Origin of the sequence: Lysinimonas soli (assembly GCF_042655435.1) — a bacterium.
Lineage (GTDB): Bacteria > Actinomycetota > Actinomycetes > Actinomycetales > Microbacteriaceae > Lysinimonas > Lysinimonas soli.
Genome location: NZ_JBHSMG010000002.1, coordinates 166,502 through 278,940, shown reverse-complemented (window position 1 = coordinate 278,940; position 112,439 = coordinate 166,502). Strand labels below are relative to the sequence as shown.

111 protein-coding genes and 3 tRNA genes (2 of these 114 running past the window's edge) are annotated in these 112,439 nt (G+C 69.6%); 57 read left to right on the top strand and 57 right to left on the bottom strand.

What is annotated here, in order from left to right:
- The 21 genes from fliG to csrA form a co-directional block, all read left to right on the top strand.
- Positions 1-507 carry the 3' portion of a flagellar motor switch protein FliG gene (gene fliG / locus ACFPJ4_RS08930; RefSeq protein WP_386740056.1) on the top strand. It extends 522 nt beyond the left edge of the window, so only the last 507 of its 1,029 coding nucleotides appear in the window; the start codon falls outside the window, past its left edge; the stop codon is at positions 505-507.
- A complete protein-coding gene (locus ACFPJ4_RS08925) occupies positions 497-1,102 on the top strand; it encodes a FliH/SctL family protein (protein WP_386740055.1) in 606 nt (201 codons plus the stop codon). The genes fliG and ACFPJ4_RS08925 overlap by 11 nt, the downstream gene beginning before the upstream one ends.
- Positions 1,099-2,421, top strand: coding sequence for a FliI/YscN family ATPase (locus ACFPJ4_RS08920; protein ID WP_386740054.1), 1,323 nt, complete (start codon positions 1,099-1,101; stop codon positions 2,419-2,421). Before ACFPJ4_RS08925 ends, ACFPJ4_RS08920 begins: the two co-directional genes overlap by 4 nt.
- Positions 2,418-2,852 carry a flagellar export protein FliJ gene (locus ACFPJ4_RS08915; protein WP_386740053.1) on the top strand — a complete coding sequence of 145 codons (435 nt, stop codon included), beginning with the start codon at positions 2,418-2,420 and terminating at the stop codon, positions 2,850-2,852. The genes ACFPJ4_RS08920 and ACFPJ4_RS08915 overlap by 4 nt, the downstream gene beginning before the upstream one ends.
- Positions 2,849-3,697, top strand: a complete 849-nt coding sequence (locus ACFPJ4_RS08910) for a C40 family peptidase (RefSeq protein WP_386740052.1) — start codon at positions 2,849-2,851, stop codon at positions 3,695-3,697. Before ACFPJ4_RS08915 ends, ACFPJ4_RS08910 begins: the two co-directional genes overlap by 4 nt.
- The gene (locus tag ACFPJ4_RS08905) at positions 3,694-5,055 is read left to right on the top strand and encodes a flagellar hook-length control protein FliK (RefSeq protein ID WP_386740051.1); all 1,362 of its coding nucleotides are present in this window, start codon (positions 3,694-3,696) and stop codon (positions 5,053-5,055) included. The genes ACFPJ4_RS08910 and ACFPJ4_RS08905 overlap by 4 nt, the downstream gene beginning before the upstream one ends.
- Positions 5,056-5,074: 19 nt before the next feature.
- Positions 5,075-5,527: a flagellar hook assembly protein FlgD gene (locus ACFPJ4_RS08900; protein WP_386740050.1), complete on the top strand. Its 453-nt coding sequence runs from the start codon at positions 5,075-5,077 to the stop codon at positions 5,525-5,527.
- A 31-nt stretch (positions 5,528-5,558) separates the two neighbouring features.
- The gene (locus ACFPJ4_RS08895) at positions 5,559-6,734 is read left to right on the top strand and encodes a flagellar hook protein FlgE (protein WP_386740049.1); all 1,176 of its coding nucleotides are present in this window, start codon (positions 5,559-5,561) and stop codon (positions 6,732-6,734) included.
- A gap of 105 nt (positions 6,735-6,839) precedes the next feature.
- Positions 6,840-7,133 (top strand): flagellar FlbD family protein, encoded by a 294-nt coding sequence (locus tag ACFPJ4_RS08890; protein ID WP_386740048.1) that lies wholly within the window; start codon positions 6,840-6,842, stop codon positions 7,131-7,133.
- Positions 7,133-7,951 (top strand): motility protein A, encoded by an 819-nt coding sequence (locus ACFPJ4_RS08885; RefSeq protein ID WP_386740047.1) that lies wholly within the window; start codon positions 7,133-7,135, stop codon positions 7,949-7,951. The genes ACFPJ4_RS08890 and ACFPJ4_RS08885 overlap by 1 nt, the downstream gene beginning before the upstream one ends.
- Positions 7,948-8,748, top strand: coding sequence for an OmpA/MotB family protein (locus tag ACFPJ4_RS08880; protein ID WP_386740046.1), 801 nt, complete (start codon positions 7,948-7,950; stop codon positions 8,746-8,748). Before ACFPJ4_RS08885 ends, ACFPJ4_RS08880 begins: the two co-directional genes overlap by 4 nt.
- A 46-nt stretch (positions 8,749-8,794) precedes the next feature.
- Entirely contained in the window at positions 8,795-9,685 is an 891-nt protein-coding gene (locus tag ACFPJ4_RS08875; protein WP_386740045.1) for a flagellar motor switch protein FliM, read from the top strand.
- Positions 9,682-10,383 (top strand): flagellar motor switch protein FliN, encoded by a 702-nt coding sequence (fliN, locus tag ACFPJ4_RS08870; protein WP_386740044.1) that lies wholly within the window; start codon positions 9,682-9,684, stop codon positions 10,381-10,383. The genes ACFPJ4_RS08875 and fliN overlap by 4 nt, the downstream gene beginning before the upstream one ends.
- Positions 10,384-10,890 (top strand): flagellar biosynthetic protein FliO, encoded by a 507-nt coding sequence (gene fliO, locus ACFPJ4_RS08865; protein WP_386740043.1) that lies wholly within the window; start codon positions 10,384-10,386, stop codon positions 10,888-10,890.
- Positions 10,887-11,729 carry a flagellar type III secretion system pore protein FliP gene (fliP, locus tag ACFPJ4_RS08860; protein ID WP_386740619.1) on the top strand — a complete coding sequence of 281 codons (843 nt, stop codon included), beginning with the start codon at positions 10,887-10,889 and terminating at the stop codon, positions 11,727-11,729. Before fliO ends, fliP begins: the two co-directional genes overlap by 4 nt.
- Positions 11,726-11,998 carry a flagellar biosynthesis protein FliQ gene (gene fliQ / locus ACFPJ4_RS08855; protein WP_386740042.1) on the top strand — a complete coding sequence of 91 codons (273 nt, stop codon included), beginning with the start codon at positions 11,726-11,728 and terminating at the stop codon, positions 11,996-11,998. Before fliP ends, fliQ begins: the two co-directional genes overlap by 4 nt.
- A 1-nt stretch (position 11,999) precedes the next feature.
- Complete coding sequence (locus tag ACFPJ4_RS08850) at positions 12,000-12,755, top strand: flagellar biosynthetic protein FliR (RefSeq protein WP_386740041.1); 756 nt, start codon at positions 12,000-12,002, stop codon at positions 12,753-12,755.
- Complete coding sequence (locus tag ACFPJ4_RS08845; RefSeq protein WP_386740040.1) at positions 12,756-13,844, top strand: EscU/YscU/HrcU family type III secretion system export apparatus switch protein; 1,089 nt, start codon at positions 12,756-12,758, stop codon at positions 13,842-13,844.
- 16 nt (positions 13,845-13,860) lie between these two features.
- Positions 13,861-15,909 (top strand): flagellar biosynthesis protein FlhA, encoded by a 2,049-nt coding sequence (locus ACFPJ4_RS08840; protein WP_386740039.1) that lies wholly within the window; start codon positions 13,861-13,863, stop codon positions 15,907-15,909.
- Positions 15,884-16,738 carry a hypothetical protein gene (locus ACFPJ4_RS08835; protein ID WP_386740038.1) on the top strand — a complete coding sequence of 285 codons (855 nt, stop codon included), beginning with the start codon at positions 15,884-15,886 and terminating at the stop codon, positions 16,736-16,738. Before ACFPJ4_RS08840 ends, ACFPJ4_RS08835 begins: the two co-directional genes overlap by 26 nt.
- Before the next feature lie 9 nt (positions 16,739-16,747).
- Positions 16,748-16,999: a carbon storage regulator CsrA gene (csrA, locus tag ACFPJ4_RS08830; protein WP_386740037.1), complete on the top strand. Its 252-nt coding sequence runs from the start codon at positions 16,748-16,750 to the stop codon at positions 16,997-16,999.
- Here csrA and aceB read toward each other — a convergent pair.
- Both aceB and aceA read right to left on the bottom strand, forming a co-directional pair.
- Complete coding sequence (gene aceB / locus ACFPJ4_RS08825) at positions 16,980-18,632, bottom strand: malate synthase A (protein WP_386740036.1); 1,653 nt, start codon at positions 18,630-18,632, stop codon at positions 16,980-16,982. The genes csrA and aceB overlap by 20 nt on opposite strands.
- A gap of 17 nt (positions 18,633-18,649) precedes the next feature.
- Positions 18,650-19,981: an isocitrate lyase gene (gene aceA / locus ACFPJ4_RS08820; RefSeq protein WP_386740035.1), complete on the bottom strand. Its 1,332-nt coding sequence runs from the start codon at positions 19,979-19,981 to the stop codon at positions 18,650-18,652.
- A 149-nt stretch (positions 19,982-20,130) separates the two neighbouring features.
- On the opposite strand from aceA, the gene ACFPJ4_RS08815 reads away from it, so the two are divergent.
- Positions 20,131-21,600: a helix-turn-helix domain-containing protein gene (locus tag ACFPJ4_RS08815; RefSeq protein WP_386740034.1), complete on the top strand. Its 1,470-nt coding sequence runs from the start codon at positions 20,131-20,133 to the stop codon at positions 21,598-21,600.
- Entirely contained in the window at positions 21,597-21,962 is a 366-nt protein-coding gene (locus ACFPJ4_RS08810) for a GntR family transcriptional regulator (RefSeq protein WP_386740033.1), read from the top strand. The genes ACFPJ4_RS08815 and ACFPJ4_RS08810 overlap by 4 nt, the downstream gene beginning before the upstream one ends.
- Positions 21,963-22,006: 44 nt before the next feature.
- Here ACFPJ4_RS08810 and ACFPJ4_RS08805 read toward each other — a convergent pair whose 3' ends face one another.
- Both ACFPJ4_RS08805 and ACFPJ4_RS08800 read right to left on the bottom strand, forming a co-directional pair.
- Positions 22,007-22,840, bottom strand: a complete 834-nt coding sequence (locus tag ACFPJ4_RS08805) for an aldo/keto reductase (RefSeq protein ID WP_386740032.1) — start codon at positions 22,838-22,840, stop codon at positions 22,007-22,009.
- Positions 22,841-22,870: 30 nt separating this feature from the next.
- A complete protein-coding gene (locus tag ACFPJ4_RS08800; RefSeq protein ID WP_386740031.1) occupies positions 22,871-26,368 on the bottom strand; it encodes a bifunctional proline dehydrogenase/L-glutamate gamma-semialdehyde dehydrogenase in 3,498 nt (1,165 codons plus the stop codon).
- Positions 26,369-26,538: 170 nt separating this feature from the next.
- Between ACFPJ4_RS08800 and ACFPJ4_RS08795 the strand changes: the two genes are divergently transcribed.
- Positions 26,539-27,087, top strand: coding sequence for a MarR family winged helix-turn-helix transcriptional regulator (locus tag ACFPJ4_RS08795; RefSeq protein WP_386740030.1), 549 nt, complete (start codon positions 26,539-26,541; stop codon positions 27,085-27,087).
- Positions 27,084-28,640, top strand: a complete 1,557-nt coding sequence (locus tag ACFPJ4_RS08790; protein WP_386740618.1) for a phytoene desaturase family protein — start codon at positions 27,084-27,086, stop codon at positions 28,638-28,640. The genes ACFPJ4_RS08795 and ACFPJ4_RS08790 overlap by 4 nt, the downstream gene beginning before the upstream one ends.
- A 6-nt stretch (positions 28,641-28,646) precedes the next feature.
- On the opposite strand, the gene ACFPJ4_RS08785 is transcribed toward ACFPJ4_RS08790, so the two are convergent.
- From ACFPJ4_RS08785 to ACFPJ4_RS08775, 3 genes are all read right to left on the bottom strand, one after another.
- A complete protein-coding gene (locus ACFPJ4_RS08785) occupies positions 28,647-29,201 on the bottom strand; it encodes an acyl-CoA thioesterase (RefSeq protein WP_386740029.1) in 555 nt (184 codons plus the stop codon).
- 42 nt (positions 29,202-29,243) lie between these two features.
- Positions 29,244-31,244, bottom strand: a complete 2,001-nt coding sequence (locus ACFPJ4_RS08780; protein ID WP_386740028.1) for a S53 family peptidase — start codon at positions 31,242-31,244, stop codon at positions 29,244-29,246.
- A 133-nt stretch (positions 31,245-31,377) separates the two neighbouring features.
- Positions 31,378-32,286, bottom strand: a complete 909-nt coding sequence (locus ACFPJ4_RS08775; RefSeq protein WP_386740027.1) for a DNA-3-methyladenine glycosylase family protein — start codon at positions 32,284-32,286, stop codon at positions 31,378-31,380.
- Positions 32,287-32,368: 82 nt separating this feature from the next.
- On the opposite strand from ACFPJ4_RS08775, the gene ACFPJ4_RS08770 reads away from it, so the two are divergent.
- From ACFPJ4_RS08770 to ACFPJ4_RS08760, 3 genes are all read left to right on the top strand, one after another.
- On the top strand, positions 32,369-33,391 hold the full coding sequence (locus ACFPJ4_RS08770; protein WP_386740026.1) for a 6-phosphofructokinase: 1,023 nt from the start codon (positions 32,369-32,371) through the stop codon (positions 33,389-33,391).
- Between the two features lie 34 nt (positions 33,392-33,425).
- Positions 33,426-33,836, top strand: coding sequence for a DUF1304 domain-containing protein (locus tag ACFPJ4_RS08765; RefSeq protein ID WP_386740025.1), 411 nt, complete (start codon positions 33,426-33,428; stop codon positions 33,834-33,836).
- 182 nt (positions 33,837-34,018) lie between these two features.
- Positions 34,019-35,797, top strand: coding sequence for a hypothetical protein (locus ACFPJ4_RS08760; RefSeq protein ID WP_386740024.1), 1,779 nt, complete (start codon positions 34,019-34,021; stop codon positions 35,795-35,797).
- Between the two features lie 19 nt (positions 35,798-35,816).
- On the opposite strand, the gene hemL is transcribed toward ACFPJ4_RS08760, so the two are convergent.
- From hemL to hemE, 11 genes are all read right to left on the bottom strand, one after another.
- Positions 35,817-37,166, bottom strand: a complete 1,350-nt coding sequence (gene hemL, locus ACFPJ4_RS08755; protein ID WP_386740023.1) for a glutamate-1-semialdehyde 2,1-aminomutase — start codon at positions 37,164-37,166, stop codon at positions 35,817-35,819.
- The gene (gene hemB / locus ACFPJ4_RS08750) at positions 37,163-38,188 is read right to left on the bottom strand and encodes a porphobilinogen synthase (RefSeq protein ID WP_386740022.1); all 1,026 of its coding nucleotides are present in this window, start codon (positions 38,186-38,188) and stop codon (positions 37,163-37,165) included. The genes hemL and hemB overlap by 4 nt, the downstream gene beginning before the upstream one ends.
- Positions 38,185-38,943 (bottom strand): uroporphyrinogen-III synthase, encoded by a 759-nt coding sequence (locus tag ACFPJ4_RS08745; RefSeq protein ID WP_386740021.1) that lies wholly within the window; start codon positions 38,941-38,943, stop codon positions 38,185-38,187. The genes hemB and ACFPJ4_RS08745 overlap by 4 nt, the downstream gene beginning before the upstream one ends.
- Positions 38,940-39,881 carry a hydroxymethylbilane synthase gene (gene hemC / locus ACFPJ4_RS08740; RefSeq protein WP_386740020.1) on the bottom strand — a complete coding sequence of 314 codons (942 nt, stop codon included), beginning with the start codon at positions 39,879-39,881 and terminating at the stop codon, positions 38,940-38,942. The genes ACFPJ4_RS08745 and hemC overlap by 4 nt, the downstream gene beginning before the upstream one ends.
- Positions 39,878-41,047 carry a ferrochelatase gene (locus ACFPJ4_RS08735; protein ID WP_386740617.1) on the bottom strand — a complete coding sequence of 390 codons (1,170 nt, stop codon included), beginning with the start codon at positions 41,045-41,047 and terminating at the stop codon, positions 39,878-39,880. Before ACFPJ4_RS08735 ends, hemC begins: the two co-directional genes overlap by 4 nt.
- A complete protein-coding gene (gene hemQ, locus ACFPJ4_RS08730) occupies positions 41,047-41,736 on the bottom strand; it encodes a hydrogen peroxide-dependent heme synthase (protein WP_386740019.1) in 690 nt (229 codons plus the stop codon). The genes ACFPJ4_RS08735 and hemQ overlap by 1 nt, the downstream gene beginning before the upstream one ends.
- Before the next feature lie 78 nt (positions 41,737-41,814).
- Entirely contained in the window at positions 41,815-42,060 is a 246-nt protein-coding gene (locus ACFPJ4_RS08725) for a DUF3618 domain-containing protein (RefSeq protein WP_386740018.1), read from the bottom strand.
- A complete protein-coding gene (locus ACFPJ4_RS08720) occupies positions 42,057-42,494 on the bottom strand; it encodes a phage holin family protein (RefSeq protein WP_386740017.1) in 438 nt (145 codons plus the stop codon). The genes ACFPJ4_RS08725 and ACFPJ4_RS08720 overlap by 4 nt, the downstream gene beginning before the upstream one ends.
- A 21-nt stretch (positions 42,495-42,515) precedes the next feature.
- Positions 42,516-42,857, bottom strand: coding sequence for a YtxH domain-containing protein (locus tag ACFPJ4_RS08715; RefSeq protein WP_386740016.1), 342 nt, complete (start codon positions 42,855-42,857; stop codon positions 42,516-42,518).
- A 36-nt stretch (positions 42,858-42,893) separates the two neighbouring features.
- Complete coding sequence (locus ACFPJ4_RS08710; protein WP_386740015.1) at positions 42,894-44,153, bottom strand: protoporphyrinogen/coproporphyrinogen oxidase; 1,260 nt, start codon at positions 44,151-44,153, stop codon at positions 42,894-42,896.
- Positions 44,154-44,166: 13 nt separating this feature from the next.
- Positions 44,167-45,243, bottom strand: a complete 1,077-nt coding sequence (gene hemE, locus ACFPJ4_RS08705; RefSeq protein ID WP_386740014.1) for a uroporphyrinogen decarboxylase — start codon at positions 45,241-45,243, stop codon at positions 44,167-44,169.
- A 94-nt stretch (positions 45,244-45,337) separates the two neighbouring features.
- On the opposite strand from hemE, the gene ACFPJ4_RS08700 reads away from it, so the two are divergent.
- A complete protein-coding gene (locus tag ACFPJ4_RS08700) occupies positions 45,338-46,588 on the top strand; it encodes a glutamyl-tRNA reductase (RefSeq protein WP_386740013.1) in 1,251 nt (416 codons plus the stop codon).
- 136 nt (positions 46,589-46,724) lie between these two features.
- Here ACFPJ4_RS08700 and ACFPJ4_RS08695 read toward each other — a convergent pair whose 3' ends face one another.
- The 4 genes from ACFPJ4_RS08695 to ACFPJ4_RS08680 all read right to left on the bottom strand — a co-directional run bounded on the left by ACFPJ4_RS08695 (position 46,725) and on the right by ACFPJ4_RS08680 (position 52,649).
- Positions 46,725-47,060: a hypothetical protein gene (locus ACFPJ4_RS08695; protein ID WP_386740012.1), complete on the bottom strand. Its 336-nt coding sequence runs from the start codon at positions 47,058-47,060 to the stop codon at positions 46,725-46,727.
- 394 nt (positions 47,061-47,454) lie between these two features.
- Complete coding sequence (locus ACFPJ4_RS08690; RefSeq protein ID WP_386740011.1) at positions 47,455-49,377, bottom strand: hypothetical protein; 1,923 nt, start codon at positions 49,375-49,377, stop codon at positions 47,455-47,457.
- A 303-nt stretch (positions 49,378-49,680) separates the two neighbouring features.
- Positions 49,681-50,589: a serine hydrolase gene (locus ACFPJ4_RS08685; RefSeq protein WP_386740010.1), complete on the bottom strand. Its 909-nt coding sequence runs from the start codon at positions 50,587-50,589 to the stop codon at positions 49,681-49,683.
- Positions 50,590-50,681: 92 nt separating this feature from the next.
- The gene (locus ACFPJ4_RS08680) at positions 50,682-52,649 is read right to left on the bottom strand and encodes a M13 family metallopeptidase (RefSeq protein ID WP_386740009.1); all 1,968 of its coding nucleotides are present in this window, start codon (positions 52,647-52,649) and stop codon (positions 50,682-50,684) included.
- Positions 52,650-52,704: 55 nt separating this feature from the next.
- Here ACFPJ4_RS08680 and ACFPJ4_RS08675 point away from each other — a divergent pair, with 55 nt between their 5' ends.
- On the top strand, positions 52,705-53,475 hold the full coding sequence (locus ACFPJ4_RS08675; protein WP_386740008.1) for an isocitrate lyase/PEP mutase family protein: 771 nt from the start codon (positions 52,705-52,707) through the stop codon (positions 53,473-53,475).
- Positions 53,475-54,464, top strand: coding sequence for an SDR family oxidoreductase (locus tag ACFPJ4_RS08670; protein WP_386740007.1), 990 nt, complete (start codon positions 53,475-53,477; stop codon positions 54,462-54,464). Before ACFPJ4_RS08675 ends, ACFPJ4_RS08670 begins: the two co-directional genes overlap by 1 nt.
- Here the strand turns inward: ACFPJ4_RS08670 and ACFPJ4_RS08665 are convergent.
- The 3 genes from ACFPJ4_RS08665 to ACFPJ4_RS08655 are packed head-to-tail and all read right to left on the bottom strand — an operon-like array spanning position 54,461 to position 57,488.
- Positions 54,461-54,970, bottom strand: coding sequence for a GbsR/MarR family transcriptional regulator (locus ACFPJ4_RS08665; RefSeq protein WP_386740006.1), 510 nt, complete (start codon positions 54,968-54,970; stop codon positions 54,461-54,463). The genes ACFPJ4_RS08670 and ACFPJ4_RS08665 overlap by 4 nt on opposite strands.
- Entirely contained in the window at positions 54,967-56,568 is a 1,602-nt protein-coding gene (locus ACFPJ4_RS08660; RefSeq protein WP_386740005.1) for an ABC transporter permease, read from the bottom strand. The genes ACFPJ4_RS08665 and ACFPJ4_RS08660 overlap by 4 nt, the downstream gene beginning before the upstream one ends.
- A complete protein-coding gene (locus tag ACFPJ4_RS08655) occupies positions 56,568-57,488 on the bottom strand; it encodes an ABC transporter ATP-binding protein (protein ID WP_386740004.1) in 921 nt (306 codons plus the stop codon). Before ACFPJ4_RS08655 ends, ACFPJ4_RS08660 begins: the two co-directional genes overlap by 1 nt.
- Before the next feature lie 85 nt (positions 57,489-57,573).
- Here ACFPJ4_RS08655 and ACFPJ4_RS08650 point away from each other — a divergent pair, with 85 nt between their 5' ends.
- Genes ACFPJ4_RS08650 through ACFPJ4_RS08640 form a run of 3 tightly spaced genes read left to right on the top strand, consistent with a single transcriptional unit; the run spans position 57,574 to position 60,236 of the window.
- Entirely contained in the window at positions 57,574-58,815 is a 1,242-nt protein-coding gene (locus ACFPJ4_RS08650; RefSeq protein WP_386740003.1) for an MFS transporter, read from the top strand.
- 9 nt (positions 58,816-58,824) lie between these two features.
- Positions 58,825-59,520, top strand: coding sequence for an endonuclease NucS (gene nucS, locus ACFPJ4_RS08645; protein WP_386740002.1), 696 nt, complete (start codon positions 58,825-58,827; stop codon positions 59,518-59,520).
- Positions 59,521-59,546: 26 nt separating this feature from the next.
- A complete protein-coding gene (locus ACFPJ4_RS08640) occupies positions 59,547-60,236 on the top strand; it encodes an HAD hydrolase-like protein (protein ID WP_386740001.1) in 690 nt (229 codons plus the stop codon).
- On the opposite strand, the gene ACFPJ4_RS08635 is transcribed toward ACFPJ4_RS08640, so the two are convergent.
- The 8 genes from ACFPJ4_RS08635 to ACFPJ4_RS08600 form a co-directional block, all read right to left on the bottom strand.
- Positions 60,233-61,252 (bottom strand): NAD(P)/FAD-dependent oxidoreductase, encoded by a 1,020-nt coding sequence (locus ACFPJ4_RS08635; protein ID WP_386740000.1) that lies wholly within the window; start codon positions 61,250-61,252, stop codon positions 60,233-60,235. The genes ACFPJ4_RS08640 and ACFPJ4_RS08635 overlap by 4 nt on opposite strands.
- A complete protein-coding gene (locus ACFPJ4_RS08630; RefSeq protein ID WP_386739999.1) occupies positions 61,249-61,803 on the bottom strand; it encodes an isoprenylcysteine carboxyl methyltransferase family protein in 555 nt (184 codons plus the stop codon). Before ACFPJ4_RS08630 ends, ACFPJ4_RS08635 begins: the two co-directional genes overlap by 4 nt.
- Positions 61,800-62,861 carry a type III polyketide synthase gene (locus ACFPJ4_RS08625; protein ID WP_386739998.1) on the bottom strand — a complete coding sequence of 354 codons (1,062 nt, stop codon included), beginning with the start codon at positions 62,859-62,861 and terminating at the stop codon, positions 61,800-61,802. The genes ACFPJ4_RS08630 and ACFPJ4_RS08625 overlap by 4 nt, the downstream gene beginning before the upstream one ends.
- Positions 62,862-62,925: 64 nt before the next feature.
- Positions 62,926-64,032 carry a bifunctional 2-methylcitrate synthase/citrate synthase gene (locus ACFPJ4_RS08620; protein ID WP_386739997.1) on the bottom strand — a complete coding sequence of 369 codons (1,107 nt, stop codon included), beginning with the start codon at positions 64,030-64,032 and terminating at the stop codon, positions 62,926-62,928.
- 36 nt (positions 64,033-64,068) lie between these two features.
- Positions 64,069-64,995, bottom strand: coding sequence for a methylisocitrate lyase (prpB, locus tag ACFPJ4_RS08615; protein ID WP_386739996.1), 927 nt, complete (start codon positions 64,993-64,995; stop codon positions 64,069-64,071).
- A 260-nt stretch (positions 64,996-65,255) separates the two neighbouring features.
- Entirely contained in the window at positions 65,256-66,752 is a 1,497-nt protein-coding gene (locus ACFPJ4_RS08610; protein ID WP_386739995.1) for an MmgE/PrpD family protein, read from the bottom strand.
- Entirely contained in the window at positions 66,749-67,486 is a 738-nt protein-coding gene (locus tag ACFPJ4_RS08605; RefSeq protein ID WP_386739994.1) for a GntR family transcriptional regulator, read from the bottom strand. The genes ACFPJ4_RS08610 and ACFPJ4_RS08605 overlap by 4 nt, the downstream gene beginning before the upstream one ends.
- Positions 67,487-67,597: 111 nt before the next feature.
- Positions 67,598-68,059 carry a rhodanese-like domain-containing protein gene (locus tag ACFPJ4_RS08600; RefSeq protein WP_386739993.1) on the bottom strand — a complete coding sequence of 154 codons (462 nt, stop codon included), beginning with the start codon at positions 68,057-68,059 and terminating at the stop codon, positions 67,598-67,600.
- 117 nt (positions 68,060-68,176) lie between these two features.
- On the opposite strand from ACFPJ4_RS08600, the gene ACFPJ4_RS08595 reads away from it, so the two are divergent.
- Complete coding sequence (locus tag ACFPJ4_RS08595; RefSeq protein ID WP_386739992.1) at positions 68,177-69,532, top strand: MFS transporter; 1,356 nt, start codon at positions 68,177-68,179, stop codon at positions 69,530-69,532.
- Between the two features lie 53 nt (positions 69,533-69,585).
- Complete coding sequence (locus ACFPJ4_RS08590; RefSeq protein WP_386739991.1) at positions 69,586-71,199, top strand: molybdopterin-dependent oxidoreductase; 1,614 nt, start codon at positions 69,586-69,588, stop codon at positions 71,197-71,199.
- 4 nt (positions 71,200-71,203) lie between these two features.
- On the opposite strand, the gene ACFPJ4_RS08585 is transcribed toward ACFPJ4_RS08590, so the two are convergent.
- The gene (locus tag ACFPJ4_RS08585) at positions 71,204-71,839 is read right to left on the bottom strand and encodes a LysE family translocator (protein WP_386739990.1); all 636 of its coding nucleotides are present in this window, start codon (positions 71,837-71,839) and stop codon (positions 71,204-71,206) included.
- Between the two features lie 66 nt (positions 71,840-71,905).
- Here ACFPJ4_RS08585 and ACFPJ4_RS08580 point away from each other — a divergent pair, with 66 nt between their 5' ends.
- The gene (locus ACFPJ4_RS08580) at positions 71,906-72,403 is read left to right on the top strand and encodes a DUF6069 family protein (RefSeq protein ID WP_386739989.1); all 498 of its coding nucleotides are present in this window, start codon (positions 71,906-71,908) and stop codon (positions 72,401-72,403) included.
- On the opposite strand, the gene ACFPJ4_RS08575 is transcribed toward ACFPJ4_RS08580, so the two are convergent.
- Together ACFPJ4_RS08575 and ACFPJ4_RS08570 are read right to left on the bottom strand one after the other, a co-directional pair.
- A complete protein-coding gene (locus tag ACFPJ4_RS08575) occupies positions 72,339-73,583 on the bottom strand; it encodes an MFS transporter (RefSeq protein WP_386739988.1) in 1,245 nt (414 codons plus the stop codon). The genes ACFPJ4_RS08580 and ACFPJ4_RS08575 overlap by 65 nt on opposite strands.
- A gap of 374 nt (positions 73,584-73,957) precedes the next feature.
- Positions 73,958-74,779: a hypothetical protein gene (locus ACFPJ4_RS08570; protein WP_386739987.1), complete on the bottom strand. Its 822-nt coding sequence runs from the start codon at positions 74,777-74,779 to the stop codon at positions 73,958-73,960.
- Between ACFPJ4_RS08570 and ACFPJ4_RS08565 the strand changes: the two genes are divergently transcribed.
- Positions 74,778-76,070, top strand: a complete 1,293-nt coding sequence (locus ACFPJ4_RS08565; protein WP_386739986.1) for an IS256 family transposase — start codon at positions 74,778-74,780, stop codon at positions 76,068-76,070. The genes ACFPJ4_RS08570 and ACFPJ4_RS08565 overlap by 2 nt on opposite strands.
- A gap of 235 nt (positions 76,071-76,305) precedes the next feature.
- Here ACFPJ4_RS08565 and ACFPJ4_RS08560 read toward each other — a convergent pair.
- Positions 76,306-76,388 (bottom strand) — tRNA-Leu (locus tag ACFPJ4_RS08560).
- Between the two features lie 149 nt (positions 76,389-76,537).
- On the opposite strand from ACFPJ4_RS08560, the gene ACFPJ4_RS08555 reads away from it, so the two are divergent.
- From ACFPJ4_RS08555 to pknB, 7 genes are all read left to right on the top strand, one after another.
- Positions 76,538-77,248, top strand: a complete 711-nt coding sequence (locus ACFPJ4_RS08555) for an FhaA domain-containing protein (protein WP_386739985.1) — start codon at positions 76,538-76,540, stop codon at positions 77,246-77,248.
- Positions 77,236-77,781: an FHA domain-containing protein FhaB/FipA gene (locus ACFPJ4_RS08550; RefSeq protein WP_386739984.1), complete on the top strand. Its 546-nt coding sequence runs from the start codon at positions 77,236-77,238 to the stop codon at positions 77,779-77,781. The genes ACFPJ4_RS08555 and ACFPJ4_RS08550 overlap by 13 nt, the downstream gene beginning before the upstream one ends.
- A 4-nt stretch (positions 77,782-77,785) precedes the next feature.
- Complete coding sequence (locus ACFPJ4_RS08545; protein WP_386739983.1) at positions 77,786-79,030, top strand: PP2C family protein-serine/threonine phosphatase; 1,245 nt, start codon at positions 77,786-77,788, stop codon at positions 79,028-79,030.
- A 2-nt stretch (positions 79,031-79,032) separates the two neighbouring features.
- Complete coding sequence (locus tag ACFPJ4_RS08540; protein WP_386739982.1) at positions 79,033-80,469, top strand: FtsW/RodA/SpoVE family cell cycle protein; 1,437 nt, start codon at positions 79,033-79,035, stop codon at positions 80,467-80,469.
- Positions 80,466-81,923 carry a peptidoglycan D,D-transpeptidase FtsI family protein gene (locus tag ACFPJ4_RS08535; RefSeq protein WP_386739981.1) on the top strand — a complete coding sequence of 486 codons (1,458 nt, stop codon included), beginning with the start codon at positions 80,466-80,468 and terminating at the stop codon, positions 81,921-81,923. Before ACFPJ4_RS08540 ends, ACFPJ4_RS08535 begins: the two co-directional genes overlap by 4 nt.
- Positions 81,920-83,581 carry a serine/threonine-protein kinase gene (locus ACFPJ4_RS08530; protein WP_386739980.1) on the top strand — a complete coding sequence of 554 codons (1,662 nt, stop codon included), beginning with the start codon at positions 81,920-81,922 and terminating at the stop codon, positions 83,579-83,581. Before ACFPJ4_RS08535 ends, ACFPJ4_RS08530 begins: the two co-directional genes overlap by 4 nt.
- Before the next feature lie 90 nt (positions 83,582-83,671).
- A complete protein-coding gene (gene pknB, locus ACFPJ4_RS08525) occupies positions 83,672-85,405 on the top strand; it encodes a Stk1 family PASTA domain-containing Ser/Thr kinase (RefSeq protein WP_386739979.1) in 1,734 nt (577 codons plus the stop codon).
- A gap of 9 nt (positions 85,406-85,414) precedes the next feature.
- Here the strand turns inward: pknB and ACFPJ4_RS08520 are convergent, their stop codons facing one another.
- Genes ACFPJ4_RS08520 through ACFPJ4_RS08510 form a run of 3 tightly spaced genes read right to left on the bottom strand, consistent with a single transcriptional unit; the run spans position 85,415 to position 86,978 of the window.
- Positions 85,415-86,047, bottom strand: a complete 633-nt coding sequence (locus ACFPJ4_RS08520) for an anthranilate synthase component II (RefSeq protein WP_386739978.1) — start codon at positions 86,045-86,047, stop codon at positions 85,415-85,417.
- Entirely contained in the window at positions 86,044-86,205 is a 162-nt protein-coding gene (locus ACFPJ4_RS08515) for a hypothetical protein (protein WP_386739977.1), read from the bottom strand. The genes ACFPJ4_RS08520 and ACFPJ4_RS08515 overlap by 4 nt, the downstream gene beginning before the upstream one ends.
- Positions 86,205-86,978, bottom strand: coding sequence for a class E sortase (locus ACFPJ4_RS08510; protein ID WP_386739976.1), 774 nt, complete (start codon positions 86,976-86,978; stop codon positions 86,205-86,207). The genes ACFPJ4_RS08515 and ACFPJ4_RS08510 overlap by 1 nt, the downstream gene beginning before the upstream one ends.
- Positions 86,979-87,070: 92 nt before the next feature.
- On the opposite strand from ACFPJ4_RS08510, the gene ACFPJ4_RS08505 reads away from it, so the two are divergent.
- The gene (locus ACFPJ4_RS08505; protein ID WP_386739975.1) at positions 87,071-87,313 is read left to right on the top strand and encodes a cell division protein CrgA; all 243 of its coding nucleotides are present in this window, start codon (positions 87,071-87,073) and stop codon (positions 87,311-87,313) included.
- Between the two features lie 59 nt (positions 87,314-87,372).
- On the opposite strand, the gene ACFPJ4_RS08500 is transcribed toward ACFPJ4_RS08505, so the two are convergent.
- Genes ACFPJ4_RS08500 through ACFPJ4_RS08490 form a run of 3 tightly spaced genes read right to left on the bottom strand, consistent with a single transcriptional unit; the run spans position 87,373 to position 89,726 of the window.
- Positions 87,373-88,275 (bottom strand): rhomboid family intramembrane serine protease, encoded by a 903-nt coding sequence (locus ACFPJ4_RS08500; protein WP_386739974.1) that lies wholly within the window; start codon positions 88,273-88,275, stop codon positions 87,373-87,375.
- Positions 88,272-89,186, bottom strand: coding sequence for a rhomboid family intramembrane serine protease (locus tag ACFPJ4_RS08495; protein WP_386739973.1), 915 nt, complete (start codon positions 89,184-89,186; stop codon positions 88,272-88,274). Before ACFPJ4_RS08495 ends, ACFPJ4_RS08500 begins: the two co-directional genes overlap by 4 nt.
- Complete coding sequence (locus tag ACFPJ4_RS08490; RefSeq protein WP_386739972.1) at positions 89,187-89,726, bottom strand: peptidylprolyl isomerase; 540 nt, start codon at positions 89,724-89,726, stop codon at positions 89,187-89,189.
- Positions 89,727-89,852: 126 nt separating this feature from the next.
- On the opposite strand from ACFPJ4_RS08490, the gene ACFPJ4_RS08485 reads away from it, so the two are divergent.
- Positions 89,853-90,422 (top strand): hypothetical protein, encoded by a 570-nt coding sequence (locus ACFPJ4_RS08485; protein WP_386739971.1) that lies wholly within the window; start codon positions 89,853-89,855, stop codon positions 90,420-90,422.
- 49 nt (positions 90,423-90,471) lie between these two features.
- On the top strand, positions 90,472-90,963 hold the full coding sequence (locus ACFPJ4_RS08480) for an EXPERA domain-containing protein (protein WP_386739970.1): 492 nt from the start codon (positions 90,472-90,474) through the stop codon (positions 90,961-90,963).
- Positions 90,964-91,018: 55 nt separating this feature from the next.
- Here ACFPJ4_RS08480 and ACFPJ4_RS08475 read toward each other — a convergent pair whose 3' ends face one another.
- Positions 91,019-92,833: an APC family permease gene (locus tag ACFPJ4_RS08475; protein ID WP_386740616.1), complete on the bottom strand. Its 1,815-nt coding sequence runs from the start codon at positions 92,831-92,833 to the stop codon at positions 91,019-91,021.
- Positions 92,834-93,001: 168 nt separating this feature from the next.
- On the opposite strand from ACFPJ4_RS08475, the gene ACFPJ4_RS08470 reads away from it, so the two are divergent.
- Complete coding sequence (locus ACFPJ4_RS08470) at positions 93,002-93,340, top strand: DUF6611 family protein (protein ID WP_386739969.1); 339 nt, start codon at positions 93,002-93,004, stop codon at positions 93,338-93,340.
- A 14-nt stretch (positions 93,341-93,354) separates the two neighbouring features.
- Here the strand turns inward: ACFPJ4_RS08470 and ACFPJ4_RS08465 are convergent, their stop codons facing one another.
- The 11 genes from ACFPJ4_RS08465 to dnaA all read right to left on the bottom strand — a co-directional run bounded on the left by ACFPJ4_RS08465 (position 93,355) and on the right by dnaA (position 106,026).
- Positions 93,355-94,749 (bottom strand): pyridoxal phosphate-dependent decarboxylase family protein, encoded by a 1,395-nt coding sequence (locus tag ACFPJ4_RS08465; RefSeq protein ID WP_386739968.1) that lies wholly within the window; start codon positions 94,747-94,749, stop codon positions 93,355-93,357.
- Positions 94,750-94,856: 107 nt separating this feature from the next.
- Positions 94,857-94,929: transfer RNA gene (locus ACFPJ4_RS08460), tRNA-Ala, on the bottom strand.
- A 135-nt stretch (positions 94,930-95,064) separates the two neighbouring features.
- Positions 95,065-95,141, bottom strand: a tRNA-Ile gene (locus ACFPJ4_RS08455).
- Between the two features lie 69 nt (positions 95,142-95,210).
- Positions 95,211-95,618: a DUF3566 domain-containing protein gene (locus tag ACFPJ4_RS08450; protein ID WP_386739967.1), complete on the bottom strand. Its 408-nt coding sequence runs from the start codon at positions 95,616-95,618 to the stop codon at positions 95,211-95,213.
- Positions 95,615-98,179: a DNA gyrase subunit A gene (gyrA, locus tag ACFPJ4_RS08445; protein WP_386739966.1), complete on the bottom strand. Its 2,565-nt coding sequence runs from the start codon at positions 98,177-98,179 to the stop codon at positions 95,615-95,617. The genes ACFPJ4_RS08450 and gyrA overlap by 4 nt, the downstream gene beginning before the upstream one ends.
- A 12-nt stretch (positions 98,180-98,191) precedes the next feature.
- Positions 98,192-100,171 (bottom strand): DNA topoisomerase (ATP-hydrolyzing) subunit B, encoded by a 1,980-nt coding sequence (gene gyrB / locus ACFPJ4_RS08440; protein ID WP_386739965.1) that lies wholly within the window; start codon positions 100,169-100,171, stop codon positions 98,192-98,194.
- 167 nt (positions 100,172-100,338) lie between these two features.
- Positions 100,339-100,839, bottom strand: coding sequence for a DciA family protein (locus tag ACFPJ4_RS08435; protein WP_386739964.1), 501 nt, complete (start codon positions 100,837-100,839; stop codon positions 100,339-100,341).
- The gene (recF, locus tag ACFPJ4_RS08430; protein WP_386739963.1) at positions 100,836-102,047 is read right to left on the bottom strand and encodes a DNA replication/repair protein RecF; all 1,212 of its coding nucleotides are present in this window, start codon (positions 102,045-102,047) and stop codon (positions 100,836-100,838) included. Before recF ends, ACFPJ4_RS08435 begins: the two co-directional genes overlap by 4 nt.
- Positions 102,048-102,066: 19 nt before the next feature.
- Positions 102,067-102,957, bottom strand: a complete 891-nt coding sequence (gnd, locus tag ACFPJ4_RS08425) for a phosphogluconate dehydrogenase (NAD(+)-dependent, decarboxylating) (RefSeq protein ID WP_386739962.1) — start codon at positions 102,955-102,957, stop codon at positions 102,067-102,069.
- A 14-nt stretch (positions 102,958-102,971) separates the two neighbouring features.
- The gene (dnaN, locus tag ACFPJ4_RS08420) at positions 102,972-104,117 is read right to left on the bottom strand and encodes a DNA polymerase III subunit beta (protein WP_386739961.1); all 1,146 of its coding nucleotides are present in this window, start codon (positions 104,115-104,117) and stop codon (positions 102,972-102,974) included.
- A 439-nt stretch (positions 104,118-104,556) separates the two neighbouring features.
- Positions 104,557-106,026 (bottom strand): chromosomal replication initiator protein DnaA, encoded by a 1,470-nt coding sequence (dnaA, locus tag ACFPJ4_RS08415; protein ID WP_386739960.1) that lies wholly within the window; start codon positions 106,024-106,026, stop codon positions 104,557-104,559.
- A gap of 220 nt (positions 106,027-106,246) precedes the next feature.
- On the opposite strand from dnaA, the gene rpmH reads away from it, so the two are divergent.
- The 8 genes from rpmH (at position 106,247) to ACFPJ4_RS08375 (ending at position 111,222) form a co-directional block, all read left to right on the top strand.
- Positions 106,247-106,384, top strand: a complete 138-nt coding sequence (gene rpmH / locus ACFPJ4_RS08410) for a 50S ribosomal protein L34 (RefSeq protein WP_386739959.1) — start codon at positions 106,247-106,249, stop codon at positions 106,382-106,384.
- Between the two features lie 6 nt (positions 106,385-106,390).
- Entirely contained in the window at positions 106,391-106,732 is a 342-nt protein-coding gene (rnpA, locus tag ACFPJ4_RS08405; protein WP_386739958.1) for a ribonuclease P protein component, read from the top strand.
- Complete coding sequence (gene yidD, locus ACFPJ4_RS08400; RefSeq protein WP_386739957.1) at positions 106,729-107,040, top strand: membrane protein insertion efficiency factor YidD; 312 nt, start codon at positions 106,729-106,731, stop codon at positions 107,038-107,040. The genes rnpA and yidD overlap by 4 nt, the downstream gene beginning before the upstream one ends.
- A gap of 3 nt (positions 107,041-107,043) precedes the next feature.
- Positions 107,044-108,033, top strand: a complete 990-nt coding sequence (gene yidC, locus ACFPJ4_RS08395) for a membrane protein insertase YidC (protein ID WP_386739956.1) — start codon at positions 107,044-107,046, stop codon at positions 108,031-108,033.
- On the top strand, positions 108,030-108,602 hold the full coding sequence (locus ACFPJ4_RS08390; protein ID WP_386739955.1) for a Jag family protein: 573 nt from the start codon (positions 108,030-108,032) through the stop codon (positions 108,600-108,602). Before yidC ends, ACFPJ4_RS08390 begins: the two co-directional genes overlap by 4 nt.
- A 66-nt stretch (positions 108,603-108,668) precedes the next feature.
- Entirely contained in the window at positions 108,669-109,295 is a 627-nt protein-coding gene (gene rsmG, locus ACFPJ4_RS08385; RefSeq protein WP_386739954.1) for a 16S rRNA (guanine(527)-N(7))-methyltransferase RsmG, read from the top strand.
- Between the two features lie 71 nt (positions 109,296-109,366).
- The gene (locus ACFPJ4_RS08380) at positions 109,367-110,254 is read left to right on the top strand and encodes a ParA family protein (protein ID WP_386739953.1); all 888 of its coding nucleotides are present in this window, start codon (positions 109,367-109,369) and stop codon (positions 110,252-110,254) included.
- Positions 110,254-111,222 carry a ParB/RepB/Spo0J family partition protein gene (locus tag ACFPJ4_RS08375; RefSeq protein WP_386739952.1) on the top strand — a complete coding sequence of 323 codons (969 nt, stop codon included), beginning with the start codon at positions 110,254-110,256 and terminating at the stop codon, positions 111,220-111,222. The genes ACFPJ4_RS08380 and ACFPJ4_RS08375 overlap by 1 nt, the downstream gene beginning before the upstream one ends.
- A 99-nt stretch (positions 111,223-111,321) precedes the next feature.
- Here ACFPJ4_RS08375 and ACFPJ4_RS08370 read toward each other — a convergent pair whose 3' ends face one another.
- Together ACFPJ4_RS08370 and ACFPJ4_RS08365 are read right to left on the bottom strand one after the other, a co-directional pair.
- Positions 111,322-112,278 carry a D-alanine--D-alanine ligase family protein gene (locus ACFPJ4_RS08370; protein ID WP_386739951.1) on the bottom strand — a complete coding sequence of 319 codons (957 nt, stop codon included), beginning with the start codon at positions 112,276-112,278 and terminating at the stop codon, positions 111,322-111,324.
- Positions 112,279-112,281: 3 nt separating this feature from the next.
- Positions 112,282-112,439, bottom strand: partial view of an aminotransferase-like domain-containing protein gene (locus ACFPJ4_RS08365; protein ID WP_386739950.1) — the final stretch only. The gene runs 1,147 nt beyond the window's last position; 158 of the gene's 1,305 nt are visible here — the last part of the coding sequence; its start codon lies beyond the right edge, outside the window; its stop codon occupies positions 112,282-112,284.

Below are 112,439 nucleotides of genomic sequence, written 5' to 3'. Positions count from 1 at the left end.
GCGGTGAGCATCGTCGCCGACAACCTTCGCCGATCGGCCCGATCGGTCGTGACCCCGCGTGAGCGCGCCGAGGTCGTCGGCGGCGTGCAGCCTCTCGTCGACATCATCAACCGTGCCGACGTCGCGACCGAACACGAACTCCTCGAGGCCCTCGACGCCCGCGACCCGAAACTCGCCGAGGAGGTGCGCTCGCGGATGATCACCTTCGCCGACATCGTGCGCCTCGAGGGGAAGGACGTGCAGCAGGTCTTGCGCGGCCTGGATGTCCTCACGCTCGCGACCGCACTCAAGGGCGCGGCGCCCGAACTCATGGCCATCGTCCGCGACAACATCTCGGAGCGGAATCGCGAGTCGCTGGACGACGAGCTCACGAGCCTCGGGCGCGTGCGCAAGAAGCAGATCGACGAGGCACGAGCTGAGATCTCGCGCGCGATCCGCGAACTCGAGGCCCAGGGCATCATCTCGCTGCAGCGCAGCGACGAGGTGGAGGACGAGTATGTCAGCTGACACCGCGTTCTCGGAGCTGCGCTACCCCGCGATCGCCTCGGCCGCCGGGGACGACGACGCAGAGCTGGCCAGAGTGCGCGGGCACGCCGCGGGGTACGCGGCGGGGCTCCGTGCGGCAGAGTCCCACGCGGCGATCGCCACGGCCCAGGCGCGCGCGGAACGCGAAGCGCTGCACGCCTCGTCGAAGGCGGCTCTGAGCTCCGCGGTCGACGCTCTCGGAGCCGCGGTCGCACGACTCGCCGAGGTCTCGGCGCCAGTGCTGGCCGATGCCGACGCCGCTCTGCTCGCCGCTGCCATCGAACTCGCCGAATCGATCCTCGGCCGCGAACTCGCCGATGGCGACGCGTCGGCGCGCGCCGCGATCGCGAGGGCGCTCGCGGCCGCCGAGCAGGATTCCATCACGGCCGTGCGACTCAACCCCGCCGACCTCGCCGTGCTCCGCGCGCACGGAATCGGGTCGCCCCCGGTCCGTCTGCTCGAGGATCCCACCCTCTCCCGCGGCGACGCCGTGGTCGAGATCCTCGACGCGCGCATCGACGCCCGCATCTCGTCTGCTCTCGACCGTGCCCGCGCCGCGATCGGTGCGCTGCCGTGAACCCGACGCTCGCCTACCGTCCGACTGGCATCGACGAGGCCCTCCTGGCGAGCCGTCCGGAGCGGATCGGGTCGGTCGATTCCGTCGTCGGCCTCGGCATCCGCATCACGGGCCTGCCCGCCGCGATCGGCGAGCTGGTCACCATCGCCGACGGTGTTCGTGCCGAGGTGGTCGCGGTCGCGCGCGACTCCGTGACGGCGATGCCTCTCGACCCGCTCACCTCGGTGACGGCAGGAACCGAGGTGCGCACGACCGGGCGACCCATGACCGTCCCCGTCGGTCCAGGACTCCTCGGTCGCGTGCTCGACGCGGCAGGCGACCCCATCGACGGGCGCGGCCCCGTGCGCTCCCTCGGCCGAGTCGAGGTCGACAACGGCGCGCCGTCGTCTCTGCTGCGGGCCCGGATCCAGCATCCGCTTCCCCTGGGGGTCCGTGTGCTCGACACCCTCACGACGGTGGGCAGGGGGCAGCGCCTCGGGCTGTTCGCCGGTTCGGGCGTCGGCAAGTCCTCGCTGCTGTCGATGATCGCGCGCGGAACCTCGGCCGAGGTGTCGGTGATCGCCCTCATCGGCGAGCGGGGTCGCGAGGTCCGCGAGTTCCTCGAGGACGACCTCGGCGCCGAGGGACTCGCGCGGTCGATCGTCATCGTGTCGACGGCCGACCAACCCGCGCTCATGCGGGTGCGGGCGGCCTTCACCGCCACCCGGATCGCCGAGTCGTTCCGCGACACCGGAGCGCACGTGATGCTCATGATGGACTCGGTCACGCGAGTGGCCTCCGCGCAGCGCGAGGTCGGACTCTCGGCGGGCGAGCCACCCGCCACGCGGGGGTATCCCCCCTCGGTCTTCGGTCTGCTCGCGCGCCTGCTCGAGCGCGCGGGGACGGGACCGAAGGGGTCGGTCACCGGCGTCTACACGGTGCTGGTCGACGGCGACGACCACAATGAGCCGATCGCCGACGCCGCCCGATCCATCCTCGATGGGCATGTCGTGCTCGATCGCAAGCTCGCCATCGCCGGGCACTTCCCCGCGGTCGACGCGCTCGCATCGGTATCGCGAGTCGCCTCGCAGGTGACGTCGACGCAGCAGCGCGAACTCGCTGTGGCGTTGCGGCGGGTCATCGCCGCCCGCGCGGCAGCCCAGGACCTCCTCGATGTCGGGGCGTACCAGCGCGGGGCGAATCCGCTGGTGGATGCCGCGGTGGAGCACGAGGCGCGGATCAGGGCGTTCCTCACCCAGAGCATCGGCGAGCGATCGACGGCCGAGCAGTCGTGGTCGGAACTGTCACGCCTCGTGCACGAGTTGGGGGGCGCCTCATGACCGCACCGTTCTCCCTGGCCGCGCTGCTGCGGCTGCGTCGCCTTCAGCACGACCAGGCGGCCGCCGAGGTCTCGACCTCGCGGGCGCGCGCCGCCGAGCTGGCCGCGCGTCGACGCTTCGCCGAGAACTCGCTCGCCCGACTCATGTCGTCCGACGGCGCTGCCGAGAGCCTTCACTGGGCGGCGGCCGCTCGCGCCGCATCGTCGAGCGCCCTGGGCGAACTGAGCGTCCTCGAAGAGGTCACCCAACGCCATCTGGTCGAGAGCCAGTCTCGACTCGCCGAGACCCGCGCGCAGGCGATCAGCCTCGAGAAGCTCGAGGCCCGGCACGACGAGGCCACCCGAAAGGACGAACTCCGCCGGGAGCAGAACCTTCTCGACGAGATTCCGGCCCGCACGGCCCCGCCCACCCGCGGAAAGGGGACATCATGAGCGCCGTCAGCCTGCTCGGTTCGCTCCAGCAACTGCAGGCGAACCTCGCCAGCGCGTTCCCGAGTCGCGTCTCGTCGTCCGCGGCGAGCGCGAGCTCGACCCTCGATCCGTTCTCGCAGGTGCTCGCGGCGCTGTCGCCGTCGACCGCCACCACCTCGAGCGCCTCCGGCTCCGCGGTCTCGGGCTCGCAGGTGGTCACGGATGCCCGCAAGTACCTCGGCGTCCCCTACGTGCTCGACGGGGAGAGCACCTCGGGCATCGACTGCTCCGGTCTCGTGCAACTGAGCTACAAAGACCTCGGAATCACGCTTCCTCGGACCGTGCACGAGCAGAAGCTCATGGGGACCGCGGTCCCCTCCCTCGCGCAGGCGCAGCCCGGCGACCTGATCGTGTTCAAAGGCGGGGGGCACGTGGCGATCTACGAGGGAAACGGCCGCGTTCTCCACGCGCCGTACCCCGGGCGCGTCGTGTCGGACCAGAAGCTCTGGGTCGGCGACTCGGGAATCGAGACCATCCGACGGATCGTCCCCGACGCGGGCGGCGCCACGGGCGCCGCTCCCGCGACGACCGCGGCATCGACCACGGCCCCGACCAGCGCCGCGGTTCAGGCGGCCGCCCTGGCCACCGTGCGGGCCGTCATCCAAGCGGACTTCGGCCTGCTCTCCGGCTCGACCGCCACGACGGGTCGGACGACGGCCGCATCCTCGCCCCTCACCTCCGCGATCCAGGCGCTGGCCGGGTCGGTGGGATCGGGGGTTCCGTCGGCGACCGCGGCATCCAACGCCACCGCGGCTCAGCAGGTGCTCGCGACCATGCGGGCCGCACTCGCACAGGTGTCGTCGTGAGCGCCCTCGCCGTGGGCTCGGCCCCACTCGACCTGGCAGTCGCAGCGCCGCGCCCCGCCGGGGGGTCGGACGGGGACGCCTTCGCCGCGGAACTGAGGTCGGCGAGCACCTCGGCGACGATCTCGCAGGATCCCACGACCGCGGGCCGCCCGACCGCCTCGACCGCGACGGACGCGGCACCGACGCCCGGCCGCGGCGCCGATCCGGCGACGGCGCCGGCCCCGATATCGGAACCGGCCGGCGTGCTGACCGCCGCGGCGCCCCCTGCGCCCGTGACCGGCGTTCCGAGCGTGCTCGCGCCCACCGGGTCGCCCCTCGGCGATCCCCCTCCGGCGCGCGGCGACGCCACGCCACCGGGAACGGCACCGAGTTCAGGAACGGACGGGCCGCTCCCGGGAAGCCTCCCGGCGCCGGTCACCGACGCGCCCTCGGAGGTGACCTCGCCGGTGACCTCGAGTGCGGCGGCGAGCATCCCGGGGATCGACGGAGCGACGCCCTCCGGCCCGCATCGCGCTGCGCGGCATGGCACGGCTGCCGGCACCGCCTCGGACGACGGTTCCGCCGCGCCCCTGGCACCTTCGGCCCCGGCGACCGCCGACGCCGTCATCCCGGCTCCGGTGTCCGCATCGACGGCAGCGGTCGGCGCGGTGGCGGCCCCCTCCCCGGGTCCGGTGGTGACCGCCCCGCCGAGCGCGTCGCCGGCGGCGGCGCCGATGGGGGATCGTGGTCAGGCGGCACCCGGCGCGGCGCAAACGCCTCCGGTCGTTCCCGCATCCCCCTCGACAGCGCAGCTCGCCCCCGCTGCGAGCACCGGCACCCCGCGGACGGTCACGAAGACGGTCGCCTCGGTCACCGGCCCGGCGCCGACGGCCGACGTTCCGATCGCGGCCGCGGGGACGACCCCGATTCCGCACGCATCGGAGAGCGTCCCGGTCGCGCCGCCGACCGCTCCGACCCTCGCAGCGCAGCTCGCCCCCACCCTGCTCAGCCTGCGCAGAACGGACCCCGGCACGCATCTGCTCACCGTGACCGTCTCCCCCGACGCGATCGGCCCGGTCACGGTGCGAGCGCACGTCACGGCCGAGGGCATCCGCATCGAGCTCAGCGCGCCCACCGAGCAGGGCCGAGATGCCTTGAGTTCGATGCTGCCGGAGTTGCGCAGGGATCTGTCGCACGGCGGCATGAGCGCCGGGCTGAGCCTGGCCTCGCCGGACTCCGGCGGCGCCCACGGCGGCAGCCGCTCCTTCACCCCGAACGAACGCCCGACCCCGCCGTCCGGCACGAGCGCTCCCCGCGTGCCGCTGCCGAACGGGTCACCCACGACCACGAGCACCACCGGCCTCGACGTGCTCGCCTAGAAGGAAAGAGGTATCCACCATGAGCATCACCGCACCCGCCAACAACGGCGCCTCCGCGTCGCTGTACACGAACAGCACGACCGGAACGGCCGCAAAGAACCAGCAGATGAACTCGCAGATGTTCCTTCAACTCCTCGTGACCCAGTTGAAGACGCAGGATCCGAACTCGCCCATGGACAGCAACTCGATGATCACCCAGACCTCGCAGCTCGCGTCCATGCAGGCGCTCACCACCCTGTCCGACACCCAGTCGGCCAACTATTCGCTGCAGCAGCGCGAGTCCGCATCGCAACTCATCGGCCTCACTGCGTCGTACCTCGACGCCGGCGGGGTCACCCGGTCGGGCACGGTCACCGGAGCGTCCTTCGGCGGCAAGACCCCCACGGTGACGATCGGCGGCGTGTCCGTCGACCTCGCTTCGCTCACCGCGGTCGCCCGGACCGCTCAACCGTCGGCAACGACCGCCTCATAAGAAGTCCAGAGAAGAAAAAAGGGGATTCGCCATGCTTCGCTCACTTGATTCAGGCATTTCGGGCCTTCAGGCCCACCAGACGATGCTGGATGTCACGGCCAACAACATCGCCAACGTCAACACGACGGGGTTCAAGTCCAGTTCGACCCAGTTCGAAGACACGCTCTCGCAGATGCTGCACTCCGCAGGCGGCAGCAACGCCGAGGTCGGGAGCACCAACCCGGCACAGGTCGGGCTGGGGGTGAAGGTGGCCGGGATCGCGACCGACTTCACTCAGGGCTCGACGAACTCGACGGGCAAGCCCACCGACATGATGATCTCGGGCGACGGGTTCTTCACCGTCAAGTCGGGCGGCCAGACCATGTACACCCGCGCGGGAAGCTTCACCTTCGACGCAGACGGGCAACTCGCGGCACCCGACGGCTCGCTCGTGCAGGGGTGGACGGCGACGAACGGCGTCGTGCCGTCGGGCAACGCGCCTCTGAGCACCATCACCCTGCCCAGCAACTCGGTGGCCCCGGCCGTCGCCACGACGAAGACCACGCTGTCGGGCAACCTGCCCTCGGATGCGGCAGTCGGAACCTCGGTGACCGAGACCGAGGGCGTGTACGACAGCACGGGCGCCTCTCGCAGCCTCAACCTCACGTTCACCAAGACGGCGGCGGGCTGGGATGTCGTCGGCGCCGACGGCACCGGCGCGACCGGAGCCGCGAGCATGACGTTCGCCAACGGAGCCCTCGTCTCGGGGGGATCCCTCACGGTCGGAGGGGTCACCGTCGACATGAGCTCGACCACGGGGTACGCCGCGCTGCAGACCGCCTCCCTCTCGGGCCAGGACGGGCGGGCATCGGGCACGCTCCAGTCCTACAGCCTGTCGAGCGACGGCAAGCTGGTCGGCTCGTACAGCAATGGAGCGACCGAGACGATCGCCCAGATCGCGCTCGCCAACTTCACCAATCCCGGCGGTCTCGCCAAGGCCGGCTCGTCCGACTACACCCCGACGATCGCATCCGGGCCCGCGACCCTCGGCATCGCGGGCACGAACGGATTCGGGACTCTCGTCGGAGGCTCCCTCGAGATGTCGAACGTCGACCTCACGCAGGAGTTCTCCGACCTGATCGTCGCGCAGCGCGGGTTCGAAGCGAACGCTCGCATCATCACGACCTCCGACCAGATCCTGCAGGACCTGAACCAGATGCAGCGCTGACCGTCGTCTCGGCTGCTTGGCGCCGCGTCCTAACGCGCGGCGCCAAGCAGCCGACAGTGTGATCCAAGCCATTGAAGGCGCATTCACAGGGCAAGGAAAGCCACCATGATCATCCTCACGAGGCTGAATGACAGCCAATTCGCAGTGAACCCCGACCTCGTCGAGCGGATGCACAGCAATCCCGACACCACGTTGACCCTGGTCGACGGCACCACGTACATCGTGAAGGAATCGATGGACGAGGTGATCGACCTCATGGCTCGTTTTCGCGCCCGGGTGATCTCGCTCGCCAGGTTCCGAGACCTCGACGAGGGTGCCCCGGCATCGGCCGGCCTGCTCGTCCCCTTCCCCGAGCAGCCGCTGCCCGCCGGCTCGCCCAAACGCGGAAGGTCGAACTGATGGATCCGGCCACCATCATCGGATTGGTGCTCGCGTTCGGCTCCATCGGCTCGATGGTCGTGCTCGAGGGCTCGAGCGTCAGCTCCCTTCTTCTTCCCGCCCCCATGATCCTGGTGTTCGGCGCGACAATCGCGGTCGGCATCGCGAGCGGCACGATCCCCGACATGCTCCGCGCGGCGAAGGCATTGCCTCGCGCGCTCCGCGGGCGGCTCGCGCAGCCCGTCACCCTCATCGACCAGGTGGTCTCGATCGCCGACCGTGCTCGTAAGGAGGGTCTTCTGGCGCTGGAGGCCGAGGCGCAGAACGTCAAGGACCCGTTCCTCAAGGCCGCCCTCCAGAACATCGCAGACGGGATGGACGCCGAGGAACTCCGCAACCTCCTGGAGGAGCAGGTCGCCACGGAGGAGCGCGAGCAGCGCGCCGCCGCCAAGTTCTTCAACGGCCTTGGCGGTTACGCCCCCACCATCGGCATCATCGGAACGGTCATCTCGCTCACCCACGTGCTCGAGCACCTCTCCGACCCGGCCACGCTCGGCCCGTCGATCGCCGGCGCGTTCGTCGCGACCCTCTGGGGCGTGCTCTCGGCCAACATCATCTGGCTTCCTCTCGGCGCCCGGCTGTCCCGTCTCGCCGATCTCAACATCGAACGGATGCACGTGCTGCTCGAAGGCGTGCTCGCCGTTCAGGAGGGCAGTCAGCCCCGCGTCGTCGGCGAGCGTCTGCGCGCGATGATCACGGTGACCGATTCGAGAGAGAAGGGATCGAAAGGCATCAAGGAGCCGAAGGACAAGGGCAAGCCCATGAAGGAAGCGGCATGACCCGGCGCCACAAGCTCTCGCACGGGGGCGAACACGAAGCCGGCGGAAGCGAACGCTGGACGACCTCCTACATGGACATGGTCACCGTGCTGATGTGCCTGTTCATCGTCCTGTACGCCATGTCGACTGTCGATAAGGACAAGTTCGAGAAGCTCAGGCTCGCGCTGTCGACCGGATTCGGCGTGACCAAGACCGAGAAGATCGACACGGCGCGCGGGATCGTGGTGCCCGCGGCCGACGCGGGCAAGAAGGGTGTCGACACGACGAACTACAACGCGGCGGTCAGCGAGGTGGCGAGACTGACCTCGGTGCAGAACTCGATCGCGCAGTCGCTGCAGGCTCAGGGTCTCTCCTCGAGCGTGTCCTTCTCGATCACGAGCGATGGGCTGACGATCAGTCTCGTCGGCGCCGCCTCCTTCTTCACCGGCAACAGCGCCGTGCTGCAACCCGACACCGACCGGATCCTGAACATCATCGGCCCCGTGCTCACCACGATTCCGAACCAGGTGGCCGTCGAGGGGCACGCCGACAGCCACTCGACTCCGGCGCCCTACGCTTCCGACTGGGACCTCGCCGCCGCGCGCTCCACGGCGGTGCTCAAGTACCTGGTCACGATCACGGGGGTCGCGCAGACCCAGATCTACTCCTCGTCGTACGGCTCGGCTCGGCCGTTGTCGCCCGACATGCCGCCGAGTCAATACGGCCTCAACCGCCGGGTCGACATCGTCATCCGCTCGGCGGCCACCGACGACGTCAAGGTGCTGATGGCCCAGGTGCTCGCGGCGGAGCACCGATAGCGCCGCTCGGCTAACCGCGCCGGAGCGCCCGCCGATAGTGCACTGCATGACGGTTCAGGTCTCGGGCGATGCGACTGCGCGCACGGCGACGCCGGCGATCGAGGTCTACGACTTCCAGCGCCCGACGACGCTCGGTCGCGAGAAGATGCGTGCGCTCGCCCTGGCCTTCGACAACTTCTCGCGGCAGTGGGCGACCCAACTCACCGCGATGACGCACGCGGTCGCTCACGTCGAGGTCGAGTCGGTCGATGTCGAACGCTATGGCGAATACGCCGACGCGCTACCCGATCAGACCACCATGGTCATCCTCCGGGTGGCCGAACTCTCGAGCCGCGCGGTTCTGCAACTCGGGCAGGATGTCGCCCTCGGCTGGGTCGGACGGATGCTCGGAGGCGACGCGAGCATCCCCGCTCCGGCGCGCCCCTTCACCCCGATCGAGAGCGCGATCCTCGGGCGGCTGATCGGCTACCTCCTCGAAGACCTGGCGTACTCGCTCGGTGCGCTCCTCGACGGCACCCTCGGTCTCGACAACATCCAGTTCAGTTCGCAGATGGCCCAGGCGGCCCGCACCGGTCAGTTCATGCTCGTGGCCCGCTTCGTCGTCGCCATCGGAGACGCCATCTCGCCGGCCACCGTGGCCATCCCGCTCGAGGGGCTCGCCGACCCCTCGGCCGCGACCTCGCGATCCGCGGGCATCGATCGGACCAGGGTGCAGCTGGCGCCGGTTCCGGTCTCGTTCTCGCTGCGGTTGCGTCCCGCGACCGTGGGACCGGCCGACATCCTGGGGTTGGCCGAGGGCGAGCTGATCCGTCTTCCTCATCCGCAGCACCGCCCGCTCGACGTGGCGGTCGACGGCGTGACCGTCGCGGGAGCGGCAGTCGGGGCGAACGGCTCGCGGCTGGCCTGCGTCATCGTCTCTCTGGAGGAGCAATCGTGAGAACCACCACAAAGCCCACTCGGCAGCAGCTCGCCGTCGATGCCCTGATCACGCACATGCCGGCGACCGCGAGGCTCCGCGCCAGAGTCGCCGATGCCCCGTCGCCGCTGCCGCCTGCCGCCGCGAGCGCGGTCGTGGCGAGCTACGTCGGTGAGACGTCGGCCGACCTCGCGCTCGTGCTGATCGACAACACCTTCCTCGCGGAGGCCTCCGGATCGAAGACCAGGGTGAAGCCCACCGACGTGATCGTCCCCGCCCTGCAGGAGAGCGCGGCGGTGCTCGGAACCGGCGTGCTCAGCGAGGCCACCGAGGCAGATGCGGCGGCCTCGTTCTCCGATCCCGAAGCGACCATCTTCGAGCTTCTCGCCGACGACGAGGTGCTCGGCTGGTTCATCATCCGGCTGCGCAGCCAGCCGACGACGACCGGCTCCGCCATGTCGATCGAGGGCAGACTCGGTCGCCTCAACGAGGTCGAGATGACCTTGACCGTCGAGATCGGACGCACCCGGATGCCGATCCGCAACGTCCTCGGGCTCGAAGTCGGCGCCGTGGTCGAGCTCGACCGCGCCGTCGGCGCCCCCGCCGACATCCTCCTGAACGGTCGCCTGATCGCGCACGGCGAGGTCGTGGTGGTCGATCAGGAGTTCGCGGTGCGCGTGACGCGCATCCTCGACAACGCAGAGGTCATGGACCGCTAGGTGGACTCCGTGCTCCTGGCGCTCCGCGTCGCCGTCTCGCTCGGGGTCGTGATCGCCGCGATCTGGCTGCTGCAGCGCCGCATGTCACGGGGTCGCGCCACGCGAGCAGGACGGCCGATCTCGGTCATCGCCCGTCAGAATCTCGGGCCGAAGGCCAGTGTCGCGGTGGTCGACTTCGGCGGCAAGCGCTTCCTCCTCGGCGTCACCGAACACGGAGTGACCGTGTTGCATGACGCCGTGGCCGAGACGGTCGCCGCCGAGACGGAGGAAGCGATCGTGAGCGGGCAGGCGCGCCAGAGTTCGCGCGACTTCGCGGAGGCGCTCAGCCTGGCGCAGGGCCAGGGCACCGCCCCGCGTCGCCCTGCGCCGGCTTCGGTGGCGACGTCTCGGGACACGGGGCTTGCCCCGGCGCTGCCGCTGTCGGCGCCGGCATCGAGGCTGTCGGGTTCGATCCTCTCCGCGGCGACGTGGAAGCAGGCATGGACAGCGGTTCGCGGCGGGCGATGATGGCTCGCCATGCGTTGGTCAGCGACCGGGTCGGCCACCGGGTCGCGATCGCGTCGACCGCGGCGACCCTGCTCGGGCTGGGGCTCGCACTGCTCGGACCGACCCTGACGGCCTCCGCCGCCACCGCGCCGACGCCCGCCCCGACCCCGAGCGCGCCCTCGATCGACGGCCTCGTGCAGAGCGTGCTGAACGGACCGAACGGCGGCCCGTCCGACAGCATCCTGGTGATCATCGGGATCACCCTGCTGTCGATCGCGCCGTCGTTGATCCTCATGGTCTCGTCATTCACGAAGATCTTCGTCGTGCTCGCCATGACGCGGAACGCCCTCGGACTCCAGACGGTCCCGCCGAACCAGGTGCTCGCCGGTCTCGCGCTGTTCCTGTCGATCTTCATCATGTGGCCGGTCGTCTCGAACATCAACGACGCGGCGCTGCAGCCCTACCTGCACGGGAGCATCGACCTCCAGCACGCCGTCACCTTGGCCGAGGCGCCGCTGCGCCACTTCATGCTGGCGAACACGCGTCAGGAGGACCTGGCCCTCATGACGCGCGCGGCCGGTCGCGCCAACCCCGCCTCGCCCTCCGCCGTCTCGCTCTCGACGCTGATCCCGGCGTTCATGATCTCCCAGCTCCGCTCGGCGTTCATCATCGGCTTCGTCATCTTCATCCCGTTTCTCATCGTCGACATCGTCGTCTCGTCGTCGCTCATGGCGATGGGCATGATGATGCTCCCGCCCGTGATGGTGTCGCTGCCGTTCAAGATCCTTCTGTTCGTCCTCGTCGACGGCTGGGGCCTGCTGGTCACGACGCTGGTGGGCAGTTACGGAGGCACCCGGTGAATCCGTCCAGCATCATCGACATCGGCGTGCAGGCCCTCTGGACGGCAGCGGAGCTCGCGGCCCCGATCCTCATCACGGCTCTCGTGGTCGGGTTCTCCGTCTCGGTCTTCCAGTCGATCACCCAGATCCAGGAGACCAGCCTCTCGTTCGTCCCCAAGGCCGTCGCGGTCTCGATCGCGCTGGTGATCTGCGGCCAATGGATGATCGCCGTCATCGTCAACTTCACGAACAACCTGGTGGCGCAGATCCCGACGCTGGTGGGCCACTGACATGTCGTTGCCCGACTTCGGATGGCTCGAGACGGTGCTGCTCGCCGGGGTGCGCATCGTCGCCTTCCTGATCGTCGCGCCACCGTTCTCGCACGGTGCCTTTCAGAATCGCATCCGGGTCATGATCGGCCTCGGGCTCGCGGTCGCCGTCGCCCCGACCCTGTCCGCGGGAAGCCAACCGCTCGACACAGGACCGTTCATCGAGACCCTGGTCATGCAGGTCATCGTCGGGCTCGGGCTCGGATTCCTGATCCAGCTCGCTTTCGCGGCCCTCCAGTCGGCCGGCGGCCTGATCGACCTGTTCGGCGGATTCCAACTCGCCCAGGGCTACGACCCTCAGTCGCTCGTGGACGGGGCGCAATTCACCCGACTGTTCGAGATCACGGCGATCGCACTGCTGTTCACGACCGATGGATACCAGATGGTCATCGCCGGCATCACCCGGTCGTTCACCGCGATCCCGGTGAGCGGCATGCCCGACTTCTCGATCACGGCGCAGGCCCTCGTGCAGGGGTTCAGCCAGACGTTCCTCGCTGCGGCGCAGATCGCGGGGCCGCTGATTCTCGTGCTCTTCCTCGCCGACGCCGGACTCGGCCTCCTCACCCGGGTGGCTCCCGCGCTGAACGCGTTCTCGCTCGGCTATCCGCTCAAGATCCTCATCACGATCTCGTTCGCCGGAGTGCTGTTCGTCCTGCTGCCGGGAGTGGTCTCGTCGGTCATGCAGTCGGGGCTGAGCCTGCTCGGGAGGGCCGGGTAGATGGCCGAATCGCAGGAACGCACCGAGCAGGCCACCGAGAAGCGGATGAAGGAGGTCCGCCGCAAGGGCGAGCTCTCGACCTCGAAGGACCTCAGCGCCTGGCTCTCGGTCGCCGCAGCGGCCGCGTCGATCCCCGCGCTCGCCGCCGCCGTCCAGGCCTCGACCCGCAACCAGTTCGCCCTGGTCGTCGAGGTGATCCACCGTCCGACCCCGCAGGGCGCCGTGCATGCCCTCACCGCGGGACTCGGCGGCATCATCCCGGCCCTCGCTCCCATGTTCGTCGCCGTCGTGGCAGCCGTCATCGCCGGTGCCGCGCTCCAAGGCGGACTGCATGTCAAGGCGTTCTCGCTGTCGTTCAAGCACTTCGACCCGATCGCCGGCCTCAAACGCGTCTTCGGCACGCACGCGTTGTGGGAGGGCGCGAAGGCCCTCCTCAAGACGCTCGTGGTCGGTCTCGTGCTTCTCACCGTCATCCAGAACGTCGTGCCCCAACTCGTCGGATCCGGATTCCTCCCCCTCGACCAGCTGGTCGGCGTCGCGCAATCGAGCGCGAGCGTCCTCATCGAAGCGGCGGTCGCCGCCGGACTCGTGGTCGCCGCGGCGGACGTGGCCGTCGTCATGAGACGGAACCTGAAGCGCACCCGGATGTCGAAACGCGAGGTCAAGGACGAGAACAAGAGCTCCGAGGGCGATCCCCTGATCAAGGGGATGCGACGGGCGCGCGCGTTCGCGATGAGCCGACGCCGGATGATGGATGCGGTGCGCACGGCCGACGTCGTGGTGCTGAACCCCACCCACATCGCCGTGGCGTTGAGGTACGAGCCCGGCAAGTCGGCTCCGCGGGTCGTCGCCAAGGGCGCCGACGAGGTCGCCGCCCGCATCCGTGAGAACGCCGCGGAGCATTGCGTCCCCATGGTTCACGACATCCCGCTCGCGCGCACCCTGCACGCGAACTGCGACATCGGCGACGAGATCCCGCAGGAGCTCTACAGCGCGGTCGCTCAGGTTCTCGCGTTCGTCTTCGCCCTCAAGTCCCGCGGCGCCGGCCAGGGCGTCCACAAGCTCACCACCTCAACCGTTCTCGTCTGAAATCCGGGGGAATCACATGAGCAAGAAGCTGCCGAGTTACGCCGTTCCGGTGGGAGTCGTGGGCATCGTGATGCTCCTCGTCGTTCCGGTGCCCGCGTGGCTGCTCGACATCCTGATCGTCATCAACATCATGTTCGCCCTGGTGATCCTGCTGACCACGATGTTCGTCAAGAAGCCCCTGGACTTCTCGGTGTTCCCCTCGCTGCTGTTGGTCGCGACCCTGTTCCGGCTGGGACTCAACGTCGCGTCGACACGGCTCGTGCTGAGCACCGGATACGCCGGTCAGGTCATCGCCTCGCTCGGACAGGTCGCGGTCGGCGGATCGCTCATCATCGGCGCGGTCATCTTCCTGATCCTCGTGGTCATCCAGTTCGTCGTCGTCACCAAGGGCGCGGAGCGCGTGGCGGAGGTCGGCGCTCGATTCACCCTCGACGCCATGCCGGGCAAGCAGATGGCGATCGATGCGGATCTGAACGCCGGCACGATCACCGAAGCGGAGGCCAGGCGACGTCGGGCCGAGGTGTCGGCCGAAGCGGACTTCTACGGGTCGATGGATGGCGCGTCGAAGTTCGTGAAAGGCGACGCGATCGCGGGGATCGTGATCATCGTGATCAACATCATCGGCGGGATCGCCATCGGGATGGTGCAGAACGGCATGTCGATCAACGACGCCGTGAGCAAGTACACGCTGCTGACGATCGGTGACGGCCTCGTGAGCCAGATCCCCGCTCTGCTGATGGCGGTCTCCACCGGCATGATCGTCACGCGGTCGAACGTCGACGCCGATATGGGATCGATGACCTCGTCGCAGCTGTCGCAATCCCGGATCGCCGTGCTGATCGCCGGCTGCGCCGCCATCGCCCTCGCTCTGATCCCGGGGATGCCGGTCGTGCCGTTCATGGTCACCGGGCTGAGCCTGATCATCGCATCTCGGCGCATCGGAGCGCGGCAGCGCCGAGAGGCCGTCATCGCCCAGGCGGCCGGCCAGGCCCCGGCCGCGAACGCGACCGACAGCACCGAGGATCTGATCGAACAGATGCGCGTTCACGCCCTCGAGGTTCGACTCGCTCCCGACCTCGTCGAACTCGCGTCGGGAACGAGCGACGACCTGCTGTCCCGGGTGCGGGCCCTGCGCCGTCGCCTCGCGATGGAGCTCGGCATCGTCGTGCCGCCCGTGCGCACCAGGGACAGCGTCGAACTGCCGCCGTCCACCTACGTCATCAAGGTGGCCGGAACGGAAGCGGGGCGGGGCATCGCGCCTCCCGGCAAGGTGCTCGCGCTCGGCGACGCCCTCGAGGCCCTCCCGGGCACCTCGACCGTCGATCCCGTGTTCGGTCTCGCCGGCAAATGGATCCCGGCGGAGTTGAGACACGGAGCCGAACTGGGGGGCGCGACGGTGATCGACCGCGCTTCCGTCATCATCACCCATCTGTCGTCGGTGATCTCGAACAACGCCGCACGCCTGCTCAGCCGCGAGGACGTGCGCGTCCTCACCGACGGGGTCAAGTCGATCAACCCCTCCGCGGTCGACGAACTGATCCCCTCCCTCCTGACGCTCGCCGAGGTGCAACGCGTGCTGCAGGGGCTCCTCTCCGAGGGGGTTCCCATCAACGACCTGTCGCGCATCTACGAGGCGCTCGCGCTGCGGGCACGCGTCTCCACCGATCCCGACGGTCTGATCGAGGCAGCCAGATCGGCGCTCGGTCCGGTGATCGCCGAGCGTCACCTCAAGGACTCGACCCTTCGGGTCATCATGATCGAGCCGCTCCTCGAGCAGTCGATGCTCGAGGGGATGCGGCCGTCGGAGCAGGGTCCCCAGATCGTTCTCGATCCCGAGCGACTGCATGCGGTCATGACCTCGCTCACGCAGGCGCGCACCGCCGCCGAAGCGGGGGGCGACCCCGTCGTGATCGCCTGTGCGCCGGCGCTGCGCTCTGCCGTGCGACGTCTGTTCGCACCGAATCCCGGCGACCTTGCCGTGCTCTCGTATCTCGAAGTCACGGCAGCCCACCCCACGATCGAGACGGTAGGAGTGGTTCGTGCCCTCGATCAGATTCCGGTTTGACGACGTGTCGAGGCAGGCTCTCACGGCTCGGGTGCGTTCCGAGTTCGGGGCCACCGCCCGAATCGTGTCGGCCTCGGAGGTACGAGTGGGCGGTGTCGGCGGGTTCTTCGCCCGACGGTACCTCGATGTCGTGGTCGACGTCCCCCCGCCTGCGCCGAATCGTCAGCCGAGCGGTGCGGTCGGGCTCGCGGCATTGCTCGAGCAGGCCGACCGCGCGGAGCGGGTCGGCACGGCCCCGACCGGGGCACCCGTCATCCCGGTCGTCTCGACGCAGACCGAGGACTTCGCCCGGCTGATGTCCGAATTGCATTCGTATTCCGACCTGGCACCGAATGCGGGCCTCGTGGTCGGCGCGGGCGTACCCGGGTTGCGCGACGAACCGGGCGGCGTGATCCTCTTCGTCGGACTCGGTGACGACGCGATGGTGGTGGCCCGGTCGCTGGCCCGGGACGTACGAGCATCCGACGTGCGGATGGGGGGCCGGATTCTCGGCGACGCCCTCCCCCGAGTGGATGATCGCCGTCAGGCCGCCGCGTTCACGGCACAGTGCGTCGCATCGGGTTCGGTGGGGCTGCTGGCCTGGGGAGTCGGGCTCGGAGCGGACGGCGCCCGGGCGAGCATCCCGATGCTGCGCACCATCGATGCCGACCAGATCTGGATCGTGGTCGACGCCTCGCGCAAGCCGGACGACACGGCCGCATGGGTCGCCGCGGTGCGCTCGGGCGTTCCCGCCGTCGCCCTCGCGGTCCTGCACGGTGCGGAGACGGCGACCCCCGAGTCCGTCAACGCGCTGGGGCTGCCCGTGGGGTGGTCGGACACCGTGGGATAGGCTGACCGCGTGCTGGTCCTGACGCGCAAACGTGGGGAGCGGATCCTCGTCGGAGACGACATCGTCATCACCATTCTCGAGATCAAGGGTGACGCGATCCGCATCGGAGTCGACGCGCCCTCGGGCGTGCGCATCCAGCGCCACGAGGTCGTCGAAGCGATCGCCGAGGCGAACGTCGCCGCGACGGCCGAGGCCGCCGCGGCGAACGAACTCGCCGCGCTCCTGTCGACGGTCGACCCGGCTACGCCGCCAGGTCGGTGACCGCCCGCTCGCGCGCCGGAGCATCCGCCTCGACCAGGTAGCGCGAGTAGGCCGCGATCGTGAGGAAGGTCGGGAAGTCCTCCTCGAGAGTGACCGATCGGAACACCTCGGCCGCCTCGTCGAAGCGATCGCCGTCCCAGCGCGGCGTCGCAGCGAGCAGCTCGTCGAGCAGGCGCGTCACGAGTGCCCGATCCACACTCGTGCCCTCCGCCGTCACGACCCGCTGGTGCATCCACTGCCACAGCTGCGAGCGGCTGATCTCGGCGGTCGCGGCGTCCTCCATGAGGTCGTCGATCGCCGCCGCTCCCACTCCGCGCAACCACGACTCGAGGTAGCGCACGGCGATCGAGACGTTGGCGGCCACGCCGGCATCCGTCACCTCGCCGTCGATGCGCAGGTCGAGCAGGTCGGCGGCGGTGACGTGCACGTCGTCGCGCTGGCGATCCACCTGATTGGGGCGCTCGCCGAGCACGGCATCGAACTCGGCCTGCGCCGTCGCGACCAGGTCCGGATGCGCCACCCAGGTGCCGTCGAATCCGTCGCCGGCCTCGCGGCGCTTGTCGGCCGCGACCTGCTCGAGGGCGCGCTCCGTCACCGCGGGGTTCTTGCGGTTCGGGATGAACGCGCTCATACCGCCGATGGCGTGCGCCCCGCGCTTGTGGCAGGTCTGCACCAGCAGCTCGGTGTATGCCCGCATGAAGGGCACCGTCATCGTGATCTTCGAGCGGTCGGGGAGCACGAAGCTCGCCCCGCGTCCGCGGAAGTTCTTGATGATCGAGAAGATGTAGTCCCAGCGACCGGCGTTGAGCCCGGCGCAGTGCTCGCGCAGTTCGTAGAGGATCTCGTCCATCTCGAAGGCCGCCGGGATCGTCTCGATCAGCACCGTCGCACGGATCGTGCCGTGCTGGATGCCGAGCGCGTTCTCCGAGAAGGTGAACACGTCGTCCCAGAGCCGTGCCTCGAGGTGGCTCTCGAGCTTGGGCAGGTAGAAGTAGGGTCCGCTGCCCCGGGCGATGAGCTCCTTCGCATTGTGGAAGAAGTACAACCCGAAGTCGACCAGCGAGCCCGACGCCGGCGACGAGATGCCCGCCGAATCGGTGTAGCGCAGGTGCTTCTCGACCAGGTGCCAGCCGCGCGGGCGCATCACGATCGTCGGCGTCGTCTCGCCGAGCCGGTACTCCTTGCCCTCGGGACTGGTGAAGTCGATCTGGCGGCGGATCGCGTCGAACAGGCTGAGCTGTCCGTTGACCACGTTGAACCAGGTGGGGCTCGTGGCGTCCTCCTGATCGGCGAGCCAGACCTTCGCTCCGGAGTTCATCGCGTTGATGGTCATCTTGCGATCGGTCGGGCCGGTGATCTCGACGCGGCGGTCGACGAGGCCGGGGCCGGGGCCCGCCACGCGCCAGGTGGTGTCGTCGCGGATCGCGCGGGTCTCGGCGAGGAAGTGCAGGTCGCGCCCGTTGTCGATCGCCGTGCGGCGCTGCATCCGCGCCGCCAGGCGCTCGTGCCGGCGGCCCGCGAACTGGTCGTGCAGCCGGGTGAGGAACTGCAGGGCCTCCGGCGTGAGGATCTCGTCGAAGCGATCGCCCAGCTCGGCGAGCACCTCGATGCGGGGTTTCGTGGTCGTGGTCATGATCGTGCCTTTCGGGCCTAGTGGAATTGGTCGGACTCGGTCGAGCCCACGAGCGCGAGCGTCGCGCTCTCGGGGTTGAGGGCGGTGGCGATCCGGTCGAAGTAGCCGGTGCCCACCTCGCGCTGGTGCTTGGTCGCGGTGTAGCCGCGCGCTTCGGCGGCGAACTCCGCCTCCTGCAGCTCGACGTACGCGCTCATGTGACGAGTCGCGTAGCCCTGCGCCAGCTCGAACATCCCGTGGTTGAGGGAGTGGAAACCGGCAAGGGTGATGAACTGGAACGCGTACCCCATGGCGCTCAGCTCGCGCTGGAAGCGCGCGATCTGGTCGTCGTCGAGGTGGCGCTTCCAGTTGAAGCTGGGCGAGCAGTTGTACGCCAGCTTCTGGTCGGGGAACTCCGAGTGGATGCTCTCGGCGAAGGTGCGCGCGAGCTCGATGTCGGGCTCGCTCGATTCGACCCAGAGCAGGTCGGCGTACGGCGCGTAGGCATGACCGCGGGCCAGCACCGGACCGATCCCGTTCTCGACCTCGTAGAAGCCCTCGGCGGTGCGCGTCCCGGTCAGGAAAGGGCGATCGCGCTCGTCGTGGTCGCTCGTCAGCAGCGTCGCGGCGAGGGCGTCGGTGCGCGCGATGATGATGCTCGGCACGCCGGCGACGTCGGCGGCGAGCCGAGCGGCATTGAGGGTGCGGATGTGCTGCCCGATCGGGACGAGTACCTTGCCGCCCATGTGACCGCACTTCTTCTCGCTCGCGAGCTGGTCCTCCCAGTGCACGCCCGCCGCCCCGGCCTCGATCATCGAGAGCATGAGCTCGTAGGCGTTGAGCGGACCGCCGAAGCCGGCCTCGGCGTCGGCGACGATCGGGGCGAGCCAGTCCCGGCTCTCGCGACCGTCCTCGGCGAACTCGATCTGACCGGCGCGCAGCAGCGCGTTGTTGATCCGGCGCACGACGGCCGGCACCGAGTTGGCGGGGTACAGGCTCTGGTCGGGGTAGGTCTGGCCGCTGAGGTTGCCGTCGGCCGCGACCTGCCACCCCGAGAGGTAGATGGCCTGCAGGCCGGCACGCACCTGCTGCACGGCCTGATTGCCGGTGATGGCGCCGAGCGCGGCGACCCACTGGTTCGGGTCGTCATTGTCCTGGATGAGCTCCCAGAGCTTCTCGGCTCCGCGGCGGGCCAGGGTGCGCTCCTCGCGCACGGCGCCGCGCAGGGCGATGACATCCTCGGCCGTGTAGTCGCGGCGGACACCGTCCCAGCGCGGGTCCGCTGCCCACTCGGCCTGCAGCTCGACGGCGGTCTGGGTCTGGTCGCCGGGGCGCTGCGGGGCCGATGCGGCGTTCGTGAAGTCGGTCATGGGGTGCTCCTTCTGCGGGTCCGGACGGGCCGGACGTGATGTCCTGTCTCGACTCTGCGGCCTCGGGAGACGCTCTTCGCAAAGATTGTGGTCAGAAATACGGCAAAAGTTCTGTCCTTCCGAAGAAGAGCCATGGCATCCTGGATTGCATGGCCCTTCCGCAGAACACCAGCGTCGACGATGAAGACGTGCTCGACTCCCTGACGATCGGCCGCCGCATCCGGCAACTCCGGGTGGACCGCGGTCTCACCCTCGACGCCCTCGCCTCGGCGATCGACCGCGCGCCCTCGCAGGTGTCGGTGATCGAGAACGGCAAGCGCGAGCTCAAGCTGGGCGAACTGCAGAAGCTCGCGCGGGTGCTCGGCACGACCCTCGACGAGCTGCTGAGCCCCGAGGCGCCCTCGAAGCGGGCCGCCCTCGAGATCGCCCTCGAGCGCGCCCAGCGCGGACCGCTCTACGCCTCGCTGCCCCTCCCCGCGCTTCCCGTGCGCAAGACCCTGAGCGATGAGGCCATCGAGACCATCCTCGGTCTGCACGACGAGCTCGAGCGCCTGCACCGCGAGCGGGCCGCCACCCCCGAGGAGGCGCGGCGCGCCAACACCGAGCTGCGCGCCGAGCAGCGCAAGCGCGGCAACTACTTTCCCGAGCTCGAGCAGACCGCGCGCGGGCTGCTCGCGGCCGTCGGACATCGCGGCGGTCCGCTGTCGCAGCGGGTGGCATCCGATCTCGCGGCGCACCTGGGGTTCACGCTGCACTACGTCGGCGACCTGCCGAGCACGACCCGGAGCGTGACCGACCAGGCGAACGGACGCATCTACCTGCCGGTGCGCTCGAACGGCAACGACCCGCGATCCGAGCTGCTGCAGGCGCTCGCCGCCCATGTGCTGGGCCGGCCGGAGCCGCGGGACATCGCCGACTTCCTCCGTCAGCGCGTCGAGACCAACTACCTGGCCGGCGCCCTGATGCTGCCCGAGCAGAGCGCCGTCGAGTTCCTCACGGCGGCCAAGCAGGCGCGCGAGCTCTCGGTCGAGGATCTGCGCGACGCCTTCGCGGTGAGCTACGAGACCGCGGCGCACCGCTTCACCAACCTGGCGACGCAGCACCTCGGGCTGCCCGTGCACTTCCTCAAGGTGCACGAGAGCGGGGCGCTGTCGAAGGCCTACGAGAACGACGGCGTCGCCTTCCCCACCGACGCGCTCGGCTCGATCGAAGGGCAGTTCATCTGCCGCAAGTGGAGCGCGCGGCAGGTCTTCGACGTCGAGGACCGCTTCAGCCCGTACCACCAGTACACCGACAAACCGGCGGGCACCTCGTGGTGCACCTCGAGCATCCAGTCGACATCGAGCGGCGTGTTCTCGGTCAGCGTCGGGACGCCGTTCGCGCACGCCAAGTGGTTTCGCGGGCGCGACACGACGCGGCGGATGGTGTCGACCTGTCCCGACCCGAGCTGCTGCCGACAGCCTCCCGCCGAGCTGGCGTCGCGCTGGGCCGACAAGGCCTGGCCGAGCGCGCGGCTCGAGTCGTCGCTGCTGGCCGCCCTGCCGACCGGCACCTTCACGGGCGTCGACCTCACCGATGTCTACGAGTTCCTCGAGACGCACGCGCCGAGCGCCTCGTGACCCTCGAGGGCATCACCATCGATCCGCGGTCGGCGACGCCGCCGTTCGAGCAGCTGCGCCAAGGGGTGCTCGCCGGCATCGCCGACGGCTCGCTCGCCGCCGGCAGCCGCCTCCCGACGGTGCGGGCCCTCGCGGAACAGCTGGGCCTCGCGGCCAACACGGTGGCGCGCAGCTACCGCGAGCTCGAGGCCGCGGGGGCGGTCGAGACGCGCGGGCGCAACGGCACGTTCATCGCGCTGTCGGCGGATGCCGCGGCGCACGCCGCTCAGGAGGCCGCCGCCGACTATGCCGCGCGCATCCGTTCGCTCGGGATCAGCCTCGAGTCGGCCCTCGCCTACGTGGACGCGGCGCTGCGCGACTGACGCGCGCGCCGGCGCGCGGGTCGCGAGGTCAGCGGCGGGCGCGGCTAGTGGCCGACGCGGTCGGCGTCGACACCGGCATCCGGTCCGAGCGAGAGGGTCGCGATCTGCTCGAGATCGGCGGCGTCGAGTTCGAAATCGAAGACGGCCAGGTTCTCGGCCATCCGGGTCGGAGAGCTGCTCTTCGGGATCGCGACCAGGCTGTTCTGCACGTGCCAGCGCAGCGTGACCTGCGCCGGCGACCTGCCGTGCTTCTCGCCGATCGCCGCGAGCACCGGCGAGTCGAGCAGCGAGCCGCCGGAGCCGCCGAGCGGGCTCCACGACTCGGTGATGATCCCGTGCGCGGCGTCGAAGGCGCGATGGTCGGCGCGGGGAATCTCGGGGCTGAGCTGCACCTGATTGACCGCGGGCACGACCTCGGTCGCCGCGAGCAGGATCTCGAGGTGGCGTGGCGTGAAGTTCGACGTACCGATCGCGCGCGCCCGGCCGTCGTGCAGCAGAGTCTCGAACGTGCGCCAGGTGTCGACGAACAGCCCCCGTTCGGGCAGCGGCCAGTGGATCAGCAGCAGATCGACGTAGTCGAACCTCATCCGGTCGAGTGCCGCCTGCAGCCCTCCGACCGCGCGGCCACCGCCCTGGAATCCGCCGTCGAGCTTGGTCGTGACGAAGAACTCCTCGCGCGGGATCCCGCTGCGCCGGATGCCCTCCCCCACGCCGGCCTCGTTGCCGTACTTGGTGGCCGTGTCGATGTGGCGGTAACCGAGTTCCGATGCCGCGACCACGGCATCCGCCGCCTGCGCGTCATCGAGCGGCCAGGTGCCGAGCCCGAGCTGCGGGATCGAGGCGCCGGTGTTGAGCAGGACGGACGGGATCGTGGCCACCGATCCAGCCTAGGCCGCGTCGGATGCGCCTCAGACGGCCAGGGCCGACATGCCGCGATCGGGGTTGCCGAAGCGATGGGCGGTGATCGAGATCGACTGCTCGCGCAGGAACGGCAGCATCTCGATGCGCCCGGCGCTCGTGACCGGACCGGCCCAGATCGCGACGTCCGGCGATCCGTCGATCGCGACCGACAGCTCTCCCGCGACCCGCGACCCGCGCGGTGCGACCAGACGCACCCGCGACGGGAGCTCGGTGCGCGCCCGCGCCGCGAAGGCGGCATCGCCCTCGATCACCAGCGACCGGATGCCGAACACGAGTTCGCCCCCGAGGTCGACCGCGCCGATCAAGGGCAGCAGCCCGGCCGGAAGCGGCACCGCCGAGCTCAGCCGCAACCGCGCGCGCGCCAGCACCCCGGCCGCGAGGGCACGGACGAACTCGGCGAGCGAGCCGCCCTCGGCGAGCCGGATCGTCGTCGATGCCGGGCGGTAGCGGAACACGTTGCGCTCGACGCCGAGCGCCGAGACGTCGCGCGAGACCGAGAACTCGGCATCCCAGGCCGCGGCATCCGAGAACGCCCCCCGGCGCACCGACTCGAACTCCTCGTAGTCCAGCGCCGGCTGCGAGGCCTCGATCACGGCGGACACCCGCGCATCCAGGCCCGCGAGCCCCAGTTCGCCGCTCGGCGGCGCGGCCACGGGCTCCCAGCTGCCGAGCACGTACAGGGTGTTGGGTCCGCCGGCCTTCGCGCCCGGTCCGACCGCCGAGCGCTTCCAGCCGCCGAACGGCTGACGTCGCACGATCGCGCCCGTGATGGGGCGGTTGACGTAGAGGTTGCCGGCCTGCACCCGAGAGAGCCAGCCCGCCACCTCATCCGGATCGAGCGAATGGATGCCGGCCGTCAGCCCGTAGGCGACCGCGTTCTGCAGGTCGAGGGCGTCGCCGAGGGTCGCCGCCTGCATGATGCCCAGCACCGGACCGAAGTACTCGGTCAGGTGGAATTCGCTGCCGGGCGCGACCCCGTCGCGCACGCCCGGCGACCACAGCCGTTCGGTGCCGTCGAGCTGTCGCGGCCTGACCAGCCAGCTCTCGCCCTCGGCGAGCGCCGTGAGACCGCGCGCGAGCTTGCCGCCGACCGGTTCGACGACCGGACCCATCTGGGTCGCCGGATCGTCGGGGTACCCGACCGCGAGCGTGCTGACCGCGTCGGCGAGCTGCCGCCGGAACCGCTCCGACTCGGCGACCGAGCCGACCAGGATCACGAGGGACGCCGCCGAGCACTTCTGCCCCGCGTTGCCGAACGCGCTCTTCACGACGTCGTTCACCGCGAGGTCGAGGTCGGCGCTCGGGGTGACGACGATCGCGTTCTTGCCGCTGGTCTCGGCCAGCAGGGGGAGCTCGGGCTTCCAGGAGCGGAACAGGGCTGCCGTGTCGTAGCCGCCCGTGAGCACCACCCGGCCGACCTCGGGCGCGGTGACGAGCGCTTGGCCGAGCTCGCCCTCATCCACGTCCACGAGGTCGAACACCTCGCGGGGGATGCCGCCCTCCCAGATCGCCTCGGCGAGCACCGCACCGCAGCGGCGGGCCTGGGGCGCGGGCTTCAGCACGACGGCGCTTCCCGCGGCGAGCGCCGACAGCACCCCGCCCGCGGGAATCGACACCGGGAAGTTCCACGGCGGCACGACCAGGATGAGGGGCTCCGGCACGAAGGTCGCGCCCTCGATCGAGTCGAGTTCCCGCGCCCGTGCGGCGTAGTAGTGGGCGAAGTCGACCGCCTCGCTGACCTCGACATCCGCCTCGGCGATCGTCTTGCCCGTCTCGGCCGCCATGACCTCGATCAGCCGGCCGCGGAACACCGACAGCACCTCGCCGACCCGGTCGAGCAGCTCGGCCCGGTCGGCTCCGGTCGTGCGGGACCAATCCGCACCCGCCGAGGCGCTGCTGCGGATGCGCTGCTGCAGAGCCGGCAGATCGCTCACCGCGGCGGCGGCGAGGGTCGCCACCCCGAGGCCGGAGTCGGCGCTGCGCTCGAGGATCGCGCGACCCCACTCGCGGTTGGCCGCCAGCGCCGGGTCGGTGTCCGGCTCGTTCTCGAACTCGGGCGGCGTGACCGGCAGGGCCGGGTGCAGCCGGTTCTGGACGCGGCGCGGCGTCGGCACCCGGTCGTCGAGCCCGGCGAGCGACGCCGCGAAGCGCTCCGCCTCCCGGGCGAACACCGCGGGGTCGTCGAGGTCGAACACCGCCGACATGAAGTTCTCGCTCGAGGCGTTCTCTTCGAGCCGTCGCACCAGGTAGCTGATCGCCGAATCGAACTCGTCGCCGCCCACGACCGGCGTGTAGAGCAGCAGGCCGCCGGTCTCTTTGCGCACGGCGTCGGCCTGGGCCGTCGCCATGCCGAGCAGCATCTCGACCTCCACCCGGTGGGTGACGCCACGGCGCTGGGCCAGAAGCCAGGCGAAGGCCAGGTCGAAGAGATTGTGACCGGCGACGCCGATGCGCACCGCATCCGTGTTCTGCTGCGTGAAGGCGCGCACGAGCAGACGCTTGTAGTTGGTGTCGGTCTCGCGCTTGCTCGGCCAGGTCGCCAGGGGCCAGCCGTGCACCGTCGCGTCGACGTGTTCCATGGCGAGGTTCGCGCCCTTCACGATGCGCACCTTGATGCCGGCTCCGCCGCGCAGCACGCGGTCCCGGGCCCACACGGTCAGCCGGTCGAGCGCGTCGACCGAGTCGGGCAGGTAGGCCTGCAGCACGATGCCCGCCTCGAGCTGTGCGAGCGACGGCGTGCTGAGCAGCGTCGTGAACACCGCGATCGTGAGGTCGAGGTCGCGGTACTCCTCCATGTCGAGGTTGATGAACTTGGTCGAGCGAGACGCCGCGGCCTGCTCGTACAACGGGGTCAGCCGCTCGACGACGCGCGCGACCGTCTCGTCGAAGCCCCACATCGACAACTGGCTGACGACCGACGAGACCTTGACCGACACGTAGTCGACGTCATCCCGGGCCAGCAGCTCCATCGTGCCGCCGAGCCGGCTCCGCGCCTCGCGGTCGCCGAGCACGGCCTCGCCGAGCAGGTTCACGTTGAGCCGGATGCCACGGGTGCGCAGGCGACTGAGCGTCGCGCCGAGCTTCTTGGGGTCGGCGTCGACCACGAGGTGGGCGACCATGCGGCGCAGCACCCCGCGCGCGATCGGGATGATCGGCCACGGCAGGATGCGCGCGAAGCCGCCGCCGACCGCGATCGCCGCGCGCAGGTACCAGGGAAGGAAGGCCGGGATGCGATGGGCGAGGATCTCGAGGTTCTTGCCGGCGACCCGCAGGTCTTCGGGGCGGACGACCTTGTCGACGAAGCCGATCGTGAAGTCCAGGCCGCGCGGATCCTTCAGCACCCCCGCCAGGCGGGCGGCACTCGGGTCGGGGGCGACCCCGGCGGTGGCCTTCAGCCAGCGCCGCACGAGGGCGACGGTCTCGTCGACGGACGGCAGATCGCCCGTCGACTTCGGTCGCACGGGCTCGTTCGGGGGGAGGGTCACTCCTCCAGTCTGGTCGGCGACGACCCGTCCCGGCCGCAATTCAGGAAGACGTGCACGAATCGTGCGCCGATCGGGTGTTTTGGGCGGTTCTTCCTGATCCGGCTGCGGTGGGAGGGGCGAACGAGGGCGGCGGATGCGGCATCCGGCTACGGCGAAGGGTGACGAGTACCATGTTCGCCATGGTGGCGGATGACGAGCTGAGCGAGGCGGACGGCGGCCTCAGCGACGCGGACTGGTCCGTCTGGCGTGACGTCATGGCGATGACGAGCCAACTCGCCCGCGAGCTGGACCGTCGGCTGCAGTCCGACGCGGGCATCTCGCACGCCGACTACTCGGTGCTCCTCGTGCTTCAGCGGGCACCCGAGCATCAGCTGCGCACCGGCGAGCTGGCCGAGCTGCTGGCCTGGGAGAAGAGCCGGGTCTCGCACCAGGTCGCCCGCATGGAGGCGCGCGGCCTGCTCGAGCGCGCCGAGTGCCCGACCGACGGCCGGGGCACCTGGGTGTCGCCGACCGACGCGGGCCGACGCACGCTGCTCGCCGCGGCGCGCAATCACACCGCGACCATCCGCGAGCTCTTCTTCGACGCCCTGGGCGACGATCAGCGCCTCGCGATGGGCGACGCCGCCGTGCGCGTGCTCGACCGGCTCAGTCCCGCGGCGTGCGAGCTCGCCGACGAGAAGGGCATGATGTCGCGCACTCGCGTGAGGGCGTCGGCCTGAACACCACCGCCCGCTACGACGTCGCCATCGTCGGCGGCGGTCACAACGGCCTGACCGCGGCGGCCTACCTCGCGCTGGCCGGCAAGCGCGTCGTCGTGCTCGAGCGTCTGGACGAGCTCGGCGGGGCCGCGGTCTCGGCGCAGGCGTTCCCGGGGGTCGACGCGCGGCTCTCGCGCTACTCGTACCTGGTCAGCCTGCTGCCGCGGCGCATCATGAAGGATCTCGGGCTCGACATCCGCCTCGCCCGGCGGCGCTACTCGTCGTACACGCCGCTGCCCGGACGCGACACCGGCCTGCTCGTCGACACGGGCGATCCGCGGGCGACGGCCGCCTCCTTCGACGCCATCGACGCGAAGCAGGATGCCGCCGCCTGGAACGAGTTCTCGCGCGACACCGCGCGCCTGGCCCGCGCCGTCTTCCCGACCGTCACCGAACCCCTGCCGACCCGCAGCGAGACGCGGCGGATGCTCGATGACGACGCGGTGTGGAACGAGCTGATCGAGCAGCCGATCGGGGCGACCGTCGAAGACCGCTTCGCGCACGATCTGGTGCGCGGCGTCGTGCTGACGGATGCCCTCATCGGCACCTTCGCCCCGACCGTCGATCCGAGCCTGGCCGCCAACCGCTGCTTCCTCTACCACGTGATCGGCGGCGGCACGGGCGACTGGGACGTGCCGGTCGGCGGGATGGGCGCGGTCACGAGTGCCCTGCACCGGGCCGCCCGTGAGGCCGGCGCCGAGCTGCTGACGGGTGCGGAGGTGACCTCGATCACCCCGGACGGCGAGCTGACCGTGCGCCGCGGCGACGTCGAGCAGCGCCTTGCCGCCGACACGGTGCTCGCCAACGTCGCTCCCTTCGAGCTCGCCCGGCTGCTCGGCGAACAGGCTCCCCGACCGGAGGGGGCCCAGGTCAAGGTCAACCTCCTGCTGCGCCGGCTGCCGCGCCTGCGCGACGCGCGCCTCGACCCGGCGGCGGCGTTCGGCGGCACCTTCCATGCCAACGAGGGATGGCGCGCCCTCGGCGAGGCGTACGACGCGGCGGTCGCGGGGCGCGTGCCCGATCCACTGCCGGTCGAGGTCTACTGCCACTCGCTGACGGATCCGAGCATCCTGTCGCCCGAGCTGCAAGCCGCCGGGGCGCAGACGCTCACGGTCTTCGCTTTGCAGACCCCCGACCGGCTGGTGACCGAGAGCACCAACGAATCCCGCCGCGACGAGTTGCAGGCGGCCGTGCTGCGCTCGCTCGACGCCGTGCTCGCCGAACCGATCGCGGATCTGCTCATGACCGACGCCGACGGCCGCCCCTGCCTCGAGACGAAGACCACGCTCGATCTCGAGCACGCGCTGCGCATGCCCGGCGGCAACATCTTCCACGCCCCGCTCGCCTGGCCGTTCGCCGAGGACGACGCTCCGCGGGCCAGTTCCGCCGAGCGCTGGGGGGTCGCGACGGCGCACCCGCGGATCCTGCTCTGCGGTGCCGGCACCCAGCGCGGCGGCGCGGTCAGCGGGCTCGGCGGGCACAACGCCGCGATGGCCGTGCTCGACGCGGACTGAGCCGGGCTAGGCGCCCGGCCAGAGGCTCGGCGCGGGCTCGCGCGTCGTCGGCAGGGCGACATCCTGCGACCAGCGGGCGGTCTTCGAATCGATGGCGTGGACGCGCAGGTCCTGGTCGACCAGGGCGCCGAGCTCGTCGAGCGAGACCGTGCCGCCCGAGCGCTTGAGGAACCGGGCCTTGACGATCGCCGAGGCGTAGATCTCGCCGTCGACGACGAAGCGCTGCTCGATGTAGGCCGCCTTCTCGTCGAACCCGCGCAGAGCGGTCTCGAGCATGAAGCGCTGACCGAGTTCGAGCGACTTGCGGTAGGTGATCGTCTGCGCGGCGACCACCGGGTAGTAGCCGGCCGTGGTGAGCCGCTTCCAGACCCCGGACCGCATCATCAGATCGATGCGGCCGAGGTCCATCATCGACAGGTAGACGCCGTTGTTGACATGACGCAGCGGGTCGAGATCGGTCAAGGCGACGCGCATCGGCATGCGCCCGACGTCGAGAAAGTCCAATCGCGACCGACGCGCGACGGTGAGCCGGAGCCGGAGCAGCCGAAGGAAGAGGTTCACCCGCGCCACGTTACCGGGCGCGGGTGAACCTCTTTGGGCTCTCTAGTGCCTGCCCTGCCCGAGCAGCGTCAGCAGCGAGAACGAGACGCCGCCGATGCCCGTGACGTCGTCGTACTTCGCCGTCGTCCTGAGCGTGGTGTCGGTGTCGAAGCTCACCAGGTAGCTGTTGCCGCTGGTCTTGCTCGTGTAGGCCACGGCCTGCCGCGGGTTCTGCGGCAGCACGTCACGGAAGGCGTTCGGCAGCACCCGGTCGAGCGCATACAGAGTCGGGTTCGCGAACCCGATCGTCGAGTGCGTCAGCTGCTGCACGATCGCGATCTGCGCCGCCGTGAGCGGGGATGCCAGCGAGGTCCCCCCGTACGTCTCGTTCTCGAAGGCGCCGGTCTCGAGCGTCGTGTCGTCGACGATCGGGCTGATGCCGATCGAGAACCCGGTGTACGGGTCGGCGAGGGCCGCGATGTCGGGCGAGACCCGCTGGCCGTGCGCGAGCGAGTTCGGCACGATGCCGTGCTGGTACCAGGGCTGGCCGAACACGGTGCTCACCCCGCCGCCCGCGCCGCCCACGAAGCGCGACCCGGGCAGCGCCTCGGCGTAGCTCAGGGCCCCGGTGCCCGGGTCGGCGACGATCTTGTCGACCGTGTCCCCCCATCCGGTCTCGTACGAGATCTTGCCCTTCTGATCGATCGCGAGGGTCGTCCCACCGACTGCGGTCACCCAGGGCGACGACGCCGGGAAGTCCGGCTGGGGTTGGCCGACGTTGGCGACCTCGTCGCCGTTGTCGCCGCTGGAGAAGTACAGGCCGACGCCCTCGCCCGCCGCCTGGAGGTAGAGGTTGTTCTCACCGGCGAGCACGTCGCTCGGCACCGCTTCGCCCAGGTCGCCGTAGCTGTTGCTCACGATGTTGGCGAGCTTGCCGTCGAGGATCTTCGACAGGGCGACATCGAGGCCGCCGCCGCAGTTGAATCCACCGACGTAGAGGATCTTCGCGCCCGTCGCGAGGCCGTGCACGGCTTCGACGTCGAGGGTCTGCTCACCCTGCCAGCCGCTGGGGAACGCACACGCCTCCTGGTCGACGAACTGGCTGGGATCCGGCACGATCTGGGAGTAGTTGGCCGCGGTCAGCCCCGGCTCGCCGAGCGCGGAGGAGTAGGTGTTGACGTCGCTCACGATCGAAGGCGAGGCGTAGGCGTCGATGATCGCGACGGTCTGGCCGGCGCCGTTCTGCGACCTCGGCAGCGCCGAGATGCCGTAGGCCGAGCGCAGCTGCGAGGGCGTGTAACCGCAGTTGTAGGTGCTGTACTGCGTCTGCCCGTTGTAGGCGGCCGGCACGGTCACGATGTTCTGGCCGATGTAGCTGGAGCACGGCGTCGCGATCGCGCCGGAGGGCGCCGCGGTCTGGCGCCCGAAGGACTGCACCCCGCTGTCACCCGGGATGTCACCCTGCTTGACCGAGTCGGGGTGCGTCAGCAGCCGCGACTGGTCGATCCCGACCCCCGAGACCTTCGCTCCGAGCGCGATGGGCAGCGAGGGCGCGGACGACGGCGCCGCGAGCGTGGTTCCGGCGTAGGAGTAGTCGTGCAGGCTCGTGCCGAACGCCGCGCCGAACTGCGCCGCGGTTCCGCGGAACACCACGTACTGACGGCTTGCCGGCACGGCGCTGATCGTGAAGCCCTGCGAGGTCAGGTAGCCGACCACCGCATCGCTGTCAGCCTGAGTGGGCGCGAAGCGCGCGATCCAGTCGGCCGCCGACAGCCCCTGTCGATACCCGATGCCCGGCGACGAGACGGCGGTCGCCAGAGCCGTCGCGGCCTTCGCGTTGCGCAGGGGGAGGTAGACCTCGCCCTCGAAGGTCGCCGTGGCATCCGCGGCCCCGACGTCGTTCGCCGAGGTCGCCCAGCGTGGAACGGATCCCGAGTAGCTGGTTCGATCGGCGGCGGAGGCGGCCGAGACGCCGGTCAGGCTGAGCCCGATCGCGGCGGCGAGGGAGGCGGCGATCGTCGCCGTCCTTCGGATGGACGCCTGACGGCGCGTGCGGTTGACCATCGAGTTCCTTTCCCTGTGAAAAGAGCGAGAGCTCACCCGGGTGACGCTAGACCGGGGAGTCCACCCCCCACAAGGGGGTACACGCCCGGTCCCCCGTGCGACCGACCCGCGTCGCGAGGGCACGATGGCGTGCTCAGCGCGCTCGGTGCTCGGGGATCGTCATGCGCGGACCATGCCGCTCGTAGCCGATACCGGCCGCCTCGATCAGGCGCACCACCCGCTGCCGCTGGCCACGCCACGGCTCCAGGAGCTCGAGCATTCCGTCGTCGTCGACCCGGTGCCCGACGAGCGCGGTGCCCACGCGCTTGCAGAGGTGGAGGTCGCCGACGCTCACCGCGTCCGGGTCGCCGTGCGAGCGCTGCAGGGTCTCGGCGACGGTCCATCCGCCGATTCCCGGGATGCTGCGGAGCTTGCGCTCGGCGTCGGCGAGCGCGTCGGCGGCGGCCCGCTCGAGCGACTCCCCGACGGCGGCGATCCGCATGACCGTGTCCGAACGCTGGGGACCCACGCCGGCCCGATGCCACTCCCACGAGGGCACTCGCCGCCAGACCCCGGCGGGTGGGGCGACCCGCATGCCGAGCGGGGCGGGACCGGGCGCCGGCTCGCCGTGCCGCCGCACCAGTTCGCGCCAAGCGCGTTTGGCCTCGATGCCCGTGACCTTCTGCGCGAGGACGGTCGGGATGAGGAAGGGGAGGATGCGCGCCGCCCGCGTCAGGCGCAGGCCGGGCGTGCGGTGGTGCAGCTCGGCCACGAGCGGATGCAGCGCCGGCTCGAACCCGGTGTCGTCATCGTCCGACCCGAGCAGCGCGGGCACCCCGGCGATGGCGAGCTCGGCTCCCGGCCCCCAGGCGGCGGCGTCGACTCCGCCCGCCCGCGAGACGAGGTGCAGGCTCGCGGCTCCGGCGGCGGTCGCCATCGTGAGCCAGGCGCCCCCGGCATCCCGCTGGAGGGTCGGGTCGGTGCTGCCCTGACCGAGCGGCGCCAGCGTCAACCGCAGCGACACCTCGCGGTGCGGCTCGTATCGGGTGCGGATCGGCTCCATCGAGGCGAGCCTATGCGGGTGCCACGACCTCTTCGTCCGCGACGCGGACCGGGTCGGCGAAACACGGCATGATGGTGGGGTTATGAGCATCGGAATCCTGACGAGCGGTGGCGATTGCCCCGGCCTGAACGCGGTGATCCGCGCGGCCGTGTTCACCGGCATCAAGCTGCACGACATGGAGTTCGTGGGGTTCCGCAACGGCTGGAAGGGCGTCGTCGACGGCGACATCATGCCGCTCGCCCGCCCGCAGGTGATGGGCATCTCGAAGCAGGGCGGCACGATCCTCGGTACCTCGCGCACCAACCCCTTCGAGGGTGGCGGCGCCGAGCGCGTCGCCGAGGTGATGGAGCAGAACGGCATCGAGGCCCTCATCGCGATCGGCGGTGAGGGAACCCTGGCCGCCGCGAAGCGGCTGACAGATGCCGGCATCAAGATCGTGGGCGTGCCCAAGACGATCGACAACGACCTCTCGGCCACCGACTACACCTTCGGCTTCGACACCGCCGTGCAGATCGCGACGGATGCGATGGACCGGCTGCGCACCACCGGCGACTCGCACGGCCGCTGCATGATCGCCGAGGTCATGGGCCGGCACGTCGGCTGGATCGCCCTGCACTCGGGCATGGCGGCCGGCGCCCACGCGATCCTGATCCCCGAGCAGAAGACCTCGATCGAGCAGATCTGCGAGTGGGCCGAGTCGGCACGCGATCGCGGACGGGCTCCCCTGATCGCGGTCGCCGAGGGCTTCAAGCTCGACACGATGGACGACGCCCACTCCGAGCGCGGGCTCGACGCCTTCGGTCGCCCGCGGCTGGGCGGCATCGGCGACCAACTCGCGCCCGAGATCGAGGCGCGTACCGGAATCGAGACCCGCTCGACGACCCTCGGCCACATCCAGCGCGGCGGGACACCGACGGCGTACGACCGGGTTCTCGCCACCCGCTACGGGATGGCCGCGATCGACTCGATCCGCGCCGGGCACTGGGGCCGGATGGTGGCCCTGCGCGGCACGCAGATCGTGCACGTCCCCTTCGAAGACGCCCTCGGCCGGCTCAAGGTCGTGCCGCAGAGCCGCTACGACGAGGCCGCCGTCCTGTTCGGATAGCCGTCCGCTGCCGCGGAGGTGCCAGACTGGTCTGATGAGTGGTGCTTTTTTCGTCATCGGCGCGGTTCTCGCGGGCATCGCGGCCCTGATCCACGTCGTGATCTTCTGCCTCGAGAGCGTGCTCTGGAGCAAGCCCGCCACCTGGAAGCGCTTCGGGGTGGCCTCGCAGGCCGACGCCGACTCCATGCGCGGAATGGCATACAACCAGGGCTTCTACAACCTGTTCCTTGCCCTCGGCGCCGGTGCCGGCATCATCATGATCGGCTCGGCTGCCGTGCAGCAGGGTGGCATCGCCCTCACGATCTTCGTGCTGTTGAGCATGCTGCTCGCCTCGATCGTGCTGATCACCTCGAACCCCAAGTTGCTGCGCGCGGCGCTCGTGCAGGGCGCCGCGCCCCTGCTCGGCATCGTCTCTCTCGTGCTCGCCCTGACGACCGGCGCCTGACTCCCGGCGGAATCGCCCTCTCCCGCTCCGCGCTATCGGTCGTGCCCCCCCCCACCCGGGGGCAAGCGCTCGACGTATCGCTGACCTAGAGTTAGGAGAGTCGCTTCGGGGGAAGCGAGTATTGCGACGCTGGGGGGCAGCGCAAGATGGTTCATGGTACCTTTTCGCCGATTGGCCGGCGGGTGACGATCGCTGTGATCGCGGTCGCCCTGGCCTTAACCGGGATGCTCGTGGCGCCGCTGTCGGCGCAGGCGGTGACATCCGAGTTGAACGGCCAGACCGCTCCGGTGACGACCGCGTCGGGTCCCGTGTCGGTCTACAGATTCTGGAGTCCCAAGAACTCGACCCACTTCTACACCGCGTCCGTCTCCGAACGCGACACGATCATCGCGAGCTACCCCACTTCGGTCTGGACGTATGAGGGAGTCGCCTATAACGCGTTCCTCACGCAGGAATCGGGAACCATTCCGCTCTACCGATTCTGGAGTCCTCGCCTCAGCGGGCATTTCTACACGGCATCCGAATCCGAGAAGAACTCGATCATCGCGGGCTATCCCAGTTCTACATGGACCTTCGAGGGGGTCGCGTTCTACGTCTATCCGACCGACACGACCGTCGCCGGCACTGTCGCGGTATCGCGGTTCTGGAGCCCCCAGAACCAACACCACTTCTATACCGCATCGGTGTCCGAGAAGAACTCCGTCATCGCGAGCTACCCCGCCGAGATCTGGACCTACGAGGGAGATACCTTCCGCGTTCCGTCGACGACGCCGTCGTCCGCAAGCCCGCCTGCCAGCGCGACTCCGGCCTCTCCCGCGACCTCTTTGTCGGCTCTGCCACGGGTGCCCTGGTACGGGGGGCCCGCCTACTATGCCAAGTTCCCGAAAGCGGCCGCGTCCGGGTGGTCCGACCCCTCGTTCTTTCCGATCTCGGTGTTCCTCGGCAAGCCAAGCCATGCGTCCTCCCTGAAGGCGATTGGCATCAACACCTACATGGGTGCCGAGCACGATGGATCGGCGATCTCCACGATCACCAGTCAGGGCATCTCCGTGATCGCTCAGAACGAGTGGACACAGGCCGAGATCGGCAACGATGCTCGAGTGGTCGGGTGGCACGCGTCCGACGAATGCGAGATGGGCTTGGGCGGGTGCGACAGCACCACCGAGGCCGGCCGCCTCGCCCAGCAGACGGCGTACGTGACGAAACTGAAGTCCTACAACGACGGTCGGTTCGTGCAGGCAAACTTCGGCAATGGCGTGCTGGGGTCGTTCTGGGCTCCGACCACGATGAACGCCCAGGTGGGTCTCATGGACGTGTCGAGCGTCGACAAGTACGCGTACACCAGCCCGGCCGTCGACAGCATCATCCCGGGCTCACCGTTCTGGACGACCGGCAAGAACCCTATCGGCGCGAGCACCTACGGGTGGCTGACTGACAGGATGACGAGCTTCTCGAACGCGACGAAGCCGAACTGGACTTTCGTCGAGACTGCCATGCCATTTCTCACCGAGGCCGGCGCCCGCACCATCACCGGAGACCAGATCGAGGGCGCGGTGTGGAACTCGATCATCCACGGGGCGTCCGGCATCGCCTACTTCCAGCACAACAACAACGGCTGTGGAACCTACTCGCTGATCAGTTGCGGGGACACGTTGCGCGCCAAGGTCGCCCAGATCGATTCCGACGTCCAGTCGCTCGCGCCCGTGATCAACACTCAGTCATACCAGTGGACGTTCGGCCCGCACCTCGAGACATCTCTCAAGGCGAAGGACGGCTTCGCCTACATCTTCGCCATGACCGACGGGGCGACCGGCGCACAGACCTTCAACCTCCCCGCCGGAGTCACCGGGACCGTCACCGTCGTCGGCGAGAACCGCACCATCCCCATCACGGGCACGACGTTCGTCGACAACTTCGCCGCCGAGTACTCCCACCACATCTACAAGATCGCACTCGGATAGGAGCCTGAACCCGCGCGGATCAGGCCGACGCCGCGGCCGCGGCTCGCGCCGCAGCCGGCAGCGCCGCCACGATGCGCTCGAGCGCGCGATCGTCGTGCGCGGCCGACAGGAACCACGCCTCGAACACACTCGGCGGCAGACCGACTCCGGCATCGAGCATCGCGTGGAAGAACGCGGGGTACCGCCAGGCCTCCTGGGCCTTGGCGTCCGCGTAGTCGCGGACCGGCTCCGCGCGGAAGGCGAGCGAGAACAGGCTGCCGGCGCGCGGGATGACGTGGGCGACCCCCGCCGCGTCGAGTGCCTCATGCAGGGCGCCGGCGACGACATCCGCCGCGCGGTCGACCCGCGCGTACACCTCGGGCGTCGCCGCCCGCAGGGTCGCGAGCCCGGCCGCGACCGCGAGCGGGTTCCCGCTGAGCGTGCCGGCCTGGTACACCGGCCCGAGCGGGGCGAGCTGGTCGAGCAGCTCGGCCCGCCCGCCGACGGCGGCCAGCGGCATCCCTCCACCGATGACCTTGCCGAAGGTGATCAGATCCGGAACCCAGCCGGCGCCGTCGGGAACGACCCGGGCGGCCTCGAGGCCCCACCAGCCGGCCGGACCGACCCGGAAGCCGGTCAGCACCTCGTCGAGGATCAGCAGCGCGCCGTTCTCGCGGGCGATGCCGGCGAGCGCGCGATTGACGCCGCGATCCGGCCTGAGGACCCCGGCATTGGCGCCGGCCGCCTCGGTGATGACGGCCGCGATGCGCCCCGGATGCGCCGCGAATGCCGCCCGCACGGCGTCGAGATCGTTGTACGGCAGCACGAGCGTGAGCGCGGCGATCGCCTCGGGCACGCCCGCGGATCCGGGCAGTCCGAGGGTCGCGACCCCCGACCCCGACTCGGCGAGCAGGCCGTCGGAGTGCCCGTGATAGTGCCCGGCGAACTTGATCAGCAGATCGCGACCGGTCGCACCGCGGGCGAGGCGGATCGCCGTCATGGTCGCCTCGGTGCCCGTCGAGACCAGTCGCAGTTTCTCGATGCCGCGGCTGCCGGTTCCGGGGCCCGTCTCGACGCACAGCCGATCGCGCACGAGCTCGGCCAGCTCGGTCTCGCCGGGGGTCGACGCGCCGAAGGAGAGCCCGCGACTCGCCGCTTGCTGCACCGCTTGCACGACCGCGGGGTGCGCGTGGCCGAGCAACGCCGGCCCCCAGGAGCAGACCAGGTCGACGTACTCACGCCCCTCGACATCGGTGACGTACGCGCCGCGGGCCGACACCAGGAAACGCGGCACGCCCCCGACCGAGCCGAACGCCCGGACCGGCGAGTTCACTCCGCCCGGGATCGCCGCCTTGGCCCGCGCGAACGCGGCATCGTTCGCGGCGGTCATGCCCGCGCCCAGCGCTCGGCGGCCTCGATCGCCCAGTAGCTCAGCACCGCGTCGGCACCGGCACGACGGATGCCGAGCAGGGTCTCGTCGATCGTGCGCTCCCGGTCGATCCAGCCGTGGGCCGCCGCGGCCTCGACCATCGAGTACTCGCCGCTCACCTGGTAGGCCCAGACCGGAACCGGACTGGATGCCGCGGCATCCGCCAGCACGTCGAGGTACGACATCGCCGGCTTGACCATGACCACGTCGGCGCCCTCCTCGACATCGAGCAGCACCTCGCGAGCGCCCTCGCGCCGGTTGGCCGGGTCGAGCTGGTAGCTGCGCCGGTCGCCCTGCAGCGACGACTGCACGGCCTCGCGGAACGGGCCGTAGAACGCCGAGGCGTACTTGGCGGCGTAGCCGAGGATCGCGGTGTCGAAGTGGCCCGCGGCGTCGAGCGCGTCGCGCACCGCCCGCACCTGGCCGTCCATCATGCCGCTGAGCCCGAGCAGCGCCGACCCGGCGTCGGCCTGCGCGAGGGCCATGTCGCGGTAACGCAGCAGGCTCGCATCGTTGTCGACGCGACCCGCGGCATCCAGCACACCGCAGTGCCCGTGGTCGGTGAACTCGTCGAGGCAGAGATCGGTCTGCACGACGAGCGCGTCGCCCACCTCGGCGACGGCGATGCGGGTCGCGACGTTGAGGATGCCCTGCGGCTCGGTCGCGCCGGACCCGGTCGCGTCCTTGCGCTCGGGCACGCCGAACAGCATGACGCCCCCGATGCCGGCGCGCGCGGCGCGCTGCAACTCGGCGCGGAACGAGTCGAGGCTGTGCTGCACGACGCCGGGCATCGAGCCGATCGGCACGGGCTCGTCGACGCTATCGCGCACGAACATCGGCAGGATCAGTTCGGCCGGATGCAACCGGGTCTGCTGGGTCAGCCGTCGCATCGCGGGGGTCGAGCGCAACCGGCGCGGTCGGATCACCGGCCGCCAGTCGGGGCCGTGCCCGAGTCCGCCCGTGCCGGGCCTCTGCTCGCTCATTCCGCCTCCGCGTATTCGACCAGGGCCGCGATGAGCGAGCCCGAGGACCGCTCCTCGGCGATCACGTGCACCGGCAGTCCCGCCGCGCGCGCGTCGAAGGCCGTTCGCGGGCCGATGCACGCGACGATCGTCTCGGGCGGCAGCGGCGCCAGCTGGGCGGCGAGCTGCCGGGCGACGCTGCCCGAGGTGACCAGGACGGCGCGGATGCGGCCCGAGGCGACATCCGCCGCCACCTCGGGGGTGACGGGCACGCCGACCGTCCGATAGGCCGTGACGAACTCGACCGCGAAGCCGAGTTTCGACAGCCCCGCGACCAGGGTCGGCTCGGCGATATCGGACTGCGGGATCAGCACGCGCCCGCGGATCTCGCTGGCCGGCCATTCCTTCACCAGCCCCCGCGCGGAGTTGTCGCTCACGGGCACGAAGTCGACCCGGTAGCCGGCCAGGCCTAGCGCCGCGGCCGTGGTCTCGCCGACGGCGGCGATCCTTGTCGACTCCGGCACCCGGGTGCCCTGGCTCGTCAGCACGTCGACGGTCGTGGCGCTCGTGATGACGATCCAGTCGAACTGGCCGTCCTGTAGTTCGTGGAGGGCGTTGGCGAGCGCGGACGGATCTTCGGCGCTCGCGAAGTTGATGAGCGGCGCGATGACCGGAATGGCGCCGTGGCCGCGCAGCGTCGCCGCCACCTCGTCGCCCCACTTGCCTCCGCGGGGCACGAGCACCCGCCATCCGGCGAGCGCCTTCGAGGCGGTCACTCGGTGCCTCCGGGGCCGTCGAGCTCCCGGCTCGCCGCGAGGGAGGCCAGGTCGGCGGCGCCGGCCGAGAGCAGCTCGTCGGTCACACGGCGGGCGAGCTCACCGACCGGGTCGGGCACGTCGTCGGGGTAGAGCGCGTGCGAGCCCGTGAGGTACTCGCTGCCGTCCTCGCGGTAGACGCGCGCGCTGAGGAAGAGCAGCCCGTCGTCGAGCAGCGCGTGCGCCCCGATCGGGGCCGAACAGCCCGCCTCGAGCAGGGCGAGCACCGCCCGCTCGGTCTCGGCGGTCAGGCGCGACGGCCGGTGCTCGATCTTGGCCACCGCGGCCTCGTCGCCAACCCGGGTCTCGATCCCGAGGGCGCCCTGGGCGGGGGCTGTCGGCCAGCCGTCGATCTCGAAGTGCTCGGTGATCGCATCGCTGCGGCCCAGCCGCTCCAGGCCCGCGGCGGCCAGCACCACGGCGTCGAGGTGCCGCTCGGCGTCCTCGGCTCCGACGCGGCCGAGCCGCGTGTCGACGTTGCCGCGCACGTCGACGATCTCGAGGTCGGAGCGCCGGGACAGCAGCTGCGCCCGGCGGCGCGGGGAGCCGGTGCCGACCCGCGCTCCGGCCGGCAGCTGGGCGAGAGAGAGCCCGTCGCGGGCGCAGAGCGCGTCCCGCGCGTCGACCCGCTTGGGGACCGCCGCGATCGTGAGCCCGGGCATCGGCGCGGTGGGGAGGTCTTTGAAGGAGTGCACGACGGCATCCACCTCGCCCGCCAGGAGCGCCTCGCGCAGGGCAGCCGCGAAGACACCCGCGCCACCGAGCGACGCGAGGGATGCCGTCGAGCGGTCCCCCTCGGAGTGGATGACCACGAGCTCGGCTCCCAGCCGCGCCGCCACCGTCTGCGCCTGGGCCAGTGCCAGGGCGCTGCCCCGGGTGCCGATCCGCAGGACGCTCACGGCGCGAGCCCCGCGATCGCCGGCCGGAAGCCGAGCCGGGCGTTCTCGCAGCATCCCGGACGGCACACGTCGTACCACGGCCCCAATTCGGTCAAGGCGGGACGCTCGGCGACCGGCGTGCCCCGGAGCCGCTCGACGACGAGATCGGCGAGTCCCCGCACGTAGGCGGGGTGCGTGCCGGGCGTCGGGGTGCGGATCGCGACCAGGCCGTGCTGCTGCGCCACCTCGGTCGCCTCGGTGTCGAGGTCCCAGAGCACCTCCATGTGGTCGCTCACGAACCCGAGCGGCACGATCACGACCGCCTGCACGCCCGCCTCGGCGAATCCCGCGATCACCTCGTTGACATCGGGCTCGAGCCACGGCTGGGTCGGCGGCCCCGAGCGGCTCTGGTAGACGAGCTGCCAGGGGATGTCGGTGCCCGCCTCGCGCACCACGACCTCCGCGACCGCGCGATGCTGCGCGGCGTAGGCGCCGCCCTCGCCGAAGTCCCGGTCGCGGGGTCCGCTGCGGTCGGCGTCGGCGGTGGGGATGCTGTGGGTCGAGAACAGGATCCGGATCGCGTCCTCGCCGAAACCGCGCTCCACCAGATCGGCGATCGCCGTGCGCAGGCCGTCGACGAAGGGCTCCACGAATCCGGGGTGGTCGAAGAACTGCCGCACCTTGTCGATGCGCAGTTCGCTTCCCAGGCCCGTCGTGTCGAGCGCGGCGGCGAAGTCCTCGCGGTACTGGCGGCAGCTCGAGTACGAGCTGTAGGCGCTCGTGGCCAACCCGAGGAGCGTGCGGAATCCGCGCTCGTGAGCCGCGCGCAGCGCGTCCGCCAGGTAGGGCTCCCAGTTGCGGTTGCCCCAGAGCACGGGCAGCTCGAGGCCCCTCGCGGTCAGCTCGGCCTCGAGGGCGGCCCGCAGCACGCGGTTCTGCTTGTTGATCGGGCTGACCCCGCCGAAGTGGCGGTAGTGGTGCGCCACCTCCTCCAGGCGTTCGTCGGGGATGCCGCGGCCCCGCGTCACGTTGCGCAGGAACGGGATCACGTCGTCCTGGCCCTCCGGCCCGCCGAAGCCGGCGAGCACGACCGCGTCGTAGGCGACGGGCGAGGTCACGTGCTCAGGACCGGATGCCGCGGCCTCCGTCGCCGCGACGACGGCGAGCTGCGCACCGTTGTTCGTGATCACGCAATGACCTCGGCGACCTCGTCGACGCCGATGCGTCGACCGGTGAAGAACGGCACCTCTTCGCGAACGTGGCGACGGGCCTCGGTGTTGCGCAGATGCCGCATGAGGTCGACGAGATGGATGGGGTCGTCGGCCTCGAGCGCGAGGATCCACTCGTAGTCCCCCAGGGCGAAGGCCGCGACCGTGTTGGCCTGCACCTGCGGGTACTCCGACCCCTTGCGCCCGTGGTCGGCCAGCATCCCGCGGCGCTCGTCCTCCGGGAGCAGGTACCAGTCGTAGCTGCGCACGAACGGGTACACCGTGACCCAGCCCTTGGGCGGAAGCCCGCGCATGAACGACGGGGCGTGGCTTCGGCTGAACTCGGCCTCGCGGTGCACCCCGAGCGCGTTCCAGGTGGGGGCGAGCGGCGACAGCTCGCTCGTGCGGCGGAGGGTGCGCAGCGACCGCTGCAGGCCGTCGGCGGTCGCGCCGGTCAGCCAGATCAGCAAGTCGGCGTCGGCCCGCAGACCCGACACGTCGTAGAACCCGCGCAGGATGTCGCCCGAGGCCTCGACCTCGGCCACCGCTTCGGCGAGGGGCAGGGTCTCGGACGCGCTCGCGTGCGGATCTCGCCGCAGCACCGCCCAGAGCGTGTAGGCGGGGACCGCGTCGGATGGATCGGGCGAAGGAATCGAGCTCGTGCTCACCCCCCCATCCTCTCCTGAGAGCGGCAGGGGCGCGAATCCACGAGCGTCGGTCCGTTTCTGGCGGATCGCGGCGAACGGTCAGTCGTCGCTGAAGATCGCCCAGGCGATCAGGCCGATGGCGATGACGCCCACGGCCGCCCCGCCGATGATCCACGGCAGCGGGTTCTGCTTGTAGGACGCCGCGGCCTTCTCGCCCAGTTCGCCCACGCGCTTCGGCACGTTCAGCTTGTCCTCGATGGCGTCGAGTGTCGCGGCCAGCTCGTCCCGTGCTTTCGCGGCCTTCGCCTTGGCGGCCTGCGCCTTGGCGTCGATGGTCGTGCTCATGTCGTTCCTCGCTTTCCGATTCCTCTGATGGCTCTGTAGTCGCGTTGCAGGCTGTCGATCGATTCGGTCGGGATCGGGGGGATGCCGCGCTTCAGCACCCGGTAGCCGATGAGCGCCAGGATGCCGGCGACGATCAGCAGGAACGCCGCGACGACGAGCGCCGCCAGCCACCCCGGCATGACCTGCCCGAGAGCGAGCACGGCCGAGGTCAGCAGCACCCCGACCATGAACAGCACGACGACCAGCGCTCCGACGAGCAGACCGGCTCCCGCGCCGAGCGCCTTGAGCTTGCCGAGAACCTCGGCCTTGAGCAGCTCGATCTCGCGGTGGAACAGCTCTTGCACGAGGGTGGGCACATCCGCGACGAGCTCGATCAGCGAGCGCTTGCGCGGCACCCGCGGCTCGCTCCGCCGTGCGGACGAGGTCTCAGACATGATCTGTCGTCCCCGCCGCGATCAGCTGGACTTCGACGTGTCCGGCTTGGCGGCGCCCGACCCGGTCGCGGTCGACCGGGTGGTCGCCGACCGGGCACTGCTCGAACGGCGCGGCGCGGCGGCCGGCTTCTTGCCGGTCACCTGCGAGACGACCTTCTTGGCGCCGTCGCTCACGAACTCGGCGACATCGGGGGCCTTGTCTTTCACGAATGCCTCGGCCGCGTCGACCTGCTTCTGCACGAGCGGGTCGTTCCACAGCTTGAGGGCCGCCGCCTTGAGCTGTTCGTACCGCTCGCGACCCGCGCGGGTGCCGAGCACATACCCGACGCCGAGACCGGCGACGAAGAGGATCTTGCCTTTCATGGAACGCTCCATTCCTTGATGGCTGATCGGTCCAGCCTAGCCCTCGGGCTCCATCTCGTCGCCCAGCAGACTGTCGGCCTCGGCCTCCGCGTGACCGATCACGGCGGCCAATCCGGTGCCGGATCCAGCCTCGCCCACAAAACGCATTCCGTCAACGGCATGCGTTCGAGGCGCAGCCCGCTCCCAGGTGAGCGAGTCGGCGTCCACGAGTCTGCCGAGGGGCACACCGAGCAGTTGCGCGGCGTCCGCGCGAGCGCGCTCGACGGCATCGGCCGGGGCGTCGTCATACGAAAGACGCAGGGCGTGCAGGCCTCCGCTGCGCTCGGCGACCCATGGCCACTTGGCGGTGATGTGCGTCAAGGCTCGCGCCTGGACGCCCGGGGCGTCGGCGGCGACCAGCACGCCGCTTCCCCGCGGGGCGGCGTCGAGCTCCGGCGCGTCGACCAGCAGGGTGACGAGCGTGATGCGACGACCGGGGACGCGATCGGCGGCGACGCCGGGCGCCGCGACGACGACCTCGCCGCTCAGCCGCTCACCCGCCACCTGCACTCCCGTCGGAGTGACCTCCTCGGCCCGAGCTCCCAGCCGCACCTCGACCCCGAAGCGTCGCAGGTCTGCCATCAGCTCGTCGACCAGGCGCACGACACCGCCGCGGATGCCCACGACCTGCGACCCCGCGGGCGAGCGTTCACGCAGGCTGCGCACCGCGTGCGTGAGCGACCCCTCACGCAGGAACGCGGCCCGCAGGCCCGGCGACGCCCGATCGATCGACACCTCGTCGGGAGTCGTGGAGTGCACCCCGCGCACGATCGGGGCGACCAGCTGCTCGAGCACCGCCGGTCCCATGCGCCGCCGCACGAGTTCGCCGAGCGTCTCGGCCTTGGCCCCGACGAAGGCGGGGATGACCAGATCGAGCGCAGCCCGCAGCGCGGCCCGCGTTCCGATCGCCTCGATCACGTCGGACGCCACCGCGACCGAGGGGATGCCGAGCAGGCTCGTCGCGGGCAGAGCGAGCGCCGAGCCGTCGGCTCGGTGGAGCCAGGCGGGCAACGGCGCGGGCGGGACGATCTCGCCGCCGAGCCCGAGACGGGTCGCCAGATCGGCGACGATGCCCCCGCGGGTGGCGAACGACTCGGCGCCGGCGTCCAGCTCGATGCCGCCCAGCATGTGCCGGGCGAGCTGACCGCCGACCCGATCCGAGGCCTCGAGCACCGTGACGCTGCGACCGCCTAGCGCGAGCCGGCGCGCGGCGACCAGGCCGGCGATCCCGCCGCCGACGATCAGGACATCGCTCACCGGGTCACGCTCCTCAACCGCGCTCGTGCACCAGCTCGACGATGCGCGTCAGCACGTCGGGGTCGGTGTCGGGGGGAACCCCGTGGCCCAGGTTGACGACGTGCGCGGGCGCCTCGGCCCCGCGTTCCAGCACGTCGCGCACGTGCGCCTCGAGGGTCGGCCATGGCGCCGCGAGCAGCGCGGGGTCGATGTTGCCCTGCAGGGGCACGGTGCCGCCGAGTCGTCGGTTCGCCTCGTCGAGGGGCAGGCGCCAGTCGACCCCGACCGCGTCGACGCCGATCCCCGCCATCAGATCGAGAACCTCGGCGCTGTCGACACCGAAGTGCACCCGCGGCACGTCCAGGCCGCGCAGGGTGTCGATCGCGCGCTTGGAGTGCGGCGCGACCCGACGCTGGTAATCGCGGCGCGACAGCGAGCCGACCCACGAGTCGAAGAGTTGGGCGGCGCTCGCGCCGGCAACCACTTGGGCCCGGATGAAGGCCCCGGTCACGTCCGCGCACCAGTTGAGCAGGGTCGCCCAGCTGTGCGGGTCGGCGTACATCATGGTGCGGGCGCGCAGTTGGTCCTTCGAGGGGCCGCCCTCCACGAGGTAGGAGGCCAGGGTGTACGGGGCGCCGCCGAAGGCGATGAGCGGCGTGCTGCCGAGCTGCTCGACGGTCTGGGTGACGGCCGCCGAGATCGGGGCGAGGGCATCCGGATCGAGTGGGGGCAGTCGCAACACGTCCGAGGCGCTGCGGATCGGCTCGTCGATGACGGGCCCACGGCCGGGCACGATGCGCACGTCGAGGCCGGCCAGCTTGACGGGCACGACGATGTCGCTGAAGAAGATCGCCGCATCGACCCCGTGGCGGCGCACCGGCTGCAGCGTGATCTCGCTCGCGAGCTCGGGAGTCAGGCAGGCGTCGAGCATCTCGGTGCCCTCGCGCAGCTCGCGATACTCCGGCAGCGATCGCCCGGCCTGCCGCATGAACCAGACGGGACGCGTCTCGGGCCGATCACCGCGATAGGCGCGGACCAGCGGTGAGGTCGAGGTGCGCCCGTCCCGCAGCGGATGGTCGGCGGGCAGGGCGGAATCGTCGGGCGAGAGCACCCCTCAAGGCTAGGCGACTGCTCCTGTGAGAACTGGAAGGGGCGAGAGCCGGCTCCGGGGCGTCCGTTCAGCACCTTGGTGCCTACGATGGAGTGTGCTCTTGTGTGTCACGGCGAGCCACCGCACCTCCGACTTCGCCGTTCTCGACCGCGTCTCCCGCGAGACCTCGACGACCGCCGCCGACCTCGCGGCCTCCGCCGACGCCGTGCGCGGGGCCGTTCTGCTGAGCACCTGCAACCGCTTCGAGGCGTACCTGGACGTCGACGACACCCTCGCGGCGCATCCGCTGAAGACCGTCGAGCTCGTGTTCGCGACCCTCGCGCAATCGGTGGGAGAGGATGCCGCCGTGCTGCGCGCATCGTCGGAGGTACTGCTCGGCGAGGCCGCCCTGCGCCACCTGTTCTCGGTCAGCGCCGGGCTCGAGTCGATCGTCGTCGGTGAGGACGAGATCAGCGGCCAGGTGCAGCGCGCCCTCGCCGCCGCTCGACGCGACGGGACGACCAGCAGCGCCCTCGAACGGGCCTTCCAGCGTGCCGCGCGCACCTCGCGCGTGGTGCGTCAGGCGACCGACCTCGGCGGCGCCGGCCGATCGCTCGTGCGACTCGCGCTCGACCTGAGCTCGACCAGGGTGCCCGACTGGGCGACGGCCCGCGTGCTCGTGGTCGGTACGGGACGCTACGCGGCCACCTCGATCGCCGCGCTGCGCGCGCGGGGGGCCGGCGACATCCGGGTCTTCTCGGCGACCGGGCGCGCCGACAACTTCGCCACGCGGTACGGCGTGCGGGCCGAGAGCGACTTGCGCGATGCGATCGCCGACGCCGACGTCATGCTGACCTGCACCGCGCGCTACACGGTGACGGCCGCCGATATCCCGGATGCCGCCCGGCGCCTGATCATCGACCTGGGCCTGCCGCGCAACGTCGAGCCCGCGGTTGCCGCGCTGCCGGGCGTGGAACTGCTCGACCTCGAGCTGCTGGCTCTGCACGCCCCCCTCTCGGAGCTCGGCGAGGGGGCGCAGCACATGGTCGCGTCGGCCGCCGCGGAGTTCGAAGCGGAGGCGGATGCAGCCCCGGCCATCGTCGCCTTGCGCCGCCATGTGTTCGCCGCGCTCGACGAGGAGATCGCCCGGGCGCGCGCCCGAGGCGGCGACGAGCGGACCGAGGAGGCGCTGCGGCACCTCGCCGGCGTGCTCGTGCACACTCCGTCGGTGCGGGCCCGAGTTCTCGCCGCCGAAGGGCGGTCCGCCGAGTTCGCCGCGGCGCTCGAGGCGCTCTACGGGCTGACGGTGGAGTCGCCCGTAGCCGACTCCGGCGCCGGCGAGCTCGCGGACGGCGCCACGGCCTAGCTCCGCTGCGTTCACGACGGCGTCCGCCGATCGTGCGCTGGCCGCCGAACACGCAATGCCCCGCCCCCAAGGCGGGTTGGGGCGGGGCATTGTGTTTCATCGAATCCCCCGGTCTCTGCACCAGGCGACTCGAGGCTCAGGGGGCGTGGTGCGGGGCGCGCCGACGATTCATGGCGACCCGGATGGCGACCACCGCGATACCGAGCTGCAGCAGGATGATCGCGATCCACCCGACGCTGTCGCTCGACGACAGAATCAGGGCCACAAGCTCAGCGCAGATCGCGGCCGCGGCCGCGGCCATCAAGGCCCGGCCACTCGGGCCGCCTTCCGAGTCGATGCGGCGCGCTGCCGTGTCGGAGAAGCCGGCCCACGAGATGATGCCGGGCAGGCCGTCGGCGTCGTCCTGGCTCGCGACCGGGGAGAGGTGCGAGCGGGCGGCCTGGAAGCGTGGCGTGGCGCGGTGAACGAACATGGGGGATGTTCCTTGCTGAGAGGCGCGCCGAAGGTGATTCCGGCGTAAAGGTCAAAAAGGGTCGGGACCGTTTCGCGGTCCGCGGGGCGACAGTGGGGCCCGTCCGTGGAGTCCAGGTGCGGATTTCGGGTTCGCAATCCTGACTGACATTCACAACCTAGCAGTCCCCCTTTTTGTGGACCCACCCCCCGTCTGGGGGGTCACCTCGGACAAGATCCGCCGCCCGCCCGCGTCTCAGCACGCGAACGGACGGCGGTCGATGCTGAAAAGTGGCGGTATCACTTGGACTTGTCGCCGCACCGGGGGTCACAACCATTCGGGGGAGGGCTGCGGGGGACGGCGCCCCGCCCCTCGTGTCTCAGCACACGGGGGCGGAGCACCGCCATCTAGAGGGCTACCCCAGACGTCCGCGACGACGCGTCAAGCGCATCGCGACGATGGCCAGCCCCGAGGCCAGCAGGAGGTAGCCGAGCACAACTCCACCCGTCGGTGACGAACCGGTCAGGGCGAGGGTCTTGAGGTCGGCGCAGAGCACGGTCGCCGCGGCGATCGTGACCTTGAAACTCGCCGGCCCCGTCAAGCCGTCGCCCGCGGTGTGCGGCGACGCGGTGACGGTGTAGTTACCTGCGGGCAGGCTCACCGTCTGGCTCGACATCGGAGTGGAGGAATCGTTGAGGAAGTAGTCGACCTCGGCGAAGAACGACACGCCATCGAGCTCACCGACCGTGAGCGTCCCGTTCTGGGCGGAGCACGTCGGGTTGGTCACGGTCACCGCGGTCGGCCACGCCGCGAGCGTAGGCGGCTGGCAGCCGTCAAGCGAGTCCGAGCTCGACAACTGTCCGTCGGTGCAGCCGGGAGTCGAACACGGCGACGGGTCGGCGATCGTCTCCTCCCAGCTTGCGGGCGTGCTGGGATCGAGGACGTAGCCCGGCATCGCCGTCGGCGTCACCGTGTACGTTCCCGGCGGAAGAGTCGTCGCCGAGGAGTTCGCCACGATGTGCACCGACCCGGGACCGCCCGTGATCGTGTACTTGACGGTGCCCGGCTGGTAGTCGACGATCACAGAGCCGTCGAGCACCGCGCCGCTCGGAGAACAGGTGGCGGCGACGGCCGGGTCGGCCTTCACTGTCGCCGGGAGGCAGCCGTCGAATGCGGCGACCGGATCGGTCTGGTCGAGCAGCTCACCGTCCGCGTACACCTTCAGGCCGGAGCTACCGCTGGTTCCGATCGGGACCGTCACGGTCTCGCTCGCCCCCGCTGCCACGATCTTCGTGATCGAGGCGCTCGGAACCGTGAAGGTGATCGCGGCCGTCGATGCGGTGTTGTCGAAGGTGATCGACAGCTCCTTGATCGAGGTGTCGGGCCCGCTGACCGTGCAGCCCGCGAGGGTCCAGCTCACGGCCGGCCGGTAGCAGTCGCTATAGCTGCCGAGGTCGATCACCCAGGAGGAGGCCGCTGCGGGGTCGAGGGTGTACGGGCTGACCGCGGTGGCGGTGACGACGTTGATGCCCTGCTTGCCGTCACCCGCGGTGATCGCGTAGGTGATGTAGGCCGTGTCGACCAACGAGATGGATCCGTACACGCCGCACTGGGTGTTGGAGCTGTAGCTGGGCTTCACGGGAGCCGGGTTGTAACACGAGGGCGCATGCGCGTCGAGGACTCCGGGAACCGTGTAGTGCACCTCGAGGGTCGTCGCGCCCCCGGCGAAGGTGTGGCCGGAGGCCGCGATCGCCGTGCGCGTGTGGTCGCCGACCGTCTGGTCTTCAGGAGTCGTCGCCGACCAGCTCGCGTTCACCAGGTTGAAGGTCGCGGTGCCCGGAGCCGTGCAGCTCGGGCTGCTCACGTTGACCGAGGCCGAGGCATCCTGCGGGAGGCAGTCGGCGTTGTGGACCAACTTGAAGGTCACACCCAAAGATTCGGGCAGGGGGAAGTCCTCGGCGGGGTCGCCGGGCCTGTCCAGGTGCCCCCCCGCGATCAGGCTCGTCGTGACATCACTGTTGTTGTAGACGTCGACCTGGTACGAGGTGCCGCAAGTCGTGAGTTGACTGTCGAGCGCGTTCAGGTCCTTGCTGTTCGAGTAGGCCTTGGCGAAGAAGGTCTGGGGCCAGGTTGCGTCATTGCCGCTCCAGCTGGGCATCTTCCAGGCGACGATGACGTAGGCCGGATCGGTCTGCTGGGGGGTCGAGTCCTGCGTGGCGGTCGAGTCCTGCTTGGTCGACGCGGAGGCGGAGCTCGCGGGACCGGCCAGGGATGTGAGGGCGATCATGCCGAGGGCCAGCGCGACAGCACTGGTGGCGGCGAGGAACTTCTTGAGCACGGGTATTCCTTGCTGAGAGGAGGGAAGCGAGGGCGCGAGGGCGCGCCGAAGACCGGCACGGGGGTGGCCGGCGAGAGGCGGGTAAGCACGGTCGAGGCGGGTTTCGGGTCCGCCGACCGTCAGTCGGGTAAGGGGGTTCGGGTTCTTCGGGTTTCACCAGTCTGTCGCCGGTCGGGGGGGGTGAACGGTGCTGGGGGCACACGCTCTGGCGACCTGGCCTAACATACCGGTCCCCCGACTAGGGGACAAGAGCCAATTTTGTCCCCCGATCCGGAGGCGGGACCGCCTGGGCTCAACGCCGGATCAGTGCACGTATTCGAGCAGGTCGAATCCCACGGTGCGCATGGCGTCGAGCACGCGCAGACGGGCCGCGATGCCGCTGTCGTTGAACTGCACGGACACGGCGTAGGAGAGGGCAGATCTCGGCCCGCGCATGACACCTGCCTCGGAGCGCACGCCCGAGTCGGCCCCCGTCTTGTTGACCAGCAGCATGCCGTGGTCGACGCCGCGGTGCGAAAGCGGGTCGAGCCCGAACGCGCTCGCGACCATCGACAGGTCGGAGTTGAGCGAGAGCCAACCGAGCACGCGACTGCTCGTCAGGCTGTCGACGACCTCGCCCCGAGCGAGCGCCGCGAACAACCAGCTCAACTCGGCGGCCGAGCCGACCGAGAGCTGCGGCGCGTCATCCGGCCCCCGGCTGTCCCGCACCAGATCGAGCAGGGCGGTGCGCAGCAGGCCGAGAGACTCGGTGCGGGCGCGCACGGCATGCAGCCCGACCTGGCGCAGCAGCACGTTGGTCGCCAGGTTGTCGCTCGACGCGCCGACGAGCGTCGCCAGGTCGGCCACGGGAAGGGAGGGCGCCTGCAGATGCTGCCAGATGCCCGAGTCGCCGACGGCGTCGCGGGGGGTCTTGTCGAGGATGCCGTAGCCCGAGGAATCGCGCTCGGTCAAGCGCGCCGACACCTCGACGAGCAGCAGGATCTTGCCGATGCTCGCGGTGGGCAGCACGATGCGCTCGTCGATCGCGAGCAGGGAGCGTCCGGTGTCGAGGTCGGTCACCGAGGCGGAGACCTGCGCTCCCTCGTAGGCGAGCTCGCCCAGTGCCGTGAAGCTGTTCGCGAAGTTCTCGGCCGGCTGCGCCGCCCGATGCCGCGGCGTGCGGGGACCGCGCACGCGATCGCGTCGTTCTCGGGTGTACGCGACTTCGGTCACGGGGATGCCTTCTCGGGGGGAACCGCCAGGGTCGCCTACATGCTACGCATGCGATGCTGCATCCGGGTGTGCGCCGGACCGGCAAGTGCAGATCACCAGATGCGCACGCGCTCCTCCGGCGGCAGCCAGAGCGCGTCGCTCGCACTCAGGCCGAACTCGGTGGCGAACTCGTCGATGTTGCGCACGATCTGGTTGCAGCGGAACTCGTTCGGCGAGTGCGGGTCGATCGAGAGCAGCCGCAGCGCCTCCTCGTCGCGCAGCTTCGCCTGCCAGGCCTGCGCCCAGCTCAGGAAGAAGCGCTCGGCGCCCGTCAGGCCGTCGATGACCGGCGGCTCCGCGCCGTCGAGCCAGAGCAGGTACGCCTTCCAGGCGATCGCGAGACCGCCGAGATCCCCGATGTTCTCGCCGATCGTGAGGGCGCCGTTGACGTGGTGCTCGGGCAGGGCCTTCGGCGCGAGCGCGTCGTACTGCGCGATGAGCGCCTTCGTGCGCTCCTCGAACGCCGTGCGATCCGCCTCGGTCCACCAGTTGGTGAGGCGGCCGTCCCCGTCGTACTGCGAGCCCTGGTCGTCGAAGCCGTGGCCGATCTCGTGGCCGATCACGGCACCGATCGCACCGAAGTTGGCCGCGGCCTCCCGGGGCTCGTCGAAGAACGGGTACTGCAGGATCGCGGCGGGGAACACGATCTCGTTGAAACCGGGGTTGTAGTACGCGTTGATGGTCTGCGGCGTCATGAACCACTCGTCGCGGTCCAGCGGCTTGCCGATCTTGCCGAGCTCGCGCTGGAACTCGAACTCGGTCGTCGCGCGCACGTTGGCGATCAGATCGTCGGGCAGGATCGTCAGGCTCGAATAGTCGCGCCACTTCACGGGGTAACCGATCTTGGGCGTGAACTTCGACAGCTTGTCGAGAGCGCGCGCGCGAGTCGGCTCGGTCATCCAGTCGAGGTTCGTGATGCTCTCGCGGTACGCCTCGATCAGCTTGGCGACGAGCGCGTCCATGGCCGTCTTGGCCGCGGGGCTGAAGTGCCGCTCGACGTAGATCTTGCCGATCGCCTCCCCCATGGCGCCCTCGGCGACCGAGACCCCGCGCTTCCAGCGCGCCCGAAGCTCGGGCGTTCCGGTGAGGGTCTTGCCGTAGAAGTCGAAGTTGGCGTCGACGACCTCTCTGCTCAGATAGGGCGCCGCCGAGTGGATGATCTGCCAGCGCAGCCAGTCCGTCCAGCTCGCGAGGCGGTCGTCCGTCAACAGGCTGCCGAGCCCCTCGACGAAACTCGGCTCGCGCACCACGAGCTCGTCGAACGATCCGGTCGGAACGTCGAGGGCGTCGAGCCAGTCGACCAGCGGCGCGGCTCCCGCGAGCTTCTCGACCTCGACCCACGGCAGCGGGTTGTACGTGGCCTGGCTGTCGCGGGTGCGCACGTTGTCCCAGTGGTGGGCGGCCAGCTCGGTCTCGAGGCCGAACACCCGTGCCGCGCGCACGGCGGGTTCGCTGAGCCCCGCCAGGTCGAACATCTTCTCGAGGAAGGCAAGATAGGCGGTGCGGATCTCGGCGAACTTCTCTTCGCGGAAGTACGACTCGTCGGGCAGCCCGATGCCGCCCTGCTCGAGGAAGACCAGGTAGCGCTCGGGGTCGCCGGGGTCGTTGTCGACGAAGGCCTGCACGAAGCCACTCGTGCCGAGGCGCTCGAGCCGCCCGAGTTCGGCGAGCAGCGCCGGGATCGAGTCGATCGCCTCGACCGCCTCGAGGTCGGCGGCCAGCGGGGTCAGGCCGAGCTGCTCGATCCTGCTCTCGTCCATGAAGCTCGCGTAGAGGTCGCCGATCTTGCGGGCCTCGCTGCCGGGCTCGGCCGTCTGGGCCTGCTCGATGATCTCGCGGACCGCCTGCTCCGCCTGCTCGGCGAGGATGTAGAACGAGCCGTATCGGGCCTTGTCGCTCGGGATCTCGGTGCGGGCGATCCACTTGCCGTTGACGTGCCGGAACAGGTCGTCCTGCGGGCGGATCGCGGGGTCGAGTTCGTCGAGTTCGATACCGGAGCTGAGCGGGGTGGCGTCGGTCATGCATTCAGCCTAGGTCGCCGCGATCCGCGTCGGAGATGCGGGGTAGCGTCGCAGCATGACCACTCACGACAAGGCGGCCGCCCTCGCGGCGCTCTACGGCTCGTCCACGATCCTGCGACTGGTGAACGTGTGGGATGCCGTCTCGGCGCGCACCGTCGCCGCGCTTCCCGAGACCACGGCGATCGCCACGGCGGGGCACTCGATCGCCGCGAGCCACGGCTTCGCCGACGGGGCCATGCCGTTCGAGCTCGTCATCACGTCGCTCGCCGAGATCGTCGCCGCCACCGAGCTGCCGGTCACCGCCGACCTCGACGACGGCTACGCCGATCCGGGCGAGACGGTGCGCCGCGCCATCGGGGTCGGGGCGGTCGGGGCGAACGTCGAAGACCGGCTGCGACCGATCGACGAATCGGTGGATCGCGTGCGACAGATCGTCGCCGCGGCGCGATCCGAAGGGGTCGACTTCCAGCTCAACGCACGCACGGATGCCATCGCCCGTGGCGGAGACCGTCCCCTCGAGCAGAGCATCGCCGACGCGATCGAGCGCGGCCGGGCGTACCTGGCCGAGGGGGCCGCCGCGGTCTTCGTGCCCGGGATCCTCGATCGAGAGGCGACCGAGAGGCTGGTGGCCGGCCTCGGGGTCGGCGTGCTCAGCGTGATCGGCATTCCTGGCGCGCTGACGGCGGCGGAGTACGAGCAACTCGGCGTCACGCGAATCTCGTACGGACCGCTGCCGCAGCGGGTCGCGCTGCGCGCCCTGCGAGATCTCGCCTCCGAGCTCTACGCCGACGGCGTCATCCCCTCCGACACCCCGGCGCTCAACTGATGGCGACCGCGCAGCGGGTCCTCCTGATCGGCGGCAACGGCATCATCAGTTCGTCGGTGAGCCGATTGGCCGTCGAGCGCGGCATGACCGTCACCCTGCTCAACCGGGGCACGAGCACGACGCGCCCGCCGATCGATGGCGCCGAGACGATCATCGGCGACGCCTCCGATCCGGCCTCGGTGCGCGCCGCGGTCGGGTCGCGCGAGTTCGACGTGGTCGCCGACTTCCGAGCCTTCGTCCCCGCCCAGGTGCAGGCCGACATCGAGCTGTTCACGGGGCGCGCGGGGCACTACCTGTTCATCTCCTCGGCATCCGCGTATCAGAAGCCGATCGCCCAGCTGCCGATCGTCGAGTCGACGCCGCTGCGCAACCCGTTCTGGCAGTACTCCCGCGACAAGATCGCCTGCGAGGACCTGCTGATCGCGGCGTATCGCGACGACGGCTTCCCGATGACGATCGTGCGCCCATCGCACACCTACGACCCCGGCCTGATCGCGCTCGACGGCGGCTGGACCGCGCTCGATCGCATGCGGCGCGGTCTGCCGATCGTCGTCCACGGCGACGGATCCTCGCTGTGGACCCTCACTCATGCCCGCGACTTCGCCCCCGCGTTCGTCGGCCTGTTCGGCAACCCGCACGCACTGGGCTCGCCCGTGCACATCACCTCCGACGAATCGCTGAGCTGGGATGCGATCGCCGGCCTGTACGCCGCAGCGCTCGGCGTCGAGCCGCGTCTCGTGCACATCGCGAGCGACACCCTCGCGCGCGAGCTGCCGGAGTTCGGTCCGGGCCTGCTCGGCGACAAGGCGCACAGCGTCGTCTTCGACAACACGCGGATCAAGTCGCTCGTGCCGGGCTGGGTCGCCACGACGCCGTTCGCCGCCGGGGCCCGAGAGACGGTCGACTGGCACCTGGCCGAGCCGGCCCGGCAGCAGGTGGATGCGGCGCTCGACGCGCGCTACGACGAGCTCGTGGCCCGGTTCGCCTAGCGAGCCGCTCGGAGCCGGCCCTTCGTGGGTGCGCGCCGAGCGAGCTCCTCGTTCCACTCGACGAGGAGGGCCGGCAGGCGGCGTTCGAGGAACTCGAAGAAGTCGGCCAGCTCCTCGACACGGGCCTGAGCACTCGGCCGCCCGCCGAGCCGCGCCGCGGCGTCGCGCATGGACCGCACGAGCTGCGGGTAGCGGCCGGTGCTGGTGAGGCTCGCCGTGTACCAGGGGGTGTCGCCGAGCGTGTAGACGTGTCGACGGCTGCCCGGCTCCGTCACGGTGCGGATGAACCCGAGCACGCCGAGGTAGCGCACCGCTCCCGAGATCGCCGCCGCGCTGACCCCGAGTTCGGCGCCGAGTTCGGCGGCGGTCAGCTGCCCCCTCTCGCTCACGGTGATCGCCATCAGGATGAATCCCGGCAGGCGCGGGAAGCCCTGCGCCGCGAAGTCGCCACCGATCGTCGCGACGAAGTCGGCGGCGGCCTTTCGGGACTCGTCCGCCGTCGTCATGTCGACAAGTCTCGCCGACGCACGAGCACCAGTGCGACGGCGGCCAGGGCGAAGGCGACGGCGGTGAGCACGAGAGACGGTCCCCAGTCGGTGAACGGCACCGTGGGCACGTGACTGAAGGGGCTCGCGTCACGCACGGCCTGCGGCAGTTTCAGAAGCTGCCCGAACAGGCCGATCACGATCGCCGCGGCGAAGATCACCCACGAGCCGAGCGTCGAGATGCGGGGCAGCACGGCGATCAGCACGGCCGCCACCGCCACCATCGTCACCGCGGCGGGGAGTTCGGCGAAGGCCTGCCCGAGGGCATGCCAGCCGTTGACCGAATGGCCGGTGGCCGCGAAGCCCAGCGCCGCGGCCAGTCCGGCCGCCGCCGCCACCGAGGAGGTCGCGACGGCCCCGACGACGAGCGAATCGCCGAGCCAGCGCACCCGGCCCACGGGGGCGGCGAGCACCAGCTCCGCCCGACCCTCGGCCTCCTCGCCACGCAACCGCAGGACCGCCTGGATGCCGGCGGCCGCGGCGAGCATCCCGATCATGATCATGACCGTCTCGATGAACAGCCCGGCGGTGTCGACTCCACCGCTCGGGCTCAGCTGCTCGAGCACGGTCAGCACCTGGGCGTTGCCCGCGACGAGGTCGTCGGCCGCGCTCGCGAGCGCTCCCGTCGCCACGCCGAGCAGGGCCGCGCCGACCGCCCAGCCGAGCACCGACGGCCAGTGCAGTCGCCAGTCGAGCCCGAGCAGCGAGCGCAGGCTGCGCCGCGCGATCGCTCGCCCATCGCGCTCGGGCAGCAGGCTGGCGCCGAGATCTCGGCGGGCGTGCACGGCGAAGGCGGTCCCTCCCGCGGCGACGGCGAGCGCGAGCAGCAGCAGGACCGGCCAGATCCGGTTCTCGGTGAAGGCGAGGGTCTGCTGGCCCCAGCCGATCGGCGACAGCCACGACGGCCACCCGGGGTCGAGCGTGAGTGCGGCGATGTGCGGGGTGCCGAGCGCGTCCCCGGCCGCTCGCAGGGCATAGGCGAGCAGCACCGCGACGACCCCGATCGAGTTCGCGGCCCGGGAGGTGGCCGCCAGCTCGCCGGCCAGCATCCCGATCCCCAGGAAGCACAGCCCGATCGCCCCGAGCGCCGCGGCCGCGACCCAGGCCCCGGCCCCGCCGTAGCCCGCGGCGATGAACCCGAGCGCCGACAGCAGGGAGAGCACGGCATCTGCGGCGAGCCCGAGCAGGGCGGTCGAGACGAGTGGGGCGGATCGGCGGATCGGCGACGCCGCGATCAGCTCGCGACGCCCCTGCTCCTCATCGGCCCGGCCGTGGCGGGTCGCGAAGAAGGTGTTCATGAGGCCGAAGGCCACCGCCAGGAAGGTGAAGACATCGAAGAACAACAGCGAGCCCGCCGACGCCCCGTTCGGGTTGCCGCGCAGCGCGAGCAGCGACGGCGTCGCGAGGCTGAGGCTCAGCACGGTCGTGCGCTCGGAGGCCGTCGCGAACTCGCTCGCCACGGTGGCTGCACTGCCGGCGAGGGTCACCGCGATCGCGACGATCCAGACGCTGAGCACGACCCGGTCGCGACGCAGCTGCAGCGCGAGAACCCGTCGCATCAGCCCACCTCGATCGCCGCGGGCGCGATCACGCCGGGCCGGTCGCCGTAGTGGCGCAGGAACAGCTCCTCGAGCGACGGCGGTGTCACGGTCAACGCGCTCACCCCGGCCCGCGTGAGCGCCACCAGGACCGGGTCGATCGCGTCGGTGTCGACGTCGAAGACGAGCCGCTCGGCCTCGATGCGCAGGTCGTAGACCCCCGGCAGCGCCGAGATCTGGCCGGCCGTCGCGGAGGTGCTGACGTGGAAGCTGGTGCGGGTCAGATGACGCAGCTCGTCGAGCGAGCCGGACTCGACCGCCCGGCCGGCGCGCACGATGGTCACCCGCTCGCAGAGCTGCTCGACCTCGCTGAGGATGTGACTCGACAGCAGCACCGTCGCCCCGTCGGCGCGGACCCGCTCGACCTCGCGCCGGAACACCTCCTCCATCACAGGGTCGAGACCGCTCGTGGGCTCGTCGAAGAGGTAGAGCTCGGCGCGGCGGGCGAACGCCGCGATGAGGGCGACCTTCTGCCGATTGCCCTTCGAGTAGCCGCGCCCGCGCTTCTTGGGGTCGAGCTCGAAGTCGCGCAGCAGCCGCTCGCGCAGGGCGGGATCTGCTCCGCCCCGGAGCGAGGTCAGCAGGTCGATCGTCTCGCCGCCGCTCAGGTTGGGCCACAGGTTCACGTCGCCGGGCACGTAGGCGAGTTCGCGGTGCACCTCGACGGCATCCCGCCAGGGGTCCCTGCCGAGGATCGTCGCCTCGCCGGCGCTCGCGCGCAGCAGTCCGAGCAGCACGCGCAGGGTGGTCGACTTGCCCGCGCCGTTCGGCCCGAGGAATCCGTGCACCTCCCCCCGGCGCACCGTGAGGTCGAGGCCGTCGAGGGCCCGCACCCGTCCGAAGGTCTTGACGAGGCCGCGGGCCTCGATCGCGTTGCTCATGCGGCGAGCGTACACTTCGTTCACAATTTTGTGAATGTCCAGAACGCCGAGTCTCGCGGGAGGACGCCCGCGCTAGCGTTGACCGATGCGCTCCTCCTCGACAGCCCCCCGAGCCACAGCCTGGCGGAACGCCGTGTTCGCCGTGTTCGTGCTCAACGGCTTCGGAATCTCCGCATGGATCGCACGCATCCCCAGCGTGCGCGATCACCTGCAGATCTCGGTCGCCGAGGTCGGCATCCTGATCTTCGGCCTCTCCGCCGGATCGGTGCTCGGACTGCTCGTCTCGGGCCATCTGGTGCACTGGATCGGCGGCCGTCAATCGATCCGACTCGCCCTGGTCATCGCCGCGTTCGCCCTCGCCGGCATCGGGATCGGCACCACCCTGCTGTCGAGCTTCGCGGTGGTGCTCGCCGCGCTCGTGGTCTACGGCGTCTGCAGTTCGATCTGCGACGTCGCCATGAACGTCGAGGGAGCCGGGGTGGAGCGCACCACGGGCCGCACCCTGCTTCCCCTGTTCCACGCCGGCTGGAGTCTCGGCACCGTCGTGGGCGCCGCGCTCGGATCCGCCGCCGCCTTCCTCGGTATCGACCCGGTCTGGCACCTGGCGGGCGTCGGCCTGCTCCTGGCGATCTCGACCCTCGTCGTGGTGCGGTTCATCCCCGCGCACGCCGACCTCGGCGCCGAGGGGGCCGACACGACCCCGCTCACCTTCCGCGAGCGGATGGCGATCTGGCTCGAACCGCGCACCCTGCTCATCGGGCTCATCGTGCTCGGCATGGCCTTCACGGAGGGCTCGGCCAACGACTGGCTCGCGCTCGCCATGGTCGACGATCGCGGGCTCGACAACGGTCAGGGCGCCTTGCTGTTCGGCGTCTTCACCGCGGCGATGACCGTGGGGCGAATCGTCGGAGGCCCGCTCATCGACCGCATCGGACGGGTCGCGGCCCTGCGCTGGTCGGGCGCGACGGCGGCGGTCGGCCTGGCGCTCGTCATCCTCGTGCCGGTGATCCCGATCGCCGTCGTCGGCATCGTGCTCTGGGGGGTCGGCGCGTCGCTCGGGTTCCCGATGGGGATGTCGGCAGCGGGCGACGACCCCGCGCGGGCCGCCGCCCGGGTGAGTGCGGTCGCGACGGTCGGCTATTTCGCCTTTCTCGCCGGACCGCCGCTGATCGGCTTCGTGGGCGACCGGATCGGGCTGCTCAACGCCCTGTGGATCGTGCTCGTGCTCATCCTGCTCGCCGCGTTCACGGCGCCCGCGGCCCGCGAGCGCAGCGGGCGGTTCGCCAAGACGGTGGTCGCGCCGGTCGGCCCCGCCGCGGAAAACTAGACTCCCCTCGTGCGTCTCGTCGTTGCCCGCTGTTCCGTCGACTACGCGGGGCGTCTCAGCGCGCACCTGCCGCTCGCGACCCGCCTGCTCGTGGTCAAGGCCGATGGCAGCGTGCTCGTGCACTCCGACTCGCTGAGCTACAAGCCGCTCAACTGGATGAGCCCGCCCGCGACCTTCTCGAGCGAGGAGGTCGACGAGGAGCGGGCCGCGGCCGGGGTGACGCAGCTGTGGCGGGTCACCAACGCCAAGACCGCCGATCTGCTGGTCATCTCGATCCACGAGGTGCTGCACGACTCCGAGCACGAGCTCGGCATCGACCCCGGGCTGCAGAAGGACGGCGTCGAGGCCGACCTGCAGCGCCTCCTCGCGGAGCAGATCGAGCTGCTCGGCGAGGGGCACACCCTGGTGCGGCGGGAGTACATGACCGCGATCGGCCCCGTCGACATCCTGGCTCGGGATGCCGCGGGGGCGAGCGTCGCCGTCGAGATCAAGCGGCGCGGCGACATCGACGGGGTCGAGCAGCTGACCCGGTATCTCGAGCTGATGAACCGCGACCCGCTTCTGGCGCCCGTCAGCGGCGTCTTCGCGGCGCAGGAGATCAAGCCGCAGGCGCGCACCCTCGCGACCGATCGCGGCATCCGCTGCCTGCTGCTCGATTACGACGCGATGCGCGGACTCGAGACCGGGCACTCGCGGCTGTTCTGAGCCGCGCCGACGTAGGCTGGCGGCAAATGCCCCGACAGCCGAGCCCCGCCCCGTACAGCGCCGTGCTGTTCGATCTCGACGGCACGATCGTCGACTCCGCCCCCGGCATCACCGCGACCCTCGCGTACACCTTCGAGCGCCTGGGGCTTCCCGCGCCCACTCCCGCACAGCTGCTGGAATGGGTGGGGCCGCCGATCCTGGACTCCTTCCGCGATCGCGCCGGCTTCGACACCGACGAGTCGCTGCGCGCGCTGCGGATCTACCGCGAGCGCTACCTCTCGACCGGGGTCTACGACGCGACCGTGTATCCCGGGGTGCCCGCGGTGCTGCGCGAGATCGCGGCGGCCGGCATCCCGCTGTCGCTGGCGACCTCGAAGCCCGAGACGCCCGCGCGCACCGTGCTCGGGCACTTCGGGCTGCTCGATCCGTTCCACGAGCTGACCGGGGCGAGCGATGACGAGCGCCGCAGCGCCAAGAAGGACGTCGTCGAGGAGGCCTTGCGCCGGCTGAGCCTGCACGACTTCGACCTGTCGCGGCCGGTGCTGGTCGGCGACCGCCACCACGACGTGGAGGGGGCCGCGCATCACGGCATCCCGACGATCTTCGTCACCTGGGGATACGGATCGCCCGCCGAGCAGGCGGGCGCCGTCGCGGTCGTCGACACGCCCGCCGAGCTGCTGGCCGAGCTGGGTCTGAGCGAGCAGACCGCCGCCTAACGCGCGAGCCGCTCCACCGCGGCGGCGAACACCCCCGGCAACGCGGACGCCGTCGGCACGACGAGGCCCCGTGCCGGCGAGGCCGCGAGCCGCACGAGGCCGCCGGTGAGCCGACGGACGTCCCGCGTCACCTCCCGCCACGCCCGCTCGTAGGAACTCGGATCGTTCCGCCCGATCGCGTCGACGGCCGCGCGCGCCTGGGCCACGCCGATCCGGATGCCCTCGCCGGTCAGTGCGTCGACGTAGCCCGAGGCGTCGCCGACCAGCAGCACCCGGCCGACCACCCGCGCGCGGGTACGCTGCCGGAACGGCCCGGCGCCGCGCAACTCGCTGCGCGGCTCGGCACCGCGCAGGCGCGCCGCCAGCTCGGGGGCCGCCGCGATCGCCTCCTCGAAGTCCACCCCGCGCCGCGCCAACGAGGCGATGCCGACGACCCCGTCGCCGGTCGGGGTCACGTACAGCTCGCCGAGCGGCGTCCAGTGCACCTCGATCAGCTCCGACCACGGCTCGATCGCGAAGTGCCGGCGCAGGCCGTAGCGGCGGCGCGGGCGCGGGGTTCCCGCGTGCAGTCCCGTCGCCCGCGCGACCGTCGAGTGCAGCCCGTCCGCGCCGAGCAGCCAGTCGGCGCGGATGCCCGCGGCCGTCACACCACCGGCATCCTGGGCCACGGCATCCACGCGCCCTTGCACGACGCGCACGCCGAGTTGCTCGGCGCGGTCGCGCAGGGCCGCGTGCAGCGTCGTGCGGCGCACTCCGAGTGCCGGGCCCGCGGCGAAGCGATGTTGGGCCGCGCGCCGCCCGTCGCGGTACTCGACCCCGCGCAACGGGAAGCCGCGCGGCTCGACCCCGAGCCGCGCCAGCGCGGCGACGCCTCCGGGCATGATCCCCTCGCCGCACGCCTTGTCGATGATCCCGACCCGCGGCTCGACCACCGTCGCCTGGCAGCCGGCCATCCGCGCCTCGATCGCGCAGGCGAGCCCGACCGGTCCGCCGCCGGCCACCAGCACGTGGGTCACGTGCGGATGCCCGTACCGATCTCGGCCGCGCCCGCCAGTGCGCGGTTCTCGGCCGGGATCCGGAAGCCCAGCAACAGGATCGCGTTGAGCACCGTGAAGACCAGTGCCGTGATCCAGGCCGTGTGCACGAGCGGCAGGGCGACGCCCTCGATCGCGACGATCAGATAGTTCGGATGCCGCATCCGCTCCCAGCGGTAGATCCCCCGCCGCACGAGCGGCATGCCGGGCACCACGATGACCCGCGTGTTCCACTGCCGCCCGAGGAGCGCGATGACCCAGTAGCGCCCCACCTGGCAGGCGACCGCGACCGCGAGCATCGGCCAGCCCAGCCAGGGCAGGAAGGGTCGCCCGAGCAGCCACACCTCGGCGACCGCCCCCAGCAGCATCCCCACGTGCAGCGAGATCATCCAGGGCAGTTGCCAGCGGTTGCTCTCGACGCCGCCGCGGGCGAAGGCCCAGCTCGCGTTCCGCCGCGAGATGACCAGCTCGACGACGCGTTCGATGCCGGTCAGCAGCACGAAGACCGTGAACAGCACCGCCGACAGGCTCATGCCGCCCACCTCAGCAGCACGTACTCGCTGGCGACCCCGGGGCCGAGGGCGAACAGCAGGCCGGTGGCCCCGTCGGGCTGTTCGAGCACGTCGGCGAGCACGTGCAGCACCGACGACGAGGAGAGGTTGCCGATCGCGGCGAGCGAGCGCCAGCTGGCCGCCAGCTGCTCGCGGTCGAGACCGAGGCCGTGCTCGAAAGCCTCGAGCACCCGGGGACCGCCCGGATGCGCGATCCAGACGTCGACGTCGTCCGGCACGAGCGCATGCCGGGCCAGCAACCCGCGCACGTCCTCGTCGATGTGCGCGTCGATCAGGTCCGAGACCGCGGCCGTGAGCACGATCCGGAATCCGGTGCCGCCGATGTCCCAGCCGATGACGCTCTCGCTGTCGGGGTAGAGCTCGCTGCGGGTCCCGACGATCTCGGGCCCCGGCAGCCCGAGCTGCTCGGCCCGCCGCGCACCCGCCACGATGACGGCCGCGGCGCCGTCGCCGAACAGGCCGCTGGCGACGAAGTTCGCGACCGAGTCGTCGGAGCGCTGCAGCGTCAACGAGCAGAGCTCGACCGAGACCAGCACGGCGATCTCGTCGGGATGCCCGAGCAGGTAGTCGTGCACGCGGGCGAGCCCCGCGGCGCCGGCCACGCAGCCCAGGCCGAAGGACGGCATCCGTTTGATATCCGGCCGCAGTCCGAGCAGCGGAACCAGCCGGGCGTCGATCGACGGGGCGGCGATCCCCGTGACCGAGGTGAAGAGCAGGTAGTCGAGCTGGTCGGCGGTCAGCCCCGCACTGGCCAGAGCGGCCGTCACGGCGCGGGCCGCGAGCGCCGTGCCCTCGTCGATCCACAGCTCGTTCGCCTGTTCGAACGAGCCGAGCTCGCGATAGCGCTCGAGCGGCAGCACCGTGTGACGGTGACCTATGCCGCTGGCGGCATGAAACCGCGACATCACCGCCTGGCGGGTGCGATCGTCCGTGATGAGAGCCGTCAGCTCCGCCGTGATCTCGGCCTGCGGATAGACGTTCTCGGGCAGAGCCGGCGCCACTGCGACGATCCGGGACATGTCCGGAACGTAACACTATTCGCGAGACCCCGCTCCGCCGAGCCGGCCTGACGGGCCACCGCGGTCACGGCAGGTGCCGCTCCTCCGGGCCGACGTACTCCGAGAGCGGGCGGATCAACGCGTTCGCGGCACGCTGCTCCATGATGTGCGCCGTCCACCCGGTGACCCGGCTCGCGACGAACAGCGGGGTGAACATCTCGGTGTCGAACCCCAGCAGCCGGTAGGCCGGGCCGCTCGGGTAGTCGAGGTTCGGCTTGATCGACTTGCGGGCATCCATCGCGGTCGCCAGCGTCTCGTACAACGCGAGCAGCTCCTGGGCCCTGTGCTCGGCGATCAGCCGGTCGAGGGCCGCCTTCATCGTGGGAACGCGCGAGTCACCGTTCTTGTAGACCCGGTGCCCGAAGCCCATGATCTTGCGCTTCTCGGCGAGGGCGCGGTCGAGCCAGGCCTCGGCCCGGTCGGCCCCGCCGATCTCGTCGAAGACGTGCATGACGGCCTCGTTGGCCCCGCCGTGAAGCGGGCCCTTGAGGGCACCGATCGCCGCGACGACCGCCGAGTGCAGATCCGAGAGGGTGCTCGTGACGACCCGCGCGGTAAAGGTCGACGCGTTGAAGGAGTGCTCGGCGTAGAGCACCATCGAGATGCGGAAGACGTCGACCGCGGTGGGGGTGGCCTCCTCGCCGAAGGTCATCCAGAGGAAGTTCTGCGAGTAGTCGAGGTCGTCGCGCGGCGGCACGAGCTCCTGCCCGCGCCGGCGTCGCTGGTCGTACGCGACCATGGCGGGCACGGCCGCGAACAGGCTCACGGCCTTGGCCAGCTCGGCCTCGGGCGAGGAGTCCTCGGCCCGCGGGTCGCCGGCGCCGAGCACGCTCACGGCGGTGCGCACGACATCCATCGGATGCGACGTGACCGGCGTGAGGTCGATGGCGGCCTTCACGTGGGGCGCGAGGGCGCGCCCGGCCCGCTCGGCCTTCTCGAAGCCGGCCAGCTCATCCGGAGTCGGAAGCTCGCCGTGCCACAGCAGCCAGGCGACCTCCTCGAAGGAGCGGCCGGCCGCGAGCTCCTGCACGGGGTACCCGCGGTAGAGCAGCGAGTTGGTCTCGGGGTTGACCTTCGAGATCGCCGTCGTGTCGACGACGACCCCCGCCAGGCCCTTCTTGATGTCGGTCATGTCACGTCCTCGTGGGTCGGTTCCGGCGCCGCCGGCTCAGCTGTCTCGATTGTGGCTCAGGTCGAAGGTGAAGATGCCCTCGTCGAACGACGAGTATCCCGCGTAGTCGATCAGCTCGTAGAGCCGGGCGCGGGTCTGCATCTCGGGCACCTTCGAGGTGAGCGAGCCCTCGGCGAGGATCGTCTCGAGCCCGCGCTCGGCGGCCCCCATCGCGAGACGCAGCAGCGACACCGGGAAGATCACGATGTTGACGCCCACATCGGCGAGCTGCCGGGTGGTGAACAGCTCGCTCTTGCCGAACTCGGTCATGTTGGCCAGGATCGGCACGTCGACCGCTTCCCGGATCGCGGCGAACTCCTCGAGACTGGCCATCGCCTCGGGGAAGATGGCGTCGGCCCCGGCGTCGGCGAGCTTCTTGGCCCGGTCGATCGCCGCGCGCATGCCCTGCGTCGAGTCGGAGAGCGTCCCGCGGATGTCGGTGCGCGCCATCACCAGGAAGTTCGGGTCCCGGCGCCCCAGCACCGCCGCGCGGATCCGCTTGAGCGCGGTGTTCTCGTCGACGACCTCCTTGCCGTCGAGGTGGCCGCAGCGCTTGGGGTTGACCTGGTCCTCGATGTGCAGGCCGGCGAGGCCGGCATCCTCGATCAGCTGCACGGTGCGGGCGACGTTCATGGGCTCGCCGAATCCGGTGTCGGCGTCGACGAGCGCGGGAAGGTCGGTGACCCGGGCGATCTGCCCGGCGCGCTGGGCCACTTCGCTCAGGGTGGTGAGTCCGATGTCGGGCAACCCGAGATCGGCCGAGAGCACGGCGCCCGAGACGTACACGCCCTCGAAGCCCTTGTCCTGGATGAGCTGCGCGCTCAGCGGGTTGAAGGCGCCGGGCATCCGCAGCAGGGTGCCGCTCGCGAGGGCGGCTCGGAAGGCGGCGCGCTTCTCGTGCGGCGGGATCGTGGACTGCAGCATCAGCGCCCTCCTGCTGTGCGCTCAACGCGGCCCTCACCGCGCGTCCGTCTCGCCTGCCCTGGCGAAATGAAGGAAATGCGCGCCGGGCCTGACGCGGATTCGGGTCTCATGCGGTCATCCATTGAGCATCTCCTTCATTTTGGTGCGGGTGCGGGTGCGGGTGCGGGTGCGGATGCGGATGCGGGTGCGGGTGCGGGTGCGGGGGGGAGTGGGAGTGGGAGCGCCGGGTCGGGCTCGGCATTCCGAAGCGGGGTCGCGCCTCAGAACAGACCGCGCGGGGGCGTCGGCAGGCCCGGCGTCCACACGGTGAGGCCGCCGAGTTCGGCGGCGCTGAGCTCGGGCAAGCGCTGGGCGAGCGCCAGGAAGCGCTCGATCTCGTCGGCGGGCAGCACCCCGTCGGCGAGCGAGCGGAACTTGGCGACGTAGTTCTCGCGCGCGAACGGGCGCGCCCCGAGCGGATGCGCGTCGGCGACCGCGATCTCGTCGGTGATCGTCGTGCCGTTCGTGAGCGTGATCTCGACCCGGCCGCCGAACGCCTTCTCGGCCGGATCGTTGGAGTGGTAACGGCGCGTCCACTCCGGGTCCTCCACCGTCGTGATCTTGTGCCATAGCGCGACCGTGTCGGGCCGGCCGGCGCGCTCGGGGGCGTACGAGTCGACGTGGTGCCACGTCCCGTCCTGCAGCGCGACGGCGAAGATGTACGGCACCGAGTGGTCGAGGGTCTCGCGACTGGCCGTGGGGTCGTACTTCTGCGGGTCGCCCGATCCGGAGCCGATCACGAAGTGGGTGTGATGGCTGGTCGCCAGCACGATCTTCTCGACGTTCGCCGGGTCCTTGAGCTCCGGATGCTGCGCCCCGAGCTTGCGCGCCAGGTCGATCCAGGCCTGGGCCTGGTACTCGGCGGAGTGCTCCTTCGTGTAGCTGTCGAGGATCGCGCGCTTGGCCTCGCCGGCCTCGGGCAGTGCCACCTCGTAGCGGCCGGACGGCCCGTCGAGCAGCCAGGCGATGACGCCGTCCTCGCCCTCCCAGATCGGCGACGGGCTGGTCTGACCGCGCATCGCCCGATCCACCGCCTCGATCGCCATCTTGCCGGCGAAGGCCGGGGCGTAGGCCTTCCAGGTCGAGATCTCGCCCTTGCGCGACTGGCGGGTCGCCGTGGTGGTGTGCAGGGCCTGCCCGATCGCCTGGTAGATCGTCTCGGCCGGCAGCCCGAGCAGGGTGCCGATTCCGGCGGCCGCGCTCGGCCCGAGGTGGGCGACGTGGTCGATCTTGTGGGCGTGCAGGCTGATCGCCTTGACCAGGTCGATCTGGATCTCGTACCCGGTCGCGATTCCGCGCACGAGCGCCGCGCCATCCTTGCCGGTGTGCTGCGCGACGGCCAGGATCGGCGGGATGTTGTCGCCGGGGTGCGAGTACTCGGCGGCCAGGAAGGTGTCGTGGAAGTCGAGCTCGCGCACCGCGACCCCGTTGGCGAACGCCGCCCACTCGGGGCTCGATCGCAGTTGCGAGCCGAACACCGTCGCGCCGGGCGAGTACGGATGCGCCTCGGCCTGCCCGCGAGCCGCGACGACCGGCGGGCGGCTCAGCGACGCGGTCGCGACGGCCACGTTGTCGATGACCCGGTTGATGATCATCTCGGTGACCTCGGGTGAGACCGCGACGGGGTCGGTCGCGACCTCGGCGATCCGCCAGGCGAGCTGCTGCTCGCGCGGCAGCTGCTCGTCGCTGCGGTAGGTCCTGACGGAGTAGGTCTTCATCGGCTGCCCTTCGTGCCCGTCGTGGACGGGATGCTCTGGTGGGGGATGGTCTGGTGGGATGCGGTCCGGGGGGATGCCGTGCCGGCGCGGTGGGTGCCGTCCCGGTCGCGCAGCATGGCGACGATCGTGGTGAGCGAGGCGTGCAGGTGGACGGCTGTCGCGGATGCCGCGAGCTCGGCATCCCCGTCGCGCACCGCCTCGCAGATCAGGCGATGCTCGGCCGCCGCCCGCAGCAGGCGCTCGGGATTGTCCTGGGCGAGCCGCCGCGCCCGCACCAGGTGCACCCGCACGCTGTCGAGCGCCGCCCGCAGCACCGGGTTGCCGACCGCCTCGTCCATCGCCGCATCGAAGCGCGCCACGACCGCGTAGTAGGCCTCGGTGCCGCCCGCGGCCAGGGTCTCGGTAGCGTGCGCGAAGCTGTCGACCAGCCCGTCGAAGACGACCGGGTCCCGGCGGCGTGCCGCGAGGCGTGCCGCCTGGAGCTCGAGCGCCTCGCGCAGCTCGAACAGCTCGGCGATGCTCTCGGTCGACACGTCCGGAACGACCCCGGTGCGACCGCGCGTGGTATCGACGAGACCTTCGAGCGCGAGCCGCGCCAGGGCCGCGCGCAGGGGGGTGCGCGAGACGCCGAGCCGCACGGCGAGCTCCGTCTCGCTGAGCGCCGTGCCGGGGTCGATGCGCCAGTTCAGGATGTCGTCGCGCAGCGCTTCGTAGGCTCGGTCACTGGCACGCACGGGGCGATGCTACGCCCCTCGATGCCATTCTGTATACAAATCCCGCGATTTGGCCCGCGCGATAGGGCTCCAACCGCTTGTCTGTATCCACGCTGTCTCGCGAGGGGCGGGTCAGCAGTCGCAGTCGATCGCGTTGCGGGGTCCGGTCAACTCGTCGACGGGCCGCGGCACCGGGCCGTCGTGGTCGACGACGGCGAGCCCCTCCCGGGCCCAGTACTCGAAGCCCCCGATCAGCTCGCGCACCTCGTAGCCCAGGCGGCTGAACTGCAGGGCGGCCTTCGTCGAGCCGTTGCATCCGGGGCCCCAGCAGTACACGACCACCGGGGTGTCGAGCGGGATCTCGCGGGGCGCGCGCTCGGCGATCTCGGCGGTCGGCAGGTGCACGGCACCGACCGCGCGGCCCTGATGCCAGGCCGCGTGCCCGCGGGTGTCGACGAGCACGAGCCGTTCGCCGGCCGCGAGGGCCGCCGCGACATCCGACGGATCGGTCTCGTACCGAAGCTTCGCCGCGAAGTGCTCGATCGCCGCCTCGCGCGCCGCGGTCGACGGTCCGGATGTCTCGATGCTCGTCATTCCTCGACGCTAGCCGCAGGGCTCGCCGAGCCTGAGCGCCGGCGCTGCCAGCCTTCGCCGAGGGACTGCCATCCCGGGCGAACGGCCCCCTCGTCGAACCGACTACCCTCGACAGAAGTGAGCGAACCAACGAGCGCGCCGGAGCTCCCCGCGCCGACCGACCGCCGCCGGCGTCTCGTCGACATCACCCCGCTGCGTCGCTCGCCCGCCTTCGCCCGGCTGTGGATCGGCGCCACCGTCTCGGGCGTCGGCGCCCAGCTCACCCTGGTCGCCGTCGGCCTGCAGATCTACGACATCACCCGCTCGACGCTCGCCGTCTCGCTCGTCGGGGGCATCTCGCTGGTTCCGATGGTCATCGCCGGGCTCTGGGGCGGCGTGCTGGCCGATGCCTTCGACCGCCGGCTCGTGCTCATCATCAGCGCCATCACGGGCTGGCTCAGCACCCTGGGACTCATCACGCTCGCCTGGATCGAGCTCGCCGACGGCGGCCACGTGCCGGTCTGGCCGTTCTACGCGTTCACCACGATCAACGCGGTCGCGGCGACCATCACTCAGGCCACCCGCAGCTCGGTGTATCCGCGGATCCTGCCGGCCGGGCTGCTGGCTCCGGCGAGCGCCCTCAACGGGATCGCGTTCGGCATCCAGCTGACCCTCGGTCCGGCCGTCGCGGGCGTGCTGGTCGCGACCACGGGCTTCGCCTGGACGTACACGGTCGACGCGCTGCTGTTCACGGCGGGCTTTCTGGGGATCCTCTCGCTGCCCAAGCTCGCCCCGCTCGGCGAGACCTCGGGTGCGGGGTGGCGCTCCCTGCGCGACGGGCTCGCCTTCCTGGTGCGTGCCCCCAACATCCGCGCGGGCTTCCTGATCGACCTGCTCGCCATGGGCCTCGGCCGCCCCTTCGTGATCCTGCCGGCGGTCGGCGCGCTCGTCATCGGCGGCGGACCCGTCACGGTCGGCATCCTCACCGCCTGCGCCGCGACCGGCACCTTCCTCACCAGCCTGTTCAGCGGCCCGGTCCGCCACGTGCGGCGCTACGGCCTCGCGATCGGCGGCAGCGTCATGCTGTACGGCGGCTTCGTGGCCCTCTTCGGGCTCGTCGTCGGGGCGATGCAGACCGGATGGTTCGGCCGCGTCGGCGCCGACATCGCGCACGTCAACGTGGTCGCCCTCGTGATCGCGGGAGTCGCCCTGGCCGGTACGGGTGCCTCCGACGAGGTGAGCGCGATCTTCCGCACGACCATGATGCTGACCGCGGCGCCCGACGGGATGCGCGGCCGGCTGCAGGGCATCTTCACCGTCGTCGTCACCGGCGGGCCGCGGATCGGCGACCTCTACATGGGCACGCTCGCGACCCTCGTCGCGCTCTGGTTCCCGCCCGCGCTCGGCGGTCTGCTGATCGTCGCGGCGGTCGGCGTCATCCTGCGCGTGCAGCGCGGCTTCCGCGAATACGACGCCGCCGACCCCTCGCCCTGATCCACTCCGCGCGGACACAGCGAGGGTCGGGATCGCGCACCTAGGCTGACGCCATGTCCGATCGGCCGCCGGCGCCACGTCGCCTCCTCGGCCAGGCCATGCCCGCCGTCGCCGGCCTCGCCTCGGTGATCCTCGGCCTCGGCGTCGCCGAGCTCGTTGCCGCCGCCGTCGCGCCCACCGCGGGCCCGCTGCTCGTCGTCGGTTCCCAGCTGATCGACTGGGCGCCTGCCTGGGCGAAGCAGGTCGCGATCGCCCTGTTCGGCACCGGCGACAAGGCCGCCCTGCTGACCGGGGTCGGCGTCGTGCTCGCGCTCGTGTCGGCCGGCGCCGGGGTGCTCGAACGCCGCCGGCCGCCGATCGGCCGGCTCCTCATCGGCGCCCTGGGCGTGTTCGGGGCGGGCGCCGCGATCGCACGCTCCGGCTCCTCGCTGCTCGACGTCATCCCGGCGGCCGTCGCCACCGTCGTCGCCGTGCTCGCGCTCGGCTTCCTGCTCAGACGGCTCGCCGAGCCGGTGCCGGCCCGGCCCGTGAACCCGGCGACTCTGCGCACGGCGGGCGCCGCCTCGGGCCCGTCGACCGCCGACGCCGCCGCCCGACTCACGCGCCGGCGCTTTCTGGGGCTCTCCGCGGGCGCGGTCACGATCGGCGCCCTGAGCGCCCTGGGCGGCTACGCCCTGCAGGCCGGCTCACGTGCCGCGACGGCGGCGCGCAACGCCTTCCGCCTGCCGACGCCCAGCGTGGCCGCCCCGGCGGTTCCCGCCGGCGCCGAGTTGGCCGTCGCCGGCCTGACCCCCGTCGTCACGCCGAACGCCGACTTCTACCGCATCGACACCGCCCTCCAGGTGCCGCAACTCAACCCCGACGACTGGCAGCTGAAGATCACCGGGCTGGTTGAGCATCCCGTGACGCTCGGCTGGGCCGAACTCATCGCCCTTCCGCTGGAAGAGAGCTACACGACCCTGATGTGCGTGTCGAACGAGGTCGGCGGCGATCTGATCGGCACCGCGAAGTGGTTGGGTTATCCGATCCGGCACCTGCTGGCCCGGGCCGCGCCGACGGCCTCCGCCGACATGGTGCTCTCGCGAAGCTCCGACGGGTTCACGGCCAGCACCCCCCTGGTGGCGCTGCTCGAGGCCGACCGCAACGCGATCCTCGCGATCGGCATGAACGACGAACCCCTGCCGGCCGAGCACGGGTCCCCGGTGCGGATGGTGGTGCCCGGGCTCTACGGCTACGTCTCGGCCACCAAATGGGTCGTCGAACTGGAGGTCACCCGTTTCGCCGACCACGCCGCCTACTGGACCGAACGGGGCTGGAGCGACCACGGCCCGATCAAGCTGGAGTCGCGCATCGACGTGCCCCGCCAGGGAACGATCGTGAGCCGCGGGCAGCTCGTGGTCGCGGGCGTGGCCTGGCATCAGCACACCGGCATCTCGAAGGTGGAGGTGCAGGTCGACGACGGCCCGTGGAACGAGGCGACATTGGCCACCGCGATCTCGGTCGACACCTGGGTGCAGTGGAGATGGACCTGGAACGCCTCCTCGGGCACGCACAAGCTCCGGGTGCGCGCGACCGACGCCGCGGGCGAGGTGCAGACCTCGCAGCACGCCGACGTGATCCCCGATGGGGCGACCGGATACCACGAGGTCGACGTCCAGGTCGCCTAGCGGATCAGCTCTTGGCGCCCGTGACGGCGAGGGTGCCGCCGAGGCCGATCATCATGACCCCGCCGACGACGCCCAGGCGCGAGAGCCGGCGCGGGGAGCGGGCGAACCAGTGCCGCGCCGCTCCGGCGGTGAGCGCCCAGATGCTGTCCATGCCGAGGGCGAGCACGACGAAGACGAGGCCGAGTTCGGCGAGCTGGGGTGGGATCGGCCCCGCGGCGGGATCGACGAACTGGGGCAGGATCGCCACGAAGAAGACGATCGACTTGGGGTTGGTGACCCCGACGACGAAGCCCTGGGCGAGCAGCCGCCAGGCCGAGCGCGGCACGGCCCGTTCGACGGGCGCCTGCACCTCGTGGCGATGACGGATGGCCTGGATGCCCAAGAAGATCAGGTAGGCCGCTCCGGCGAGCTTGACCACGGTCAGCACCGCGATCGACTCGGCGATGATCGCGCCGACCCCGAGCGCGACGGCGGCGGTCTGCACGAGCATCCCGCTCGCGTTTCCCACGACGCTCAGCAGGCCCGCGCGGCGGCCGAGCGCGAGCGTTCGCCCGATCACGAACAGCACGCTGGGGCCGGGCAACGCGATCAGCAGGGCGGCCGCGGCGGCGAACGTCAGCAGCTGGGAGAGCGGGACCATGCCCCGATGGTAGCGACGGCGGTTCATCTGCGAGGAATCTCAGAGGCGCCCTGCTGGACTGACCGGATGAGCTCGTCCTCCCTTCGCGGCCCGGCCGCCCTGCATCTCGACTTCCCGTGGGGCGCGGCCCAGCCCTCACTCTGGCGCTGGCTGCTCGCGACCGTCGTCGCGGTGACGGGATCGGTCGCCGCCTGCGCCGGACTCGCCGCCCTCGGGATCGCGCTCGATCCCTCGACGGCGGGGTACGAGCACTTCCAGTTCGCCGACTACGGCAAGTTCACGATCGTCGGCGTGCTGGGAGCCGGCATCGCCTGGCCGCTGACCGCCCTGGTGACCACGCGAGCGCGACGCCTGTTCCTCTGGCTCGCGATCCTGGTCACCCTGGTCAGCTTCGCCCCCGACGCCTGGATCCTGTACTCCGGCCAGCCGGCGAGCGCCGTCGGAATCCTCGCCGTGATGCACCTCGCCGTCGCCGTGATCACCTACCTCGGGCTGGTGCTCATCGCCCCTCAGCGTCGTCCGGTGCCGGCGTCGGCACCTGCGCCGGGCGCAGCCGACTCCTGAACGCGAGCAGCAGAACGACGGCGAGCGCCGCGATCCCGGCGCTGCAGTAGAACGGCGCGCTCGGGCCGAAGCCGTCCCACAGCGCTCCCGCGAGCAGACCGGCCGGAAGGGCCGCGAGCCCGACGACCGTGTTGTAGATGCCGAATGCACGCCCGCGCGCGGTCGGTCCGACCGTGTCGGCGATGAGCGCCTTCGAGACGCCCTCGGTCACGGCGTAATAGACGCCGTAGAACGCGAACAGGGGCCACACCTCCCACGCGCTACCGGCTACGGCGAAGCCGAGGTAGCACAGGGCGTACGCCGCCCAGCCGATCGTGATGAGCGGCAGCCGCCCGAGCCGGTCGGAGAGGATCCCGGCGGGAAGGGCCAGCGATCCGTAGATGACGTTCATCACCGCGTAGGCCAGCGGGATGGCGATCACGCCGAGCCCGAGGTTCTGGGCGCGCAGGATCAGGAAGGCATCCGACGAGTTCGCCAGCGCGAACACGCCCGCGATCGCGACGAACAGGTAGTACGAACGGGCGAGGGGAGTTCGCACGGCGACCGCGGTGCTGCGCACCCGACGGGTCTCGCGGATCCCGAAGATCACGATCGTGATCGTCACGATCAGCACCAGCGCCGAGATCACCAGCAGCCAGCGGTAGTAGTCGGACGAGGCGACCTTGCCCTGGATGAAGAGGAACAGCAGTCCGCTCAGGATCAGGGGTCCGACCGCCGAGCCGAAGGTGTCGAGCATCCGGGCGATGCCGAAGCTGCGACCGCGCCGGGTCGAGCTCGCGGCGTTCGCGACCAGCACGTCCTTGGGCGGGTCCTTCACCCCCTTGCCCACGCCGTCGGTGAACCGCAGTCCGAACACCGCGAGCGGCCCGACCGCGAATGCCAGTCCGGCGCGTCCGATCATCGACAGGGCGTAGCCGGCCACGACCAGGGGGCGCTGCTGGGGGAACCGGTCGGAGAGCCGGCCCGCGATGATCTTGAATGCGCTCGACGCGGCGGTGACCAGCCCATCGGCGACCCCGATCAACGCCTTGTCGAGCCCGAGGATCTGGGTGAGATACAGCGGCAGGATCGGGATGACGATGTCCTGGCTGATTCCGCCGAAGAAACTCGCGAATCCGACCGCAAGGACCGTCCGCCTCCCGCCCTCGGGGGGTTCGGTCTCGCTCGCGGCGTCAGCCATGTCGTGCGGTGCTCGTGTGACGCGCGAAAGCCTGCGGTTGCGGATCTCCGCAATCCTCATCGTTCAATGTCGATCACCCTGTTCCGCCCTGGGCGCTGAGTATCCCAGCCAGGACCGACCCGCGGCAACACCCCCGACGGATAGGCGCCGCCACGGTGGAGACCCTGGAGCGGCAAGGCCACGTGGTGAGGGCTTCTGACGCCTGAGGGGTGCCGGCTGCCGCACCACCCATGCTGTGTCTTGTGGGCTGTTTGTGTCACTCCAAAGGGCCCGGGATCACTGGTGTCTCCAAGCAGTGCTTGCTGGGTAATCCCAGGCTTAGGCAAAAGACTTCCCAGGGCCGCGATCACGCAAGTGGTCACAAGCACCTGACGTCAGTAGTCACGAAAACCTTCAGCAGTCCCTCTTGAGTGAAAATCCTGGCTGGTCTGCGGTGACTTCCAACGCTTTTTCTCCTCGGCGAGGTAGGAGTCGACTCTCTTGAGAAATCTTGCTCTAGCCCCTCTTCCGAAGTAAAAGCTGTCGAAGCCTTTCGTGTTGAGCAGGCTCCAACTGGGCTCTATCGAGCCCCATTGCTCTTCAATTTCCTTGAACTCCAGTTGAGGCTCGCCGTCGGTCGCCCACCGTTGCCGTGCCTGACAAAGGACGACATAGTGCCAAAGGCGCAGGACACCCTCCTCCGCGTCTGCAGGCACGGAATGCGAATCTAGGAGGTCTTCCACCCGACGCATCTCGTCGGGCAAAGCAAGCGCAATCTCCTCCTCGACGGGCCCAAGCGGCACTCCAAGCTTCATCCGGGTCACTTCGACGGCCACGGCATCCGGGGCCTTCAGCAGCCTCAGGCGAAATCCGAAGCTCAACGCATCCAAACCCATGGCCTCTTCCGAGACCCACCCAACCCAGCTCTGATCGATGCACTTGAGCCCGACGACCTGAGAGATTGTCTCGGCGGTGTCTTCAAACCAGCGATCGCTTTTCATATCGCCCTGGAGAAGAACGAGTGAACCAGGTATCCGCTTCCTACAACCCAATTCTGCAAGCCGGTCACCCCATTCACCGTTGCCCTCACCGTTACGCTCAATCCCAGTCTGCCGGTCGTATTCACAATGTCCGGCCCCGGGTCTGTCAGGAATCTTGTGTAAGTGGTTCGGCGTGATGCCGCAGCTTGGGGCTGTGGTGTGGAGATGATCACGCATGAGTAAGGAACTTCAGAAGCATCTGCAGGTTGATCCCGACACTGGCGAGGTGTTGCCGGCCGAGACCGATTTCGGCTCTCTCGCGGAGGAGCTGGTCGCGGCTGCCCGAGGGCAGGGTGTCGAGCTCACGGGTCCGAATGGTCTGCTGACCGGTCTGACCCGGCAGGTATTGCAGACCGCGTTGGAGGTCGAGATGGCCGACCATCTCGGCTATGACAAACACGATCCCGCCGGTCGCAATGGCCTGAACTCGAGGAACGGGTTGACGCCGAAGACGGTGCGGACCGAGGTCGGGGAAGTGACCGTTCAGGTGCCCAGGGATCGGGCCGGAACATTCGCTCCCGCGGTGGTGCCGAAGTACTCACGTCGCCTGGCAGGCTTCGACGAGGCCGTGATCTCGTTGTATGCCAAGGGGATGACGACCGGCGATATCGCCAACCATCTCGCTGAGATCTATGGCGACGAGGTCTCCCGGGAACTCGTATCGAAGGTGACTGATCAGATCCTGACCGATCTGGCCGAGTGGCAGTCTCGGCCGTTGGATGCGGTGTATCCGGTGATCCTGATCGACGCGATCGTGCTGAAAGTTCGCGCCGGCCAGGTCGGCAACCGGCCCGTGTATGTGGCGATGGGCATCACCCTGGACGGTCACCGTGACGTCCTCGGAATGTGGGTGGGGCCTTCGGGCGGCGAGGGTGCGAAGCAATGGATGAACATGCTCACCGAGCTGCGCAACCGCGGCATCCTGGACGTCATGATCGTGTGCTGCGATGGCCTGAAAGGGCTCCCCGAATCGATCGTGGCAACCTGGCCCAACGCAACGGTGCAAACCTGCGTCGTGCACCTGGTCCGCAACAGTCTCCGGTTCGCGTCGAAGAAATACTGGAAAGAGATCACCGGCGGCCTGAGAGAGATCTACCAAGCCAAAACCGTTGCCGAAGCGGAGGCCCGATTCGAGGACTTCGCGACCGAGTGGGAGGGCACCTATCCGGCGATGATCGGGATGTGGCGACGGTCCTGGGGCGAGTTCACCCCGTTTCTGGACTTCCCGATCGAGATCCGCAAACTGATCTACACGACCAACGGGATCGAATCACTGAACGCGAGATTCCGGGCCGCGACCCGACGGCGCGGACACTTCCCCAACGAGCAATCCGCCCTGAAAGTGCTCTACCTCGCCGTCATCGAACGACGACACAACCGCCAGAACCCGACCGGAGAAATCGCCGGCTGGAAAGCTATCCTGAACACCCTGGCAATGACCTACGGCGACCGCCTAGGACTCAACTAGCCGATGCCAGTTACACAAGAAAACAGACAGACCCGGGGCCGGACAGGTTCATAGCCGCGAGAAGAGCCGATTTCCCCTGACGGGCCGCCGTTCGAGAGCGCTCCGAGCGACTCATGTGCGTCTGACCGCCCTAACGACGCCACTGAGCGGCCCGAAACACCGAAAGGCGCCCGATCCGAGCGCCTTTCGCGAGTTACACAATCAATGGGATGCCTGTTACACAAACACCCCCTTGTGCGCGAGGCGGGACTTGAACCCGCACGCCCTTGCGAGCACTGGCACCTGAAGCCAGCGTGTCTGCCATTTCACCACTCGCGCGCATGACCGACTGAGCGGTCAACTCAGCGAGACTACCATCCCGGCCGCGGCGAAGTCGCCCAGTCGGTCTTCGGTCTTGTCCGACTAGCATCGTCATGTTCCATCCCGTCCCGCGACGCGGGCCCGGGCTCCGTGCGAGAGGTGGTCCCGTGGGGATACTCGACAGCTTCGAGAAGGGCTTGGAGCGCGTCGTCAACGGCGCCTTCGCCAAGACCTTCAAGAGTGGTCTGCAGCCCCTCGAGGTGACGGCCGCCCTGCGACGCGAGCTCGACACCAAGGCGGCGGTGGTCTCGCGCGATCGCATCCTGGTGCCCAACGACTTCGTCGTGCGCCTCGCCCCGGGTGACTTCGCCCGGATGACGAACCTCGGCCCGGCCCTGATCGACGAGTTCACCCAGCTGGTGCAGCGGCACGCGGCCGCCCAGCACTACTCCTTCGCCGGCGGGATCTCGATCCGGCTGCAGAACGACGGGTCCCTCCCGGAGGGCGTGGTGCAGATCGAGTCGGTGAACGTGAAGGGCGAGATCGCCTGGACGCCCGTGCTCGACATCGACGGCAAGCGCTACCCGATCACCAAGGCCCGCACCGTGATCGGGCGCGGCTCGGATGCCGACATCACGGTCGACGACACCGGCACCTCCCGGCAGCATGTCGAGATCCTCTGGGACGGCAAGCGCGGCCAGGTCAGCGACCTCGGCTCGACGAACGGCTCGAAACTCAACGGGGTGCCCCTGACGAAGGCGCCGCTGCCGCCGGATTCCGTCATCGAGATCGGCCGCACGCGCATTGCGTTCCGCGTTCTCGCGCAGGCCTCGGCGGGGGCACCCGGATCGAAACGGGGGGCGCCATGGGCGGACTGACCCTGCTCGTCCTGCGGATCGCCTTCCTGCTGCTGCTGTGGGCATTCGTGTTCGTGATCGTCTACGCGCTGCGCTCCGACCTCTTCGGTCAACGGGCGCGCAAGCTGCCGGCGATGGCAGGCGCCACGAGTCCGAGTCCCGTTCCGGCGCCCAGCCCCGTCGGCGCGATCCCGAACTCCCCGGCGCCCGCCGCCCCGTTCACGCAGCCCATCCAGCGCGGCGCACCGCACGCCGACGCCACGACGCCCCGCCGCCTCGTGATCACCTCGGGGCCGCGCGAGGGGCTCGAGATCGACCTGCCGGCCGAGCAGCTCACGATCGGGCGCTCGAGCGAGTCGGGGCTCGTCATCCGCGACGACTACACCTCGACCCATCACGCGCGCCTGATGCTGTGGAACGACCAGTGGGTCATCCAAGACCTAGACTCGACCAATGGCACGTTCGTCGCGGGGTCGCGCGTGATGCTTCCGACGCCCGTGCCTCCGGGAACGCCGGTCACGATCGGCACGACCAGCTTCGAGCTTCGGCGGTAACCGGGTGGCCACGACCCCCACGAGCGCGGCCGTTTCGCACGTCGGCAAGATCAGGGCGAACAACCAGGACTCCGGTTATGCCGGGGCGCACCTGTTCGTCGTGGCCGACGGCATGGGCGGGCACGCCGGGGGCGATGTCGCCTCGGCCATCGCGACCAAGCGGATCGCCGAAGCCGACACCGAGTACCCCTCGGTGCGCGACGCCGAGTTCGCCCTGCAGCAGGCCCTGATCGCGGCGAACTCGATCCTCGCCGAGACGGTGTTCGAGCACAGCGAGCTGACCGGCATGGGCACGACCGTCAGCGGCATCCTGCGGGTCGGCAATCAGCTCGCCCTCGCGCACATCGGCGACTCGCGCATCTACCGATTCCGCGACGGCGAGCTGACCCAGATCACGGCCGACCACACCTTCGTGCAGCGCCTCGTCGACTCGGGCCGCATCACGGCCGAGGAGGCGGCGGTGCATCCGCGGCGTTCGGTGCTCATGCGGGTGCTCGGCGACGTCGACGCCTCGCCCGAGATCGACACCGGCATCTTCGACACCAAGCCGGGTGATCGCTGGATGCTGTGCTCCGACGGTCTGTCGAGCTACGTCGCCGACGAGAAGATGAGCTCGATCCTCGCCACCGTGCGCACGGCCCAGGGGGCAGCCGATCGGCTGGTCAAGGAGAGCCTCGATCACGGCGCCCCCGACAACGTCACGGTCGTCCTGGTCGACATCGACGACAGCGGCGGTGCCTCCGGCATCGCCCCCACCTTCGTGGGCTCGGCCGCGATGCCGCTGAGCTACGAGAACGACACCAGCCGGCGCCCGATCCGACTGCCCACGCTCCTGCTGCATCCCCTCAAGGCGACCCAGCCCGAGGACAGCCACTTCGAGCCCGAGGGCGAGGGTTATCTCGAAGAGCTCATCGAAGAGGATCGCAAGCGCGCCCGCCGACGCCGCCTCGTCTGGCTCATCGTGCTCGTGCTCGCCGTCGCGGCGATCGTCGGCGGCGCCCTCGGCGCCTACGCCTGGACCCAGTCGCACTACTATGTCGGCGAGAGCCACGGCCGGGTGGCGATCTACCAGGGCGTTCAGCAGAACATCGGGCCGATCCACCTCTCGAGCGTGTACCAGTCGACGCAGATCAAGGTGTCGTCGCTTCCCGCCTACCAGCAGGAGAGCGTGGCGGCGACGATCAACGCCGAAAGCCTGCGCAACGCCCTCGACATCGTCGATCGCCTCTCGGCCGCGGCGGGCGGCTGACGGTGACCACGCAGGCCATCGAGGCCGGACCCCGGACGAGCCTCACGGGCACCATCCGGATCCGCCTGCGCACCCCGGCACGCCGTCGCAACCTCGAGCTCGTACTGCTGTTGGGCGCCCTGCTGCTCTCGGGCGGCGCCCTCGTGCTCGTCGAGCTGGGCGCGCTCGGCCGGGTCGGCGGCACCGTGCTCGGGCTCGAGGCGGGGCTCGCCGCGCTGCTCATCGCGGGACATGTGGCCCTGCGCGTCGTCGCGCCCGAAGCAGACCCCTTCGTGCTGCCGATCGCGGCGCTGCTCAACGGCATCGGCATCGCCGAGATCACGCGCATCGACATCTCGAAAGGCGTCAACGGCTGGGAGGCCGCCGGCATCCGGCAGATCGTCTGGACGGCGATCGCGATCGTCACCGCATTCGCGATCCTGGTGGCCGTTCGCAACCACCGGGTGCTGCAGCGTTACCGCTACATCGCGATGTTCAGCGCCATCGTGCTGCTGCTGCTGCCCATGCTTCCCGGCATCGGGCGCACGGTCTCGGGCGCCCGGGTCTGGATCGGCGTCGGCCCCTTCTCGTTCCAGCCCGGCGAGCTCGCCAAGATCGCCCTCGCGGTGTTCTTCGCCGGCTACCTGGTGACCGCGCGCGACTCGCTGTCGATGGTCGGGCGCACCTTCCTCGGGATGCGCTTCCCGCGGGTGCGCGACCTCGGCCCGATCCTTGTCATCTGGGTGCTCGCGATGGCCGTCATCGTGTTCCAGCACGACCTCGGAACCGCGCTGCTGTACTTCGGGCTCTTCCTCGTGATGATCTACGTGGCCACCGGCCGGCTCAGCTGGGTTCTCCTCGGGCTCCTGCTCTTCCTCGGCGGTGCGGTCATCGCCGGTCGAGTGCTCGACTACGTCGCGGGTCGCTTCAACTCCTGGCTCGACGCCTTCAACCCGGCGATCTACGACCGCAGCGGGGGCAGCTACCAGCTCGTGCAGGGCCTGTTCGGGCTCGCCGACGGCGGCCTGATCGGCACCGGACTCGGCCAGGGCCGGCCCGACATCGTCCCGCTCGCCGAGAGCGACTACATCATCGCCAGCCTCGGAGAAGAGCTCGGACTGATCGGATTGTTCGCGATCCTCGCCCTGTACCTGCTCTTCGTCTCGCGCGGGTTCCGGATCGGGTTCACCGGCCAGGACGATTTCGGTCGCCTGCTCGGCGTCGGGCTCTCGTTCGTCGTGGCCCTGCAGGTCTTCATCGTCATCGGCGGGGTGACCCGGGTGATCCCGCTCACGGGCCTGACGACGCCTTTCCTGGCGGCGGGCGGCTCCTCGCTCGTCGCGAACTGGATCATCGTCGCGCTCCTGCTGCGGTTGTCGGACTCGGTGCGCAATCAGCCGCGCTGGGTCGTCGACACCGCTCCGAATCCACTCAGCGTCACGGGGGGAGGCCCCGCATGAACAAGGAACTCCGGCGGGTGAGCATCGTGGTGCTCATCATGTTCCTGGCCCTGTTCGGTTCGTCGACCGTCATCCAGGTCTTCCAACAGGACAACCTCAAGGCCGATAGTCGCAACGTCCGCACCCTGTATGCCAGCTTCTCGGCCGAGCGGGGGCCGATCCTGGTCGCGGGTCAGCCGATCGCCCAATCGGTTCCGTCGACCGACGAGTACAAGTACCAGCGGCAGTACAGCAACGGACCGCTCTACTCGGCGGTCACCGGCTACTTCACCCTCAACCAGGGCAACACCGGCGTCGAGGGCTCGCTCAACGACTACCTGAGCGGGACGGCGAACCAGCAGTTCCTCGACCAGCTCAACGCGATCATCACCGGGCAGAACCCCAAGGGCGCGGCCGTCGAGCTGACGATCGACCCCAAGGTGCAGCAGGCGGCGTGGGATGCGCTCGGCGACTACCAGGGCGCCGTCGTCGCGCTCAACCCCAAGACGGGCGCGATCCTCGCGATGGTGTCGAAGCCCACCTTCGATCCCAACACGCTCGCCGTGCACGATAGCAAGCAGGTCATCGCCACCTACAAGCAGCTGCTGGGCGATTCCGGCCAGCCGCTCATCAACCGCGCGATCGCGGGATCCCTCAACCCACCCGGGTCGACGTTCAAGCTCGTGGTCACGGCGACGGCGCTCGAGAGCGGCAAGTACACCCCCGACTCCGAGTTCCCGAATCCCGGCGCGCTGCAGCTCCCGCAGAGCTCGACGGTCATCACGAACGCCGAGGGCGGCAGCTGTGGCGGCGGCGCGACCGCGAGCATCGCCACAGCGCTGCGCCTGTCGTGCAACATCCCCTTCGCCCAGCTCGGGCTCGCGCTCGGCAACTCGGCGATCAGTGCGGAGGCCAAGAAGTTCGGCTTCGGCGACTCCGGCATCCGGATTCCCATGAAGGTCACTCCGAGCGTCTACCCCTCGACCGACAGCGATGCTCAGCAGATGATCTCGTCGTTCGGTCAGGGTAACGACCGGGTGACCCCGTTGCAGATGGCGATGGTCTCGGCGACCGTCGCCAACGGAGGGCAGTTGATGAGCCCGACGCTGATCGATAGCATCACGGCGCCCGACCTGTCGGTGCTGCAGAAGCTTCAGCCCACCGTCTACAACACGCCGATCAGCTCGGCGACGGCGACGACGATGACGCAGCTCATGATCAACAACGTCGCCAACGGTGCAGCCAGTAATGCAAGAATCAGTGGTGTCGACGTCGCGGGCAAGACCGGCACAGCGCAGAACGGTCAGGGTGCGCCATACACCCTGTGGTTCACCGGTTTCGCTCCGGCGAACGATCCCCAGGTCGCCGTGGCGGTCGTGGTGGAGAACGGCGGAGGACGAGGACAGTCCGCCTTCGGAAACCTCCTCGCCGCGCCGATCGCGAAGAAGGTCATAGAGGCGGTGCTGAACAGATGAGACCCACAAGCGGCCTCACCTTCGGGGGGCGGTACCAGCTGTCGTCGCGGATCGCGATCGGCGGCATGGGCGAGGTGTGGCAGGCGACCGACCTCGTCATCGGGCGCACCGTCGCGATCAAGATCCTCAAAGACGAGTACCTCGGCGACCCCGGGTTCCTCGAGCGCTTCCGCGCCGAGGCCCGGCACGCCGCGTTGGTGAACCACGAGGGCATCGCGAACGTCTTCGACTACGGCGAAGAGGACGGCAGCGCCTACCTCGTCATGGAACTCGTGCCCGGCGAGGCCCTGTCGACGATCCTCGAGCGCGAGCGCGTGCTCCCCACCGACAAGGTGCTCGACATCGTGGCGCAGACCGCGTCGGCGCTGCAGGCCGCGCACATGGCCGGGCTCGTGCACCGCGACATCAAGCCCGGCAACCTGCTGATCACGCCCGAGGGGCGGGTCAAGATCACCGACTTCGGTATCGCCCGGATCGCCGACCAGGTGCCTCTGACCGCGACTGGCCAGGTGATGGGCACGGTGCAGTACCTGTCTCCGGAGCAGGCGAGCGGGCATCCGGCCTCGCCCACCACCGACATCTACTCCCTCGGCATCGTGGCCTACGAGGCGCTCGCGGGTCGGAGGCCCTTCACGGGCGAGTCGCAGGTCGCCATCGCCATGGCGCAGATCAACGAGGCGCCGCCCGAGCTGCCGGTGACGATCGCCGAGCCCGTGCGCAACCTGGTCTATGCCTGTATCGCGAAGCGACCGGACGACCGCCCCGCCTCGGCGGCCCACCTCGCGCGCGCCGCGCAGGCGCTTCGCCGCGGGGATGTCGCGGGCGCGGCCGCAGCCGTTCCCGGCATCGCGGGGGACGACCCCTTCACGACCTTCACGACGCCGATCGGCACCACGGCCGCGACCCGGTTGCTGCCCGCCGGGGGAGCCGCCGCGGTGCTTCCCGCGACGGTTCAGACCCCGACCCGTCGCCGCAACCCGTGGACCTGGCCCCTCATCGCGATCGTCTCGCTGCTCGCGGTCGCGCTGATCGCGATCATCATCGTGCTGCTGATCCGGCCCACCGGATCCGACACCCCGACCCCGAGCACCTCGACCTCGAGCCAGCCGAGCAAGACGCCGTCGCCCACGCCGTCGCCCAGTTCGACACTGATTCTGGTCAACCAGTCCGACTACATCAACAAGCCGTTCAGCGATGTGCAGAGCAAGCTCATCGCGCTCGGCTTCGGGGTCGACGAGGTGACCGGCCCGACGGCCACCACCCCGGATCTCAACGGCGCGGTGTCGAGCCTCAACCCGACCGGCAACCTCAGCAAGGGCCAGACGATCAAGGTCGCGGTCTATCAGGACTACCCCGGCCCGCCCGCGCCGGCGACACCCACCGCCGCGACCGGTCCCCACAGCGCGGGAGACACCGTGCCGATCGCGTGGACGACCTACACGGGATGCCCGAGCGGACATGCCCTGGTCGGCTACACCTTCACCCTGACGAACGCGACCTTCGCGAGCGGGTCGAGCAACCCCTTCGCTCCCGGTGCGACCTCGGCCAACATCGTGCTCGGCTCGGCCGGGCAGGCGACGGTCAAGTACATCGCGTCCTGCGGATCCGATGGCATCTCGTCGGCCCCGTCCGGAACCCTGACGATCACCGTCAACTAACGATCCGTCCGCGGAGGCGTGCTCAGGGCCGACCTCACGAGGTCAGCGGTTACACTGACAACGGATTTTCGACGATTGCTTGGGGTTGGCATGACGGTGACGGACGGGGCTGCGCCCGGCATCCGCCTGCTCGCGGGTCGCTACCAGATCGGTGAGCTGCTCGGGCGGGGCGGCATGGCCGACGTGCACCTCGGTCTCGACGCCCGCCTCAACCGCAAGGTCGCGGTCAAGCTCCTGAAGCCCTCGCTCGCCAACGATCCCGCCTTCCGCACCCGCTTCCGCCAGGAGGCCCAGGCGGCGGCGCGCATGGCGCACCCCACGATCGTGCGCGTCTTCGACGCCGGCGAAGAGACGGTGCGCGAGCCGAGCGGCGTCGAGGTGCAGGTCCCCTTCATCGTCATGGAGCACGTCGACGGCAAGCTGCTCAAAGACCTCGTGGCACAGGGCCCGCTCGAGGCGACCGAGGCCGTGCGGATCGTCGACGGCATCCTGACCGCCCTGGAGTACTCGCACCGCGCCGGCGTGGTGCATCGCGACATCAAGCCCGGCAACGTCATGATCACCTCCTCGGGGCAGGTCAAGGTCATGGACTTCGGCATCGCGCGGGCGATCTCGGACTCGTCGGCCACGATCGCGCAGACGAGCGCGATCCTCGGCACAGCCCACTACTTCTCGCCCGAGCAGGCGCGCGGCGAGGGCGTCGACGCCCGCACCGACCTGTACTCCACCGGGGTGGTGCTCTACGAGTTGCTCACCGGCAAGCCGCCCTTCCACGGCGACACCGCCGTCGCGGTCGCCTACCAGCACATCAGCGAGACGCCCGTGCCGCCGAGCGCGCTGAACCCGGCCATCTCACCCGCCCTCAACGCCGTCGTCATGCACGCGCTCGCCAAGGATCGCGGTGACCGATTCCAGACCGCCGCCGAGTTCCGGGCCGATCTCGACATCGCGATGACGGGCAAGGTCCCCGACCGCAGCCCGGTGGCCGACGACTTCAACGCCGCCCTGTTCGGGGTCAACCCGAACTCGACCGCCGCGTCCGAGGCGACCCTGCGCCGGCTGGCCGATGACACGGATCGCACCCCGCGCAGCCAGAACCGGCCCCCGGTCGCCTGGATCTGGGGCGGCGTTTCGGTCATGGCCGTCATCATCATCGCCACGCTGTTCTGGGTCTTCAGCCTCGCCCCCCAGCAACTGGTCGGCGCGAACGCCGCGGTCGCCGTGCCGGACGTGGTCGGACAGAGCTACAAGGTCGGCGGTCAGAAGCTGCTCGACGAGAAGCTCAAGGTCGCGCGACTCGACCAGCCCAGCGACACGGTGCCCGCCGGGCAGATCCTGGCGACGGATCCGACCGCCGGCACGCTGGTCAGCCCGGGCCTCGAGGTGCAGGTCACCGTCTCGTCCGGGCCGCAGCAGATCTCCCTTCCCGGTCTGATCTACAAGAGCGAGGCAGACGCGATCGCCGCGATCAAGGCAGCGGGGCTGGTCTACGGCTCGACGACCCAGGACTTCTCGGCGACCGTCCCGGCGGGCCAGGTGATCGGCGCGCTCGTGCCCGGCTCGCAGACCGCGAACGGCGGCACCGTGCAGGTCGTCAAGGGCGGAACCGTGAACCTGAGCGTCTCGAACGGCATGGTTCAAGTTCCGGATGTGCGCGGCCAGGACGTCGCCGCCGCTCGCGATCTGCTCGCCGGCGGAACCATGGGACTCACCGTCAAGCTCCACCCCGACTCGAGCTGCACCGGGCAGAAGGTGACGGCGCAGTCCGTCGTCGGCAACGCGCCGCAGAAGTCGGCGATCACGCTGACCTACTGCGCGGGCTGAGCCCCAGCGCTACGCGACGCGCGGGCTGAGGCCCTGTGCGCGATCGACCGCATCGCTCAGGCCCGCCGTCACGAGCCAGTTGGCCAGCATGCGGTATCCGCCCTCGGTCAGCACCGACTCGGGGTGGAACTGCACGCCGAACAGCGGCGCCTCGCGGTGCCGAAGGCCCATGATGACGCCTCCCTCGGTGCGCGACGTCACTTCGAGTTCGTCGGGAACCGTACCGTCGACGACGGCGAGCGAGTGGTACCGGGTGGCGAGGAACGGCTGTGGCACGCCGGCGTAGAACGAACTCTCGTCGTGGCGGATGAGCGAGGTCTTGCCGTGCATGAGCTCGTCGGCGTGGGTCACGGTCGCGCCGAGGGCCTCGGCGATCGCCTGGTGACCGAGGCAGACGCCGAGCAACGGGGAACCCGCGGCCAGGGCCGCGCGCACCACCGGGATCGAGATGCCCGCCGCGGCCGGAGTACCGGGGCCGGGTGAGAGCAGAACCGCGTCGTACTCGGCGATGCGGCTCGCCACTTCGGTCTCGGCGATCGCGTCATTGCGCACGACCTCGGTCTCGGCACCGAGCTGCTGCAGATACCCGTTGAGCGTGTAGACGAAGCTGTCGTAGTTGTCGACGACCAGGACGCGTGTCATCGGTTCGTCACCGTCACGTCGGGCGGCGAGGTGAACTGGTCCACGAAGGGGAAGACCCAGAACACCAGCGCCGCGAGCACCGCCGCCAGGGCGACGAGCAGGATCATCACGCGCAGCCACCAGGGCCCCGGAAGCACGCGCCACAGTGCGCCGTACATCAGGCCTTTCCGTTCACGGTGGCGGCGATCTCGGCCGGAGGGCCGCCCGCACGAGGGAAGAACTTGTCGAAGGTGCCGTAGGCGATCATGCGCTCGGCGGTCGAGAACAGCGGGTTGCAGGTCGTCAAGGTGATGTAGCGCTCCGTCGGCTGGACGCCGCTCTGCTCGGGGACCGGGTCGAGCACGCCCACGCCGGTCGGCTTCACGTATTGGAGGTTGCGGAAGGAGTACTGGTACCACCCGTCGACGGTCTCGACGAAGATGTGGTCGCCGACCTGGAGCTTGTTCTCGTCGAGCAGATTGCCGCCGTAGGCATGACGGTGGGATGCGATGGCGAAGTTGCCGAGGGCGCCCGGCATCTGGGTGGTGGGGTAGTGCCCCAGCTCACCCTTGTTGAGCACGTCCTTGACCCCGGTGCCCTCGGCGATCGGCCGGTAGTAGTCGGCCCCGAACCGTGGCACGATCAACATCGCGAACCGCTGGGCATTGGCGGGCGCGACCGAGATGACCGGCGGGTCCGCCGGATCCGCCGGCTTCGCGACTGCCCCGCTCTTGTCCCAGATCTTGGACTGCTGCACCGCCTGCCCGCGCACCTCGTTGCCCACGATGATGTTGTTGAGCCACTGCTGCCACCCGAGGAAGAGCAGCACGAGAACACCCGCCGTGATGAGCAGCTCGCCGAGAACGCCGACGACCGAGACGCGACGGCGCCGGGGACGAGGAGCGGGAGGCGACGGCACCGCGTCGAGCGCGTCCTGATCCGGCTGGGTCATGAGGTCGATTCTAGATCGTAGGCCCCTGGACGGCGGCCGCGAGATGCCGGCGGACGGGTCGTTGCCGGGATCCGTCCGTTAGGATTCTCGGCATGGCCCGTCCCAACGCACGCACCCAGCCGGAATCCGGCGAGACCCGCAGCGGCGAGCGGGCTCCGAATCCGGTGTGGTTCAAGCCCATCATGTTCGGGTTCATGCTCGTCGGCCTGATCTGGATCATCGTCTTCTACCTCAGCCAGACCCAGTGGCCGATCCCCGCGCTCGGCAGCTGGAACATCCTGGTCGGCTTCGGGATCATGTTCATCGGCTTCCTGATGACGACCCGCTGGCGCTGAGCGCTCGAAGAACTACACCGCTGTGATTCATCCACACTGTGGATGAGCCTGTGCACTACTCAGGCGTAAGCGCCCGGCTGACTGACAACACACAGCGTGAGCACAACCGCCAGGGCGACCGCGATCCCCGCGACTGACAGGATCTGCGCCGACTTCTGCTGCGGCCGTCGCGTCGCGAGGTAGACCGCGGCGATGGCCGCGCCGACCGCGAAGCCGCCGAGATGGGCCTGCCAGGCGATCCCGCGCACGAAGAATCCGAACGCCAGGTTCACCACGACCACGACCACGATCTGGGTGGGCTGCAGTCCGATCGCGCGATGCAGCACGAGCAGGCCGCCGATCAGCGCGAAGATCGCGCCCGATGCCCCGAGGGCCGACGCGGGCGCAAGAAGGCCGCCCAACCAGCTCGCCGAGGCCCCGTTCGTGATCACCGCCAGCTGGTAGACGAGCACCACCCCGACGCTGCCCCCGAGAGCGCCGATCAGGTACATGGCCAGATAACGCGCCCGACCGAGGAACCGCTCCAGCACCGGCCCGAAGATGAACAGGGCGTAGAGGTTGAACAGGATGTGGATCGGGTTGGCGTGGATGAACGCCGAGGTGAGCAGCTGCCACGGCTCTGTCGCGATCTTCGACGGATTGAGCGCCCACGGATCCGTGAGGGCGCCCCCGCTGAGCAACTGACCCAGGTAGGCGAGCACGCACAGGCCGATCAGCAGGTAACTCACGATCGGCGCAGCGCCCTGCGGGACGAGACGGCCCAGGATGCCTCCCCGGCTGGCCGCGAGCTCGGCCCGGCCCTCCCGTACGCATTCGGGGCACTGCACCCCGACCGCCGCCTGGGTCTGGCATTGCGGGCAGATCGTGCGTCCGCAGCGCTGGCAGTGGATGTAGCTCGGACGATCGGGATGCCGGTAGCAGACGTCGTAGCTCGTCTCCGCCTCCGGGGCGGGGGTGCTCACAGCAGCACCGAGCGCAGCACGGCGAGCGCGATCAGCGCGAGCAGCCCCCCGGCGATGATCAGGTAGGCGCGTCGCTCGAGTCGCGGGGTGTCTTCGAAGCGGTGCATCAGGTATCCGGCCCCGGCCCCGGCGATCAGTCCGCCGACGATCTCGGGCAGCAGCGAGGGGCTGAGCGCGATCGCGATGATGAAGTTCACGGCGATGGTGATCAGCAGCTGGGTGCGCGCGGCGGGCGACGGCCAGACGATGATCAGGGTCGAGCCGAACAGACCGTACAGACCACCGAACAGTCCGAAGCCGGTGATACCGGCGAGCACGGCGAAGGCATTGCCTGCGATCACCGCGGCGAAGAACACGATCAAGAACTTGCGACGACCCAGTTCGCGCTCCGAGGTCGGAGCGATCAGCAGGAAGAAGAGCACGCTCAGGATCAGGTTCAACGCGCCGCCGCTGACCGCCGCGCCCGTGACGAAGCGCCAGACCTGCCACGACCACTGGGGGCTGGCGGCGAGCAGATCGACCGGCAGCGGGCTGAAGAGCCCGACGACGCCGACCACGACGACCGTCGCCGCGATCAGCCAGCTCACGAGGGGAATCGCATCGCCCGGCCGCAGCACCCGCAGCACGGCCTGCTGCCAGCGGGGGCGCCGCTCGGTGCGCCGCGCCCGCTCCCGGGTTCGGCGGGTCTTCGCCGCCGCAGCCTCGGCTCGCGACGGGCCGCCCGCGGGCGTCCACTGCACCGTGCCGCCGAGCTCGCGCACGCAGTCGGGGCAGCGCACCCCCGAGGGGGTCAGGATCTGGCACTCCGGGCAGATCGTGCGGCCGCACCGTTCACACAGCGTCCAGCTGGTGCGGTCGGGATGCCGGTAGCAGACCGAGGGATCCAACTCGGCCGGCGCGGCCGGGCTCACCTAGACCTCGGCGATGTCGATGCCCGAGATCACGACGGGCTCGAGCGGCGCGTCGCGGCCATCGGTGGGAACGGCTTCGATCTCGTCGACGACGCGCTTCGACTCGTCGTCCGCGACCTCGCCGAAGATCGTGTGCTTCCCCTGCAGCCACGGGGTGGCGACGGTCGTGATGAAGAACTGCGAACCGTTGGTGCCACGACCCATCTGCTTTCCGGCGTTCGCCATCGCGAGCACGTACGGCTCGGCGAAGGAGAGTTCGGGGTGGATCTCGTCGTCGAAGTTGTAACCCGGACCGCCGATGCCCTGACCGAGCGGGTCGCCGCCCTGCAGCATGAAGTCCTTGATGATGCGGTGGAAGATCACGCCGTCGTAGAGCGGGGTGTTCTTCTTCTCACCGGTCTTGGGGTCCGTCCACTCCTTGGCGCCGGTCGCCAGGCCGACGAAGTTGTCGACGGTGATGGGCGCGTGGTTACCGAACAGGTTGATCCGGATGTCGCCGTGGTTGGTGTGGATGGTCGCGACCGCGGTGTGGAGAGGCATTCCGTTATTCTGTCATGCGGTCTCCGACCGCGCTCCCAGCGGCCGCCCAGCCCCGATCCGTCGCCTCGGACGGGCGTGCATGGCAGGATGGGCATGTTCGCGGAAGACACCACGACGGAGGTCGACATGTCATTGTCACGCAAGCGTCAGCGGGAACTGAAGCGGCTCAAGCGCTCGGCCGAGGAATTGTGGGATGAGCAGCGCGAGGCGATCGAGCACGCGAGCGCCGTCCTGAAGGATGCGCGCCGCCAGGCTGCGAACTACGCCCGCGAGGAGGTCGCGCCCCGAGTGCGCGACACCTACGAGGAGCGCGTCCGCCCGGCGATGGCCGGCGGGATCGCCGCGAGCCGGCACGCCGCCTCGACGGCTCGCGAACGCTTCGCCGACGATGTGCTGCCCGCCCTCTCGGGAACGATCGGATCGGCACTCGCCCTTCTCGAGGTCGCGAAGGATCCGCGGGTGCGCGAGGTCGTCCGGCGGGCCGGGTCGGTCGCCTCAGGGACCGGTCGCAAGCTGCGCGTCGTCGAGCCGCCCAGGAAGTCGGCGGGACCGGGCAGGTACATCCTCATCGGGCTCGGTGCGGTCGCGGCGGCAGGCGTGCTGTACGCGGCATGGCAGACGCTCCGGGCCGACGACGACCTCTGGATCGAAGACCTGGGCGACCCCGGCTCGGTCGATGTCGGTGTCGACGAGTAGTCCGACGGCCGACGGCGCGGCCACTGCGACGGGTGCACCCCCTGCACCCGTGTCGCTGCCGTTGCGTCAGCGACCGATCGACATCTTCTTCCTCTGCATCTTTAGCGTCTTCATCGTCACCTGCATCATCAGCGACTCGGTCGAGGGCCTCGGCCTCGACCAGGTGGCGAACTCGAGCAACATCCTGGTGCAGTGGAACTACTGGTACGCCTCGAACTTCGACCCGCTGTACCAGTCGCACCCGGTGTGGCTGCGGTTCATCAGCGGCACCTCGGCGTTCATCTACGTGGGGTTCTACGTCATCCTGATCATCTCGCTGGCCAAGGGCTGGAACCGCATCCAACTGCCCTCCGTGATCTACGCGACGATGATCATCTCGCTCACCGGCATCCCGATCTTCGGGGTCGAGTTCTTCGGAAGCGCCGCCGAGCGCACGCCGAATCCGCTCGTCTTCCTCGCCTTCAACCTGCCGTACATCCTCGTGCCGGCACTGCTGCTGATCCGGATGCGGTCACCCTGGCCGTTCCTGCGCAAGTTCTAATCGCGTTCACGTCACACGGCCCCACTCGCGCCGCAGAAGCGGCGGCGCGACGGAACTAACTGACGTGCACGTCGGGGCGGCGGTGCGGGTCGGGCTCGGCCCGCCGCAGCACCTCGCGGGTGACGGGCGCGACCTCGCCGCCTCCCGTCACGAGGTAGCGGAACATGTTCGAGATCGGGCTGCCCTCGGTCCACTCGAAGTAGATGTCGGGCACCACCCCCGTGGCGTCGCGGATCTCGAGCAGGATCGCGGCGATCGTGTTCGGCACATTCCCGCTCGTCACTCGGAGCACACGGTAGCCGTAGCGCACGACGCCCTCCACCACGAGATCCTCCTCGAAGTCGGAGGAGTCGGCCGGGTGCACCTCGAGGAAGATGACGGCCGAGCGTTGCGGGATGCCGGAGTCGCGCCGCTCCTCGGCGACCTTGATGCGGTATTCGTCCTGGGAACCGTCGTCGGGCTCGTTGGCGACGACCCGCACCGCGCCGGTGTCTTCGGCATCCTCCGTGACGAAGTCGAGGGCCGCGGCATCCAGCGTGACCGAGATCGCGCGCAGTTGGAACGAGCGTTGCACGCGCGAGACGATCGACACCACCAGGATGCCGAGGATGAAGAGCCCCGCGATGCGCACGCCGTCCGGCCGTTCGATCACGTTGACGACCGTCGTGTAGGCGAACACCGCCGAGACGACGGCGAACCCGATCGCGGCGGCGCGCTGCTTCTTGTGCAGGGCCGAGAGGAACACCGCGACCGAGGCCGAGGTGATCAGCACGAGCACGCCCGTGGCGTACGCGCCACCCTGCGCGTCGACGTTGGCCTGGAACACGAGCGTCACGATCACCGCGATCGCCGTGAAGACCAGCACGAGCGGCCGCACCGCCGCGGCCCACTGCGGTGCCATGCCGTACCGCGGCAGGAACCGGGGAACCAGGTTCAGCAGCCCCGCCATGGCCGACGCACCCGCGAACCACAGGATGCAGATGGTGCTCACGTCGTAGGCGGTTCCGAACACGGGCCCCAGATACTCGTGCGCGAGGAATGCGAGCGCGCGTCCGTTGGCCTGGCCGCCGGGCTGGAACTCCTTCTGCGGAATCAGCAGCGTCGTCGTGAAGCTCGAGGTGATGAGGAACGCGCTCATGATGACGGCGGCGGCGGTCAGCAGCTTGCGTGTGCCGCGGATGCGGCCGAGCGGCTTCTGCGCGGTATCGCCCGCGTCACCCTTGACGAGCGGCATCACCGCGACGCCGGTCTCGAAGCCCGACAGACCCAGGGCGAGCTTGGGGAAGACGATCAGCGAGATGCCGACCATCACGAAGATGTTGCCGTGCTGCGCGGTGAGCGCCGCCCACCAGTCGGTGATGACGACCGCGTTGCCGGCGACGTGGGCCAACGACACGGCGACCACGATCGCGTTGAGTGCCAGATAGACCACGACGAGCACCACGGCGATATTGATCGCCTCCCGGAAGCCGCGTAGGAAGACGATCGCGAGCAGACCGACGAGCACCAGGGTGACGGGGATCTGGGTGCCGTGCAACCAGCTCGGCACGAGCGGATTCTGGATCGCGTGTGCCGCGGCATCCGCCGCCGACAGCGTGATGGTGATCATGAAGTCGGTCGCGGCGAAGCCCAGCAGCACGAGCACGAAGAGCTTGCCGCCCCACCAGGGCAGCAGCCTCTCGAGCATCGCGATCGATCCCTCGCCCTTGAAGCTCTCTCTCGCGACCCGGCGGTATACGGGAAGCGCTCCGAACACGGTCAGCAGCACGAGCACGATCGTCGCGAGTGGCGAGAGCAGGCCGGCCGCGAGGGCGGCGATCGCGGGCTGGTAGCCGAGCGAAGAGAAGTAGTCCACTCCGGTGAGGGTCATGACCCGCCACCAGGGGCTCTTCTTCACGGGGGCCTCGGCATACGAGCCCGGGTGCGCACCGGATTCGTTGCGGAGGCCGACGAGTAGCCAGGACTTGAGGGTCACGGGTCAACTCTGTCATCGAACGTCGTAAGGGTTCGACCCCAGGGCGTCAGGATCCCGTGAGGAGTGACCCGAAGCAGGGGCGATCCGACCACGCTGGTGCGCATGATCGAGGTGACCAGGGTGATCCCTCGGCACGGTGCCGAGCTGGTTCGGGTGTGCATCGCCCCAAGCGGGATGTCGCGGTCCGAGCGCCGCGCGCTGGCCTGGACGCGCAACTGGCCGACCGCGGGTGCCGTTCTGGCCCTGTGCGTCGTGGTCGTCCTCGGGGGCCGCATCCCTCCTGACGAACTTATCCCGCCGCTCGTGCTCTGCTATCTGGCCGGGATCGTCGTTACGCGAGCCGTGAGCCGTCGGGTGCGGCGCGCGATGGTGCGAGTGGAGCTCGTGGACGTCGCCGGCTGAGCGTCGAAAGCCGCTCAGCCGCCCGCTGCGTCGACAGCCGCGAGAGCGTCCGCGACGGCCGTCACCGCGTTCGCGACATGCGTCGCATCGGTGGACCAGTTGCTGACCGAGATGCGCAGGATGTCGCGCTCCCGCCATCGCGATCCCGACATCCACACCGCGCCGTCGGCCATGAGCTGCGCGGTGACCGCCCGCGTCCGCTCGTCGGACCCGAAGCTCACCGACACCTGCGTGAAGACCACCTCGTTCAGGATCTCGGCACCCGGCAGGCGCGAGATGCCGCCGGCGAGAGCCCGCGCATTGGCCGCCAGCCCTTCGACGAGCGCGATCACCCCGGAGCGTCCGAGTTGCCGCACCGCCGCCCAGACCGGAACGCCGCGGGCTCGGCGCGAGAACTCAGGGACCCGCTCGAAGGGATCGCTCGGCGCCGCATCCTCCTGGATGAGATAGGCGGGTCGAGCGCCGAAGGTCTCCTGCAGCAACTGCGGCCGCGACACGATGGCGACTCCGCAGTCGTAGGGGACGTTGAGCGTCTTGTGCGCGTCGGTCGCCCACGAGTCCGCCTCACCCAGGCCGTCGAGCAGCTCGTCCCAGCTCTCGCTGACCGCAGCCCACAGGCCGAACGCGCCGTCGACATGTACCCAGGCCCCGCTCGCGTGAGCGAGTTCGATGCATTCGCGCATCGGGTCGAAGGCGCCCGAGTGCAGGTTGCCGGCTTGGAGCGCGACGATCACCGGCCCGTCGATCCCGGCGAGGGCCTCGGCGAGCGCGGACGGGACGATGCGCCCCTGCTCGTCGGCCGCCACGTTCTGGCCGCGTCCCAGTCCCAGATAGCGCAGGGCGAGATCGACCGAGGTGTGGCGCTCCTCGCCGACCAGCACCGTGATCCGCGGGGCGCCGCTCAGCCCATGGGCATCGAGGTCCCATCCGGCCTGCTGCAGCACGAACTGCCGGCCCGCCGCCAGCCCGACGAAGTTGGCGGTCGTGCCCCCGGTCGCGAAGCCGACGGCGGATGTCGCGGGCAACCGCAGCAGCTCGAGCAGCCATCGTCCGGCGACCTCCTCGGCCGCCGCGGTGGCCGGAGTCGCCAGTCGCATCGCGGCATTCTGATCCCAGGCGCTGACCAGCCAGTCCGCTCCGAGGGCGGCCGGCAGCGTGCCGCCGATCACCCAGCCGAAGAAGCGCCCGGACGGCATGGCCATCAGCCCGGGCTCGGCGAGCCGGGCGAGTTCGTCGACGACCTCGCCGGGATCGGTCGGCCCGGTCGGCAACGGCATCGAGAACGACGCCATCAGCTCGTCGATCGAGGCGGTCGGACCCACGTGGCGGGTATCGACCGAGCTCAGCCACTCCAACGCGTGGGCCTGCGCCCGGCGGAGCGGATCACGGTAGTCGTCGGCGGCGGTCATGCCGTCAGACTAGGACGCTGAGTGAGTGGAGCCTAGGGGAATCGAACCCCGAGACCCGCAGGGGGCTCGCGCCCGATGTTCGTGCGCTGTGGCACTCCGGTAGTGAGTGGAGCCTAGGGGAATCGAACCCCTGACCTCCTGCTTGCAAAGCAGGCGCTCTACCAATTGAGCTAAGGCCCCGCGCGGTGGAGCTTGGAGCGAAGGCCATGTCTGGCCTTCGCCGCGACCCCAGCGCCGACCGCCGTCTCGGCGGGCGGGTCACTTGAGCTGCGGCATCCATGTCTACCAAGAGAAGAAGCCCCATGCGGGACTTCTTGGTGGGGCTACCAGGACTTGAACCTGGGACCTCTTCGTTATCAGCGAAGCGCTCTAACCGCCTGAGCTATAGCCCCGAAAGCACGCCTGTTCGTCAGACGGCCTTGCTTACAGTACCCCACGACCACGAGGCCGCGAAAATCGGGTCAGCTGTTCTGGAATCCGACGAGCAGGCCGCCCGTGAAACGCACGCTCAGGTTGTAGAGCACGACGGCGATCGCGGCGAGCACCGTGCCGGCGACGACATTGAGGATCGCGACCACAAGAGCGAAGAGTCCGACCTGGGGGAGCCCGAACGAACTCGCGATCGAGAAGTTCGGGTCGCTCAGGATGTCCTGGAACGCCGTGTCGAGCTTCCCGAACACCCCGGTCGAGAACAGGATGACCCAGATCAGCACGGTCGCGACCACGAGCACGATTCCGAGGCACAACCAGATCAGGAACGACAGCTTCACGACCGACCAGAAGTCGATGTAGACGAGCTTCAGTCGGACCTGCTTGGCAGAGCTGCTGCGCTGATCCTTGCGCTGCAGCTTTTCGGCGACGCTGCTCATTTCTCGGTGTCGTCCTCTCCGTCGGACGCCTCGGTCACATCTGATCCGGAAGCGTCGGCCGCGGCGTCTTCGAGTTCGGCGGCATCAATGTTGCGTTCACTGTTCTTGGCCAGGGCGATGATCTTGTCGTCATCGTCGAATCGGGCGAAAACCACACCCATCGTGTCCCGCCCCTTGGCGGGCACCTCGGCCACGGCAGACCTTACCACCTTGCCGCTGGCAAGAACCACGAGCACCTCGTCGTCGTCCTCGACGATCAGGGCGCCCGCGAGGTCGCCTCGTTCGTCGTTCAGCTTGGCCACCTTGATGCCAAGACCACCGCGTCCCTGGGGACGGTATTGGTCGACCGAGGTCCGCTTGGCGTACCCGCCCTCGGTGACCACGAACACCGATCCGGCATCGGCCACGACCGAGGCCGAGAGCAGCTGGTCGCCGTCGCGGAAGTGCATTCCGATGACTCCGGACGTCGAACGGCCCATGGGCCGCATGGTCTCGTCGTTGGCTTCGAAGCGGATGGACATCCCGCGACGCGAGACCAGCAGCACGTCGCTGTCGTTCTCGACGAGCATCGCCGAGACGAGCTCGTCGCCCTCACGCAGGTTGATCGCGATGATGCCGCCCGTGCGGTTGGTGTCGTATTCGCTGAGCGCCGTCTTCTTGACGAGGCCGCCGCGGGTCGCGAGCACCAGGTAGGTCGCCGCCGCATAGTCGCGGATGTCGAGCACCTGGGCGATCTCCTCGCCCGGTTGCAGGGCGAGGAGGTTGGCGACGTGCTGCCCCTTCGCGTCGCGGCCCGCCTCCTGCACCTCGTAGGCCTTGGCACGATAGACGCGGCCGGAATTCGTGAAGAACAGCAACCAGTGGTGCGTCGTCGTCACGAAGAAGTGCTCGACCACGTCATCCGCCCGCAATTGCGCGCCCTTGACGCCGCGGCCCCCGCGATGCTGGCTGCGGTAGTTGTCACTGCGAGTGCGCTTGATGTAGCCGCCGCGGGTGATGGTGATGACCATCTCCTCCTCGGGGATCAGGTCCTCGACGCTCATGTCGCCACCGAAGCCGTACATGATCTCGGTGCGACGCTCGTCGCCGAACTTGGCGACGATGTCGCTCAGCTCGCCGACGATGATCTCGCGCTGCAGCGCCGGGCTGGCGAGGATCTCGCGGTACCCGGCGATCTCGAGCTCGAGCTCGGCCAGGCGGTCCTGGATCTTCTGCCGCTCGAGCGCCGCCAGACGCCGCAGCTGCAGGGCCAGAATCGCGTCGGCCTGCAGCTCGTCGATCGCGAGGAGCTTGATCAGTCCCTGACGTGCCTGATCGACGTCCGGCGAGCGGCGGATGAGGGCGATGACCTCGTCGAGCGCGTCGAGCGCCTTCACGTAGCCACGCTGGATGTGCGCGTCGGCTTCCGCCTTGGCGAGACGGAAGGTGGTGCGCCGCACGATGACCTCGATCTGGTGATCGATCCAGTGCGTGATGAAGCCGTCGATCGCGAGGGTGCGCGGCACCCCGTCGACGATGGCCAGCATGTTGGCGCCGAAGTTCTCCTGAAGCTGGGTGTGCTTGTAGAGGTTGTTGAGCACGACCTTCGCCACGGCGTCGCGCTTGAGCACGATGACCAGGCGCTGCCCGGTTCGGCCCGAGCTCTCGTCGCGGATGTCGGCGATGCCGGCGATCTTGCCCTCTTTGACGAGCTCGGCGATCTTGATCGCCAGGTTGTCGGGGTTGACCTGATACGGCAGTTCGGTGACGACCAGGTTGGTGCGACCCTGCGACTCCTCGACGGTGACGACCGCCCGCATGGTGATCGATCCGCGGCCGGTGCGATAGGCATCCTGGATGCCCTTGATCCCGAGGATCTGTGCGCCCGTCGGGAAGTCGGGGCCCTTCACCCGTTCGATCAGGGCCTCGAGCAACTCGTCGCGGGGGGCATCCGGATGTTCGAGCGCCCAGAGGGCGGCGGCGGCGACCTCGCGCAGGTTGTGCGGCGGGATGTTGGTGGCCATGCCGACCGCGATTCCGACCGAGCCGTTGACCAGCAGGTTGGGGAACCGGGCCGGGAGCACGGTCGGCTCCTGCGTGCGGCCGTCGTAGTTGTCCTGCATGTCGACGGTGTCTTCGTCGATGTCGCGGACCATCTCCATGGCTAGCGGCGCCATCTTGGTCTCGGTGTACCGGTGCGCGGCGGCGCCGTCGTTGCCGGGGGATCCGAAGTTGCCCTGGCCCAGGGCAAGCGGATACCGCAGCGACCACGGCTGCACGAGCCGCACGAGCGCGTCGTAGACCGAGCTGTCGCCGTGCGGGTGGAACTGCCCCATCACGTCGCCGATGATGCGCGTGCACTTCGAGAAGGCGCGGTCGGGGCGGTACCCGCCGTCGTACATCGCGTAGATCACGCGGCGGTGCACGGGTTTCAGTCCGTCGCGCACGTCGGGCAGCGCGCGCCCGACGATGACGCTCATCGCGTAGTCGAGGTAGCTGCGCTGCATCTCGAGTTGCAGGTCGACCTGCTCGATCTTGTCGTGCCGATCGGGGTCGAGTTCGGTTCCGGTCACATCAGCCATGGGTTCGTGTCCTTAGATGTCGAGGAAGCGAACGTCTTTGGCGTTCTGCTGGATGAACTGGCGGCGCGACTCGACATCGTCGCCCATCAGGGTGGAGAAGACGCCGTCGGCGATCGCCGCGTCGTCGAGGGTGACCTGACGCAGGGTGCGGGTCGCGGGGTTCATGGTGGTGTCCCACAGTTCCTGGTGGTTCATCTCACCCAGACCCTTGTAGCGCTGCACGCCGTTCTCCTTCGCCACGCGCTTGCCGGCCTTGAGGCCCGCGTCGAGCAGGGCATCGCGCTCCCGATCGGAGTACACGTACTCGTGATCGGCGTTGGTCCACTTCAAGCGGAACAGGGGCGGCTGCGCGAGGTAGACGTAACCCATCTCGATCAGGGGCCGCATGTAGCGGAACAGCAGGGTGAGCAGCAGGGTCGTGATGTGCTGGCCGTCGACGTCGGCATCCGCCATCAGCACGATCTTGTGATAGCGGGCCTTGTCCCCGTCGAAGTCCTCGCCGACGCCGGTGCCGAAGGCCGTGATCATCGCCTGGATCTCGGCGTTGCCGAGGGCACGATCGAGCCGTGCCTTCTCGACGTTGAGGATCTTGCCTCGCAGGGGCAGGATCGCCTGGGTCTCGGGGTCACGGCCGGTCTTGGCCGATCCGCCGGCCGAGTCACCCTCGACCAGGAAGATCTCACTGCGCTGCGGGTCCTTGCTCGAGCAGTCGCTGAGCTTGCCGGGCATTCCGCCGCCCTCGAGCAACCCCTTGCGCCGGGTCTGCTCGCGGGCCTTGCGCGCGGCCATGCGGGCCGCCGCGGCCTGAGCCGACTTGCGGATGACGTCGCGCGCCTGCGTCGGATTGCGATCGAACCAGTCGTTCAGCTGATCGCCCGTGACCTTCTGCACGAACGACTTCGCCTCGGTGTTGCCGAGCTTCGTCTTGGTCTGACCCTCGAATTGCGGCTCGCCGAGCTTGATCGAGATGACGGCGGTGAGACCCTCGCGGATGTCGTCGCCCGTGAGGTTCTCGTCCTTCTCCTTGAGCAGCCCCTTCTCGCGCGCGTAGCGGTTGACCAGCGTCGTGAGCGCGGCGCGGAATCCCTCTTCGTGGGTTCCGCCCTCGTGGGTGTTGATGGTGTTCGCGTAGGTGTGGACGCTCTCGGAGTACGAGGTGGTCCACTGCATCGCGACCTCGAGGGCGATGCGGCGTTCCGGGTCCTCGGACTCGAACGAGATGATCTCGGGGTGGATGACCTCGGTCTTCTTCGCCGAGTTCAGGTACTCGACGTAGTCGACGAGGCCTCGCTCGTAGAGGAAGACATCGGCGCGCGCGGTTCCGTCATCCTGTCGCCCCTCCTCGCGCTCGTCGGTGAGCGCGATCCGCAGGCCCTTGTTGAGGAAGGCCATCTGCTGGAAGCGCGTGCGCAGCGTCTCGTAGTCCCATTCGACGGTCTCGAAGATCTGGTCGTTGGGCCAGAAGGTGATCGTCGTGCCGGTCTGATTGGTCGCGGCGCCCTTCGCGAGCGGGGCGACCGGAACGCCGTCGTGGTACTGCTGCGTCCAGATGTTGCCCTGCCGACGCACCTCGATGTCGAGCGTCTTCGACAGCGCGTTGACGACCGAGCTGCCGACGCCGTGCAGACCTCCCGACACCGCGTATCCGCTGCCACCGAACTTGCCGCCCGCGTGCAGGATCGTCAGAACTACCTCGACGGTCGACTTCTTCTCGACCGGGTGCATGTCGACCGGGATGCCGCGGCCGTTGTCGACGCAGCGCACGCCGCCGTCGGCCAGCAGTGTGACCTCGATGTGATCGCAGTAGCCGGCGAGCGCCTCGTCGACGGAGTTGTCGACGATCTCTTGCACCAGGTGGTGCAGACCCCGCGGACCGGTCGAACCGATGTACATGCCGGGGCGCTTGCGGACCGCTTCGAGACCCTCGAGCACCTGGATGTCACTGGCACCGTACGAGTCGTTGGGATCTGCTGACGGAGAGGGGGATGTCATGAAGGGGTGGCTCCTACCGCGTCGGATCCGGCGGCGCGCACGCCGGGTGTCGAGATCGCTCCAGGCACCGTTCCGGACATCACGATTCTATCTCAGCAGCCTAGGCGAAACCGGCGAATTCGCCCGTCTGGGGAGATTTCGTAGCTGGCTTGACCTGATTTGCCTTGTCAGCCGTAGGTATCGCGGGGACCGCGCCCTGGGATTGCTCTGGGGCCGCGTTTCCATGAGGGGGTGTCCGGTCCGATGAAGCGCACCGCCTCGACCCCCGCGGCACCGTGTTTCTCGGCGATCCTCGCCGTCACCGCCGAAGTCATCGTGCGCAGCTGCTGCGCCCACGCCGTCGAGTCGCACCGCACCGTCAGGATGCCCTGTTCGATGCCCACCGGATCGGCGTGCGCCGCGGTCTCTGCACCGACGATCTGTGGCCAGTCGGCGAGCAGGTCGGCCCGCGCCATCGGCGAGTCCCAGCCGAGGGTCGCGGTCATGCTGCCGAGCACGTCGCCGAGCCCCTTCGGCTCACGCCCGACCCCGTAGGGAACACTCGTCTCGTCCTGCGCGGCCCGGCGTCGCCGGCGCGCGTCGCCCGAGCGCAGAGCCGGGTCGCCGAAATTCTTGCGGATCCGGCGGTAGACCGACAGGTGCTCGGGAAGCTCCGACGACGAACTCACGGCACCTCCCCTGGCTCGATGGCGGACGTGCCCCCGCTTATCGGATGATCATCCTCGACGATCATGCCCGCTCGGATGCGCACCGTGTGCGCGGCAAGCGGCGCCGGAACGTCACCGAACACGGCCGCGGTGATCAGGACCTGCTCGTAGTCGCCGATGGCGGCGGCGAGTTGTTGGCGGCGGGCCTCGTCCAGCTCGGCGAAGACATCGTCGAGGATCACGATGGGGTCGCCGAGCGCCGAATCGGCACGCAACACGGCCGCCGAGGCGAGCTTGAGGGCGAGGGCGAACGACCAGGACTCGCCGTGGCTCGCGTACCCGCGCGCCGGCAGGCCGTTGAGCACGAGCAGCAGGTCGTCGCGGTGCGGGCCGACCAGCGTGAGGCCACGGTCCAGTTCGGCCCGCCGGACGCGGGCCAGACCGGTGCGGAAGCCCTCGACGATCTCGCCCGTCGAGAGCATGGCGACGCCCGCGTCGTCATCCCCCATCGCGTCGTCATCCGGCTGAGCACCGAGAATGCTGAGCTGAAGAGCGAGTTCGGCCCGGTGCGACGCGCCCGCGATCCGTTGATATGCCTCGGTGACGTGCGGCCGTAACCGCTCGACGAGCTGTTGCCGGCCCTCGATGATCTCGCTGCCGAGGTCGACGAGCCGCTCATCCCAGAGGTCGAGCGTCGACAGCCGTCCGTCGGTGATCCGCGCCCCGCGGGCTGTTTTCAGCAGCGTGTTGCGTTGACGCAGCACACGCTCGTAGTCGGCGATGACGCCGGCGAAACGCGGGCTGAGCTGCACGAGCAGCAGATCGAGAAAGCGGCGGCGCGTCGACGGTTCGCCGCGCACGAGCGCGAGGTCTTCCGGCGCGAACAGCACGCTCGTGACGTACCGCGGAAGCTCGCGCGGCTTGACCGCGACCCGGTTGACCTGCGCGCGATTCGCCGAGGAGCGATTCAGCTGCACCTCGACGAGCAGCTGTCGGTCGCCGTGTTCCAGACGAGCGCGCACGATCGCCCGCTCGGCACCGTGGCGGATCAGCGCCTGATCACTTGAGACCCGGTGCGATCCCAGGGTGCTCAGATAGCCGATGGATTCGACCAGGTTGGTCTTGCCCTGCCCGTTGCTGCCGACGAACAGGTTCGGGCCCGCGCTGAGTTCGACCTCCGCTGACTCGTAGTTGCGGAAGTCGGTGAGGCTCAGGTGGGAGACGATCACCCGACGGCGTCTCGCGAGCTCAGGACTTGCGCACGGCGTGACCGCCGAACTGCTTGCGCAGGGCGGCGACCGCCTTCATCGCCGGCGAATCCTCCTGGCGCGACACGAACCGCGCGAAGATCGAGGCGCTGATCGTGGGAACGGGGACGGCGTGATTGAGCGCCTCGACGACCGTCCATCGACCCTCGCCGGAATCGTCGACATAGCCCTCGATGTCCTTGAACTCCGGGTCTTCCTCGAGGGCCTTCACCAGGAGTTCCAGCAGCCAGCTGCGCACGACGGTTCCCCGCTGCCAGGCCTTGAACACGCCGGTGACGTCGTGGATGATCTCCTTGCTCGAATCGAGGAGCTCGTATCCCTCAGCCCAGGCCTGCATCTGGGCGTACTCGATGCCGTTGTGCACCATCTTCGCGTAGTGCCCGGCACCGACTGATCCCGCGTGGACGAATCCCTCGGCCCGCGGACCCGCGGGGCGCAGCGCGTCGAAGACCGGCATGGCCCTCTCGATGTCGGCGGCATCGCCGCCGGCCATCAGGCCGTACCCGTTGGTCAACCCCCAGATACCGCCGGACACACCGCAGTCGGCGAAACGGATGCCGTTCTCGCCCAGTTGCCGGGAATGCACGGCGTCGTCGGTGTAGCGGGAGTTGCCGCCGTCGATGACGAGGTCTCCCTCATCGAGCACGCCGGCGAGATCGGTGATGACTCCATCCGTGACGGCACCCGACGGGACCATCACCCAGACGATCCGCGGCGCGGGCAAAGCTGCGACCAGGGCAGGCAGGTCCGGCACGTCGGTCACCGCGGGGTTCGGGTCGTACCCGGTGACCTCGACGCCCGCGGCGCGGAGCCGCTGACGCATGTTGTTGCCCATCTTGCCGAGGCCGACGAGTCCGATGTGCGTCGTCATATCGCGTGTTCCGTTCAGCGCAGCAGGAGGTTCGGCTGCAGCAGGTACTTGTAGTTGTCGGCGCCGGGCTGCTCTTTCGATGACTGGCTGGTGATCAGCACAGGACCGGGTTTGTTGGGATTCTCGGTCTTGGTGAACGAGATCCGCACGAACTCGGAGTGCACGGCGCCCAACCCGTCGAGCAGGAAGGACGGTTTGAGCGACACCACGGTGTCGTCACCGTGCAGGTGCGCGTCGATCGTCTCCGACGCCTGCGCCTGTTCCGACCCGGCCGCCTCGAGCGTCAGCCCGTCGATCGAGAAGCTGAATCGCAACGCCGCCTCGCGCTCGAGGACGAGCGACACCCGGCGAGTGGCCTCGATCAGTTCCGCCGTATTGACCACGGCGTAGTTGTCGACGGTCTCGGGGAAGAGCCGCTTGACGGGCGGGAAGTTGCCCTTGATCAGCAACGACGTGACCGTCTTCTTGTCCGCGCTGAAGGCGATCAACTCACGGTCGTCGCCGCGCACGATCGAGACGGCGATCGTGCCGCTGTGCGCGAAGGTCTTTCCGATCTCCGACAGAGTGCGGGCCGGGATCAGTGCCGTGGTTCCGGCCGCCGACGACGATCCCGAATCCCAATCGATGTCGCGGACCGCGACGCGGTAGCGGTCGGTCGCGACGAGCGACAGGCTGTTGTCGCCGACTTCGAGCTGCACGCCCGTGATGACAGGAGTGACGTCGTCTCGGGATGCCGCGACCGCAACCTGAGCGACGGCGGCCGCGAAGTCGTCGGCCGGCAGCACTCCCGTGCGTTCGGCGACCTCGGGCAGGGTCGGGTATTCCTCGACGGGCATGCTCAGCAGGGTGAACTTGGCCGAACCGCAACTGACCGCGATCTTGCCGTCCTCGGTCGAGAACTGCACCGGCGCGTTCGGAAGCCGGCTCGCGATGTCGGCGAGAAGACGCCCGGACACCAGAGCGGTTCCGGGTTCGTCGACCTCGGCCACGATCTCGGTGCGCGAAGAGACCTCGTAGTCGAACGACGAGAGCACCAGGGCACCGTCGGAGGCATCGAGGAGCACGCCGCTCAGGATGGGTTGGGTCGTGCGTTGGGGCAACAACTTGACGGCGAATGACACGGCCTCGCTGAAGACGTCCCGATTGACTTGGAACTTCACGCGAACTCCTTGTCGTTCGAATCTTGCCAGGGGCGTCAATACTGTCACCCCGATCCTGGCACAGGAAGAGCAGCGCTCAGTTCGGGGATCGCGGGGCCCGGCGAGCCCCTGGGGGTTGTGATCGAGTTGAGAAGGAGAAGAGAGAGTTAATCTTCTTAACCGCTGTGGGATCTGTGGACAAGTCGCGCGGGGCCAGCAGTCATCGGATAACTACACGCGTGCAAGTTGTGGGTGGTCGGTGGAATCACACGGAGCGCCGAGATCCGATGTCGGCCGGTGCCCCGTGTGGTTCCACAGTCGAGCGGTGATTCTCAACACGGTTGTTCGGCGCGCCACGATAGTTATCCACAGGTTGTGCACAGCATGTGCAATCGCGAATTCATACCCGGGTTGTCTAGTCCCCCAAAGGAGGGGTGACGATGACCCGCGCGGAGCGAGCTCAGAGCTTGTTGAAGCGCTGGGTCTGCTTGATGCGGCTCGTGAGCTCGGTGACCTGGTTGTAGATCGACCGGCGTTCTTTCATGAGTTCGCTGATCTTCTTATTGGCGTACATCACCGTGGTGTGATCGCGGTTGCCGAAGAGCTGCCCGATCTTGGGAAGCGACAGGCTGGTCATCTCACGGCAGAGGTACATCGCGATCTGCCGGGCTGTGGCCACCGCCTGCGACCTGCTGGAGCCGTAGAGGTCGTCGACGGTGAGCTTGAAGTAGTCGGCGGTGTGATTGATGATGTCGACCGGCGCGATCACATTGTCTTCGTCGAGAGTGATCAGGTCCTTGAGCACGGTCTGCACGAGTTGCAGGTCGACGGTCGTGCGATTGAGATTGGCGAAGGCCGTGACGCGGATCAGGGTTCCCTCGAGTTCCCGGATGTTCGACGAGACCTTCGTCGCCATGTACTCGAGGATCTCGTCGGGAACCTGGAGCTTCTCGCTCTGCGCCTTCTTGCGGAGGATCGCGATGCGGGTCTCGAGGTCGGGAGCCTGCACATCGGTGATCAGCCCCCACTCGAAGCGCGACCGCATCCGGTCTTCGAAGCCGGTGAGGTGTTTCGGTGCGACATCGCTCGTGATGACGACCTGCTTGTTGTGATCATGCAGCGTGTTGAAGGTGTGGAAGAAGGCCTCTTGGGTCTCGACCGCTCGCTGCAGGAACTGGATGTCGTCGATGAGCAGGATGTCGATCTCGCGGTAGCGCGCCTGGAACGCAGCGGCCCGGTTGTTCGCGATCGAGTTGATGAAGTCGTTGGTGAACTCCTCGGAGCTCACGTAGCGCACGCGGATGCCCGGATACAGCCGCTCGGCGTAGTGGCCGATCGCGTGCAGCAAGTGGGTCTTGCCGAGTCCGGAGTCTCCATAGATGAACAGTGGGTTGTACGCCTTGGCGGGGGCCTCGGCGACCGCGACGGCCGCGGCGTGCGCGAACCGGTTGGAGCCGCCGATCACGAAGTTGTCGAAGTTGTACTTGGGGTTGAGGCGGGTGTCGGAACGGCGGGCCTGATCGCCGATCGGGTTGCCGGCGGTCGGCGACGGTGGGACGGATGCGCTGGGAGTCTGTTCACGAGGCGATTCGGCGGCGACGGAACTCTCATTCGCGGAGCCGCCGGAACCGCCGGAGGCACCGAACCCGGGATGCTGGATCTCGGGGTTCACGACGATCGCGAAGTTCGAGATGCCGTGCTCTTCGTCGATCGTGCTGAGGGCGTTGAGCAGCGGAACCCGGATGCGCTGGTCCAGCATGCCGCGCGTGAGCTCGTTGGGTACCTCGAGATAGAGCGTGCCGGCCAGCACGCCTTTGGGCTCGACGAGATTGATGAACCCCTGCAACTGCGGGGTGATGCGGTCATCGCTGCCGAGCAGAGTCAACACGGAGCCCCAGAGTTCGCGGGTGGGATCCGGTATGTCGGTCATCGTGTCTCTCGGCTCGGGGGTTGGCTGCGGTCGCGGATTCACCTTAGTTCGCAGGGTGCGTCGTGACCAACGCATCCCGGGTTTGGTGTGGATAATGGACGGTTGGCCTCTGTGGTTTGACCGGGGCCCATTCAGGCCCTATTTTTAATCAGTTGACGACTGCCCGTGGGCGGTCCCCGTTCTTCCCGGTCACATCGAGCCGGGTTTTGGAGATACCACCATGACCAAGCGAACCTTCCAGCCGAACAATCGGCGCCGCGCCAAGGTGCACGGCTTCCGTCTGCGCATGCGCACCCGCGCCGGGCGCGCGATCCTCGGCGCCCGTCGCCGCAAGGGGCGCACCGAGCTCTCCGCGTAGTACCCGGTGCTCGCCAGGGCGAACCGGGTGGTCCATGCCGAGGACTTCCGTGCGGTGGTCCGGCGCGGCCGTCGCTCGGTGACGCCCGCTGCGGTCTACTACCGGCTGGATCGGGCACCCCAGGATCCGCTTCGCTTCGGCGTGATCGTCTCACGATCGGTGGGCAATGCGGTCGACCGCAATTTGGTGCGTCGCCGCTACCGTGCTCTCGGCCGGCAGTTTGTGGATGCCGGGGTACGGGGAAGCGACGTGGTCGTGCGGGTGCTCCCCGGATCCGCTCAGCGGAGCTGGGCTACCCTCGCCGACGACATGCACAACGCCCTCGATGCGAGTCTGATGCCGCGATGATGCGCCTTCTCGCGTTCCTGTTCCTGCTTCCGCGCAACCTGTGCGTGCTGATTCTTCGCGTGTACCGCGCGGTCATCTCTCCGCTCTACGGCGACGTCTGCCGCTACTACCCCAGCTGCTCTGGCTACGCGCTCGGCGCCATCCAGCAGCACGGCGTGTTCAAGGGAATCGCCCTCGGCAGTTGGCGGATCGCCCGCTGCCACCCGTGGGCGAAGGGCGGCGTGGATGACGTGCCTGAGCGCCGGATCCCCCGCTACCAGCTCACTCGCTTCGGCTTCGTCACGATGGCAAGCCACGGAAAGGCCTGACACATGGATCTCCTCGGATTCCTCGGCACCATCCTGACGCCCATCAAGTGGGTGATCGAGGCGATCCTCGTCGGCTTCCACCAACTGCTCCAGATCCTCGGCATGGATCCGGCGGCCGGCCTCACCTGGGTGCTGTCGATCGTCGGCTTGGTGCTGGTGGTGCGGGCTGCTCTCATTCCGATCTTCGTGCGGCAGATCAAGAGCCAGCGCAAGATGATGGAGGTCGCGCCGCAGCTGAAGAAGATTCAGGACAAGTACAAGGGCAAGAAGGATCAGTTCTCCCGCGAGGCGATGCAGCGCGAGACCATGGAGCTGTACCGCAAGGCCGGCACGAACCCGCTGTCGTCGTGCTTGCCGCTTCTGATCCAGATGCCGATCTTCTTCAGTCTGTTCTCGGTGCTGACCGAGGCCCGCTCGGGCAAGGCCGGCGTCGGGCTTCTGACGCAGCAGCTGTCGCAGCAGTTCGGTCATGCCTACCTGTTCAGCGGTGACTTCAAGGCGCCACTGAATCTGAGCATCCAGACCGCCCTCGACGCGCACAACTACATCGTCGTCGCGATCGCGGCCTTCATGGTCGTCGTCATGACCGCATCGCAGTTCATCACGCAACTGCAGATCATGTCGAAGAACCAGAGCCCCGAGATGAAGGCCAGCCCGATGTACCGGCAGCAGCGGATTCTGCTCTACATCCTGCCGCTGGTGTTCGCCTTCTCGGGATTCGCGTTCCCGATCGGCGTGATGTTCTACTGGCTGACCTCGAACATCTGGACCATGGTGCAGCAGTTCCTGGTGATCCGGAACATGCCTACTCCGGGCAGCGAGGCCGCGCTGGCCCGCGAGGCCCGGCTGGCGAAGCGCAATCGGGCGCGCATGACGGATGACGCCGAGGCGCTGGCGGCCGACACCGGCGAGGAACCGAAGAAGATCACCACGCAACGGAGCCAGCCGGTGGGCAAGAACCGCGCGAAGAAGACCGGGAGCACCAAGAAGTGAGCGACGTGACGCAGAGCCAGACCGACGACGTGACCGATGAGGTGCTGATCGTCGGCGACACTCCCCCGGCCGGGCCGGGCGAGGCCCGCGGTGCGGAGGCCGCCCCGAGTGAGCAGGACCTCGTCGAGGAGGGCGACGTCGCGGCCGACTACATCGAGGAGCTGCTCGATATCACCGACATCGATGGAGACATCGACATCGACGCCCGGTCGGGTCGGGCCTACGTGTCGGTGACCGCGAGTGAGGGAGCGAACCTCCGTCTGCTCTCCAAGCCCGACACCGTGGCCGCGCTGCAGGAGCTGACCCGCCTCGCAGTGCAGAACAAGACCGGTCGCTTCTCGCGGCTGATCCTCGACATCGGCGGATCGCGCGACCAGCGCGCCGCGGAACTGGCGACGCTCGTCGATCGGGCGGTCGCTCGGATCGAGGAGGGCGCGGCATCCGCCTCGCTTCCCCCGATGTCGAGCTACGAGCGCAAGATCGTGCACGACATCGTGGCCGAGCGCGGATTCACCTCGCAGTCCGAGGGCGAGGGTCGCGACCGGCACACGGTGATCACCCGCGGGTGACGTTCCGGATGTTTCACGTGAAACACCGTGGTGATCGACCCCGCCGGTCGTCGGTCCGAGCCGCGCGTGGCTGAGGTCGAGGCGGAACCGGCTGTCGCCGCAAGCCTGTTCGGCGAGCGGATCGAGGTCGCTCGGGACTTCGCTCGCGAACTCGGTGAGCGCGGCGAAGAGCTCGGGCTGATCGGGCCCCTCGAGCCGGCGCGCCTGTGGAGCAGGCACATCCTGAACTGCGTGCTGCTCGCCCCCTTGCTGCGCCCTGGTGTGGTGGGCGATATCGGCAGCGGTGCCGGGCTGCCGGGTCTCGTGCTCGGGATCGCGCGCCCCGATGTCGATTTCGTGCTCGTGGAGCCGATGGAACGACGGGTCGACTGGTTGCGGTCCGAGACCGCTCGGCTGGGTCTCGGCAATGTGCGGGTCGAGCGCGCCCGCGCCGAGGACGCACCGTGGGTCGAGCGCTTGGATCAGGTGACGGCGCGGGCCGTGTCGTCGCTGAGCAAGCTGATCCCGATCACCGCTCCCCTGGCCAAGCCGGGCGGCGAGCTGGTCTTCATGAAGGGCGAGCGCGTCGGCGACGAGCTGGTCGCGGCGGCGAAGCAGATCCGCGCGGCCCGCCTGCGGGGCGTCGAGGTGATCGTGCTGGGTGAGGGAATCGTCCCCGAGGTGACCCGGGTGTTTCGGGCTACAGTGGACTAATTCGACGCCGGGCCACCAACCGACGCGCACCACTTGTTTCACGTGAAACATCCGAGAGGGATCCCGCTCCAGTGAGCACCGAGAAACGATACGACGAGACCCCGCTCGCTCGGGAGATCGCCGACCTCGCGCGCCGCCGCGTCGCCTTGGCGGAAGAGCGGCTGCCGCTGCCCGCCCGCACCCGCATCTTCACGGTGGCGAACCAGAAGGGCGGCGTCGGCAAGACCACGACGACCGTCAACCTGGCGGCGGCCCTTGCGCAGTCCGGTGCCCGCGTACTCGTGATCGACCTGGATCCGCAGGGCAACGCATCGACGGCGCTCGGCGTGGAACATCGTTCCGAGACCCCGAGCGTGTACGACGTGATCATCAACGACGTGCCGATCAGCGAGGTCGTGCAGACCAGCCCGGAGTTCGAGGGCCTCGCGTGCATCCCGGCGACGATCCACCTGGCCGGGGCGGAGATCGAACTGGTCTCGCTCGTGGCCCGGGAACAACGGCTGCGCGGAGCGCTCGACCGCTTCCTCGCCGAGCAGGAGCAGCCCTACCACTACGTCTTCATCGACTGCCCGCCGTCGCTCGGCCTGCTCACCATCAACGCCTTCGTGGCCGCCCGCGAGGTGCTGATTCCGATCCAGTGCGAGTACTACGCGCTCGAGGGGCTCAGCCAGCTGCTCAGCAACATCAAGCTCATCGAGCGGCACCTCAATCCGGATCTGGCGGTGTCGACGATCCTGCTGACGATGTACGACTCGCGCACCAACCTCGCCAATCAGGTGGTCAACGAGGTCCGCCAGCACTTCCCGACCGAGGCACTGCATACCCTGATCCCGCGTTCGGTGCGGATCTCGGAGGCGCCGAGCTACGGGCAGAGCGTGGTCAGCTATGACGCGAACTCGCCCGGGGCGCTCTCGTACCGCGAGGCCGCATCCGAGATCGCCCGACGGGGAGAGAAGTAATGGCAGCCGCACCCAAGCGCACCGGACTCGGCCGGGGGATCGGCGCATTGATCCCGACGGCCGAGGAGGGCGCACGCCCCGTCGACGTCTTCTTCCCGGCCGGACCGGGGACGGACCTGGGCGAGGGGCTGGTGACGGTGCCGGGGGCACGGCTCGCCAACCTCTCCCCCGACGACATCGTTCCCAACCCCCAGCAACCGCGCCTGGAGTTCCGCCCGGAGGAGCTCAACGAACTCGTCGTCTCGGTGCGCGAGTTCGGAGTGCTGCAACCGATCGTCGTGCGGCCGCGGGCCGGTGCCGCCGCGGGAGAGCCGCAGTTCGAGCTCATCATGGGCGAGCGCCGGCTGCGTGCCAGCAAGCTGGCTGGACTCGACACGATCCCCGCCGTCGTCAAGAACACAGCGGACGACGCAATGCTGCGGGATGCCCTGCTCGAGAACCTGCACCGCGCCGAACTGAATCCGCTCGAAGAAGCGTCGGCCTACCAGCAGTTGCTGGCCGACTTCGGGATCACACAGGAGCAGCTCGCCGAACGGATCGGGCGTTCCCGTCCGCAGATCACCAACACCATCCGGCTGCTGCGCCTGCCCGAAGGGGTTCAGCGCCGCGTCGCCGCCGGCGTGCTGACCGCGGGGCACGCTCGCGCGATCCTGTCGGTGGGCGATCCGCAGGCGATGGAACGGCTCGCCGACAAGATCGTCAACGAAGACCTCTCGGTGCGCGCGGCGGAGGCCGCGGCGGGGGTCGTCTCGCCGCCGAAACCGCGGGCCACGAAGCCGACGGCGGGGCGGCGTCAGCACCATCTCGACGACCTCGCCGTGCGCCTCGGCGACCGGCTGAACACCCGGGTCAAGATCACCCTGGGTGCCGCGAAGGGCACGGTGACGATCGAGTTCGCGACCGTCGCCGACCTCAACCGCATCATGGGTGAGCTCGGCGTCGACGGGGAGCTCGGCGCCGCGCGCTAGCCGAACCCGCGCGAGCGCCGCGGTTTCTGCCGAGCGCCGCCCGGAGAATGCACGCGTTCGCGAGAATCGGCGGCGTTCGGGACCGGGCCGTGCCGGGCGTCAGGAGTCGTCGCGGATGGCGGCGTCGGCCAACGCGGAGTACACCCAGCCGAGGTCGTGGCCCGCAGCCTCGAGGGCGAGCGGGAGCAGCGAGGTCTCGGTGAGGCCGGGAAGCACGTTCGCCTCGAGGAACCAGGGGGTGCCGGCTCCGTCGACGATGAGGTCGACGCGCGAGAGGTGGCGCAGTCCCAGAGCGCGATGGGCGACGAGTGCGGCCTGCGCCGCGGCAGCCGCGACCTCGTCCGAGATGCGGGCGGGCGCGTAGAAGCGGGTCTCGCCGGCGTTGTAGCGGGCCTCGAAGCTGTAGACGCCCGACAGGGGTTCGATCTCGACGGCGGGCAGCGCGACGGGTCCGTCGCCGGTGTCGATGATGCCGACCGCGATCTCGGTGCCCGTGATGCGTTGCTCGACGAGGGCGACGTCGCCGTAGGTGTAGGCGTCGACCATGGCGCGGGGGAGGTTGGCGCGATCGTCGACGATCGTGACGCCCTGGGCGGAGCCTCCCTGGGCAGGCTTGACCACGAGCGGCACGGGCAGTTCGTCGGCGATCGCCTCGAACACGGCGTCGGCGCCGAGCTCGCGAAACGCGTCGCGCGGAAGCGTGATCGATCGCGGGGTGGCGACGCCGGCGCCCGCCACGATGATCTTGGCGACGGGCTTGTCCCAGGCCAGATGCGCACCGGCGGAGCGGGACCCGACGAAGGGGATGCCGAGGAACTCGAGCAGTCCGCGCAGGGCTCCGTCCTCGCCGGAGGCCCCGTGCAGTGCGGGCCAGATCACGTCGGGACGGTCGGCGCGGAGGGCGGCCAGCAGGCCGGCATCCGGATCGCGCAGTTCGACGGTCAGACCGTGTTCGAGCAGGCTGTCGGCGACGCGGCGGCCGGAACGCAGCGAGACGTCGCGCTCGTGTGAGATGCCGCCGGCGAGAACCACGACGCGGAGGGGAGACGGTCCCATGCGCTAGCCGACGCTCGGGGGGAGGACGCCTTCGCGCCGGGTCGGCTGCACGGCCAGCGGCGCCGTCTGCGAGAACTCGGTCAGCAGGCTCATCTCTCCGTTGATCACGATGGCCAAGCGGCGGATCCCCTCCCGGATGAAGTCGGGGCTCGGATAGCAGA

Bases quoted from the DNA above. Each gene is read 5' to 3' on its own strand.
- ACFPJ4_RS08925 (WP_386740055.1), top strand. From the start codon at position 497: ATGTCAGCTGACACCGCGTTCTCGGAGCTGCGCTACCCCGCGATCGCC.
- ACFPJ4_RS08915 (WP_386740053.1), top strand. From the start codon at position 2,418: ATGACCGCACCGTTCTCCCTGGCCGCGCTGCTGCGGCTGCGTCGCCTT.
- ACFPJ4_RS08910 (WP_386740052.1), top strand. From the start codon at position 2,849: ATGAGCGCCGTCAGCCTGCTCGGTTCGCTCCAGCAACTGCAGGCGAAC.
- ACFPJ4_RS08900 (WP_386740050.1), top strand. From the start codon at position 5,075: ATGAGCATCACCGCACCCGCCAACAACGGCGCCTCCGCGTCGCTGTAC.
- ACFPJ4_RS08895 (WP_386740049.1), top strand. From the start codon at position 5,559: ATGCTTCGCTCACTTGATTCAGGCATTTCGGGCCTTCAGGCCCACCAG.
- ACFPJ4_RS08890 (WP_386740048.1), top strand. From the start codon at position 6,840: ATGATCATCCTCACGAGGCTGAATGACAGCCAATTCGCAGTGAACCCC.
- ACFPJ4_RS08885 (WP_386740047.1), top strand. From the start codon at position 7,133: ATGGATCCGGCCACCATCATCGGATTGGTGCTCGCGTTCGGCTCCATC.
- ACFPJ4_RS08880 (WP_386740046.1), top strand. From the start codon at position 7,948: ATGACCCGGCGCCACAAGCTCTCGCACGGGGGCGAACACGAAGCCGGC.
- ACFPJ4_RS08875 (WP_386740045.1), top strand. From the start codon at position 8,795: ATGACGGTTCAGGTCTCGGGCGATGCGACTGCGCGCACGGCGACGCCG.
- fliP (WP_386740619.1), top strand. From the start codon at position 10,887: ATGATGGCTCGCCATGCGTTGGTCAGCGACCGGGTCGGCCACCGGGTC.
- ACFPJ4_RS08850 (WP_386740041.1), top strand. From the start codon at position 12,000: ATGTCGTTGCCCGACTTCGGATGGCTCGAGACGGTGCTGCTCGCCGGG.
- ACFPJ4_RS08845 (WP_386740040.1), top strand. From the start codon at position 12,756: ATGGCCGAATCGCAGGAACGCACCGAGCAGGCCACCGAGAAGCGGATG.
- ACFPJ4_RS08840 (WP_386740039.1), top strand. From the start codon at position 13,861: ATGAGCAAGAAGCTGCCGAGTTACGCCGTTCCGGTGGGAGTCGTGGGC.
- aceB (WP_386740036.1), bottom strand. From the start codon at position 18,632: ATGACCACGACCACGAAACCCCGCATCGAGGTGCTCGCCGAGCTGGGC.
- aceA (WP_386740035.1), bottom strand. From the start codon at position 19,981: ATGACCGACTTCACGAACGCCGCATCGGCCCCGCAGCGCCCCGGCGAC.
- ACFPJ4_RS08815 (WP_386740034.1), top strand. From the start codon at position 20,131: ATGGCCCTTCCGCAGAACACCAGCGTCGACGATGAAGACGTGCTCGAC.
- ACFPJ4_RS08795 (WP_386740030.1), top strand. From the start codon at position 26,539: ATGTTCGCCATGGTGGCGGATGACGAGCTGAGCGAGGCGGACGGCGGC.
- ACFPJ4_RS08780 (WP_386740028.1), bottom strand. From the start codon at position 31,244: ATGGTCAACCGCACGCGCCGTCAGGCGTCCATCCGAAGGACGGCGACG.
- ACFPJ4_RS08775 (WP_386740027.1), bottom strand. From the start codon at position 32,286: ATGGAGCCGATCCGCACCCGATACGAGCCGCACCGCGAGGTGTCGCTG.
- ACFPJ4_RS08770 (WP_386740026.1), top strand. From the start codon at position 32,369: ATGAGCATCGGAATCCTGACGAGCGGTGGCGATTGCCCCGGCCTGAAC.
- ACFPJ4_RS08765 (WP_386740025.1), top strand. From the start codon at position 33,426: ATGAGTGGTGCTTTTTTCGTCATCGGCGCGGTTCTCGCGGGCATCGCG.
- hemL (WP_386740023.1), bottom strand. From the start codon at position 37,166: ATGACCGCCGCGAACGATGCCGCGTTCGCGCGGGCCAAGGCGGCGATC.
- hemB (WP_386740022.1), bottom strand. From the start codon at position 38,188: ATGAGCGAGCAGAGGCCCGGCACGGGCGGACTCGGGCACGGCCCCGAC.
- ACFPJ4_RS08725 (WP_386740018.1), bottom strand. From the start codon at position 42,060: ATGAGCACGACCATCGACGCCAAGGCGCAGGCCGCCAAGGCGAAGGCC.
- ACFPJ4_RS08720 (WP_386740017.1), bottom strand. From the start codon at position 42,494: ATGTCTGAGACCTCGTCCGCACGGCGGAGCGAGCCGCGGGTGCCGCGC.
- ACFPJ4_RS08715 (WP_386740016.1), bottom strand. From the start codon at position 42,857: ATGAAAGGCAAGATCCTCTTCGTCGCCGGTCTCGGCGTCGGGTATGTG.
- ACFPJ4_RS08695 (WP_386740012.1), bottom strand. From the start codon at position 47,060: ATGTTCGTTCACCGCGCCACGCCACGCTTCCAGGCCGCCCGCTCGCAC.
- ACFPJ4_RS08680 (WP_386740009.1), bottom strand. From the start codon at position 52,649: ATGACCGACGCCACCCCGCTCAGCTCCGGTATCGAACTCGACGAACTC.
- ACFPJ4_RS08675 (WP_386740008.1), top strand. From the start codon at position 52,705: ATGACCACTCACGACAAGGCGGCCGCCCTCGCGGCGCTCTACGGCTCG.
- ACFPJ4_RS08670 (WP_386740007.1), top strand. From the start codon at position 53,475: ATGGCGACCGCGCAGCGGGTCCTCCTGATCGGCGGCAACGGCATCATC.
- ACFPJ4_RS08665 (WP_386740006.1), bottom strand. From the start codon at position 54,970: ATGACGACGGCGGACGAGTCCCGAAAGGCCGCCGCCGACTTCGTCGCG.
- ACFPJ4_RS08660 (WP_386740005.1), bottom strand. From the start codon at position 56,568: ATGCGACGGGTTCTCGCGCTGCAGCTGCGTCGCGACCGGGTCGTGCTC.
- ACFPJ4_RS08655 (WP_386740004.1), bottom strand. From the start codon at position 57,488: ATGAGCAACGCGATCGAGGCCCGCGGCCTCGTCAAGACCTTCGGACGG.
- ACFPJ4_RS08650 (WP_386740003.1), top strand. From the start codon at position 57,574: ATGCGCTCCTCCTCGACAGCCCCCCGAGCCACAGCCTGGCGGAACGCC.
- ACFPJ4_RS08640 (WP_386740001.1), top strand. From the start codon at position 59,547: ATGCCCCGACAGCCGAGCCCCGCCCCGTACAGCGCCGTGCTGTTCGAT.
- ACFPJ4_RS08630 (WP_386739999.1), bottom strand. From the start codon at position 61,803: ATGAGCCTGTCGGCGGTGCTGTTCACGGTCTTCGTGCTGCTGACCGGC.
- ACFPJ4_RS08625 (WP_386739998.1), bottom strand. From the start codon at position 62,861: ATGTCCCGGATCGTCGCAGTGGCGCCGGCTCTGCCCGAGAACGTCTAT.
- ACFPJ4_RS08620 (WP_386739997.1), bottom strand. From the start codon at position 64,032: ATGACCGACATCAAGAAGGGCCTGGCGGGGGTCGTCGTCGACACGACG.
- prpB (WP_386739996.1), bottom strand. From the start codon at position 64,995: ATGCTGCAGTCCACGATCCCGCCGCACGAGAAGCGCGCCGCCTTCCGA.
- ACFPJ4_RS08610 (WP_386739995.1), bottom strand. From the start codon at position 66,752: ATGAAGACCTACTCCGTCAGGACCTACCGCAGCGACGAGCAGCTGCCG.
- ACFPJ4_RS08600 (WP_386739993.1), bottom strand. From the start codon at position 68,059: ATGACGAGCATCGAGACATCCGGACCGTCGACCGCGGCGCGCGAGGCG.
- ACFPJ4_RS08590 (WP_386739991.1), top strand. From the start codon at position 69,586: ATGTCCGATCGGCCGCCGGCGCCACGTCGCCTCCTCGGCCAGGCCATG.
- ACFPJ4_RS08585 (WP_386739990.1), bottom strand. From the start codon at position 71,839: ATGGTCCCGCTCTCCCAGCTGCTGACGTTCGCCGCCGCGGCCGCCCTG.
- ACFPJ4_RS08580 (WP_386739989.1), top strand. From the start codon at position 71,906: ATGAGCTCGTCCTCCCTTCGCGGCCCGGCCGCCCTGCATCTCGACTTC.
- ACFPJ4_RS08575 (WP_386739988.1), bottom strand. From the start codon at position 73,583: ATGGCTGACGCCGCGAGCGAGACCGAACCCCCCGAGGGCGGGAGGCGG.
- ACFPJ4_RS08565 (WP_386739986.1), top strand. From the start codon at position 74,778: ATGAGTAAGGAACTTCAGAAGCATCTGCAGGTTGATCCCGACACTGGC.
- ACFPJ4_RS08570 (WP_386739987.1), bottom strand. From the start codon at position 74,779: ATGCGTGATCATCTCCACACCACAGCCCCAAGCTGCGGCATCACGCCG.
- ACFPJ4_RS08550 (WP_386739984.1), top strand. From the start codon at position 77,236: ATGGGCGGACTGACCCTGCTCGTCCTGCGGATCGCCTTCCTGCTGCTG.
- ACFPJ4_RS08535 (WP_386739981.1), top strand. From the start codon at position 80,466: ATGAACAAGGAACTCCGGCGGGTGAGCATCGTGGTGCTCATCATGTTC.
- ACFPJ4_RS08530 (WP_386739980.1), top strand. From the start codon at position 81,920: ATGAGACCCACAAGCGGCCTCACCTTCGGGGGGCGGTACCAGCTGTCG.
- pknB (WP_386739979.1), top strand. From the start codon at position 83,672: ATGACGGTGACGGACGGGGCTGCGCCCGGCATCCGCCTGCTCGCGGGT.
- ACFPJ4_RS08520 (WP_386739978.1), bottom strand. From the start codon at position 86,047: ATGACACGCGTCCTGGTCGTCGACAACTACGACAGCTTCGTCTACACG.
- ACFPJ4_RS08515 (WP_386739977.1), bottom strand. From the start codon at position 86,205: ATGTACGGCGCACTGTGGCGCGTGCTTCCGGGGCCCTGGTGGCTGCGC.
- ACFPJ4_RS08510 (WP_386739976.1), bottom strand. From the start codon at position 86,978: ATGACCCAGCCGGATCAGGACGCGCTCGACGCGGTGCCGTCGCCTCCC.
- ACFPJ4_RS08505 (WP_386739975.1), top strand. From the start codon at position 87,071: ATGGCCCGTCCCAACGCACGCACCCAGCCGGAATCCGGCGAGACCCGC.
- ACFPJ4_RS08490 (WP_386739972.1), bottom strand. From the start codon at position 89,726: ATGCCTCTCCACACCGCGGTCGCGACCATCCACACCAACCACGGCGAC.
- ACFPJ4_RS08485 (WP_386739971.1), top strand. From the start codon at position 89,853: ATGTCATTGTCACGCAAGCGTCAGCGGGAACTGAAGCGGCTCAAGCGC.
- ACFPJ4_RS08475 (WP_386740616.1), bottom strand. From the start codon at position 92,833: ATGACCCTCACCGGAGTGGACTACTTCTCTTCGCTCGGCTACCAGCCC.
- ACFPJ4_RS08465 (WP_386739968.1), bottom strand. From the start codon at position 94,749: ATGACCGCCGCCGACGACTACCGTGATCCGCTCCGCCGGGCGCAGGCC.
- ACFPJ4_RS08450 (WP_386739967.1), bottom strand. From the start codon at position 95,618: ATGAGCAGCGTCGCCGAAAAGCTGCAGCGCAAGGATCAGCGCAGCAGC.
- gyrA (WP_386739966.1), bottom strand. From the start codon at position 98,179: ATGGCTGATGTGACCGGAACCGAACTCGACCCCGATCGGCACGACAAG.
- gyrB (WP_386739965.1), bottom strand. From the start codon at position 100,171: ATGACATCCCCCTCTCCGTCAGCAGATCCCAACGACTCGTACGGTGCC.
- gnd (WP_386739962.1), bottom strand. From the start codon at position 102,957: ATGACGACGCACATCGGACTCGTCGGCCTCGGCAAGATGGGCAACAAC.
- dnaA (WP_386739960.1), bottom strand. From the start codon at position 106,026: ATGACCGACATACCGGATCCCACCCGCGAACTCTGGGGCTCCGTGTTG.
- rpmH (WP_386739959.1), top strand. From the start codon at position 106,247: ATGACCAAGCGAACCTTCCAGCCGAACAATCGGCGCCGCGCCAAGGTG.
- yidD (WP_386739957.1), top strand. From the start codon at position 106,729: ATGATGCGCCTTCTCGCGTTCCTGTTCCTGCTTCCGCGCAACCTGTGC.
- yidC (WP_386739956.1), top strand. From the start codon at position 107,044: ATGGATCTCCTCGGATTCCTCGGCACCATCCTGACGCCCATCAAGTGG.
- ACFPJ4_RS08375 (WP_386739952.1), top strand. From the start codon at position 110,254: ATGGCAGCCGCACCCAAGCGCACCGGACTCGGCCGGGGGATCGGCGCA.
- ACFPJ4_RS08370 (WP_386739951.1), bottom strand. From the start codon at position 112,278: ATGGGACCGTCTCCCCTCCGCGTCGTGGTTCTCGCCGGCGGCATCTCA.